The organism is Micromonospora sp. L31, from assembly GCF_052068075.1.
Lineage (GTDB): Bacteria > Actinomycetota > Actinomycetes > Mycobacteriales > Micromonosporaceae > Micromonospora > Micromonospora purpureochromogenes.
In genome coordinates this window covers 1-110,460 of the sequence record NZ_JBQHDC010000012.1, presented here as the reverse complement: position 1 = coordinate 110,460, position 110,460 = coordinate 1, and the positions used below count along the sequence as shown (strand labels likewise).

Genomic DNA, 110,460 nt, shown 5'->3' with positions numbered 1-110,460 from the left:
GCGGCGCCGTCCAGCGTCGGCACGGCGAAGCGCTCCGCCAGCACCTGGCCCGCCAGCCGGACGCGGGCCGGCAACGAACCGTCCAGCCCGTCGGCGTGCCGCAGCTCCCGGGCGATGGCGGTCACCCCGGGCCGGTCCCGCAGCCGGTCGTGCGAGCGCTTCTGCACCGGGATGTTCGCCCGGGCGAGGGCGTCGACGATCGGGGCGGCCTGCGCGTCGGTGCGGTAGAGCACCGCGATGTCCGAGAAGGAGAGCGTGGTCGACCGGCCGTCGATCCGACCCGAGTCCAGCGACCGGTGGGACAGGCCGCCGACCAGCTCGTCGATGGTGCGTACCAGGAAATCGGCCTCGTCGGCGACGGAGGCCGCCGGGTAGCGGCCGACCAGCGGGGCCTCCGGGTCGAGTCGCGCCGGGTCGAGCCGGCGGCCCCGCACCAGCGACGACGGCGCGATGGCCTGCACGGCGGCGGCCAGGATCGGTGCAGACGAGCGGTAGTTGCGGTTCAGCCGGACCAGCCGGGCGTCGGTGAAGTCCTGCGAGAAGCGCAGGAAGTAGCCCACGTCCGCGCCCCGGAACGAGTAGATCGCCTGGTCCGGGTCGCCGATCGCGCAGAGGTTGCCGTCGGCGGGGCTGAGCAGGCGCAGCAGCTCGTACTGGACCGCGTCGACGTCCTGGTACTCGTCGACGAAGATCCACCGCCAGCGTTCGCGGTAGTCGCGCACCAGCTTCTTGTCGGCCTTCAGCAGCGCGACCGGCAGGGTCAGCAGCTCGTCCAGGTCGACCAGGTCCTGCTTGCGCAGCAGCGCGGTGTAGCGGTCCGGGTCGTCGCCGGCCTCGGCGCGGGCGGCCGCCCGGTCGGCGTCGTCGGCGATCCGGAAGTCCGCCGGCAGCCCGGCGGCGGCCGCGTTCTCCCGCAGGATGGCCAGCCCGAGCGAGTGGAACGTGCCGACGGTGACGTCCTCGGCAACCGGGCCGAGCAGCCCGTCGAGGCGGTGCCGCAGCTCCTCGGCGGCCCGCCGGGTGAAGGTGATCGCCAGGCACTGCTCGGGGAAGACGTTCAGCTCCGCGCAGAGGTACGCGATCCGGTGGGTGAGCGTCCGGGTCTTGCCGGTACCGGGGCCGGCCACGATCAGCAGCGGGCCACCCGGCGCGGACGCGGCCACCCGCTGCATCGCGTCCAACCGGTCGAGCAGGCCGGTGCCGACCTCCTCCATGCCGGCGAGCATCGGCTCGAACGGCTCGTGCGGCGAGGGCGCCGGCGCGATCGGCGGGGGAGGCGGCGGCGCGGCCTTCCGCTTCGGCTCGGCCTTCGGCGCCGCCGGGCGGCGGGCCTTCGCCCCCGCCGCCGGCTCCGCGGGCCGTCGCTGCGCCGGCACGGGTACGTCGAAGAGCGTCTCCGCCTGCGCTCCCGTCGCCTTCGCGCCCAGCTCGGCGGGGTCGAAGAGGGTGATCACGCCGTACTCGCCGTCGTAGCCGGGCACCCGGCGGACGTCGCCGCGGCGCAGCCGGCCGATCCCCTCGGCCAGCAACTCGCCGCCGACCCGCCCGATCTCGTCCAGCGGGGTACGGGTGAGGATCTCCAGCTCCGGGCCGAGCGCGGCGACCAGCTCGTGGAGTTTCCCCTCGACCTTCTTGCTCCGCGCACCCACCTTGTTGATCTCGCCGAGGATCTCGGCCAGCGGCACCAGGTGGGTGACCTCGCGGGCGTGCGCGGGGCGGTGCCCCGCCGGCCGGTCGGCCAGCTCCTCGACCCGGCTCAGCACGCCGACGGTCAACGGCTTGCCGCACTCCGGGCAGCGCCCGCCGGCCTGCCGGGTCCGCCCGGGCGACCAGTTGACGCCGCAGAGCCGGTGCCCGTCCGCGTGGTACTTCCCCTCCTCTGGGAAGAACTCGATCGTCCCGGCCAGCCCGTCGCCGGTGCGCAGCGCCTCGCGGATAGCGAAGTAGTCGCGGTCGGCGGAGAAGACCGTCGCCTCCCGGGCCAGCGCCGGCGGGGAGTGCGCGTCGGAGTTCGAGACGAGCTGGTAGCCGTCCAGGCTGCCGACCCGCCAGTTCATCTCCGGGTCGGACGAGAGGCCGGTCTCCACCGCGAAGACGTGCTCGGCCAGGTCGGCGTAGCAGTCGGCGATCGCGTCGAAGCCGGACTTCGAGCCGAGCGCGGAGAACCAGGGCGTCCAGATGTGCGCCGGGACCAGGTAGCCGTCGCCGCTGGCCTCCAGGGTGATCTCCAGCAGGTCCCGGGAATCCAGGCCGAGGATCGGCCGGCCGTCTGAGCCGAGGTTGCCGATCCGGCCCAGGGCCGTGTTGAACCGCGCCACCGCGTCCAGGTCGGGCAGATAGATCAGGTGGTGGACCTTGCGGGTCCGGTCGTCCCGCTTGTAGATCGTGGAGATCTCCACGCTGAGCATGAACCGGACCGGGTCGGTCTCCGCCTCGCTGGCCAGCCGGGGCGGCAGCCGGCGGGCGATGTCCCGCTCCGCCTCCGGGGCGAGCCGGTAGAGCCCGGGCTCGGCCGGGTGCAGCGTCTCGCGCAGGTGGTCGTACCAGGCGGGGTGGGTGAAGTCCCCGGTGCCGAGCACGCCGATGCCCTTGCGCCGGGCCCACCAGCCGAGGTTGGGCAGGGTGAGATCGCGGCTGCACGCGCGCGAGTACTTCGAGTGGATGTGCAGGTCCGCGACGAACGGCGGGACGCCACCGGGGGGTGCGGCGCTGAACGGAGGCACGCCGCATCCTGTCACGGCCGGTCCATCACCCGCCCGCCGCCACGCGTACGGGTGACCTGAGCAATCCGGTGCTGGACTCCGCCGCCCGGTCGCGCTATGGGGCGCGCAGCTCCACCAGGGTGATCTGCGGCGGGGCGCCGACCCGCACCGGCGGGCCCCAGAAACCGGCGCCGTTGGTGACGTACACCTTCGTGCCGTCCACCTCGCCGAGCCCGGAGACGACCGGCTGCTGGAGCTTGACGGCCAGGTTGAACGGCACGATCTGGCCGCCGTGGGTGTGTCCGGAGAGCTGGAGGTCGACGCCGAACTTCGCCGCCTCGTGCGCGGCGACCGGCTGGTGGGCCAGCAGCACGACCGGGCGGCTCGGGTCGCGGTCGCCGAGCGCGGCCGCGAAGTCGGCGGGCGCGGCCAGGCCGGTGCCGGCGGCGGTCACGTCGTTGACGCCGGCCACGTCCAGCACGCCACCCCGGGCGCGGATCTCCTGCCGCTGGTTCTGCAACACCCGCAGGCCGAGCCGGTCCACCTCCTGGACCCACTCCTCCACCCCGGAGTAGTACTCGTGGTTGCCGGTGACGAAGAAGTTGCCGTAGCGGGACCGCAGGCCGCGCAGCGGCGCCGCGGCCTCGCCCAGCTCGGCGACCGAGCCGTCGACCAGGTCGCCGACGACCGCGACGAGGTCGGCGTCGAGGCGGTTGATCGCGGCGACGATCCGTTCGGTGTGCTCCCGCCCGCGCAGCGGGCCGAGGTGGATGTCGGAGACGGTGGCGATCCGCAGCCCGTCCATGCTGCGCGGCAGCTTCGCCAGCGGGATCCGGACCCGGTCCAGCTCGGGCGGGCCCGTCGCCACCCGGACGCCGTAGCCGGTGACGCCGGCCGCGGTGAGCCCGGCGAAGATCGCCGCGCCCCGGGCCAGCAGCAGCCGGCGCGAGGCGTCGTGGTCGGGCTGGTCCACGGCGTCGACGGCCGGCGGGTCGGCGGTGCCGGCCGCGCCGACCAGCACCGGCTCGGGCGCGGCGGCGGTCGACTCGGCGACCGCCGACCGGCGGCGCAGCACCAGTCGGGCGACCGCCATCGGCACTTCCAGCACCAGCAGCAGGACCAGCAGGTAGAACATCACCGCCAGCCAGAGGTAGCCCGGCCAGGCCAGCCAGAACGCCCCGACCGCCCGGGTGCCGGCCATCGTCGCCGGTACGAGCAGCGCCAGCAGCAGCGCGGCCACCGCGCCGATCCGCCGCCCCCGTCCGGGACGGGTGGTGTCCTTGACCAGCCGCTTCCACAGGTAGAAGTGGATCAGGCCGATGATCAGGGCCAGGGTGGCCAGGAACGCCAGAGTCGCCAACATGCCAGCCCTTTCTCAGCCGCCCGCGAAGGGGGGCAGCACGTCGATCGTGACCCCGGCCGGCAACGGCGTCCCACGATCATGACAGCGCACCCCGTCGACCAGGAAACTCGCCACCTCCAGCACGGCGGCCAGCCCTGGCCCGTGCCGCTCGGCGAGTTCACCGACCAGTTCGTCCAGCGAACGGCCGGCGGATGCGCTCTCCTCGGTGCGGCCGGCGGCGGCCCGGGCCCCGGCGAAGTAGCGGACGGTGAGATCCACGGCTCAGCCTCCGATCGCGGACATCGGCCGGGCCGGTTGCAGGAAGGTGGGGTCGTCGATGCCGTGCCCGGCGCGCTTGCCCCGCATGGCCACCTGCCAGCGGCGGGCCAGCTCCGCGTCGTCCGCCCCGCCGCGCAGCGCGCCGCGCAGGTCGGACTCCTCGGTGGCGAAGAGGCAGGCCCGGATCTGGCCGTCGGCGGTGAGCCGGGTCCGGTCGCAGTCGCCGCAGAACGGCCGGGTGACGCTGGCGATCACGCCGACCCGGGCCGGTCCGCCGCCGACCAGCCAGGTCTCGGCGGGGGCCGCGCCCCGCTCGGCCGAGTCGGGCGTCAGGGCGAACGCGCCGGCCAGCGAGGCCAGGATCTCGTCGGCGGTGACCATGGTGGCCCGGTCCCAGCCGTGCTGGGCGTCCAGCGGCATCTGCTCGATGAACCGCAGCTCGTAGCCGTGGTCGAGGGCGAACCGCAGCAGCGCCGGGGCCTCGTCGTCGTTGACGCCCCGCATCAGCACCGAATTGACCTTGACCGGGGTGAGCCCGGCGGCGGCGGCGCCGGCCAGCCCGGCGAGCACGTCGGCCAGCCGGTCACGCCGGGTCAGCCGGCTGAACCGGTCGCGGTCCAGGGTGTCCAACGACACGTTCACCCGGTCCAGCCCGGCCGCGCGCAGGGTGGGGGCGAGCCGGTCCAGGCCGATGCCGTTGGTGGTGAGGGAGATCCGGGGGCGGGGGGTCAGCGCGGCCACCTCGGTGACGATGCCGGCCAGCCCCGGCCGGATCAGCGGCTCGCCGCCGGTGAAGCGGACCTCGGTCACCCCGAGCCGTTCCACGGCGACCCGGACCAATCGGACGATCTCGTCGTCGCCGAGCAGCTGCGGCCCGGCCAGCCAAGGCAGACCCTCCGCCGGCATGCAGTACGTGCAGCGCAGGTTGCACTTGTCGGTCAGCGAGACCCGCAGGTCCCGGGCGACACGGCCGTACCGGTCGGCGAGGACGCCCTCGGCGGGCGGGGCGACGGTCACCCGTCGACCGTAGCGCGGCCGGTCCCGCCCAGCGCTGCTCGGGCGGCCCCGATTACCGCATCCCGGTACGCCGCGCCGAAGACGGCGGTGTGCACCAGCAGCAGGTGGAGCTGGTGCAGCGGCAGTCGGTCCCGCCAGCCGTCGGCCAGCGGCCACTCCTCCCGGTAGGCGCCGACGATCCGGTCGAGGTGCGGCGCGCCGCCGAAGAGGGCCAGTTGGGCCAGGTCGGTCTCCCGGTGCCCGCCGTGCGCGGCCGGGTCGACCAGCCAGGCCCGGTCGTCCACGCCCCAGAGCACGTTCCCCGGCCACAGGTCGCCGTGCAGCCGGGCCGGCGGCTCGTCGCCGCCGACCTCGCCGATCCGGGCGACAACCTGCTCCACCAGCGCGGCGTCCGCCCCGGTGAGCGCGCCGCCGTCCACCGACAGCGCCAGGTACGGCAGCAGCCGACGCCGGGCGAACCAGTCCGGCCAGGGCCCCTCGTCGGGGGTGTTGTCCTGCGGCAGCGGGCCGATGAAGCCGGGCCAGTCGGCGCCGAAGGCGGACGCCCCGGCCCGGTGCATCCCGGCCAGTTCCCGGCCGAACCGTTCGGCCGCCTCCGGGGACGGCTCGCCCGGCTCCACCCAGTCCAGCGCCAGCAGCTCCGGCAGCGCCGCCACCACCTCCGGTACGGCCACCGTGCCCGCCGCGCGCAGCCAACGCAGCCCGGCCGCCTCGCTGGCGAAGAAGCCCTCGGGCACCGGTTGGTCGGCCCGCTCCGGCCAGCTCTTGGCGAAGACGGAGTGACCGTCGTCCAGGGTGAGCCGGGAGGCGGCGCAGACGTCCCCGCCGGAGACCGGCGTCTCCCGGATCCGCTGGTGGGTCAGGAACGTCGGCAGGTGCTCCGGGTGCGCCCGCAGGTACGCCAGGTCCATCAGCGCAAGGTAGCCGCTCCCTGCCGCAACCGGGGGATTCCGAAGCCTGGCAAATCAATGACCTGTGGGAACACTCTCCGTGTCTGTGGACAACCCGCGTGTCGTCCACAGGGCCTGTCGGACGCGTCCCCCGGGTCGCAGGCTGCCGGCATGACCGCGACCGACCGCCCCCGGCTCACCGTCCGCTCGCCCGCCGACCTGCTCGCCGCCGTGCCGTACCTGCTCGGTTTCCATCCCGCCGACAGCGTCGTCGTGGTGGCGATGCGCGCCCAGCGGGTCGTCTTCGCCGCCCGTGCCGACCTGCCCGACCGTGGCACCGACCCCCGGCTGCCCGCCGACCACCTCGGCGGCGTCCTCGGCCGGCAGGACGCCGACGCCGCCACCGTCATCGGGTACGGCCCGGCCGACCGGGTCACCCCGACCGTCGACGCGGTACGCGCCGCACTGACCACGGCCGGCCTGACCGTGCTCGACGCGATGCGGGTGACCGACGGCCGGTACTGGTCGTACCTGTGCGCGGAGGCGGCCTGCTGTCCGCCCGACGGCACCCCGTACGACCCGGGCAGCAGCGAGGTCAGCGCCGCCGCGGTCTACGCCGGTCAGGTGGCGCTGCCCGACCGGGCCGCTCTCACCGCCCAGGTGGCCGCCGCCGACGGGCAGGACCGGGCGGCGATGCGGCAGGCCGGCGTCCGGGCCGAGCGGCGGCTGCTCACCCTGCTGGAGGAGGCGCCCGCCGCCGACCTGCTCGGCGGTCGCTCCATCCGGGCGGCCGGCGTCGCCGCCGTGCGGGACGCCCGGCGGGCGCACCGCCAGGGCGAGCGGCTCACCGACGACGAGGTGGCCTGGCTCAGCCTGCTCCTGACCCACCTCCCGGTGCGCGACCACGCCTGGGAACGCACCGACGGGCGGGAGGAGGACATCGACCTCTGGGGCGACGTGCTGCGCCGCGCCGAGGAGGAGCTGATCGCGGCGCCGGCGAGCCTGCTGGCCTTCGCCGCCTGGCGAGCCGGCCAGGGCGCCCTGGCCGCGGTCGCGTTGGAGCGGGCGCTGGCAGTCCACCCCGACTACTCCCTGGCCCAGCTCCTCGACGACCTGCTCCGCCGCGGCGTACCCCCGGCCGAGCTGGACGGCTGGCCGGCCGTCGGAGAGCCGGGCGTGGTCCGGCGGCGTCCCCGCCGGCGACGACACGTGCGGCGGGGCCTCGGATGAGGGTCGTGCGGGAAATTCTGCCGGCGGGCGGCTCAGTCGACCAGCATCCGGTGCCCGCCGGCGTAGACGTTCATCGTCCGGCCGCGCAGGAAGCCGACCAGCGTCATCCCGGCCTCCTCCGCCAGGTCGGCGGCGAGCGAGCTGGGCGCGGAGACCGCCGCGAGCAGCGGTACGCCGGCCATCCACGCCTTCTGGGTCAGCTCGAAGCTGGCCCGACCGGAGACCAGCAGCAGGTGCCCGGCCAGCGGGAGACGACGTTCCCGCACCGCCCAGCCGACCACCTTGTCCACCGCGTTGTGCCGGCCGACGTCCTCCCGCAGCACCACCGGCTCGCCCTCGGCGGTGAACAGCCCCGCCGCGTGCAGGCCGCCGGTGCGGTCGAAGGCCCGCTGGGCCGCCCGCAACCGGTCGGGCAGCGCGGCGAGCACCTCGGCCCGGACGGTGAGCGGATCGTCCACCACCGGGTACGGCGACCGGGTCCGCACCGCCTCGATGCTGGCCTTGCCGCAGACCCCGCACGAGCTGGTGGTGTAGAAGTTCCGGGACGGGTCGGTGGTGGGCTCCGGCACGCCCGGGGCGAGCACCACGTCCACCACGTTGTACGTGTTCGGGGTCTCCGCCCCGGCGCAGAGCTGGGCGGTGAGCACGTCCTCGGTCGACCGGATCAGCCCCTCGGTGAGCAGGAAGCCGATCGCCAGGTCGATGTCGTCGCCGGGGGTACGCATGGTGACCGCCAGCGGCCGGCGTCGACCGGGACCGGCCGGGCCGACCCGGATCTCCAGCGGCTCCTCCACCGAGAGGGTGTCCGGCCGGCGTACCGGGGCGCGTCCGTCGGCCACCGCGTCGAGGTCGATGCGGAGCACACTCCGCCGGTCAGTCGCCCGTCCCATCCCGCCATCCTCCCCCGCCCGCCGAGCGACCCGCACCACGACGCCGGCCGGCCGGCGGGCCCGCCGATCCAGTTCGCTGGTGGGGTAGGGCGCACGGGCCGACGACCCGCACCAGGACGCCGGCCGGCGTGCGGGCCCGCCGATCCCGCGACGTCGGCGGCGGAGGGCGGACGACGACGCCGGCCGGGCGGACGGGTCGGCGCGAGGCTACGGTGGCCCGGTGACGGCGTACGCGGCGGTGGTGCTCGCAGGCGGGGCGGCGCGCCGGATGGGCGGTCGGGACAAGCCGGCGCTGCCGGTCGGCGGAACGCCGATGCGGGAGCGGGTGCTGGCGGCCGTCGCCGACGCGGCCCCGCGGATCCTGGTCGGGCCGGCCGACGCGGTCCCCGGCGACGTGCTGGTGACCCGAGAGCGACCGCCGGGCGGTGGCCCGGTGGCGGCGACCGCAGCCGGGCTCGCACTGCTGCCCCCCGACACGACCACCGTCGCCCTGCTCGCCGCCGACCTGCCGCTGCTCACCCGGGAGGCGGTCGGCGTGCTGCTGCGCACGCTGCACCCGGAGCCCGACGGGGCGCCGCCGCGCGGTCACGGGGACGACGGGCCGGACGGGGTCTGCCTCCTCGACGACCGGGGCCGGCGGCAGCCGCTGTGCGGTGTGTGGCGGGCGGCGGCGTTGCGGGACGCGCTGGCCCGCCTCGTCGGGCGTCGGGGCGGTACGCCCGACGGCGCCTCGATGCGGGAGTTGCTCGCCGAGCTGAGGGTGCGTGACCTGCCGTGGTCCGGCAGCGGCCCGCCGCCGTGGTTCGACTGCGACACTGACTCGGACGTACGCCGGGCTGAGGAGTGGACGCGATGACGGTGATGGACGACTGGCTGACGGCGGCCTGCGCCGAGCTGGGGCTCGACCCGGCCGAGGTCCCGGTGCCGACGGTGCTCGACCTGGCCAGGGACGTCGCCCACCAGGTGCTGCGGCCGGGCGCGCCGGTGAGCGCGTACCTGCTCGGGGTGGCGGTCGGGCGCGGCGCCGACCCGGCGGGCGCCGCCGCGCGGCTGAGCGCCCTGGCCGCGACCTGGCCGGTGGAGCTGGGCGGCGACCGCCCCGACTGAGTCGCACCCGCCGCGTTGTCCGATCCCGGTCGCGGTGGATTCGACACCGGGTGGGCCTGGGTAGGGTGACCTTGACGGACGGAGGCGATCATGACGGCAGACCACCCCTCGAAGCCGACCGGTGATCAGCCCGGCAGCTCGCCGGAGCAGCACGAGTCGGTCCTGCTGGACGAGCCGAGCACGGCCGACCTGCGGGCCAAGGTGACCGAGGCGTGGCGGGAGTTCGCCCGCGCCCTGGCCGAGCGGCTGCGCGCGCTGCCCACCGGGGCGCACGTCGAGCTGACCCTCGACCCGACCGCCTCCGGCACCGGCAACGCCATCTACTCGATCAGCGTGGACGTGGGCGACGGGGGGCGGGTCTCCGCACGGGCGGTCGGCAACGCCACCCTGCCGCAGGGCTACCGGCTGGACCGGGCCGCCGTCGCGGACATGATCGCGCTGGGCTGGTCGCCGCCGGGCGTGCTGGAGGGCTCCCGGGACCAGTTCGGCCTGGAGGGCTCGACCGCCGACGCCAGCAAGGTGGCCGCGCTGCTCTCCCGCACCCTGCGCGACGTCTACGGCGCCCCGCACCCGGCCTTCCTCGTCTACCTCGTGCACGACGCCGAGGGGGAGCCGCTGCCGGCCGAACCGCTCGGCACCGCGCGCAGCGAGTTCGGCCCGGACCGCGACGTCGAGGCGGACCTCGACGAGGCGCTGGCCGCCGCCGCGAGCGCGCAGAAGAGCGAAGAGGGCGAGGACGTGCTCGCGCTGGAGGAGCGGGTCCGCACCGTCGTGTCGACCATGCTCAAGTCGAAGTCCGACCAGCTCCAGGTGGACTCGGACGGCGACATCAACATCCGGGCCGGCTCGGCGATGGTGTTCGTCCGGGTACGCGACAACCCGCCGCTGGTCGACGTCTTCTCGCCGGTGCTCACCGAGGTGGAGCCGACCGAGCGCCTCTACGTGAAGCTCTCCGAGCTGACCAACCGGATGCCGATCGGCCGGCTCTACTGCGCCGACGACACCGTCTGGGCCTCCATCCCGGTCTTCGGCCGCAACTTCCAGGCCACCCACCTGATGCTCGCGGTGCAGGTGATGACCGGGCTGGCCGACGAGCTGGACGACCGGCTGCACGGCGAGTTCGGCGGCAAGCGGTTCTTCGGCGAGGGTGACAAGCCGAGCCGGCCGGCGGACTCCGAGCACCGGACGGGCATGTACCTCTGACTTCCGGCGGCGCCCGCTCGCCCCGTGCGCCGACTCGTCAGCCGACGTCGAGCAGGGTCTTGCCGACGGTGGCCCGCGACTGCATCGCGGCGTGCGCCTCGGCGGCCCGCTCCAACGGGAACCGCTGCCCGATCAGCGGGCGCAGCCGCCCGGCCGCGCCCTCGGCCAGCGCCCGCCCGGTGAGCGCGCGCAGCTCGTCCGGGCCGGCGGTCGGTCGCAGCAGCGTCACCCCGCGCGCCGTGGCGGTCTCCGCCGGCACGTCGGTCCAGCTGCCGGAGGCGAGCCCGAAGCTGAGCATCCGACCGCCGGGGTCGAGCAGGTCGAACGCCGCACTGCCAACGTCGCCGCCGACGCCGTCGAAGACGACGTCCACCCCACCGGTCGCGGCGCGTACCCGGTCGGCCCAGTCGGGCTCCCGGTAGTCGATCACGACGTCGGCGCCCGCCGCCCGGACCAGTTCCGTCTTGCGGGGGCCGCCGGCCAGGCCCACCACCCGTGCTCCCGCCCGCGCGGCGAGCTGGACCAGCAGGCCGCCCACCCCACCGGCGGCGGCCTCGACCAGTACCCGTTCCCCTGCCTTGGGGGCTGCCGAGTCGGCCAGCAGCAGCGCGGTGCGGCCGTCGGCGAGCAGCGCCACCGCGTCGTCCAGCGCCAGCGCGTCGGGCACCTCGACCGGCGCGGCCCGGTCCACGACGACCCGTTCGGCGTACCCGCCGGAGCCGCCGGTGCCGCTGACCACCCGTCGGCCGACCAGCCCGGGGTCCACGTCCGGGCCCACCGCGCCGATCACGCCGCCGACCCCGTTGCCGGGGATCACCGGCAACGGGCCGCGGAACGGCCCGAAACCGGTGGCCCGGAACATCGTCTCGACGAAGGTGAGGTTGACGTGGGCCACCTCGATCAGCACCTGCCCCGGCCCGGGCGTCGGGTCGGACGCCGTTCCCGGCACCAGCACCTCCGGCCCGCCGAACTCCCGCAGCCACACCGCCCGCACGATCCCCCCTCACGCCGCCCGTCCGGCCCAGTCGACGACATGAAGTGGGGTTGAGGTCAAGCGCGGGTCAGCCGGTGGACGGCCCGACGCCGGGGGACTCGACCAGGCGGGAGAGCACGATGGTGCTCCGGGTGGAGGTCACGAACGACTCCGCCCGCAGCCGCTCCAGCGCCTCCTCCAGGTGGGCGATGTCGGCGGCCCGCAGGTGCACCAGGGCGTCCGCCTCGCCCGAGACGGTGTACGCCCCGACCACCTCCGGGTGCCGCCGGGCGGCCACCCCGATCTGCGCGGGGGTGGTCCGGCCGGCGCAGAAGAGCTCGACGAAGGCCTCCGTGGTCCAGCCGACGGCGGCCGGGTCGACCACCGCCGTGAAGCCCCGGATCACCCCGGCGGAGCGGAGCCGGTCGACGCGTCTCTTCACCGCCGGAGCGGAGAGTGACACCCGGGTGCCGATGTCGGCGTACGACGCGCGAGCGTCCGCCACGAGCAACGCAATGATTCGCTGGTCGACCGCGTCTATCTGCAACGTTCCGCCTTCAGAAAGCAAGAGTTCTGGCTGTTACCAAAGTTCTACGCTACCTACTCTTGGTCACCGTGAACCAGCAGCGAGTGCCGCGAAAGCGGACATATCTCATGTGCTCGCCCGAGCATTTCGCCGTCGAGTACGCCATCAACCCGTGGATGGACGTCACCACCGCGGTCGACGCGGAGCTGGCGGTCAAGCAGTGGGACCGTCTGCGGGAAACGCTGGTCGGCCTCGGCCACGACGTGCACCTGCTCACCCCCGAGGCCGGGCTGCCGGACATGGTCTTCGCCGCCAACGGTGCCTTCGTGGTGGACGGGACGGTCTACGGCGCCCAGTTCAAGCACGAGCAGCGGACCGCCGAGGCCGCCGCGCACCGGGCGTTCTACGAGTCGCAGGGCTGGCGGTTCATCGCGCCGAGCGAGACCAACGAGGGCGAGGGTGACTTCGCGTACCTGCCGGAGGCGCACGGCGGGCTGGTCCTCGCCGGCCACGGCTTCCGCACCGAGCTGCCGGCGCACGCCGAGGCGCAGGAGGCGCTTGGCCGGCCGGTGGTGTCGCTGCGCCTGATCGACCCGCGCTTCTACCACCTCGACGTGGCGCTGGCCTCGATCGACGACGAGAACATCGTCTACTTCCCGGGCGCCTTCTCGGCGGCCAGCCAGAAGGTGCTCACCCAGCTCTTCCCCGACGCCGTGATCGCGGACGACGAGGATGCGATGACCTTCGGCCTGAACCTGGTCAGCGACGGGCTCAACGTCGTGCTCAACAGCGAGGCGACCCGGCTGGCCGGCAAGCTCAAGGCGGCCGGCTACCACCCGGTGCCGGTCGAGCTGGCCGAGCTGAAGAAGGGCGGCGGCAGCGTGAAGTGCTGCATCGCCGAGCTGCGTCACTGACGCCACCACGGCGTACGCCGAGGGCCGGCCTCCCCCCGGGGAGACCGGCCCTCAGTGCGTACGGGGCCCCGCGCTCAGCCGAGCGTGGCGATCTCGTTGAGCATGACGTTGGACAGCAGCCGGCCGTCGAACTGCACGGTGCGCAGGTACCACCGCTGCTGCGGCGTGCGGGGCTGGTTGAACTGCCACACCCCGCGCGGGCTGTCGATCTGGCCCACCTTGCCGAGGGCCAGGTTGACCTGCTGCGGGGTCGGGTTCGCCCCGGCGATCCGGATCGCCCCGTCGAGCACCTGGGCGGCGTCGTACGAGGCCATCGCGTAGGTGCTGGGCGAGACGTTGAACGTCTTGCGGTACGCGGAGGCGAAGATCCGGTTGGCGTTGTTGTTCAGGTCGGCCGAGTAGTTCGACACGGTCTGGATCGGGCCGGGCAGCAGCCGTTCCTCCTTGTCCAGCAGCACCCCGCGTACCTCGTTGAGCACGCTGCCCTCGGTGAGGAAGCCGGGCGCGTAGATCGGCCCGGTGTAGGCCGGGCGGTGCCGGCGCAGCTGCTTGATGAACTGGATGGCCGCGGTGCCGGAGAAGTGGCAGAAGATCGCGGTGGGCCTGCGGTTGAGCGCCTGCCGGATGTCGTAGGCGTACGTGCTCTCGCCCGGGTTGGCGGTGGGGTTCGTCCAGACCGGCTCGCCGGCGATCCGCGGATCGTCGACGCCGAAGCCCTGGCGGAAGCCCTGCACGACGTCGAGGCTGGCGCCGCCCTCCGGCGCGATGATCAACACCCGGCTGCCGGCCGGCAGCCGCTGCTTGAGGTACGCCCCGAGCGCCCGGCCCGGCTCGTCCAGCACGTACGAGGTGCGCCAGATGTAGACCACGCTCTGCAGGCTGACCGGCGAGGCGTTCGACCCGATCAGCGGCACCCGGGCCTTCTCCACGATGTCCCGGATGCCGGACATCACCGTCGGGTTGACCACCCCGGTGAGAGCGAGCACGCCCTGCTTGAGCAGGCCGTTGACGGCGTCCTGACCGGTTTCGGCCCTGTCGCCCTCGTCGGCCTTCACCAGGGTCACCGGGTGCCCGCCGAGGCGCTGGCCGTGGGTGGCCAGGTAGAGCTCGAAGCCGTTGACGAGGTCCTCGCCGATGGTCTTGCCCGAGCCACTTTCGGGGGCGACGAGACCGATCTTGATCGGCGAGCCGGTCGCGACCGGCTCAGCCTCGTCGTCCGTGCCGCAGCCGGCGACCAGCCCGGTGGTACCGAGCGCGGCCAGCAGCTGCAGGGCGCGCCTGCGGTTCATCTGCGACACCAAAATCCTTCCGGAGCGTTGCGGGGCGTCACCGCCCCCTCGGCGTTCTACCTGGTTGACGACGCTGCGTCAATGGCTAGTGATCTTTGTGCAGCGACTGCAACGCGGCTCTGACGCGCGGCCAGGCGGCCGACTCCGGGTCGATGAGCCCGAAGTGCTCGCATTCCGGCAGTTCAACGAGGCTCACATCGGCCCCCGCCGCCTTGGCCGCAGCCGCGTAACCCCGGCTGATCGTTACCGGCACCTGCAGGTCCTGGACCCCGTGGAGGATCACGGTACGTGTCCGAAGCGGCACCAACTCCCGTGGATCGGCCGCCGCGTACCGGTCCGGGTGCTCCGTCGGGCCGCCGCCGAGCAGCGCGGCCACCGCCCCGCCGTCCAGGTCCAGCCGGTACGCCTCGGCGAGGTCGGCGACCGGGGCCAGCGCCAGCACCCCCCGTACGGTGGCCGGGGCGTGCGCCGCCGCGTAGAGCGCGAGGTGCCCACCGGCCGAGTGCCCGAGCAGCAGCGGTGGCCCGGCGGCCACCCGGCCCGGCAGGGCGCGGGCGGCCAGCGCGGGCAGCGCCGCCACCCCGGCCAGCACGTCGGTGAGGGTGCCCGGCCAGCCCCCGCCCGGCTGCCCGGTCCGCCGGTACTCCAGCTGCGCCACCGGCCAGCCCAGCGCCGCCAGCGCGGTGGCCAGCGGGCCGGTGTGGGTCCGGTCGTACTCGGCGCGCCAGAAGCCACCGTGCAGCACCGCGACCAGCGGTCGGGCCCGGCCGTCCCCGGCGGGGCGGCGCAGGTCGACGATCTGCTCGGGGTGGTCGCCGTAGGCGAGGGTCTCATCGGGGGGCGGAGCGGGCCGGGTGAGCACGGCGCGCGGGTCGGCGGGCATGTCGGCGACGGTAGCGCGACCGCCACCGGCCGGGGGGCGTGACCGGTCCCACCGCGTGTGGCTCGCGGGCGTGGGTAAAGATGGGTGCCATGACCGACGCGCACTCCGCTGGACAGAACGACGAGCCGGGCACCGAGGACACCGGGCACTCGGGCACCGTGGTGGTGATCGGGCCGGACGGGCGCCCGGTCGGCACCGTGCAGACCGACGAGCAGGCGGGCGAGGACCCGACCCGCCTGGTCGAGCAGCCGGCCAAGGTGATGCGGATCGGCAGCATGATCAAGCAGCTGCTGGAGGAGGTCAAGTCGGCCCCGCTGGACGACGCCAGCCGGCACCGGATGCGGGAGATCCACGAGCGGTCGATCGTCGAGCTCAAGGAGGGCCTCGCCCCCGAGCTGCGCGAGGAGCTGGAGCGGATCTCGCTGCCCTTCACCGAGGAGAAGGCGCCCAGCGAGGGCGAGCTGCGCATCGCCCACGCCCAGCTCGTCGGCTGGCTGGAGGGGTTGTTCCACGGCATCCAGGCCGCGCTGGTCGCCCAGCAGATGGCCGCCCGGGTGCAGCTGGAGCAGATGCGTTCCGGCCGGCAGGCGCTGCCGAGCGGTCCCGGCGGGATGGTGCCGGGCATGCCGGGCATCGGCCAGCCGCAGGGTGGCGAGGGGCATCCCACCGGCCAGTACCTCTGACCGGCCGGTCCGCTCAGCCCACCCCGAAGACCTTCTCCAGGTACGCCGCCACGCCGTCGGCGGAGTTCGCTCCGGTCACCTCGTCGGCGATCTCCAGGACGGCGGGGTGTGCGTTGGCCACCGCCACCGCCCGACCGGCCCAGGTCAGCATCGGCAGGTCGTTGGGCATGTCGCCGAACGCGAGCACGTCGCGTTCGTGGATGCCGAGGCGGGCGGCGTACCAGGCCAGCCCGGCCGCCTTGGTCACCCCGGCGGCGGAGATCTCCACCAGCCCGCTGTACGACGAGTGCGTCGCCTCGGCCAGCCCCTGCAGCGCCCCGGCCACCACCCGGACGAAGACGTCCGGGTCCTGCTCCCCGGCCCGGGCCAGCAGCTTCACCGCCGGTACGGAGTGCAGCTCCTCGGGCGACTCGACGGCCCGGATGGCGTCGTGGTCGGCGTCCCAGCGCAGCGGGTAGTGCGCCTCGTGCCGCATCTGCCGGCTGTCGACGATCTCCACCGCGAAGCTCACCTCGGGCACCGCGGCGCGCAGCCGGCGGGCCACCTCGGCGAGGAGTTCCGGGGCGAGCGGGTCGGCCCGCAGCACCTCGTCGGCGACCGGGTCGTACACCACGGCGCCGTTGGCGCAGATCGCCGGCAGCGGGGCGGCGAGCTGGTCGTACACGAGCTGGAGCCAGCGGATCGGGCGGCCGGTGACCAGCACGACCGGCGTGCCCTGCGCGCAGATCCGCTCCAGCACCGTCGCGGTACGCGCGCTGAGCGTCCGGTCGTCGCCGAGCAGCGTGCCGTCGATGTCGGTCGCGACCAGTCGGGGTGTCTCTCCCATCACCGGGAGAGTAGCCGGTCCAGGTAGACCGCGACCCCGTCGTCGTCGTTGCGCAGGGTGATCTCGTCCGCGGCGGCGCGGACTGCGGGGTGCGCGTTGGAGACGGCCACCCGGCCCCAGCCGGCCCAGGAGAACATCGGCAGGTCGTTGGGCATGTCCCCGAAGACCAGCACCTCCGCCGGGTCGACGCCGAGCCGTTCGGCCACCACGCTGAGCCCGGTGGCCTTGTCCACCCCCGGCGGGCAGATTTCGACGAAGCCCAGCCCGGCCTGGGTGAGCGTGGCCACCTGCGGCGGGACGATCCGGCGGGCGGTGGCCAGCAGCTCGTCCACGTGGTGGTCGGCGGTCCGGACGAACGCCTTGATCACGTCACAGGAGAGGCACTCGGCGCGGCTGCGCGCCTCGAACCGGTCCTGGTACGGCCAGCTCGGGTGGTAGTCGCCCCAGAGCGGCGCGTCCTGCTCGGCGGACGCCTCGACCATCACGGTCAGCGGCCCGACCTCGGCCTCCAGGTCGGCCAGCAGTCCGGCCAGCACCTCACCGGGCAGCCGCTCGTCGCGCAGCACCACCGGGCCGGCCGGGTCGCTCTGGTCCACCACGCAGCCGCCGCCGGCCATCACCAGGAAGTCGGCGGCGCGGATGTCGTTGCGGGTGAGTTCCTTGAGCCGGGGGCCGCGACCGGTCGCGCCGACCACCGGGATGCCGGCGGCCCGCACCCGGTCGAGCACCTGGTGGGTGTACGCGGAGACGGTCTCGTCGCTACGGACGAGCGTCCCGTCCAGATCGGTGGCGATCAGCTTGGGCAGGCCCGGGCGGATCATGGTTCCTCCTTCGCCCGCCGCCGTCGCAGCCAGCCGTTTCGGTCATCGGTGCCTCGACCCGGAGTGACGGCGGGCAGCAACCGTACCTCGCGGTACCGGCCCCGACCACGGCGTTCCGGCGAATCCGGCGCCAACGCCCGGTGACGCCCGGGCCCCGTCCCGGTGGGCGCCGCCGCACCGGTGCGGCCCGGTCGGGACGGCCGGTCAGCCGGCCGACTCCCGACGGGCGAACGGCACGGTCGGCGTGACGGTGAGGTCGGCCGGGCCGTCGTCCTCCACGCGGCCGGGCCGGCGGTAGTCGACCGGCTCCGCCTCCGGGTCGGTGTCCTCCTCCGACCGCTCGGCCGGCTGCCGGCCGGCGAGCTGGAGCGCGGCCCCGGCCAGCGCGGTCGCCACGAAGGCCATCACCAGGCCCCGCCCGTAGTCCACCCGGAAGCCGTCCTCGGACGAGTAGAACAGGGCCCGCTGTCCGGAGTCGTCCAGCGAGAAGGCGGTCGCCGTCAGCAGCGCCAGCAGCGCGCCGGCCACGGCCAGACCGGCCAGCCGCGCCTCCCGCCGGACGGCCGGGCCGCCGCGCAGGGCCAGCGCCGTCACGGCGGCGAGCAGCAGCAGCCCCACCAGGTACGCGACCCCGAAGCCGTCGACCTCGGCCACCCCGCCGGGCACCCGGACGGTGACGTTGCCCTCCGGGCCCCCGTTGGGCAGCGTCATCACCAGCCACTCGCCGACCAGGGAGGCCATCGCCGCGACCGCGCCGAGGACGGCCAGCACCAGGGGCAGCCGGCGGTCCCGGCCGAGCCCGCCGAGGGCCCGGCCCCACCTTCCGGCCGGGGCGGGGGACGGCGAGCCCCACTCGACGACGGCCGTGCCGTCGGAGCGGTCCTCCTGGCGCGGGACGGGGAGATCCTGGGACATCGGCCACCTTCCGCCGTCGCGGGCCTGAACCGCATCATGACACGCCGGGCGGCGCCGGTCGGGGCACGACGTGGCGGCGGTGGGTACGCCGGGTCGGTCGCCCGACGGTGCGGTTTCGGTTAGCGTCGGGTGCATGCCTATCCGTACCGCTTCCGCACGTTGGCAGGGCAACCTCACCGAGGGTTCCGGGACCGTCCGCACCGGCAAGGGCGGACTCCAGGGGAACTACTCCTTCAAGTCGCGTTTCGAGGAGGGCGAGGGGACGAACCCCGAGGAGCTCATCGGCGCCGCGCACGCCGGCTGCTTCTCGATGGCGCTCTCCAAGCAGCTCGCCGACGCGGGCGCCACCGACTCGTCGGTGGACACCACTGCCAAGGTCCACTTCGACAAGACCGACGCGGGCATGTCCGTGACCCGGATCGACCTGGAGACCGTCGGCCAGGTGCCGGGCATGGACGAGGCGCAGTTCACCAAGCTGGCCGAGGCGGCCAAGGAGAACTGCCCGATCTCGCGGCTGCTCTCCCCGGGCGCGCAGATCAGCCTCTCCGCCCGCCTGGCCTCCTGACCCCGACCGGTCGTACGCGACGGAAAGGGTGCCGGACCGGCACCCTTTCCGTGGCTCCGCGCGGATCTTGACCGGGCGGGTCGCCCGGCGTCGGGGACAATGGACGGCGTGGCGGTCGAGATGAGCCGGGAACGCTTCGAGGAGCTGGTCGGGGAAGCCCTCGACGAGGTGCCCGAGGAGCTGCTCGGGCTGATGAGCAACGTGGTGATCCTGGTCGAGGACGACCCGCCGCCCGGCGAGGACCTGCTCGGCCTCTACGAGGGGCACGCGCTCACCAGCCGGGGATGGGACTACACCGGCGTGCTGCCGGACCGGATCCTCATCTACCGCCGCCCGATCCTGCGCATCTGCGACAGCGAGGACGACGTGGTCGACGAGGTGGCGGTGACCGTGGTCCACGAGATCGCCCACCACTTCGGCATCGACGACGACCGGTTGCACGCCCTGGGCTGGGGCTGACGGTCCTGCTCGGCGGCCCCGCTCGGCCGATGCGACCGGTTGCGCTGGTCACCTACCCTCCGGTGAGACACACCCCGAACCAGGAGGAAACCGATGCGCAGCGCGCTGTTCTCCGCGGAGAACCTCGAGAAGGAGTCCGCCCAGCCCGGCATGCGGCTGCAGAACTCCAAGATGCTGAAGATCGAGCTGAACGGCGAGGCCATGGCCCGGGTCGGCTCGATGGTCGCCTACCAGGGGCAGGTGCAGTTCCAGGCGCTCGGCTCCGGTGGCATCGGCAAGTTCATCAAGCAGCGGCTGACCGGTGAGGGTGTGCCGCTGATGAAGCTCAGCGGCCAGGGTGACGTCTTCCTCGCCGAGCTGGCCAAGGACGTGCACATCATCGACCTGGAGCCGGGCGACGCCCTCTCCATCAACGGCTCCAGCGTGCTGGCCTTCGACTCGACCCTGTCGTACGACATCAAGATGGTCGGCGGCGCCGGCATGGCCTCGTCGTCCGGCCTGTTCAACTGCGTCTTCAGCGGCCACGGCCGGATCGCCATCACCACCAAGGGCACCCCGGTGGTGCTCAACGTCGACGCCCCCACCTACGTCGACCCGCAGGCCGCCGTCTGCTGGTCGGCCAACCTGCAGACCGGCTACCACCGGGCCGAGCAGCTCGGCCTGGGCACGCTGCTCGGCCGCAGCACCGGCGAGGCGTTCACGATGAGCTTCGCCGGTCAGGGCTTCGTGGTGGTGCAGCCCTCCGAGGAGCCGCCGGTCATGGGCAGCGGCACCCAGCAGCAGCAGCAGGGTGGCCTGCTCGGCGGCCTGCTCAGCTGACGGGTCGGCGGGGTGCCCGGTCCGGGTGCCCCGCCGGGTCAGCTCAGCTCGCCGGCCCGCAGCCGGGCCAGCCAGGCCGCCGCGTCGGCGTAGTCGGCGTCGGAGAGCCCGGCGGGCGCCGGGACCGGCCGCTCGGCCGTCCCGTCGACCCAGCGGTGCCGGGGGTACGACCCGAGGAAGCGCACGTCGGCGCAGACCCGCCGCAGCCCCTGCAACGCCTCGCCCATCCGTACGTCGGCCACGTGCCCGGTGCAGTCGAGGAAGAAGACGTACCGGCCCAGCGCCTCGCCCGTCGGGCGGGACTCGATCCGGGTCAGGTTGACCCCGCGTACGGCCAGCTCCATCAGCACCGACAGCAGGGCACCCACCCGGTCGTGGGCGATGTAGACGGCGAGCGAGGTGACGTCGTCCCCGGTGGGGGGCGGCGGCGGGCCGGGGCGGGACACCAGCGCGAAGCGGGTCACCGCGTCGGGATGATCGGCGATCTTGTCGGCGAGCACGGCCAGCCGGTGCCGGGTGGCCCCGATCGGGGCGCAGATCGCCGCGTCGTAGTCACCGGCGGCCGCGCCGGCCGCCGCCGCGCCGTTGGAGAGCACGTCGACCACCGTCGCGTCGGGCAGGTGGTTCCGCAGCCAGTTCCGGCACTGGGTGGAGGCCTGCGGATGGGCCGCCACGCTGCGGACCGCGCCGAGTGTGGTGCCGGGGCGGGCGCCGAGCACGAACTCGACCGGCAGGATCACCTCCCGGGTGATTACCACCGGGTCCCCCTCGGCCAGCTCGTCCAGGGTCACCCCGACCGCGCCGCCGATCGAGTTCTCCAGCGGCACCAGGGCCGCGTCGGCGTCCCCCGCCCGGACGCTCTCCAGCGCCTCGCCGACGCTGCGCGCCGGCGTACGGCTGCCGTGCTCGGCGGCGGGCACGGTGCGCAGCGCCTGCTCGGCGAAGGTGCCCTCGGGTCCGAGGTAGACGTAACGGGTCGGTGGTGTACCGGGCATGTCGCCCAGCCTACGCACCGGGTACCGCCCCCGTGCCGGCGTCGCAGGCCAACGTCCGGATGCCGGGCGGCGCGACCGTCCGCACCTCGATCGAGCAGACGTCGGTCCCGGCGGTGACCAGGCGTAACGCGGCGGACTCGGTACGGGTGACCACCTGGAGTTCCTCGTGCCCGGTCACGGCCAGCACGGTGTACTGCCAGTCGGCCGCGCAGAGCGGCCCCTGGGTGGCGCGCACCGACACGCCCCGGGGGAGCACCCGGCCGCGCAGCAGCCCCACCACCCGGTCGGCGGAGGGCCGGCCGGCGCAGGCGACGGCGACCAGGCCGGGCGTGGGGCTGGGCGTCGGCGGGAGCGTCGGCGCGATGCCCAGCGGCGGGGTCACCGGCGGGGCGGCGGTCGGCGCCGCGGGGGTGACGAGCGCCGGCCGGGAGCTGGTGACCGGCGCGGGGGCGGGCTCCGGCGGGGCGCCGCAGGCGGCGAGCGGCACGACGGCGAGCAGTACGCCGGCGACGGCCAGCCGGCGGGGTGGGGTGCGGTGCGGTGCGTCAGGCGGCACGGACCGGTCCTCGGGGGGATCGAGCCTCGGGTGGGCATCGGGTCGGGACGGCCGGGGGTGGCCGAGCCCATCGTAGGAGGATCCGGCGGCGCGGTGAAGGTCAGCGCAGCACCCGGTGCCCGGCCCGTTCCAGCGCGCCGGTCGCCTCGCCGAGGCGTACCGCCGGGACCAGCACGTGGTCGGTGTCGTAGGTGGAGAACGCGACCACGCTGACCCGGGCCTCGGCGAGCGGGTCGACCAGGGCGGCGAGGGTGCCGGTGAGCGCGAGGCCGACCGGCCCGACCACGCGCAGGCACCGCCAGTCGGTCTCGACGTCCGCCTGCGCGGGCGCCCGGCCGGCGGGGCAGATGACCGAGATCCCGTCGGCCGTCCAGCTCACCGTGACCACGTCCGCGACGCCCGGCTCGGCCCACAGGGCGGGGGGCAGGGAGGTGCCGGCGGCCAGCCGGCACACGGCGTACTCCCCCGGGAGCAGGGCGACATCGAGCATGAGGGCACCTTACGGCGTCGGTGCCGGCCCGCCCCAGCATCGCGGCGTGCGGCGCCCGCCACACCTCGGACGCAGGTCAGATTTCGGAGAAGGGCGCAGGTCAGATCTCGGAGAAGAAGGTGAGTGAGCCGGCGACCGAGCCGTCGGTGAGCACCGGGGTGGAGATGGCGTCGACGGTGGCGTCGGGCACGTCCTCGCCGGCGGGCTGGACCCGGAGCAGGCCCCGGGCCAGCCGGCCGGAGTGCAGGGCGAGCAGCGGCGGGATCTTGTCGGTCTCCTGCTCGGTCAGCTCGCCCCGGGCGGCGGTGAAGTCGAGCAGCCGCAGGCCGCCCTCCAGCAGCGGCAGGCCCACCACGTCCTCCGGTGCGCCCAGGCACAGCAGGTCGCAGCCGGCGGACGAGATCGCCACGACCCGGGTGTCCGCGTCGATCAGCAGGCAGGGCTCCTCGGCGTGGGAGACCATGGCCGACCACTGCCCGACGTTGTCGCACCCCGGCTCTGTCGGTGTCCGCGACGCCGGCGCGAACACTTCGGAGAGCGAGAGTTCGACGTGGGCCACCGAGCCTCCTATGTACACCGACGGTCTGTCCACGCTAGCCGGTCGCCGCGACGGTCGCTGTACCGCGCTGCTGTCACCGGCCGCCGGTGACGATCGGATGCCCGGAACGACCGGGCGGCCGGCAACGGCGCGGACCTTGGGTGACCTCGGTGAACACCGGGTGCCGTGGCGTCGTCGGTGACGTTACCGGCGGGCGGCCGGCTTGTCAGCGGCCGTTCGGCCCTCGTCGTACCACCGGTAGTCGGCGGCGGGACGGTACGTGCCGTTGAGCCACGTCTGCGGCTGCTGCGCGACCCGGGACAGCTTCTCGGCGGTGGCCGGGCTGATCCGGTTGCCTCCGGCGACGAGGAGCCGGTCCAGCTCCCGGTGGGTCGCCATGAGGCAGTCCTTGGGCAGGCCGTAGACGCTGATGACGCCGGAGCCGACGAAGGTCAGCACCGGCGTCACCGGGATCGGCAGCCCGACCGCGTCGGAGAGGGCCTTGCTCGCCCGCTTGGCGTCGCGCCGCGCCTCGGCCACGTACGGCGGCCGCTTGCCGTTGATCTGGACGACGTCCCCGGCGACCAGCACCCGGGCGCGCCCGTGGTCGGCGATGCTCACCGCGAAGAGCCCGCTCGGGCCGATGGCGAGGAAACCGGCCCGGTCGTCCTGGCCGCGGTCGAGCAGCACGTCGGCGACGTCCGTACGCGGCCACTCGATGACGTGCCAGGCGGGGCCCAGGTGGTCGAGCTGACCGAGCGCGCGCGCCCCGGCGGCCTCCAGCCGGCGCGCGCCGCGCTCCGCCCGACGGCGGCGGGCCCACTCCAACGGGGTCGGGCGGGCCGGCTCCAGCGCCGACGGCGCCTCGGTCCGGGGGTGCGGCACCGCCACGGGCGGCAGTGCCCGGGTGGGTACGGCTCGACGAGCGGGAAAGACAGTCATCGCGACCTCCGGCAAAAGGTCCCTCGAAGTTATGTCCTCACTACCCTACGTTGCCATCCCCCGGGTACGGCAAGTTGGAGCGCCGGAATGAGTGCGGATGAATGCCATATTCATCCACACTTCTCTCCCGAACGCCCTTCGCACCTGCCCTACGCTGCGAGGGTGACCCACTACGTGGACAGCGAGGTCGGTCGGCTCGGCACGGTGCTGCTGCACCGCCCCGGGCCCGAGCTGGCCCGGCTCACCCCCCGCAACAACGACTCGTTGCTCTTCGACGCTATCCCATGGGTGGGACGGGCGCAGGAGGAGCACGACGCCTTCGCGGCGGCGTTGCGCGGGCGCGGCGTGGAGGTGCTCTACCTCGCCACCCTGCTGGCCGAGACCCTGGCCGTCCCCGACGCGCGCGCCGAGCTGACCGAGGTGGTGCTCCGCTCGCCCCGACTCGGCGAGACGCTGCGCCGCCGCGTCGCCGACCACCTCGCCTACCTCGATCCGGCGGCGCTGGCCGACGTGTTCATCGCCGGGCTCGCCCACGAGGAGGTGCGGATCAGCCCGGAACGCCCCGGCGGGCTGGTGTGGACGCTGATGGACCGGCACGACTTCGTCATCGACCCGCTGCCCAACCTGCTCTTCACGCGCGACTCGTCACTGTGGATCGGTGACCGGGTCGGGGTCACCAGCCTCGCCATGCCGGCCCGCCGGCGGGAGTCCACCCTGACCGACGCGATCTACCGCCACCACCCACGCTTCGTCGGCACCCAGGCCGTCTACCACCCCGAGCTGGAGCACCTGGAGGGCGGCGACGTGCTGCTGCTCGCCCCCGGCGTGCTCGCGGTCGGGGTGGGTGAGCGGACCACCCCGGCCGGCGCGGAGCGGCTGGCCCGGCAGGTCTTCGCCGCCGGGCTGGCGCACACCATCCTGGTGGTGCCGATCGCCCAGGAACGCGCCACCATGCACCTCGACACGGTCTGCACGATGGTCGACGCCGACGCGGTGCTGATGTACCCGAACATCGCCAGCAGCCTGTCGGCGTACACGGTGATCGCCGGGCCGGACGGGGAGCCGCGGGTGGACGGCCCCGCGCCGTTCCTGCGCGCCGCCGCCGACGCGATGGACCTCGACCAGCTCCGGGTGATCGACACCGGGCTGGATCCGGTCACCGCCGAACGCGAGCAGTGGGACGACGGCAACAACACCCTCGCCCTGGCGCCCCGGCTCTGCGTCGGCTACGAGCGCAACACCGAGACCAACGCCCAGCTCGAACGGGCCGGCATCGAGGTCATCCCGATCGCCGGTTCCGAGCTGGGCTCGGGTCGGGGCGGCCCGCGCTGCATGTCCTGCCCGCTGGTCCGCGAGCCACTACGACGGCCCTGACCCCGCTTCCGGGCCGGTCGCGGGCCCGGAAGCGGCCGGTCGGGCGTGGGTCAGCGCAGGGTGAGCTGGCGGCCGAGCAGCCCCTGGCGGGCCCGCCGCCCGGCGGCGTCCAGCGGCTCCTTCTCCTCCAGCATCTCGGCGTACCGCTCGGCGAAGGCGCTCGCCGGCGCCTCCCAGTCGGCGGCCGGGACGTCCTCGGGCAGGTCCCAGACCGGCACCAGCCGGCCGTGCGCGCGGAACATGCCGGCGAAGCGGGTGCCCTCGCCCAGGGTGAGGGTGCCGGCGGCGGAGAGCCGGGACAACGCGTCCAGCGCGGTGTCCTCGTCCTCCGGCAGCACCCAGCGCACGTGCGCCTTCTCCGGCACCTGGCACCAGTAGGCGGCCCGGCCGGCGGCGAGCCGTACGGTCGGGTAGATCGCGGCGTTCGCCCGCTCCAGCGACGCCTGCACCGACGGGTCGTCGGCCGCGCCCGGGTCCAGCCAGAAGTCGAAGCCGTCGTGCATGGTGATCTCCAGCGGGCCGTCCACCAGGACGTCCTGCAGGCGTGGGCCCGGACCCGGCAGCGGCGGCACGGTCACCTGGCCGCCCGGCTCGGTGCGCAGCGCGCAGAGCAGCGCCTCGGCCAGGTCGCGGGAGACGTCACCGGACTGCTGGTGGCGCTGCAACCCGATGAAGACCCGCCCGTCCGGCTTGGTCATCGCCGGGGCGGCCATCGGCAGCACGGTGGCGAGCGTGACCGGGCGCTCGCCGTACTCCTCGACCAGTTCCGGGGTGAGCCGCAGCGGCGCGGAGGCGGCCGGCACCAGCTCGCGCAGGGCGATCCACTCCGGCTCGTCCACCAGTCCCTCGAAGGGACGGGGGACGAAGATGTCGCGGACCTTCTCCCGGCGGGGGGTCGCTTCGACGGCGCGCTGGTTCTTTCGACGCTTGCTCACGGCGAGACAGCCTAGAGGCCCGGCCGGGACGGTGTGGGGAGGACCCGCCCCCGGGGCCGGCTCAACCGGCGACGACCAGGTCCGGTCGGGCCGAGCCGGTCGGGTCGAACTCGGCCCAGACGCTCTGGCCCAGGCCGTCCCGCTCGACTCCCCAGCGGCTGGCCAGGCCGGCGACGATGTGCAGGCCACGGCCGTCGACCGCGTCCGGGCTGGCCGCCCGCATCCGCGGGCCGGCCGGCGCGCCACCGTCGGTCACCCGGATCGACACGGTCGGGCCGCCCGGCGTGGGCCGCAGCCGCCAGGCCACCCGGACCACCCCGCCGGGCAGCGGGTCGGCGTGCCGGACGGCGTTGCCCACCAGCTCGGCCAGGACCGCCACCAGGTCGGCCAGCAGGACCGGGGCTACGACCTCGGCGAGTTCGTCGGCGAGCCGGTGCCGGGCCAGCCGCGCTCCGGTGGCGTGGTGGGGAACCACCACGCACCACGAACGTTCGACCGCGTGCGTCGACACCCTCGCTCCTTCTCGCCCCGTCCCCCGGTGCCCCGCGCAGGTCATCCCCGGGGCAGCCGCACCTCTGCGACGGTACCGCCACCGTTCCTCGGCCGGAGGGATACCCATCCATTCTGCTGTTCAACGATCCGGCGGACGAGATAGAGGCCGAGCCCGGCGCCGGGATAGCCCCGGCGGTCCCCGGACTCGCCCTGCCAGAACCGGTCGAAGGCGCGCTCCACGTGCTCGGGCCGGATGCCGATGCCCCGGTCGCTGACCCGGAACAGCACGGTCTGCCCGTCGGTGCCGGCGGTGACCTCGATCGGCGACTCCGGCGGCGAGTACTTGGCGGCGTTGGTGCCCAGCTCGGTCAGGACGGTGGCCATGCTGTGCCGGTCGCCGAGCGCCTTGGGCAGGCCGGCCGGCAGGTCGAGGACGAGCCGGTGACGCAGGTCGGCGGGGAGGTCCGGCACGGTGGCGCGCAGCGCCTCTCCGAGGTCGAACGGCACGGCCGGCTCACCGCCGGGCCGGCCGTCGATGGCCGAGGAGAGCAGGCGGTCGATCAGCCGGGCCAGTTCGTTGGCGCGCTGCCCGATGATCCGGGCCGCCTGCCGGCGGTCGGTGTCGGTCAGCGACTCCCAGTGGTCGGTGAGGGTGTCCGCGTACCCCTTGATCACGGTGACCGGGGTGCGCAGCTCGTGGCTGGTCACCGCGACGAAGAGGTCGCGCTCGGAGTCGCGGCGCTGCTGGTCGGTGATGTCGCGGAAGGTGACCACCCGCTGGGTGCCGGGCCCGGCCAGCTCCCCGGAGGTGATCCGCAGCCAGCGTCCGTCCGGCATCTGGTGGTCGAGCACCTGGCCGGACGGGGGGAGCGGGAAGGGCAGCGGCCGGTTCAGCGCCTCGGCGGAGGAGCGGCCGGTCACCTGGGCGGCGGCCGGGTTCCAGAGCCGCACGTGCCCCTCCCGGTCGACCACGGCCAGACCGTCGGCGAGCGCCGCGACCACCGGGCCGTCGCCGTGCACCGGCAGGCCGCTCTGGTCGCCGTACATGTGGGCGATGCAGGCGGCCACGTAGCCCAGCACGGCCTGCCCCTCCGGGTCGGCGGCGTCCTCGCCGTCGGCGTAGAGGGCGTGCAGGCTGCCGACGGTCAGCCCGCCGATCTCGGCGCGGGCCCCGATCATCCGGCGCAGCCCGCGGGCGGCCAGCTCCCCGGCGAGCTGCCCGGGGAGGTGGTCCACCCGGACCTGCCGGACCCGGGGGCCGGCGAGCAGGCAGACGGTCACCGGGTCGGACGCGGGCAGCGGGCGGCCGATCATCCACTTGGCGTTGCCGCTGGCCGCGATGACCCGGCCGCCGGTCGGGGCGAACTCGACGAAGGCCACGCTGGCCGCGCCCACCGCCGAGCGGGCCACCCGGAGCAGCTGGGTGAGGACGGGCAGGCCCGCGTCTCCGGAATTGATCATCTCGATCACCGCGCTGTGGCCGGTGATCAGGGCGGCGAGATCGGTACGCTCCGGCATGTCCCGAGTGTGCCCCCTCGGGCGGAGTTCGGGCAGCCCCGTCCGGTGGGCCTCACCGGCCCAGCCGGGCCAGCGTCCGCGCCGGTCGGTCGGTGATCACCCCGTCCACCCCGGCGGCCAGCACCAGCTCCAGGTCGTCCGGCTCGTTGACGGTCCAGACGTACACCTGATTGCCGGCGGCCCGCAGGGCGGGCACCAGCTGCGGGCGGGCCCGGACCAGGCCGATGCCGGGCCCGGCGATCCCGGCGCCGAACGGCAGCCGGCCGAGTCGCAGCCAGCGCGGCAGCACCTCCAGCAGCAGCACCGTGGGCAGCGCCGGGGCCAGCTCCCGGACCCGGCGTACGGCCAGCGGGGAGAAGGACATCACGGTGACCCGTACCGGGTCGTCCGGGCCGGGTTCGGCGAGCCCGTACCGGCGCAGCAGCGCGACCAGCCGGCGCTCGACGTCGCCGCCGTAGCGGGACGGGTGCTTCGTCTCCACCAGCAGCCGGACCGGCCGGCCGGCGGCCAGTACGGCCTCCAGCAGCCGTTCCAGCGTGAGCAGCCGGGTGTGCGACTCGTCCAGCACCTCGTCGCCGTCGGCCGGTACGCAGCCCGGATGCCAGGAGCCGAAGTCGAGCAGCTCCAGCTCGGCGAGGGTACGGGCGCTGACCAGCCCGCGTCCGTTGCTGGTCCGGTCCAGCCGGCGGTCGTGCACGCAGACCAGGTGCCCGTCGCGGGTGAGCCGGACGTCGCACTCCAGCCCGTCGGCGCCCTCGTCGAGGGCACGCAGGTACGCCGCGAGGGTGTGCTCGGGCAGGTCGGCCGACGCGCCGCGGTGCGCGAAGACCAGCGGATCGCCCATGGCGCCGGCTCTCAGATGACCCGGCCGGGCTGCCCGTCCCCGCCGACCACCGGCCGGCCGACGGCCTCCCACTGGCGCATCCCGCCGTCGGCGTTGCGCACCTGCTCCCATCCGTTGTTGAGCAGGTAGCCGACGACCTGGGCGGAGCGCCCGCCGGAACGGCAGATCACCGCGACGTCCCGGTCGGTGGGCACCTCGGCCAGCCGGGCCGGCAGTTCCATCATCGGCAGGTGGTGGGCGCCGGGGGCGTGGCCCGCCACCCACTCGTCGTCCTCGCGGACGTCCAGCAGGTAGGTCTCGTCGTCGATCTCGGTCACGGGAACGCTGGGTACCTGGGATCCGAACACGGGTAGCAGCCTAGATCCTCACCGGCGGCATCGGCACGGGCCCGGCCGGTACGCCGGCTCACAACCGGGTGACCCAGCGCGGGTTGGCCGCCGCCCAGCCCGGCACCCGCTCGCCGCGTACGGCGTCGAAGAGGCCGTTGCCGCCGTTGTCGAGCACCACGTAGGAGATCCCGTCGATGGTCTCCGGGTACGACGGCACCTGCACCCCGCTCAGCGCGTCCGACGGCAGCGACCCCAGGGCCACCATCAGGTCCTCGACCCGGACGCCGTTGGTGTCCAGGGTCAGCGAGCCGCCCACCGCCCGCAGCACCCGGTCCAGCTTCAGCGGGTCGCCGCGCAGGTTCGTCTCCCCGGCCCGCTCCAGCACCGCCCGCAGCATCTGCTGCTGGTGCCGCTGCCGGTCGTAGTCGCCGCCGGGCAGGTCGTAGCGCTGCCGCACGTAGTCCAGCGCCCGGGCGCCGTCCATCTGCTCGCAGCCGGGGGTGAAGAGGGTGCCGGTGTGGATCGACCGGACCTCGGTGTCGACGCACATGCGGATCCCGCCGAGCAGGTCGATGACCCGCTTGAAGCCGGCGAAGTCGACCAGCGCCGCCCCGTCGAAGCGGATGCCGGTGAGCCGGGTGAGGGTGGAGGAGAGCAACTGGGCGCCGCCCGGGCCGCCGCCGCCGTGCTCGTACGCGGCGTTGATCTTGTCTTGCCCGCCGCCGTAGCCGTTGCCGCCGGGCGGGATGGCCACCAGCAGGTCGCGCGGGACGGAGACCAGGTAGCCCTGCCGCAGGCCGGGCGGGACGTGCACGATGAGGATGGTGTCGGAGCGCTGGTCCGGCCCGTCGGTCGCACCCCGTCGGTCGGTGCCGACGAGCAGGTAGTTCAGCCCTTCGGAGAGGTCGGTGCGGGGTTGCCGGGCGTCCCGGGCGAGCAGTTGCTCCCGGGTGATGGTGCGCTCGTACCGCGCGGTGAGTGCCTTGATGCCGACCACGGCGACGACGGCGACCAGCACCAGGGCGAGTCCGAGCCGGAGCAGGACCCTCGGCCAACGGGTGGCCCGGCGGCCGGGTGGCGGTCCGTCCAGCCCTCGGTCGGACCTCGCTGACCTGGCCGTGACGCCCTCCCCGTGGCCGTTACGTGAGACATGCTCACTTCAGGCTACGGGTCAGTCACTGCGCTCGGGGCTGGTTTCGCCGTGACTGCCGGCCGGTCATCGGGGTTAGCTGCGGGTGGAGAGGACCGCCGGGTTGGCGTACACGAATTCGCCCAGCTTGTCGTGCTTGACCGCCTGGAACATCTCCAGCGTCTGCGGGCTGAGCGCCTCACGGTTGTTGGCGTTGCCGTTGAACTTGCCGCCGTTGGTGCGCAGCATCGTCAACTCGTTGGCGCTGACCCCGCGCAGGGTGTAGATGAAGTTGGCGACCGATGCTTCACCGACGTCGAGGATGAAGGCCTTGCCCGCCGCCCGGATCAGCTGGTTGACCTTGACCGGGTTGGTCAGCATGCCCTTCTCGGTGGCCTTGCGGGCCATCGCCTTGATGAGCTGCTGCTGGTTCTGCTGCCGGTCGTAGTCGCCGCCGGGCAGGCCGTAGCGCTGCCGGGAGTAGTCCAGCGCCTCGAGGCCGGACATCTCGCGGCAGCCCTTCTTGTAGACCACCGGGGTCATCGGCCGGCCGGTCTTCTTGGCGTCCGCCTTCCACATGTGCTTGCCGTCGACCATCACCGTGTGGATCGACTGCACCTCGTGCTTGACGCAGATCCGGACGCTGCCCAGGGTGTCGATGACGCTCTTGAATCCGCCGAAGTTGATGATCGCGGCGCCGTCGAAGCTGATCCCGGTCATGTTCTTGATGGTCTGGGCCATCAGTTGGGCGCCGCCCTCCCAGCCGCCGCCGTTGCGGGCGCCGGCCTGGAACGCCGCGTTGATCTTGTCGGTGCCACCGGCGTAGCCGCTCTTCTTGAAGGCGGGAATCTGCGCCTCGGTGTCCCGGGGGATCGAGATCATGTACGCCTGGTCGTGGCTGGCCGGGATGTGCAGCACGATGATGCTGTCCGCCCGGACGTCGTCGGCGGCCCAGCGCTCGCGGGCGTCCACGCCCAGCAGCAGCATGTCGATCGGGCCATCCAGGTCGGCGCCGCCCTCGGCGTCGGTCTTGCCCGCCCCGCCCAGCAGGTTCTTCTGGGAGATGTTGCCGGTCGCCTGGCTGATCAGCGCCTTGCTGCCGACGATGGCGACGCCGCTGGTCATCATCAGCACGGCGCCGAAGATCACCGTCAGGCGGGCCCAGAGCGGGTCCTTGCGCTTGGTGCGCTTCCTGGCGCCGCCGGTGCGCTGACCGCCCCGACCGCCCTGGGACGGGATCGTCGACGGCCGTGCGTACGGGTCGGAATCCTGCGACGTCGGGCGGGGGCTGGTCTGAACCGGCATGCGTGCTCCAGCTCGATTGGTCGGGGGGCGGGACCACTCTACGTACCGCTTCCCGTCAAGGCGAGATCGTCAGGCGCTCAATTCCTGGATATCCCGGCACTTCCGGCGGCAATTCAACCGAACGGATGAGTCAATACGTCTGGTCGGTGGTTGGCGGCCGATGATGGAACCAGACGTGAGCGCACCTCTGATGACGTCCGTCGAAATGTGCCGGCAACACCGGCCGCCCGGGTCAGTTGCCCTTGGTGTCCGGGTCCTGGTTGGCCGCCACCCAGGCCGCCATCGTGTCCGCCGACATCGCCTTGTACATCGCCAGCGCCTTCGTCCGGTCGGAGACCACCACCGACTCGCCGTTGATCGTGTCGCTGCCCGTGTTCGGGCTGGTGATGAAGGTCAGGTTCTCGCCGCGCAGGCTGCGGAACTGCACACCCATGTCGACCAGCGAGAAGCCGTTGTCGACGGTCACCGCGTCGGTGACCGACTGGAGGAAGGCGTTCAGCTTCTTCGGATTGGCCAGCGTGCCCGTGCTCGCCGCCTTGTCCATCAGCGCGCGCAGGAACTCCTGCTGGTGGCGCATCCGGGCGAAGTCGCCCTCCGGGAACTGCTTGCGCTGCCGGATCCAGTCCAGTGCCGTGGCGCCGTCCATGTGCATGGTGCCCTTGGTGAACTTCCGGTACGGCTTGTGGATCGAGGTGATGCTCCGCTCCACCTTGAGGTCCACCCCGCCGAGCGCGTCGGTGACCTCCTTGAAGCCGCCGAAGTCGATCGCCATCACGTGGTCGATCCGGACGTCGCTGAAGCACTCCACCGTGCGGACCGCCAGCGGAAGGCCGCCGAACGCGAACGCCGCGTTGATCTTCGCGCGCCGCCCGGAGTCGCACTCCGCGCCGGCACTCTCCGGGATCGGCACGTACAGGTCACGCGGGATGGAGACCAGGTAGGCCGACTTGTGGTCGGCGGGGATGTGCATGACGATGATCGTGTCGGCCCGCCACTGGCTCTGCTTGTCCACCGGCGCGTCCGGGTCGCGCGAGTCCGAGCCCACCAGCAGGATGTTCAGCGCGCCGTTCACCGCCTTGGCAGGCCGCCCGCCGGTGATCTCCGAGAACGGGTCCGTGCGGGCCAGGTCCTTGTCGAGGTTGTCGGTGTAGACCCACGCCCCCAGGCCGCCGAGCAGCGCCAGCACCAGCACCGCCACGCCGGCCACCAGGCCGATCCGTCCCCAGCGCGGGCGGGGGCCACGCCGGCCGGGGCCACCCGGACCGCCCGGCCCCGGCGGCGTGCCGGGTCCGCCCGGGCCGCCGGGCCCGCCGGAGCGGGGGCGCTCCTCGTCGTACGACGGGTACCACTGCGTCTCGGACGGCCGGGCGCGCCCGGCGGCCCGGTCGGGACCGGGGACCGCGGCGCGTCCGGCGCTCCGGTGCGTGTACGGAAGCGGGACGCCGGCTGACGATGTGGCGGACATGCGATTCAGCGTACGTATGCCGGTCGAGCGTTGCCCGAAGGCGAACGCCGCGTCGCGTCCCGCGTGCCGGGCGGAGCGCTACCCTAGCCGCGCCCGGAAGTGGTCGATCGTGCGTCGCAGTCCGTCTTCGGGCGCCACGGTGGGTTCGTATCCCAGCAGCTCCCGGGCGAGGGTGAGATCAGGTCGCCGCATCTCCGGATCGTCCGCGCTGCGGGTGATGTACGTCACCTCGGAGCTGCTTCCGCAGAGTGACACGATCGTCTCGGCGAGTTGCCGCATGCTCATCTCGTGCTCGGTGCCGCAGTTGATCGGCCCGGTCTCGGTCGAGTCGAGCAGCAGCAGGATGCCGCGCACCAGATCGTCGACGTAGCAGATCGAGCGGGTCTGGTTGCCGGTGCCGTGCACGGTGATCGGCTCGCCGCGCAGCGCCTGGGAGATGAAGGTGGGGATGGCCCGGCCGTCGTCGGGGCGCATCCGCGGGCCGTACGTGTTGAAGATCCGGACGATCGCCGCGTCCAGCCCCTTGCTCCGGTGGTACGCCATGGTGGCCGCTTCGGAGAAGCGCTTCGCCTCGTCGTAGACGGCGCGCACCCCGATCGGGTTGACGTTGCCCCAGTACGTCTCGCGCTGCGGGTGCTCCTTCGGATCCCCGTACGCCTCGGAGGTGGAGGCCATCAGGAACCGGGCGCCGTCGGCGAGCGCGCGCTCCAGCAGGTGCAGGGTGCCCGCCGAGCCGACCCGGAGGATCTCCACCGGCAGCTTCTCGAAGTCGGTCGGGCTGGCCGGGGAGGCCATGTGCAGGACGGCGTCGAACCGCTCGGCCAGCGCCGGGTGGGGCGGCAGCCCGTCGGAGATGTCCGCCTCGACCAGGGCGAAGGACGGGTTGTCCAGCAGGTGCGCGACGTTGTCCTTCGAACCGGTGACGAAGTTGTCCAGCGCGACGACCTGGCAGCCGCGCCCGACGAGGGCGTCGACCAGGTGGGACGGCACGAAACCGGCGCCGCCGGTGACCAGGACGCGATGACCGCTGCCGAAACGCGGGGCTACCTTCATGCCGGCCAGCCTACTAAGGGTGCCCCCCGGATACGGCGCGGCATGCGGTAAGGGGCCCCGGCGTGGCACGCGCGCCGGGGCCCCTTCCGGTGGTGGACGTCAGTGCGCTCCCGCGCCGGTCAGCGCCCGCACCTCCAGCTCCGCGTACTTCTCCTCGTCGCGCTCCTTCGAGATCACCGTGCCGATCCAGCCACACAGGAAGCCGAACGGGATCGAGAGGATGCCCGGGTTGGACAGCGGGAACCACTGCCAGTCCTGGTCCGGGAACATCGAGGTCGGTGCCCCGGAGACCACCGGTGAGAAGAACACCAGGAACACGGCGGCCAGCAGTCCGCCGTAGATGGCCCAGACCGCCCCCGAGGTGTTGAACCGCTTCCAGAAGAGGCTGTAGAGGATCGCCGGCAGGTTGCCCGAAGCGGCCACCGCGAAGGCCAGCGCCACCAGGAAGGCCACGTTCAGGCTCTGCGCGAAGATCGAGAGCACGATCGAGACCGCGCCGATGACCAGGGCGGAGACGCGGGCGACGGTTACCTCCTGCCGTTCGGAGGCTTGGCCGTTCTTCAGCACGTTGGCGTAGAAGTCGTGCGCCAGGCTGGAGGAGGAGGCCAGGGTCAGACCGGCGACCACGGCCAGGATCGTGGCGAAGGCGACTGCCGCGATGATCGCCAGCAGGGTGGCCCCGCCGAGATCGCCACCGAGGAAGTCGATGCCGAGCGCCTCGGCGAGCTGTGGCGCCGCCGTGTTGCCCGCCTTGTCCTGGGCGGTGATCGCCTCGCTGCCGACCAGCGCCGCGGCGCCGAAGCCGAGCGCCAGGGTGAGCAGGTAGAAGGTGCCGATGATGCCGATCGCCCACAGCACGCTCTTGCGGGCCGCCTTGGCGGTCGGGACGGTGTAGAAGCGGATCAGGATGTGCGGCAGGCCGGCCGTGCCGAGCACCAGCGCGATGCCGAGCGAGAGCAGGTCGATCTTGTTGTAGAACGTCTGGGTCGAATTGCCGGCCACCTCGACGCCGTAGCGCAGCCCGGGTTCGAGGAAGGCGCTGCCCTTGCCGGAGGAGGCGGCGGCGTCACCGAGCAGCGACGACAGGTTGAACTTGTACTTCGCCAGCACCAGCAACGTCATCACCAGCGCGCCGCCCATCAGCAGGAACGCCTTGACGATCTGCACGTAGGTGGTGCCCTTCATGCCACCAACCGTGACGTAGATGATCATCAGGGCGCCGACCATGATGATGGTGGCGACCTTGGCGGTGTCCGCGTTCATGCCGAGGAAGGTCGTCCCCGGCTTGATGCCGAGCAGCAGCGCGACCAGCGCGCCCGCGCCCACCATCTGGGCCAGCAGGTAGAAGATCGACACGGTGATGGTGGAGACGGCCGCGGCGGTACGCACCGGACGCTGCCGCATCCGGAAGGCCAGCACGTCGGCCATCGTGTACCGGCCGGAGTTGCGCAGCAGTTCGGCCACCAGCAACAGGGCCACCAGCCAGGCGACCAGGAAGCCGATCGAGTAGAGGAAGCCGTCGTAGCCGTAGAGGGCGATGATGCCGGCGATGCCGAGGAACGACGCGGCCGACATGTAGTCGCCGCCGATCGCCATGCCGTTCTGGAAGCCGGAGAAGGATCGGCCGCCGGCGTAGAAGTCGGTGGCGGTCTTGGTCTGCCGGCTGGCCCAGATGGTGATGGCCAGGGTCACCGCCACGAAGACCAGGAAGAGCGTGATGGTGAGGTTGCGGGCGGTGGTGCTGCCCGCCTCAGCCGCGAGGACCGTGTTCATGGGTCACCTCCCCGATCTCGGCGCGGATCCGGTCGGCGACCGGGTCGATCTTCCGGTCGGCGTACCGGGAGTAGAGCCAGGCGATCAGGAAGGTGGAGAGGAACTGGAGCAGGCCGAAGACGAGGGCGACGTTGATGTTGCTGCCGAAGAGCTTCGTGCCCATGAAGCCCCGCGCGTAGGCGGAGAGGATGACGTAGAGCGCGTACCACAGGAAGAACGCGACGGTCATCGGGAAGACGAAGCCGCGCAACGCGCGACGCAACCCGGCGAACTCGTCCGACCGTTGTACGGCGAGATACCGCTCCGCCGCCGACTCGGCGGGCGCGGACGCGGGTGTGTCCGTGGACATCTGTGGATCACCACCTTCACAGGCCTGGGGAGTTTCGCGCACCGTAGAGAGCGCGCTCCCATCCAGGGAAGGCCGAGATCGGGGCCGGTCGGCGGCTGCGCCGAACGGTCTGCGGGTTGCGCCGAGTGACGCAGGTCACTCCGATGAGCGGTAGGTCGGGCGGGCGCTCGCCGGGCCACCACGAGCTGGTCGGTGGGCCGCCAGGTGCTGGCGCCGGGCCGTCAGGTCAGCTCGTGGTACCGGCCCCGGTAGTGCAGCAGCGGCATGGTCTCCTCGGTCAGGTCGACCGCCTCGATGGTGGCCTCGACCAGCAGACCCCAGCCGTACTCCCGGGCGTCGTCGAGCCGGCAGCCGGCCCACCCGCCGGCGTCGCTGGGGACCGGGCCGTAGGGGGTGTCGAGCCACGATCCGGTGGCGAAGAGCCCGCCCGGGGAGGGGAAGAGCCCGGCGAACCGGTCGGCGAGCTGCCGGTGCGGCGGCCCCAACGGCGCCACCGCGAACCGGCCGGCCCCCTCCACCGCCGCCCACAGGTCCGACTCCGCGTCGATCAGCCCGAGCAGCCGGTCCGGCTCACCCTCGGCGACCAGGGTGGACGAGACGGTCAGCCCCGCCGGGCCGGGCGCCGTCCAGAGGGTCACCGGCGCCGCCAGCCGACCCCGCAACCGGCGTACGGGCGAGCGCTGCCCGGCGGGCACCGCGAACGGATCGGTGTGGTGGATCTCGGCACCCGGCTCATGATTCACGTGAAACATTGTGCCGCCCCGGGCCCGCGCCCAGCCAAGGAAGCGCTCGTGCAGGTCGGTCGGTCGGGCCTGCGGGTGGAGTCGGGCGAGCTGATCGGCGGCCTCGGCCATCAGCCCGCCCAGGTACACCAGCAGCGCCGTCCGGTCGTGCCGGTACTCGACCAGCAGGACGAGTCGGGCCGGCTGACACGGCCAGTGCGCGCCGCAGGCCCGGCACCGCCAGAGCGGCCGCATCGGCAGATGCGGCACCCGCCTGCTCACCGCCGTTCCCCTCTGCCGGTCGGCACGGCGATAGCCGACGCGGCGATGATCCGCGCGCTGGCGGTCCGCGCGGCGACGGTCCGCGCACTGGCGCTACGCCGGGCGGGTTCCGGCGTGTCGGCGGCTGGAGGCGCTTGCCGCAACGAGCGTGATGACTCAGAGGCATATTTATGACTCAGAGGCATCACGCTCAGGGTCGTGTCCGCCTTCCCGGCGCGACACGCCCGGGCGGTGGTCACCACCGTCCGCCGTTCGCCCGCCAGGTCTGCGCCGGGGTCAGCCAGCCTGCGCGGCCCGGTCGCGGCAGGGCGACCGTCGGCGCGGTCGCCCACGCCGGCGGCTGGTTCGGCCGGCCCACCGACCCCTGCGGCGCGGTCGCGCCCGGCACGCCGGTCGCCGGTGCCACCTTCTTCCTCCGGTACGGCCACAGCGCGGCGTTCCTGCGGCGGATGAACCCGAACATCGCTGACTTCCTCCCGGTCTCGGGGGTCGCCCCGGTCGGGGGATTGACCGGGGCGACCCGACGCAGGACCGGCCGCCGGGTCGACGCCTCCACCGGCCGGGCCGCGTGTTCTCCACCCTGGACGGCGGGCCGGTCGCAGGGGAGGATGCCAGGGCTTACTACGCAGCGGGGTCACGTACTTACCGGAGAGGTAAGGATGAACGTCGAGATGTGGGTCAGGGCGTTGAAGGCCGCCCGAGCGGGTGCCGAGGTGTCCCAGGAGGGGCTGGCCGCCACGATCAAGTGGAGTCCGTCGACTGTGGCGGCGATCGAGACCGGCCGCCGCCGGCCGACCATGGAGTTCGCCGTCGCCGCCGACCAGGCCCTCGGCACCGGCGGCCTCCTCGCCGAACTACTCAAGGTGGCCGACCAGGAGCGGGGGCCGTCCTGGTTCGCGCCCTGGCGAGGCTACGAACAGCAGGCCACTCGACTGCGTGCTTTCGAAGCCTGCCTGGTGCCCGGCCTGCTCCAAACCGAGAAGTATGCGCACGCGGTCATCTCGGCCGGTGGGCTGCACGCGCCAGCGATGGTGGACGAGTTGGTGGCGGTGCGAATGGAGCGGCAGCAACTGCTGCACCGCGACGAGCCACCGCACTGCGTCTTTCTGCTCGATGAGTCGGCGCTGCACCGTCCGGTTGGTGGGCCTGCCGTGCTCGATGAGCAACTCGGTCGACTCCTGGGTGTGGCCGACCTGCCGTTCCTCCGGCTGCACGTTATTCCGCTGAGCGTCGGGGAGCACGTCGGGCTCGGCGGTGGGTTCGTGCTTGCTGAGCTGCCGGACGGCGACAGGGCCCTCTACCTGGAGAATGCCGCTCGGGGACACGTCATGGACGACCCTGAAATGATCGGCTTGATCGATCGCAAGTGGGATAGCCTGCTCGGCGAAGCACTGTCCACAGGCGCCTCGCTGGATTTGATCCGGAAGCTGAAGGTGACGCCATGACGATGATCAAGCCGCACTGGCGCACCTCCAGCCGATCGACGGACTCTGGCGGTAACTGCGTCGAGGTGGCGGACAACCTGCCTGGCGTGGTGCTGGTGAGGGACAGCAAGGACCGCTCCGGCCCGACCCTCACCTTCGCTCCCGACGCCTGGCGGTCATTCGTCGCGCAGACGCCTTCCGCTCCGCCGACCGATCGAGGTCCGGCCCTGCCCGCATGATCCGCCGGGCCCGACCTCTGCCGGGCCCGACCTCTGCCCGGCCCGGACGAGGCAGGGCGCTCTGCAGGCCCTTTCGAACTGATGTTGTGAACGAATCAAACCCGTCGGGCCCGGAGCCTGAGTCGTTGACGACATCAGCTCGAAAGGACCTCCGACCACCGTCCGCCGTCGGGCTCGCGCGAACCGCGCGGCCGACCCGGGACCGGTGATCACCGACACGGTGGCGCGGTCGCGCGGGGCCAGCGAGTCGCTGGCCGGCGCCGTGGTCGGTGCGTACTCGTCCGCAGGGCCGCGATCTTGTCGGAATCGGGGCCCTCGCCCGGACGGCCTATCGTGCCGGGCATGGCCTTCGTGACGCCGCCGCAGCTCGCCCAGTCCCGGTCCGTCGGTGCCGACTCGATCCTGCGCGGCGAGGTCGACCTCCGCGCCTACCCGTTCCGGCACCTGGCCGTCTCGGCCCGGCCCGGGTTCATGGGCAACAGCGTCACCCAGCTCATGGAGGCCGTCGAGCACCTGTCGAACTACGGCTGGGAACTGGTCAACGTCGCCTCGGTCACCGGCAGCCACTTCCTCTTCGCCTTCATGCGCCGGGTCTGACCCGCGCTCGATCCACCCGGTTTGCGGCGTGTCGGGCTGTCCGGCCCGTTGGACACCCCGACACGCCGCAAACGGGGGTGGTGCGCCCGAGGCGGGGGCGCTCAGGTCGTACCCCCGTCGGCCGGATCGTCGGTGGCGAGCGAGCGGCGGGCGGCGGCCAGTACCTCCGGGTCCGCGCAGCCGGCGGCGTAGCCGGCGATCCGGCGGCGGATGTCCCGGGTGAGCAGCCAGACGCCGACGCGGTCGGCGACCGGCCGCAGGAACGCCGGGCGGCACCGGAAGCTGTACCGCCAGGTAGCGACGGTGTGGCCGGGCTCCGCAGCGGGTGCGAACCGCCAGCCGCCGGCGAACATCTCGAAGAACCACGGGCCGCGCACCATCTTCATGCCGACGTTCGTCGGCGGCGCGAACGAGACGTACTCGCTGACCATGACCAGGCCGTGGCGGGAGCGGGTGAAGGTCCGCACCCCCTTGCCGGGGCGGGTCGCCCCGTCGGTGAAGTGCTGCTCCCGGACGAACGGGTCCCACCGGTAGCGCACCGGCGCGGTGGTCTGCGACACCGCGAAGGCCAGCTCGGGCGGGACCGGGACGGTCGCCACCGCCTCGACGACCGGCATCAGCGGCGCGGGGTGACGGTGGCCAGCAGCTCCGGCATCCGCCGGTCCAGCACGTCCCCGGCCAGGTACGAGCCGAGCAGTGCCGCCCCCAGCCCGTACGCCGCGCCGAGGGGCAGGGCCAGCCAGAGCCAGGCGTCCCCGAGCAGCGCCGCGGCCACCACCATCGGTACCGCGGCGGCCGCCGAGGCGACCATGGACAGCAGGGTGAGGAAACTCTTCGCCACCCCCGCCCCGGTGTTCATCGCGAACGGGTTGCTCGTCTCCGGCAGCGAGTACGCCCCGAGCACCGACACGAACCCGTTGATCGCCAACCCGGCCCCGTACGCGGCGAGCAGCGCCCCGCCGGCCACCCCGATCCAGCCGGGTTCGCCCAGCACCAGCGCGATCACCACCGACACCACGCCCAGCATCGGCGCCACGTACACCGAGAAGGCCGTCATCCGGGCGCGCAGCTCCAGCCGACCGGGCACCCCGGCCACCACGTTCGCCGCGTACGCGCTGCCGTCGAAGCCGAACTGGTTGGCCAGGGTGACCGAGGCGAGCACCCCGACGAAGAGCATCGACAGGCTGAGCAGGACCGGCGACGAGTTGCCGGCGGTGAGGTCCGGGCCGTCCTCGGCGGCGAACTGCGGGCCGCCGAGGTTCACCATCACCGGCACGAAGACCCCGACCACCGCGACGGTGATCAGGTTGGCCCGGCGCCGGGCGTCCCGCCACCAGTAGCGCGCCTCCCGGGCGACCAGCGCGCCGAACCGGTCCCGGCGCGTCCAGGCCAGCGCCCGGGGGAAGAGTTGCGCGACGGCCCCGCCCGCCGGCCCGCGCCGGCCCTTGGCGGGAGCGGCGCTGGCCGCGCCGACCATCGCCGACTCCAGCGACCGCGACCACCACAGCAGCAGCAGGCCGATGGTCACCGCCGTGATCAGCAACTTCACCGGTACGGCCCAGGCCCGCCCCTCGGCCACATCCACGCCGACCGTCCAGGGCGCGCCGAACGGGGTCCAGCCCACCACCTCGGCCACCCCGGCCAGCCGGTCCCAGTCGGCCTCCCGCACCGCCGCCAGCACCGCGATCTGCAACGGCCCGAGCAGGGCGGCGACCACCGCGAGCAGCACGGCGGCCAGGTCGCGTACCCGGCGGGACCGCAGCATGGTGGCGAACGCGCTGGTCAGCGCGCGGCTGGCGGCGACGCAGAGCAGCAGCCCCGCGACCACCCCGACGGCCGCGACCAGCCCGGCCGCCCAGCCGCCCAGCGCGGCGGCGGTGACCACCAGCCCGGAGACGGCGAGCAGCACCGCGAGCACCGGGACGCTGACCAGCGCCGCCGCGAACAGCCCGGCGACCAGGGTGCGGCGGGGCAGCGGCAGCAGCGCGAACCGGGCCGGGTCCAGGGTCTCGTCCACGCCGAAGAAGACCAGCGGCAGCAGCAGCCAGCCGAGCACCAGCAGCCCACCGCCGAACGCGGCGGTCATCAGCGCGTACCGCGGCTCGCCGGCGAAGCCCGGCGCGGCCAGCGCCAGGAAACCGCCGGCGGCGAACCAGAGGCCGACCAGGACGCCGATCACGAACATCGCGATCCGCCAGCCCTGGCCCCGGAAGTTGTTGCCCATCACCCGCAGCTTGAGCCGGACGAAGTGCCGGGCGGAGACCCGCCGGACCGGTTCGGCCGGGACGGTCACCGCGACAGCCACGACAGTTCCTCACCGGTCGCGGTGCGGCCACCGACCACCTCGACGAAGACCTCCTCCAGGGACCGGTCCCCGCGCACCTCGTCCAGGGTGCCGACCCGCTTGATGGTGCCCTCGGCGAGGATCGCCACGTGCGAGCAGAGCCGCTCGACGACCTCCATGACGTGGCTGGAGAAGACCACCGTGCCGCCGCCGGAGACGTACCGCTGGAGGATGTCGCGGATCAGCGCGGCGGAGACCGGGTCGACCGCCTCGAACGGCTCGTCCAGCACCAGGACCCGGGGGCCGTGCAGCAGCGCGCAGGCCAGGCCGATCTTCTTCTTCATGCCGGCCGAGTAGTCGACCACCAGGGTCCGGCCGGCGTCGGTGAGCGCCAGCACGTCCAGCAGCTCGGCGGCCCGCTGGTCGACCACCGCCGGGTCCATCCCGCGCAGCAGACCGTGGTACGCCAGCAGCTCCGCCCCGGTGAGCCGGTCGAAGAGCCGTACGCCGTCCGGCATGACGCCGAGCAGCCGCTTCCCGCCTACCGGGTCGGCCCACACGTCGTGCCCGAGCACCCAGGCCCGGCCGTGGTCGGGGCGCAGCAGACCGACCGCCATCGACAGCGTGGTGGTCTTGCCGGCGCCGTTCGGGCCGAGCAGACCGTAGAAGGAGCCGGCCGGGACGGCCAGGTCGACGCCCGCCACCGCGACCTTGCCGTCGAACTGCTTCGCCAGGCCGCGCAGCGCGAGCGCGGGGTGCCCACCAGTCATGCGTCCGACCGTATCCGGGCCGGACCAGCCGAAGCTCCGGCCGCAGGATGATCGCGCGTCCTCCCCGGGACGTACCCGTCCCTAGCCCATACCACCGCCACGGCCGGGGGTCACAGCCGTAGCGCCTCGGGGGCGTGCAGTCGGAGCATGGTGGCCCCGACGTCGGCCGGGGCCCGCCGGCGGGTCGCCATCGAGACGGCGACCATCACGGTGAAGGCGAGCGGCACCGTCCAGGCGGCCGGCTGCGCGATGAGCGTGGCCGGCCAGCCGGACAGCGGTGGCCCGAGCACGGTGACCAGGACCGCCGCCACGGCCGCCCCGCCACCGACCAGCACCCCGGCCGCCGCCCCCAGATCGGTCAGCCCGCGCCACCAGATGCCGAGCACCAGCAGCGGACAGAAGCTGGAGGCGGCGACCGCGAAGGCCAGCCCGACCACCTGGGAGACGTCCAGCCCGGAGACGTTGAGCGCGAGCACCGCCGGCACCCCGCCGGCGATCACCGTGGCCAGCCGGAAGCCGCGTACCGAGCCGCGCCCGAGCACGTCGGTGGAGATCACTCCGGCGACGCTGGTGAGCAGCCCCGACGAGGTGGAGAGAAAGGCCGCGAACGCGCCCGCCGCGACCAGCGCGGCGAGCAGCCGGCCGGTGGTCCCGTCGCCGAGCGCGGCCCCGGGCAGCAGCACCACCACCGCGTCGGTCTGCCCGGTGACCAGCAGTTGTGGCGTGTATATCCGGCCGAGCACGCCGTAGATGGTGGGCAGCAGGTAGAAGACGCCGACCAGGGCGAGCACGACCAGCGTGGTGCGCCGGGCGGCTGCGCCGTCGGGGTTGGTGTAGAAGCGGACCAGCACGTGCGGCAATCCCATGGTGCCCAGGAACGTGGCCAGGATCAGCGAGTACGTGGCGAAGAGGCCGCGGTCGTCGTCCCCGGCGGTGTCCGGCAGCAGCCAGTCGGCCGCGTCGGTGGCCACTCCGGACACCTCGGGCACCGGGTCGCCGGCGGCGAAGTCGAGGCGGTCGCCGGGGCGTACCTGGAGGGTCGTGCCGTCGGCGAAGGTGAGCGCCGCGCGGTGCTCGACCACGACGGTGGTCGCGGTCCGGAACGCCGGCCCGTCGGGCGGGGTCACCGCGGGCCGGGCGTCGGCCTGCCACTGCAACGCCAGGAAGATCGCCGGTACGGCCAGCGCGGTCAGCTTCAACCAGTACTGGAAGGCCTGGACGAAGGTGATCGCCCGCATCCCGCCGAACGCCACGTTCGTGGTCACCACGACGGCGACCAGCAGCGCACCCACCGGGTACGGCGAGCCGGCGACCGTGGCCAGGGTCAGCCCGGCGCCCTGCAACTGCGGCACCAGGTAGAGCCAGCCGATGAAGATCACGAACACGGTGGCCAGGGTGCGCAACCGGCGCGAGCCGAGCCGTAGTTCGCAGAAGTCGGGCAGCGTGAAGGCGCCGGAGCGACGCAGCGGCGCGGCGACGAAGAGCAGCAGGGCGAGGTAGCCGGCGGCGAAGCCGACCGGGTACCAGAGCACGTCGACGCCGTACTTGAGGATCAACCCGGCCACGCCGAGGAAGCTGGCGGCCGACAGGTATTCCCCGCCGATCGCGGCGGCGTTCCAGGTCGGACTCACCGCGCGGGAGGCGACCAGGAAGTCGGAGGTGGTGCGGGCCAGCCGCAGCCCGTAGAAGCCGATGCCGAGGGTGACCAGGGTGACCGCCACGATGGCCGGGACGACGTAGCCGTTGCCCATCTCAGCGCTCCGGCCGCTGGACCAGGTCGGTGAAGTCCTGCTCGTTGCGTTCCGCCAGCCGCACGTACGCCCAGCCCACCGCGATCAGGAACGGGAACGAGGCGAGCCCGAGCAGCAGCCAGGGCAGGTTGACGCCGAAGACGGTGACCCGGCCGACGGCCGGCGCGATCGCGAACAGCCAGGGCAGGCCGCCGAGCCCGATCAGCACGACCAGGCTCATCCGCAGCGCGAGCGCCAGCTGCGCCCGGACCAGGCCGCGGACCAGCGCCTCGCCGACCCGGGTCTGCTGGGCGAGTTCGACGCGGGTGCGTTCGGCCCGGCTGTCCCGGCGGGACACCTCTGCCAGCACGATGCGCGCCCGCCCGGGTGGCTGTGGCGCCCGGGGGGCCGGTACCGGATCGTCGGCAGCGGTCACCTGGGCAGTCTCGCCTGCTCAGCGCGGATGTCAAGGGTGTCCACCGGGGTTGTGGACAACCTGTGGAGAACGCTTCACCCCTGTGGACAACTCACGAGTTGAACATTAATACGGCATTAAGTTCCCGCGCGTTCACCCTTTGTGTTGTGGCGAGGTATGTCCTTGCCGGTAATGACCGCGCCCCCTACGCTGGGGCAGCAATTCCCTGTTTCCTCTTCATCCACGGGGTTTCTATGCGCAAATTCCGCACTCTGCTCGGCGCGACTCTCGCCGGGGCATGTGCACTGGCCGTGGTGCCGGGTACGGCATCCGCGGCTCCCGCCGCCGCGCCTCAGCAGGCGACGGCGGATCTCGCCGACACCACCGGGGCCTACTACGAGGTCTCCCCGGCCCGTCTGATGGACACCCGCGAGGGCCTCGGCGCGCCGAAGGCGAAGATCGGCCCGCTGGCCAAGGTCGACCTCCAGGTCGCCGGCCGGGGTGGCGTACCGGCCGCCGGCGTCGGCGCCGTCGTGCTGAACGTGACCATCACCGGCCCGACGATGGACAGCTTCGTCACCGCCTACCCGGCGGGCGAGACCCGGCCCGACGCCTCGTCGGTCAACTTCGCCAAGGGCTGGCTGGGCTCCAACAACGTCACGGTGAAGCTCGGCGCGGGCGGCAAGGTCTCCGTCTACAACCGCAACGGCTACACCGACGTGGTGGTCGACGTGGTCGGCTACTACGCCAAGGACAACTCGATGACCAACCGCAACGGTGGTCAGTACGAGTGGTACGAGCCCGAACGCGCCTTCGACACCCGCACCGACCCGGAGGGCAAGCCGCCGGCCGGCACCACCCTCGAGTACGCGCTGGACTTCGGGCCGGAGCGCAACCCGCACATGCGGACCCTGGTCACCAACCTCACCGCGGTGGCGCCGGCGAGTGCCGGCTTCCTCACCGCGTGGTCGGGTGCCACCGCCAAGCCGACCGCGTCCACGGTGAACTACGGTGCCGGCCGCAACGTGCCGAACACCGCGTTCATCCAGACCACCCCGTGCACCGGTGCCGAGCCGTTCCAGTGGTGCACCGTGGGCTCGCGGAAGTTCAAGATCTTCACCTCGGCCTCCGCGCACGTCCTGGTCGACGTGGTCGGCGCGGTCGACGACGGCTTCGCGCCGTATGGCATGCGTTTCGCGCCGAAGAGCCCGACCCGGATCGTGGACACCCGCACCAACCTGGGCATCGTCGGTGCCATCCCCGCCGGGGGGACCCGTCGCGCCGTGGTGCCGGGCTACACCCCGGAGACCGGCGTGGCGGTCATGAACGTGACCGCGGTGAAGCCGACCAACAACACGGTCATCACCGTGTGGCCGGCCGACATCCCGGAAATCCCGAAGCCGAGCACCAGCAACCTGAACCCGTACGCCAACCAGGTCGTCTCCAACGCGGTGCTGAGCATCGTCGAGCCGAACGGGGCGTACAAGGTGCACAACCTGAGCGGCAGCACCCACCTGGTGGCCGACATGGTGGGTACGTTCTACTACCCGGCCGCTCCGGCGGCCACGCTCTCCGGTGACGCCGGCAAGAGCAAGCCTCAGTTCGTGGGCGCCTCCCACCGCTGAGCACCCGCACCACCGAAGGGCGCCCCGGCCGACGGCCGGGGCGCCCTTCCCCGCTTCCGGCGGGTTCGGGCGCCGGCCCGTCCAGCCCGCGGTGGCGCCGACGAGGAACACCGTCATCACCGTCTGGCCGGCCGACACCGACCTGGCCAAGCCGGGCGTGAGCAACCTCAACCCGGCCGCCGGGCAGGTCGTCTCCAACGCGGTGCTGGGCGGGATCGGTCCGCAGGACGCCTTCAACGTCCACAACCTCACCGGCAGCGTCAACCTGGTCGCCGACGTGGTCGGACGGTTCTACCTCTACTCGGGCACCGCGGGCACGACCAGCGTGGCCGGCCGGCAGCCGCTCACCGTACGCGGCACCGGCGTACCGGGCTGACGTTCGTCGGGTGAAGGGCGTCCCGGCGGTGGCCGGGGCGCCCTTCCGCGTGTCCGCCGAACAGCCGGTTCCGGCCGGATGTGGCCCACCACCTTGCCATCCGCCGAGCACGACTTCTAACCTGGGCCGATCTTTCCCCCTCTCGTACATCTCGGGGTCTCCATGCGTATGTTCCGCGCCCTGCTCGGCGTCGTCGTCGCCGTGGCAGGTGTGGTGTCGGGGGTGCCGGAAGCGGCGAACGCCGCTCCGACGGCGCCCTTCACGGTCTTCACCGCCGATGTCGGCGACACGGGCGGCTTCCCCATCCGCGACTCCGGCGTCTGGGACGCCGGCAACTCGCAGATGTCCATGAACGCGTACGCGGGCGACGGGTTCTCGGTCTACGCCACCTGGGCCGGGGGGTTGGAGTACGTCGACGCGAGCATGCGTCCGCCGAGCGGCCAGTCCTGGAGGGCGGGACAGACTTACCCGACCCTTCCCTTGTCTGACGCCGAGAACGGCATGTTGAACATCTCGTCCAGCGGGCGAGGGTGCAGCGACAGTTACGGCTCGATCACCGTCAGGCAAGTGGGCCGCGACCCGGCCACCCAGGCAGTGATCTCCTTCGCGGCGTCCTACGAGTTCCACTGTGAACGCAAGCCCGAGGCGCTCCGGGGCGAGATCCGATGGAACTCGAATCTGGACTATCTGGCCGCCGTGCCGAACGTGAGCTTCCTCGAGTTCGGCACCACCGTCGAGGTCGGGGCCACTCCGGTCACCCGTACGGTCAGCTTCACCTCCAAGGGCAGCGCGTCCGAGGTCTTCGGCCAGGCGAGCCTGGGCGGCGCCGATCCGGCACAGTTCGCGATCACCGGCGACACCTGCTCCGGCCGGACCATCGCGCCGGGCGGCACCTGCACGATGACCGTGGCGACCCGCGCGAGCCGCAGCGGTGAGATCTATGGCAACCTCGTGCTGCCGGACAACAGCAGCTACGGCCAGCGCCTCCTGCCGCTGCGCTACTGGGCCTTCGAGGGCGTGACGGGCATGTACTACCCGTTGGCCCCGCAGCGGCTGATGGACACCCGGTCCGGGCTGGGCGCACCGAAGGCGAAGATCGGCGCCGGCCAGACCGTCGAACTGGATGTCGCCGGTCGAGGTGGGGTGCCCGCCGACGGAGTCGGCTCGGTGGTGCTCAACGTGACGGTGACCGGCCCGACGGCGAGCAGTTTCCTCGCCGTCTACCCCGCCGGGGAGAGCCGACCGAACGCCTCATCGATCAACTTCCCGGCCGGCTGGCTGGGCTCCAACAACGTCACCGTGAAGGTCGGCGCGGCCGGTCGGGTCGCCGTCTACAACCGCAGCGGCTCGACCGATGTGGTCGTCGACGTGATGGGCTTCTACGCCGGCGCCCAGTCGGTGCGAAACCAGGCCGGGGTGGGTGGCCAGTACGGCTCGGTCAACCCGACCCGGCTCTACGACTCGCGCACCGACGGCGGCGCCATCCCGGCCGGGAGTGCGACCGAGATCTGGGCCGACTTCGGCCCGGACCTGAACGGGCACGTCCGGGGCCTGGTCCTGAACGTCACCGCGGTCGCTCCGGCGAGGTCGGGATTCCTGAGCGTCTGGTCGGGTGACGGCCCGGTGCCGACCTCCTCGACGGTCAACTACGGTGCCGGCAAGATCGTGCCGAACCTGACCATCGTCAAGACGAGGCTCTGCACCGACTGTGGCACGCCGACCGCCGTGCCGTCCTTCGCGGTCTTCACGTCGCAGTCCTCGAACGTGGTGGTCGACCTGGTCGGTGTGATGGACGACGGCAAGGTGCCGGACGGGCTGCGCTTCCGGTCGCTGAGCCCGACCCGCATCCTGGACAGCCGTACCGGGCTCGGCACCGCCGGTGCGCTGGGCGCGAACGTGACCCGGAAGATCACCGCGCCGTCCAGGGTGGTCGCCGCGGACACCGAGGCGTTGGTGACCAACGTGACCGCCGTGTCCCCGACCAACAACACCGTGATCACCGTGTGGCCGGCCGACCTGGGCCTGCCCAAGCCGACGGCGAGCAACCTCAACCCGGCCGCCGGGCAGATCGTGTCCAACGCCGTGTTCACCGGGATCGGTCCGCAGGACGCGTTCAACGCGCACAACCTCTCGGGCAGCACGCACCTGGTCGCCGACCTGGTGGGCACCTTCTGGCTCTACCCGGGCACGGCGAGCGACCCGGCGGCGGCCAAGGTCGCCGTAACCCCGCGTTTCGCGCTCCTGGAATCGGGGAGCCGCGCCGGCACGACCGGCTGACTCCCGCCACCCTTCGACAGGGCGTCCCGGCTCGGCCGGGGCGCCCTGTCGGCGTGTCGGGAACCTCCGCCCCGCCCGGAGTGGGACAGGTGGAGCAGGGCCGGTCCCGGTTATGCCTGGCTCTACGGTCGGGACGACATGTCCGCGCTCGGCGCGGACCACGTGCTTCGCACCGCCGATGGCGCGACCTGGACCCGTTTCCCGCTCCCCATGTGACCGGGCCGGGAAAGGCCCCGCAGGGCGGCGCCGGCAGGCATTCCCTGCCGGCGCCGCGCAGTCACTCCAGGCCGACCCGTTCGGGCCGGGCGGTGGCGGAGCCGAGCCAGGTGTGCGGGTTGCCGTACCAGCACCAGCCCAGCTTCGGCGCGCCCTGGCTGATCCAGAGCGCCGGCACCCGCTTGTCCCCACAGCGCGACCCGACCAGCGAGAAGCACCGGTTGCTGGCCAGCGCGGCGGGGAAGTGGGTGATGAAGGCGATCCCCTCGTCGATGGTGAGCGGCAGCCGGTCCTGAGCGGTCATGCCCTCCATCGCGGCGGCCGGGGCCAGGTTGCGGAACTCCTCGCCCCGATCGACGTCGAAGAGCAGGTACGCCGGCCCGGCCGGTGCCTCCAACTCCTTGATCGGGTCGAACCTGGGCAGGTCGTCGAGGGGGAAGTTCCGGTCGAGGAAGCCGGGCTTGCGCTTACCGGCCAGCGTGGTGAGCGCCAGCCGGTCGGGCACCGGGACCAGGTCGCGGGTGGTCACCAGCAGGAACGGCACCCGAGCCTCGGTCGGGGCGGGCAGCCCGGCCGCGCCGCTGACCGCGGCATCCCGCAGCGGGGTGACCAGGTCGCGGAACGCGGTTTCGGTGAGCCCGGCGAGCTCCGGGTAGCCCAGGCGGATCAGCCCGTCGAGCTGGCGGTCGAACTCGGTGGCGGGGTCGAACATTGGCACGGTTGGCCTCCCGTTGTCGTAGGGCCTACCGTACAGTGTACGGCCTCCCGGGATTATTCCCGCTCAGCGATTCCAATCCTGCTTGGCCGCCCGCACCAGCTTGTCCTTCAGCTCCCGGGTGTGCCGCCGGCTCACCGGCAGCTCCGTCCCGTCGATCACCACCACGTAGCCCGAGTTGACCAGGCGCAGCTCGGCGATCAGCTTCAGCTGCACCAGGTGCGACCGGTGGATCCGGACGAACCCGGCGTCCGCCCAGCGCTCGGCGAGCGTCGCCAGCGACACCCGGACCAGGTGCGAGCCGTCGGCGGTGTGCAGCCGGGCGTAGTCGCCCTGCGCCTCCACCCAGCGCACCGCCGACCGGGGCAGCATCCGCGTCGTCCCGGCCAGCTCGATCGGAATGGTCGGGTCCTCCTCGGCCCGGGCCAGGGCCGCCGGGTGCGACGGCACCACCCGGGAGCCGATCACCCGGCGCAGCGACTCGGCCAGCCGGTCGGCGCGTACCGGCTTGCGGACGTAGTCGGTGGCCCCGAGGTCGAAGGCGTCCACCGCGCCGTCGTCGTACGCGGTGACGAAGACGATCGCCGGCGGCCGGGCGAACCGGCGCAGCACCCGGGCCAGTTCCATCCCGTCCAGGCCGGGCATCCGGATGTCCAGGAAGACCACGTCCACGTCGGCGTCGCGGAGCACCCGCAGCGCCTCGGTCGCGTCGCCCGCCGTGTGCAGCCGGGCCACCCGGGGATCGGCCCGCAGGTGGTACGCCAGCTCGTCCAGCGCCGGCGGCTCGTCGTCGACCGCCAGCACCCGCAGGAACCCCGCCGTCGGGTTCACGGTCACGATCCCGCCCGTACGCCGGGATGGAACTTCGGCACCCGCAGGCTCACCTTCGTACCCGAGCCGGGACCGGTCTCGACGACCAGACCGAACCGGTCCCCGAAGACCGACCGGAGCCGCTCGTCGACGTTGGAGAGGCCGACGTGCTGGCCGGTGTCGTCGGTCGGATCGCTGCCGGCGCGGGCCAGCTCCGCGATCCCCGCGGTCAGCGTGGCCGGATCCATGCCCACTCCGTCGTCCTCCACCGTGATGTGACACTCGGCGCCCGCGTCCCGGGCCTCGATGCTCACCATGCCGGTGCCGGGCTTGCGGGACAACCCGTGCCGCACGGCGTTCTCCACCAGCGGCTGGAGGCAGAGGAACGGCAGCGTCACCGGCAGCACCTCCGGGGCGATCTGCAACCGCACCTGCAACCGGTCGCCGAACCGGGCCCGCTCGATGGTCAGGTAGCGGTCGATCGAGCGCAGCTCCTCGGCCAGCGTGGTGAACTCGCCGTGCGCCCGGAACGAGTACCGGGTGAACTCGGCGAACTCCAGGATCAGCTCCCGGGCCCGCTCCGGGTCGGTGCGGACGAACGAGCCGATCGCGGTCAGCGCGTTGTAGATGAAGTGCGGGCTGATCTGGGCGCGCAGCGCCCGGATCTCCGCCCGGGCCAGCCGCTCCCGGGACGAGTCCAGCTCGGCCAGGGCGAGCTGGTTGCCGGCCCAGTGCGCGGTCTCCAGGGTGGCCTGCACCAGCCCGGGCGCGGGTGGGGCGTCGGCGACCGCCACCAGCGCCCCGACCACCCGGCCCTGCGCGCTCAGCGGCGCCAGCACCGCCCCGCGTACCGGGCAGTCGACCCGGTCGCAGTGCAGCTCCGACTCGCCGAGCACCGTCGACCGGCCCGCCTCCACCGTCCGCCGGGCCGCCGCGAGCAGCTGGTCGCCGTGGTGGCCGCCGCGCCCGTCGAGGGCGAGCAGCGCCTCGGAGTCGGTGAGCGCCAGCCCGACCGCCCCCACCAGGGTCCGCAGGTGACGTACGGCCTTCGCCGCGCCGGCCGGGGTCAGGCCGGTACGCAGCGGTTCGGCGGCCAGGCCGGCGGTGTGCAGCACCTCGTAGGTGGCCCGCTGGGTGGCGGTGGCGATGCCCCGCCGGCCGCGCAGCCGCAGCACCGCCCAGAGCGCGGCGGCCAGCGCCGTGACCAGCGAGACGACGCCGACGACGGCGGAGAGGTTGCCATCCACGCAGCGATCCTTGCCGCTGCCGGCCGCCACGCCAAGCCCTGGCCGGGCGTCTCCGGCGGCCGAGCGGCTAGTGCGGTGTCCACAAACGTTGGCCGGGTGGTGTGGGGTGCGAGAGTGTCGTAGGGGTGGTGTTGGCTTTGGTGTATGCCTCGTCGTCGTGATCCGTGCGGTCCTCGGGTGGTGTATCGCACTGCTCGAGTGGGGTTGCGGGTGACGGTGGGGCAGCGGCGGCGGTGTTTCGGGTTGCTGCGTTCGGCCGGTGACGTGTGGGCGTGCCTGTTGGAAATCAACGGGTGGCGGCGTCGCCGCGGGGACGCCCCGCTGGTGGGCTATCAGGAGTTGTGCCGGGAGTTGGCGGCGTCGGGTCCGGGCACGTTCGCCGAGTTGGACAGCACGGGTGCGAGGTCGGTGCTGCGCCGGTTCTCCGACGCGTGGTTCGCAGCGGCGAAACGCCGCAACAGCGGTGACGTGTCGGCGCGGTTCCCGCGGCGGCGGCGTGGGCTGGTGCCGGTGCGCTGGTATCACGGCACCTTCACGGTGGACGAGCGCGGGGTGCGTATCCCGGTGGCGAAGGGCAGCCCGTCGTTGTGGGTGCGGTTGGCCCGGGATCTGCCGTACCCGCCCGAGCAGGTCCGGTCGGTCACGCTGCTGTGTGAGGGTGGCCGGTTGTTCCTGGACGTTACCGCCGAGGTGCCGGTCGCCACCTACCCGCCGGGTGAGGGGCCGGACCCGGGTCGGGTGGCGGGGGTAGACCTCGGTGTGATTCACCCGTATGCGGTGGCCGGCCCGGACGGGGAGGGGCTGTTGGTGTCGGGGCGGGCGATTCGCGCCGAGCATCGCATGCACCTGGCCGACAGCAAAGCCCGCGGCCGCGCGGTCGCCCGCCGCGCCCCGAAGCCGGGTCAGCGGGGGTCGCGGCGGTGGCGCAAGTATCGCCGCCGGACCCGTCTGGTGCAGGGCCGGCACCGGCGTCGGGTCCGTCAGGCCCAGCACGAAGCCGCCGCCACGGTCGTGTCCTGGGCGGTCCGCCAGCGGGTGGGCGTGCTGCACGTCGGGGACCCCCGCGGCGTGCTCGAGGTACCGGCGGGGCGGCGGCACAACCTGCGGCTGCGGCAATGGCAGGTCGGCCGGCTCATGCAGGTCCTGACCGACAAGGCCACCCTGGCCGGTATCACCGTCCACCTCGTGGATGAACGTGGCACTTCCTCCACCTGCCCCGCCTGCCGGCGGCGGATACCCAAACCGCGTGGGCGGAGCCTGTCCTGCCCGCACTGCCAGCTCACCGGGCACCGCGACCTGGTCGCGGCCGCCATCATCGCCACCCGCATCCCGGGCGGCGGACCCACCACCCCCACAGCCGCAGTTGTGCTGCCCGGGGTGCTCACGCACCGTCGAGCCGGACGGCACTTGCCCGGTGCCGGCCGGTCCCGGCGTGACCCCCGCCGCCCAGCCCCGGTGGCGGGAGGATCAGTTGGCCCGCGGAGGCCCGCCCCACCATCCGGTGGGGAGTCGCTCGCCCGAAAGGCGAGGATCCACAACCCTCACCGGACACCGGGTGAACGTTCGTGGACACCGCACTAGTACGCGCCCTTGCGGGCCAGTACCACGCCCACTGTCCGCCACAGGATGCTCAGGTCGTACGCCAGCGACCAGTTGTCGACGTAGTAGAGGTCCAGTCGGACCGCCTCGTCCCAGGAGAGGTCGGAGCGGCCGGAGACCTGCCACAGCCCGGTCATGCCCGGCCGGACCAGCAGCCGGCGCCGCACGTCACCCAGGAAGTCGCCGTCGTCGGCGGGCAGCGGACGCGGCCCGACCAGCGACATCTCCCCCCACAGCACGTTGATCAACTGGGGCAGCTCGTCCAGCGAGGAGGCGCGCAGGAAGCGGCCCACCGCGAAGACCCGGGGGTCCTGCTTCATCTTGAACAGCATGCCGTCGGTCTCGTTCTGGTCGACCAGGCCGGCCAGCCGATCCTCGGCGTCGACGTACATGGTCCGGAACTTCCAGACCCGGAAGGTGCGGCCCTCGTGGCCGACCCGGGGCTGCCGGAAGAAGACCGGCCCGGGGTCGGAGATCCGGATCGCCAGGGCGATGGCCGCGAAGAGCGGGGCGAGCAGCAGCAGGCCCAGCCCGGCGGCGACCCGGTCCATCAGGCTCTTCATCAGCAGCGCCGGGCCCGACAGGGTCGGCTCCTCGACGTGCAGCAGCGGCAGGCCCTCGATCGGGCGGATGTGCACCCGGGGGCCGGCGATGTCGGTCAGCTGCGGGGCGACCACCAGGTCGACGCCGGAGCCCTCCAACTGCCAGGCCAGCCGGCGCAGCTCACCCGGCTCGGCGCTGGCCGAGCCGCAGACCGCGATCGTGTCGCCGCCGACCTCGCGGACCAGGGCGAGGACGTCCCGGCCGGCGTACACCGGAACCGGGGTCTCGATGCCCCGGGCGGCGGCGTACCCGTCGGTGATGTGGATGGCGACCGGCACCAGGCCGGCGCCCGGGTTGCGGGTGACCGCCGTGTAGACCTCCAGCGCCTCCGGGAGCGTGCCCACCAGCACCATCCGGTGCCCGGCGTGACCGGCCCGGCGACGGACCATGTGCAGCAGGAAGCGGGCGGTCAGCCGGCCCACCAGGACCAGCGTCAACGCCCCGAGCAGGGCGAAACCGACCGTGTAGCGGGAAAGGTCGGTCTTGGTGGCGAACGCGATGAAGGAGACCGTCGCGGCGACCGCCACCCCACCCCGGATGACCCGCTTGAACTCGTCGGGGCCCAGGCCGAGATAGCGCCGGTCGTAGGCGCGGTTGCCCCAGAGGATGACCACCCAGCCGAGCGGCAGCAGCAGGAACGCCACCGTGTAGAACCAGGTGGGGTCCTCCTGGGCGTTGTAGAAACCCGCCCGCGCCTGGCCGAACGCCTCCTGGGCCATCCAGTCGGCCAGCATCACGGCGGCGAAGTCGAGCAGCAGCAGGGCGATGGTGTACGGGCGGTGCCAGCGCGACACCCGGCGACGGGCCCTCGCCCACCCCGACCGGGGGACGCCGTTGTGCGACGGCGGTGTCGGCGGCTGGATCTCGAAGCTGTCGACGTGCCGCACGAGTTTGCTCCGGCCTGTGTTGGTTACCGGGCGCTGGAGGCTTGTCGTCACCTCACCCATGTCCTCCCGCATGACACGCGCCGCTCACTCGCGGTGAGGGGCGCGGGTCGCCCACCGTTCCAGTCTCCCACGCTGCCAGTGGGCCGGACGCTGACCCGAAGGACATTGCGCCTGGCGTTGCCAGCAGGGATCCGGCCGGCTCCACGTCAGTTTTCGAAGCCGGGGACCGAGCCACTATACCGATGGATGGCGGCCCCGGTAGAGGCGCGGACGGGCAGCTTCCACGCGCCCGGGACGATTCCTCTCCGTAATCGCCGAGTGTCATCACTCACCGTACGAGCCGGGACAACCGACGGTCAGCGAGGGGCTTTCCGCCGGTCTGACAGGTCGGGCAGTACTGGAGGCTCGAATCGGCGAAGGACACCTCCCGCACCGTGTCGCCACAGACCGGACAGGGCAGGCCGGTCCGGGCGTGCACCTTCAGACCGGAGCGCTTCTCGCCCTTCAGCTCCGCCGCCCGCTGACCCAGCGAGCGGCGGACCGCGTCGCCGAGCACCGCCCGGGTCGCCGCGTGCAGCGCGGCCAGCTGGTCGTCGGTGAGCCGGTCGGTGATCGCGAACGGCGAGAGCTTCGCCGCGTGCAGGATCTCGTCGGAGTACGCGTTGCCGACCCCGGAGAGCACCGCCTGGTCGGTCAGCACCCCCTTGACCTGGCCCCGCCGGCTGCGCAGCCGCTCGGCGAAGGTGGGCAGGTCGGCACCGAGCGCGTCCGGCCCCAGCTTCGCCACCCCGGGCACCTGCGCCGGATCGGTCACCAGGTACACGGCCAGCTTCTTCTGGGTGCCCGCCTCGGTCAGGTCGAAGCCGGAGCCGTCGTCGAGGCGGACCCGCAGGGCGACCGGGCCCTTGCCGGGGCGCAGCGGGGTGGTGGACGGGAACGCCTCCCGGTAGTGCAGCCAGCCCGCCCGGGCCAGGTGCACCACCAGGTGCAGGCCGCCGTCGACCACCACGTCGAGGAACTTGCCGTGCCGGCGGGCGTCCACCACCGCCCGGCCCGACAGCGCCGAGGGCGCCGGGTCGTACGTCTTCAGGGCGCTGATCGCGGCGACCTCGACCCGGTCGACCCGCCGCCCCACCGCGCGCTCACGCAGGTAACCCGCGAGCGCCTCCACCTCCGGTAGTTCGGGCACGTTCCAACGGTAGCCTTCTTTCCCGTGAGCGCGAGGAACGAGCTTGCGAGTCCGCCGCGAGTGCGAGGAGCGAGCGTTGCGCGCCCCGCAGTCGTGAGCAGAGAGCGGCACAGTCGCGAACGAAAGGCGAGGTCCGTGAGAATCGTGGTGGCGCACAACCGGTACCGGGAAGCCCAGCCCTCCGGCGAGAACACGATCGTCGACTCGGAGATCGCCCAGCTGACCGACGCCGGTGTCGAGGTGCTGCCGTTCATCCGCAGCTCGGACGAGATCCCGTCGATGTCGAAGGCGGCCAAGGCCCTGCTGCCGATCTCCCCGATCTGGGCCCCGCGCGCCCAGGAGGACCTGTCCCGGCTGCTCACCACGCACCGCCCCGACGTGCTGCACCTGCACAACCCGTACCCGCTGATCTCGCCCTGGGTGGTGCGGACCGCGCACCGGCACGGCGTGCCGGTGGTGCAGACGGTGCACAACTACCGGCAGGTCTGCTCCTCCGGCATCTACTTCCGGGACGGGATGATCTGCCAGGACTGCAAGGGCCGGGCGCTCGGCGTGCCGGCGGTCGTGCACCGCTGCTACCGCAACTCCCGCGCGCAGAGCGCCCTGATGGCGACCACCCTGGCCGTGCACCGCGGCACCTGGCGCTCGGTCGACCGGTTCATCGCGCTGACCTCGGCGATCGCCGACCACCTGCGGGACTACGGCATCCCGGACGAGCGGATCGTGGTCAAGCCCAACTCCGTGCCCGACCCGGGCCGGCCGGCCCCGCTCGGCGACGGGTTCCTCTACATGGCCCGGCTCACCCCGGAGAAGGGCCTCGACCTGCTGCTGGAGGCGTGGCGCCGGCACCCGGTGGGCACGCTGGGCACGCTGCGCGTCGCCGGCGACGGGGAGCTGCGACCGTTGGTCGAGGCGGCCGCCGCGGAGCGCGCCGACGTGGTCTACCTGGGCCAGCTCGACCGGGCCGGGGTACGCGCCGCGGTCGAGGCGAGCGCGGTGGTGATCGCCGCGTCGATGTGGCACGACGTCCTGCCGACCGTGATCATCGAGGCGCTGGCCAGCGGGCGGCCGGTGCTCGGCACCGCGCTCGGCGGCATCCCGTACCTGGTCGGGGCGGACGGTCCCCGGGAGCCGGCCGGCACCGGGTCGGCGGAGATCGCCTCCGCGGTCCCCGGCGGGGGCGTCGCGCCGCTGCCCGCCGGCGTGGTGACCGGCACCGCCGGCTGGGTGGTCCCGCCGGAGCCGACCGCGATGGCCGCCGCCCTCCCGCTCGCCCGGGCCGGCGCCGGCGCCCTGTCCCAGCCGGCCCGGCTCCGCTACGAGCAGACCTTCCACCCCGACGTCGTCACCAAGCGCCTCCTAGACATCTACGCCTCCATCACCCGCCCCTGACCCCACCCGCCCCTCGCCGGCTTTTCGCGTGCACTTTCGGAGAACGCGTGGCTATTCCGGCTCGGATAGCCACGTTTTCTCCGAAAGTGCGGCCAGGGAAGGCGGCGAGGAGGCGGGGGCGGGGCGGGTGGGGGTGAGGGGGTCAGCGGAGGGAGGCGCGGGCGGAGAAGGCGATGCTGGCCAGGAGGAAGCCGCCGTTGACGATCGTGAAGGCGATGATCACCCAGTAGGTGAGGGCCGGGGCGAGCATCAGGACCAGCGCGGCCACGAAGATCACCGCGCCGTAGTCGCGGACCAGCTTCATCAGGCGTACCGGCAGCGAGGTCGAGGTGACCATGCTGGCGGCGTTCGGGCCGGCCTGCATCACCGAGGTCACCAGGTTGACCATCCAGGTGCCGGCGAAGACCGCGACCAGCCAGGTCGGCGTCTCCGGCCGCTGCGCCACGGCGGTCGCCGCCAGGGCGGCCACCAGCGCGATCTGGGCGGCCACGTCGCAGAGCACGTCCACCCGGGCGCCCGCCGCGCTGCCCTGCCCGGTCACCCGGGCCAGCTGACCGTCGGCGCAGTCCAGCGAGTACGCGACCTGCCAGCCGACCAGCGCGACCAGCCCGACCACCCAGGCGGGTACGTCGCCGGCGGCGACTCGGTCGGCGAGTGCCACCACGGCCACGGAGGTGGCCAGCCCGAGCACCAGGTTGGCGATGGTCAGCGCCGTCGGCCGCAGCCCGAGGCGCTGGGCGACCAGCGCGAAGACCGCGCCGAGCCACTGGCTGAGCGACTCGCTGAACAGGCCGCCGCCCCGGTTGACCCGGTGGAAGTCGGCAACGGTGGGACGGGGCTCAGCCACAGTGGTCGCGGATTGCACCGGCGTAGTCTGCCAGCCGCTCCCGCGTCTCGGTAGGCGCCATCGCCAGGTGTTCGAGGATGGTGTACCGGTCCGGCCGGGTGGCCGGCGCGAACTGCACCGCCTCGACGAACTGGTCGTCGGTCAGCCCCACCTCGGCGGGGAGCCGGGGCAGTTGGTGCCGGGCCAGGCAGGCCGACATCTCGGTGAAGCGCCGCCGGTCGCCGCGCAGCCAGGTGCAGAACAGTGCCCCGAGGCCGGCCAGCTCACCGTGCGAGGCGGTGCCGGGGAAGAGCGCGTCGACGGCGTGCATGATCTCGTGGCAGCCACCGCTGGCCGGCCGGCTGGTGCCGCAGACCGCCATCGCCAGGCCGCTGGAGATCAGGGCCTCGGCGAGCACGGTGACGAAGGCGTCGTCGGCCATGTCGCCCGGGTGGTTGAGTACCGCCTCGGCGCCCATCCGGGCCAGCGAGGCGGCCAGGCCGTCGACCGGCTCGCCCCGGACCTGCCGGGCCAGCTCCCAGTCGGCCAGCGCGCTGATGTTGCTCACCGCATCGCCGATGCCCGCCCGGTTGTGCCGTTCCGGGCCGCTCTCCACGAAGTCCAGGTCGACGATGACCGCGATCGGGATGTGTACGCCGTAGGAGCCCTTGATCCCCTCGCTGACCAGGCTGGCGACCGGGGAGGCGATCCCGTCGTTGGCCAGGCTGGTGGCCACGGTGACCATGGGAAGTCCGCGCCGGGTGGCGGCGTACTTGGCGACGTCTATCGTCTTGCCGCCACCGATGCCGACCACCGCGTCGTACGAGCGGGCACGGAGCTTGCTGCCCAGGTCGTCGGCGGAGTCGAGCGTGCCACCGGCGACGGTGAACACGTCGGCCGACCGCAGTGACGGCCGGATCAGCTCGGCGATCTGCTCGCCCTGCCCCGGCCCCACCACCACGGCCACGTCGCCGCCGGCGGAGATCCGCCCGTCGGCGAGGATCGCGGCGAGGTCGGCCACCGCCCCGCGCCGCACGTCGATGTGCAGCGGGGTCAGCACCGTACGAGCTAGTAGCGGCACGCGATCTCCCGCGCCCGGGCCAGGTCGGCGTGGTTGTCGACCTCGACCCAGGAGACGTCGCCGATCGGCGCCGCGCGCACCTCGCCGCCCCGGTCGGCGAACTCCTGGTAGCCGTCCTCGTAGTAGAGGTCGGGGTCACGCCGCCAGGTCGCCTCCAGCGCGTCGGCGAGGGGGCCGGCCACCTGCGGCTCGATCAGCGTCGCGCCGATGTACTCCCCGTACGCCTCGCCCGGGTCCATGATCTTGGTGATCCGGGTGAGCTGGCCGGCGGCGTCGAAGGTGGTCTTCATCTCCTCCTCGGCCAGCGCCTTGATGTTGTCGATCGCCAGCAGGATGCCCGGCCCGCGCTCGGCGAGCAGGGTCTTCTCCACGCTCACCGGGTGCACGGTGTCGCCGTTGACCAGCAGCACGCCCCGGGCGAAGTGCTCGCGCGCCAGCCAGAGCGAGTACGCGTTGTTCCATTCCTCGGCCTTGTCGTTGTGCACGAGGGTGAGCCGGACGCCGTAGCGCTCCTCCAGCGCCGCCTGGCGCTGGACGACCGCGTCGGCGGCGTACCCGACCACGATCACGATCTCGGTGAGCCCGACCTCGGCGAGGTTGCGCAGCGCGATGTCCAGGATGGTGATCTCACCGTCCACCGGCACCAGCGCCTTGGGCAGGGTGTCGGTGTACGGGCGCAGTCGGCGCCCCGCACCGGCCGCGAGCACCATCCCGATCATGCGGGGTCCTCCCTCGTACGACTCCAGGTCACCGTGGAGGATAGCCCCGCGTGACGGTGGGGCTGCCGCCAACCGGGGCCAGAGGGGCTGTCAGCCGGGCAGGGCGGCCAGGTCGGCCAGCACCGCGAGCCGCTCCTCGGCGGTGAGCGCCGCGTACGGGCCGGCGGCGCGGCGGTCGGTCTCCAGCTCGATCGCCCGGCGTTCCGGCCCCGCCGGCAGCTCGCTGATGCTCGACGGGGTGTGCCCGGCGGCGGTCCACGCGGCGGCGTGCGCGTCGGCCCGGTGGTAACGCAGCGTGCCGAGCCGGTTCAGCAGGAGCACCCCGGGCGGCGTGCCGTCCGGCTCGTACGGCGGGGCCATGGTGGCGAACGCGGGGGTCGGCTCGGCGTCGGGCTCCCCGGCGAGCAGCAGCGCGTACGCCAGCAGCCGGCCGAACGCCTCGACCAGCCGCAGCACCCGGTCGTCGTGCCCGGCCCACAGCTCCTCGGTGACCTCGCCGTGCACCTGGTAGATCTCGGTGAGGAAGTCGGTGCCCCGCTCGGTGGCGGCGAAGCCGCCGTCCGGCCGGCGGACGATCATCCCGTGCGCCACCTGTTTGTCCAGGGCCCGCTGGCAGGTGGCCGGATCCCGGTAGCGGGTGACGGCGGCGAAGCCCGCCCCGTCGACCGTGCCGCCCGGCGCGGCGAGCCGGGTGCGGAACTCGACCAGGAAGCCGGTGGCGGCGGGACCGCCGTACCGCTGGCTCAGCTCGGCGCCGCCGCCGTCGCGGCCGGCGAGCATGCCGGCGACGAAGGTCCGGTCGATTACCGGGGCGACCAGCCCGGCGAACCGGTGCGGCGCCAGCTCGACGTCGGAGTTCACCGACCGATCGACCGCAGCGCGGCGACGGCGGTCTCGCCCGGTTCCAGATGGCCGCCGCCGATGTCCCAGGCATTGGGAAAAAGGCTCCGCTCGGGAGATCGGCGCTGAAGGAGGAGGCGGCCGTCGTCGTCCACGATCAGCGCGCCGGCGCAGCGGAGAGGCTCGGTGGGCACGTGCCGACAGTAGCGAGCGGGCGTCGGTCGCGCCGATGCCCGGTCTTGTCCCGGTCTGCCACCTGGGCCCACCATGTGGGTACCGGGTGCCGCCGTCCCAAAGGGGTGATGCGTGATGCAGGTTCGGGAAGCTATGTCCAACGAGGTGCTCATGGTGGGTCCGGAGCACACGCTCCGGCAGGCCGCCCAGATGATGTCGGCCCGCCGGGTCGGCTCGGCGGTGGTGATCGACCCCGACTCCGAAGGGGTCGGGATCATGACGGAACGGGACGTGCTCAACGCGATCGGGGCCGGGCTGGACTGCGACGTGGAACGCACCAGGGCGCACGTGAGCTGGGACGTCGTCTACGCCGGTCCGGATTGGACGGTGGAGGAGGCGGCCGCGGCGATGGCCCGGGGCGGCTTCCGCCACCTGGTGGTGTTCGACGGCCGGGAGGTGGCCGGGGTGATCTCCGTGCGCGACCTCATGCGGGTCTGGTCGCAGCAGCGGCTCACCGTGGGTTGAGTCCCGGCCGGGGGTCGTCCGCACCTGTCGCGGCGGCCCCTGACCGGCCCGAACTCCCCCGTCGACGAGAGTCCCGCTCACGTCCGTCGGTCGATCATCTGCCCGCATGTTGAACTTGGCGTGTATGCCGGTCGGACCGGCCGGGACAGGCCCTAGGCTCGTGCGCATGACCGCCGAGCAGCTGATCTCGTTCGCCCGTGGAGCTCCCTCGCTGGACATCGTCGATGTCGAGGGTCTCAAGGCAGCCGCCGTCCGTGCCTTCGACGCCGACCCCGCCGGAATCACGGCGTACGGCACCTCCGTCGGGTACCCACCCCTGCGGAAGTGGATCGCCGAGAAGCACGGCGTCGAGGCGGATCAGGTACTGATCACCAACGGCTCGCTCCAGGCGGACGCGTTCCTCTTCGACCACCTGGTCCGCCGCGGTGACGCGGTGGTCGTGGAGCGTCCCACGTACGACCGGACCCTGCTCAACCTCCAGCGGATGGGCGGCGAGATCCACGGCGTCTCGATCCAGCCGGACGGCCTCGACACCGCCGAGCTGCGCAAGCTGCTGGAGTCCGGGGTGCGGCCCCGGCTGGCGCACGTCATCCCGAACTACCAGAACCCGGCCGGCGTGACGCTCTCCCTGGAGAAGCGCCGCGAGCTGCTCGACCTGGCCGTCGAGTACGAGTTCACGATCTTCGAGGACGACCCGTACGCCGACATCCGGTTCCGGGGCGAGGCGCTGCCGTCGATGCTCTCGCTGGACACCCGCAACGTGGTGGTGCACGCCTCCAGCTTCACCAAGACGGTCTGCCCGGGCGTCCGGGTCGGCTACCTGGTCGGGTCGGCGGACCTGATCGCCGACATCGCCAAGAAGGCGACCAGCCTCTACATCTCGCCCGGGATGGTCTCCGAGGCGATCGTGCACCAGTTCTGCGTCTCGGGCGAGATCGAGCGGTCGATCGAGACCGTGTCGACCGCCCTCGGCGAGCGGGCCCGGGTGCTCGCCGAGTCGCTGCGCCGGCACCTCCCCGAGGCCAGCTTCGTCGAGCCGGACGGCGGCTACTTCCTCTGGGTGGAGTTCCCGGCGGACGTGGACGTGGCCCGGCTCGCCCCGGCCGCCGCCGAGCGCGGCGTCGCCGTGGTCAAGGGCAGCGACTTCATGGTCGACGGCGGGCAGCACGCGCTCCGGCTGGCCTTTTCCGCCGTCACCGCGGACCGGATCGACGAGGGCGTCCGCCGGCTGGCGGAGGCCGTGGCCGCCGTCCGGGGCTGAATATCTGTCGGGTTTCCGACAATCTGGCGATGCCGGCCGGCCCGGGGCACCCCTCGGGCCGGCCGGCGGCTCACAATGCTGCGAGCGTCGCTCACCTGCCCACGCGCGGCCGGGTCACCGGTCGCGCCGCCCGTACGCGCGACGCCGCCCAGCATCACCCCCCGCCCCCACCGGCGCCGGGTGGGCCGCGTCGCCCCCTCACCCCCCTGAACGCGGCGCGCCCACCCGGCGCCACCCCTTCGTGATCTTGCGCCGGTGGCGGCGGATTCCGTCCGATCGGGCGTATTGGCAGCACACCCGCGTGATCACGAAGTCGCCGGCGGGCCGGCCGGCGCGGGGCAGCGCGGCCGGCGGAGGCGTAGCCTGCAAGCCGCAGCAGCGTGGGGAGGGGGACGCCATGACGGACCGGGTCCAGCGGGAGCGGTCGACGAACCAGCACACCGGGCGGGTGCTCAGCCCCCGCGCCTGGACGGCGCCGGTCCGGGCGATGTCCCGCATCCTCAACGCCGACGGTTCCCCCCGCATCCCGGCCCCGGCCGGGCCCGGGCGCAGCGGCGTGGTCGACTGCGGCCTCTACGTCGACGGGGAACGCCAGCCCGGCCAGTGGCACTACGCCGACGCGCTGGAGGCGGCCCGCGGGGAGCGCAACGCCTTCGTCTGGCTCGGCCTGCACGAGCCGGAGCTGGCCGAGATGACCGCCATCGCGGAGACGTACGGCCTGCACGAGCTGGCGGTCGAGGACGCGGTCAAGGCCCAGCAGCGCCCCAAGCTGGAGCGCTTCGGCGAGGTCACCTTCCTGGTGTTGCGCACGGCCCGCTACTGCGAGCACGCGGAGCTGACCGAGAACTCCGAGGTGGTCGAGACCGGCCAGGTGATGCTCTTCATCGGGCCGAACTTCCTGATCAGCGTCCGGCACGGCGACGCCTGCCGGCTCGCCCCGGTCCGCGCCGACCTGGAGGCCAAGCGGGACCTGCTGCTGCACGGCCCGTGGGCCGTGGCGTACGCGGTCACCGACCGGGTGGTGGACCTCTACCTGGAGGTGGCCGACCAGCTGGAGGACGACCTGGACGTGCTGGAGGCCGACGTCTTCGACCGGCAGAGCAGCGGCCGGATCCAGCGGATCTACCAGATGAAGCGGGAGCTGGTGGAGTTCAAGCGGGCGGTGATCCCGTTGCAGCGGCCGTTGCTGACCCTCACCGCGCAGGTCAACCGGGAGGTGCCGCAGGAGGTGCGGCGCTACTTCCGGGACGTGCAGGACCACCTCAGCCGCACCGTCGAGCAGGTCAACTCCTACGACGACCTGCTCAACTCCATCCTCCAGGCGCGACTGGCGCAGGTCACCGTCGACCAGAACAACGACATGCGCAAGATCGCCGCCTGGGCCGCCATCGCCGCGGTCTGGACCGCGTTCGCCGGGGTCTACGGGATGAACTTCGAGAACATGCCCGAGCTGAAGTGGACGTACGGCTATCCGGGCGTGCTGGCCCTGATGCTCGCCATCTCGCTGGCGCTGTACCGCTGGTTCCGCCGTAACGGCTGGCTCTGACCCGCACGCCGACGGCGGCCGGTCCGGGCCGGCGGGCGCGCGACCGACCCCGGACACGCCGGCGGCGCGGGAGTCGCCTCCCGCGCCGCCAGCGATCCGCCTGGTCAGCGACGGCTGCTGGACTTCGCGCCGTTCTTGCCGATCGCCTTGCTGAGGTCGTCCGCCGGCCGGCCGGAGACGTCCGTGGCGCCCTCGGCGACCGAGGGGACCTTGTCGTTGGCGTGGATCACCGGCTGGGTGCCGGGGGTGGTGGTCGAGGCGCTGTCGGCACCGGCCACCGCCGAGCTGCCCGCGCCGGTGGGGCCACCGGCCGTGCCGGCGCCGCTGGACATCGTGGACGAGTCGGTCACCTTGCCTCCGTTCGCCGACGGGGTCTCGACGACCAGGGTGTCCACCTCGTCGCGGACGGTCTCCACGCCCTGCGTCGGGTCGTACTCCGCCCACTCCTGCTGCTCGCGGCGGCGGCGCATGGCCATCGCGCCGGCCACGCCGGCGACCGCGCCGGCGGCCAGCAGGCCGGTCATCATCGACCCGCTCTTCTTCTGCTTCTTCTTCGCGGCCTTCAGGTTCCTGGCCTTGGCCTTCCTGCTCATCGCCGGCTGCGTGGCGGCGGCCTTCCGGCCGGTGAGGGCCTTGCCCGCCGTCTGCGCCTGGGCGTTCCGGACCGCCAGGGCCAGCGGCGCGAGCGCCGCGACCGTCGACGCGAAACCGCTGGACGCCCGGTCGCGCGCGATGACGGCCCGCGGCCCGACCGTGGCGCCGGCACCCTTCGCCGCGTACGTGGCGGCCTGCCTCAGGTGACCGATGCCCTGGTTCAGCTCAGCCTTCGCGAGCTGCCCCTGGGTCTTGCGCCGCCCGATTCCAAACACGGTCCCACCTCCTGGGAGTTGTTCCTTCGTCATCCTCCACCTTCGGATGCCTCCGCACTGCCAGATCGGGCACATGGGAGGATCCGCATGGAACTGACCAACGAGTGAGGAGTACCCGTGGCCGAGGCTGTCTACGCCACCTTGCACACCAACGCTGGCTCGATCCGGCTGGAGCTCTTCCCCAACCACGCTCCGAAGACCGTCCGCAACTTCGTCGACCTGGCGGAGGGCAACAAGGAATACACCGACCCGCGCACGGGTCAGCCGGGCAGCGGGCCGTACTACGACGGCACCATCTCGCACCGGGTGATCAGCGGCTTCATGGTCCAGATGGGCGACCCGACCGGCACCGGCCGTGGTGGCCCGGGTTACAAGTTCGGCGACGAGTTCCACCCGGAGCTGCGCTTCGACCGGCCGTACCTGCTGGCGATGGCGAACGCCGGGCCGGGCACCAACGGCTCGCAGTTCTTCATCACGGTGTCGCCGACCCCGCACCTGAACAACCGGCACACCATCTTCGGCCAGGTCGCCGACGAGCAGTCGGCGAAGGTCGTGGACGCGATCGCGAACACCCCGACCGGCCCGAGCGACCGGCCGCTGCAGGACGTCGTGATCGAGCGGGTCGAGATCGAGCGCACCCCGGCCTGATCGCCCTGGCGAGGTACCTTTGCACGCATGACTGATCGCCCCGGGCCGGCCGGCGACGCCACCGGCGGGCCGGTGCCGACCACTCCGGTCTGCTACCGCCACTCCGACCGGGAGACGTACGTCCGCTGCACCCGCTGCGACCGGCCGATCTGTCCGGAGTGCATGCGGGAGGCCTCCGTCGGCCACCAGTGCCCGGAGTGCGTGAACGAGGGACGCCGCAGCGTGCGGCCGGCGCGTACCGCCTTCGGTGGCGGTGCCGCCGGCCGCCGCGGCCTCGTCACCCGCACCCTGATCGCGTTGAACGTGCTGGCCATGGTGCTGTCGATCCTCAGCGACCGGGGCGGCGACTCGATGGTCGGCGGCTCCGGCCTGGGCGGGCTGCTCGGCGGGGGCACGCCGTTGACCGAGTGGGGCGCGGTGCTGAGCTACGCCTCCTACGTCCCGTTCGGGGAGCCGCACGGCGTGGCGGCCGGCGAGTGGTACCGCCTGGTCACCGCGATGTTCCTGCACTACGGCCTGGTGCACCTGCTGCTGAACATGTGGGCGCTCTGGGTGCTCGGCCGGGACCTGGAGGCCCTGCTCGGGCCGCTGCGCTTCCTCGGGCTCTACCTGGTCGCCGGCCTCGGCGGCAACGTCGCGGCCTACCTGTTCAGCGAACCGAACGCGGCGTCGGCCGGCGCGTCCACCGCGATCTTCGGGCTCTTCGCCGCGGTCTTCGTGATCATGCGGCGGCTGGGCCGGGACACCTCGGCGATCGTGCCGGTCCTGGTGATCAACCTGATCTTCACCTTCACCGTGCCGAACATCTCCATCCCGGGCCACATCGGCGGCCTGGTCACCGGCGCGGCGATGGGTTGGGTGCTGGCGTACGCGCCGCGCATGCGCCGATCGGTCTTCCAGGCCGGCGGCACGGCGGTCGTCCTGGTGGCGCTGCTCGGCCTGGTGATCGTCCGCACCGCGATGCTGACCGGCTGAGCCGCTGCCCGATGCTCGTCGGCTGAGCCGCTGCTCAGTGGCGAGCGGCGGCCCGGACCGACCGGAGCGTCTCGGCCACCTCGTCGGGCGGGGCGCCGAGGTCGTACCGGCCGAAGATGTGCAGCGACTCCCCGGCGTCGATCTCCAGGGTCTCGGTGGACAGCCCGAGCCGGGACCGCCGGTCCACCGTGATCGCCTCGACGGCCGGCCAGGGCAGGTGCCGCCGGCCGGCGTACCCGTGGATGACGGTGACCCCGGCCGGGTCGGCGGCGAGGCGGACCGGGGCGAGCAGGTCGCGCAGCGCCCAGCCGACCAGGCCGGCGGCGACCGCGACGGTCAGCACGGCCTGGACCCGGTCACCGTCGGCGAGCAGCAGGCCGAGCGCGACCAGCAGCACCGCGCCGACCAGCTTCACCACCGGCAGGGCCGGCGGCACCCGCCACTGGTGGGACGGGGACGATGGAGGTTGCACGGGTCCAGCATGCCAGCCGGACGGGGCCACTGTCGGGGGCGGACGACACCGGCTCCCGGAGGACGTAGTATCGACGGCAGCCAGGTTACCGGGGAGTAGATATGAGTGACGCAGTCATTGTCGGCGCGGTACGCACCCCGGTGGGGCGGCGCAAGGGCAGCCTGTCCGCCGTGCATCCGGTCGACCTCTCGGCGCACGTGCTGCGCGCCCTCGCCGAGCGCACCGGCATCGAGCCCGGCCAGGTCGACGACGTGGTCTGGGGCTGCGTGTCCCAGGTCGGCGAGCAGTCCTGGAACATCGCCCGCAACGGCGTGCTCGCCGCCGGCTGGCCCGAGTCGGTCCCCGGCACCACCGTGGACCGGCAGTGCGGGTCCAGCCAGCAGGCGCTGCACTTCGCCGCCGCGGCGGTCGCCTCCGGCCAGGCCGACCTGGTGGTCGCCGGTGGCGTCGAGTCGATGACCCGGGTGCCGATGGGCTCCAGCGTCGCCGGCGGGATGCCCTTCAGCGACCAGCTCCGCGACCGCTACCGGGGTGTCGAGGGCTTCGCCGCCGACGAGCCGCTGCCGTTCAACCAGGGCGTGGGCGCCGAGCTGATCGCCGCGCGCTGGCGCTTCTCCCGTACCCAGCTCGACGAGTTCGCGCTGGCCAGCCACGAGAAGGCGGCCGCCGCGCAGGACGCCGGCGCGTTCGACCCCGAGCTGGCCCCGGTGGCGCTCGCCGACGGCGGCAAGTTCGCCGCCGACGAGGGCATCCGCCGGGACACCTCACTGGAGAAGCTCGGCGAGCTGAAGACCCCGTTCCGCGCCGACGGCGTGGTCACCGCCGGGTCCGCGTCGCAGATCTCCGACGGCGCGGCCGCGCTCGCCGTCACCACCAGCGAGTGGGCCAGCCGGCACGGCCTGCGACCGCTGGCCCGCATCCACACCGCCGTGGTCGCCGCCGACGACCCGGTCACCATGCTCACCGCGCCGATCCCGGCCACCGCGAAGGCGCTGCGCCGCGCGGGGCTGGGCATCGAGGAGATCGGGGTGTACGAGGTGAACGAGGCGTTCGCCCCGGTGCCGCTGGCCTGGCTGGCCGAGACCGAGGCGGACCCGGACCGGCTCAACCCGCGCGGTGGCGCGATCGCCCTCGGTCACCCGCTCGGTGCCAGCGGCGCCCGGATCATGACCACCATGCTCCAGCACATGCGCGACAACGGCATCCGGTACGGCCTGCAGACCATGTGCGAGGGCGGCGGCATGGCCAACGCCACCATCGTCGAGCTGCTCTGACGGCCACGACCACGACGGGTCCTCGCCGGGGCGGGCGGAATACGCGTGACTCCGCCACCGGCGACGGCCTAGATTTCGCGGCGTGACCGAGACCTCGACGCCGCGGACCGACTGGGCCGACCCGCACTGGCAGGCGACCGTCCTGGAGTGGGTGGCCGACCGGCTCGACCGGAGCGGTCGTCGGGTGACCGGGCCCGTCGAACCCCGGATGCGGCCCTGGTCGCTGGTCTGGCGGGTGCCCACCGACAGCGGGGACGTCTGGTTCAAGGCCAACAACCCGGGCACCCGGCACGAGGCGGGGCTCGTGGCCGAGCTGGCCCGGCTGACCCCGGACCGGGTGCTCCACCCGATCGCCGTGGACACCGGGCGCGGCTGGTCCCTGCTGCCCGACGGCGGCCCGAGCCTGCGGGACACGCTCGCCGCCGCGCCGGACCTGTCCCGCTGGGAGCGGCTGCTGCCCGGGTACGCGGCGCTCCAGCTCACCGTCGCGCCGCACGCGCAGCGGCTGCTCGCCCTCGGGGTGCCCGACCACCGGCCGGCGGGGCTGCCGGAACGGTTCGAGGTGCTGCTGGACGACGAGGAGGCGCTGCTGCTCGGCGCGGAGAACGGGATGGACCCGGAACTGCACCAGCGGCTGCGGGCGTACCGGGGGGAGTTCGGGGCGCTCTGCGGGCGGCTGGCGGACTTCGGGGTGCCGGCGAGCATCCAGCACGACGACCTGCACGACGGCAACGTCTTCGTCGCCGCCGACGGGTACCGCTTCTTCGACTGGGGGGACGCCTCCGTCGCCCACCCCTTCGGCACGCTGCTGGTGACGCTGCGCTCCGTGGCGTACGCCGGCGAACTGTCCGCCGACGACCCGGCGCTGCTGCGGCTGCGGGACGCGTACCTGGAGGCGTGGACCGACCGGTACGACCGGGCGGCGCTGCGCGAGGCCGCCGAGCTGGCGATGCGGGTGACCACGGTCAGCCGGGCGCTGTCCTGGCAGCGCGCCCTGGTCACCCCCGACCCGGCCCGCGCCGAGTACGCCGAGGCGGTGCCCGGTTGGCTCGGGGAGCTCTTCGCGCCGCTGCCGGTCTGACCGTCCGCTGCCCGGCGCGCGGGACTGATATCCCGGCAGGCTCCGGAATGGACGCCGACGGGGTGGACAGCACGCCGTGGGCCAGGCAGGATTCCCCCCGGTCGGTGTTGAGCGCGTGTCCACGCCCGCTCCGCCGTCCGACGACCTTCACCAGAACGGGGAATCCGTGACGATCACCTCCGCTCCGACGGGCCTACGCCGTGCCGCCCGCCGGATGCTCACCGCCGCCGTGGCCGGGATGCTTCTCGCGACCGCGGCGGTCGCCGCACCGAGCGAGCCGGCGCAGGCCGCCGGCTACACCGGACCGCACCCGGGCACCTTCACCGGGCTGGGCTTCGACGCCTGCACCGTGCCGTCGGACGCGCAGATGACCGCCTGGCTGCAGTCGCCGTACCGGGCGGTCGGCGTCTACATCGGCGGGGTCAACCGGGGCTGCACCCAGCCCAACCTGACCCGGGAGTGGGTGGCGAGCCAGCAGGCGAAGGGTTGGCGGCTCTTCCCGCTCTACGTCGGCCTCCAGGCGCCCTGCACGACCTACCTGCGGCGGATCGACCCGGCGCAGGCGGCGGCCCAGGGTCGGGCGGCGGCCGACGACGCGGCGACGAACGCCCGCAACCTCGGCATCGTCCTGCAGAGCACCATCATCCTGGACATCGAGTACTACAACGCGGGCGACGCCGCCTGCTCGGCCGCGGTGCTCTCGTTCAGCAGCGCGTGGAGCGCCCGCCTGCACGACCACGGCTACCTCTCCGGTCTCTACACCAGCAGCGGCGGGGGCGGTCTCCAGGACCACGTGGCCGCCTACGGGAAGCCGGGACACGTGTCTCCCGACCTGCTGGACTTCGCCAACTGGGACGGCGTGAAGACGGTGTCCCACCCCACCATCCCGGCGACGTACTGGGTGAAGCGGCGGATGAAGCAGTACCAGGGCGACCACGACGAGACGTGGGGCGGCGTCACGATCAACATCGACAGCAACTACCTCGACCTGGAGCTGCCGCCGACGCGGTACCGGTCCGGTGTGGTGAGGCCGACCCGCTGACCCGAGCCCTCCCAGCGTCCGACGACCCTCACCAGAACGGGGAACCCGTGACGATCACCTCCGCTCCGTCGGGTCTGCGGCGGGCCGCCCACCGGCTGCTGACCGCCGCCGTGGCCGGGATGCTCCTCGCCACCGCCGGGATCGCCGCCACCGACCGCCCGGCTCGGGCCGCCGGCTACACCGGGCCGCACCCGGGCACCTTCACCGGGCTGGGCTTCGACACCTGCGCCGCGCCCACCGGCGCCCAGATGACGGCCTGGCTGCAGTCGCCGTACCGGGCGATCGGGATCTACATCGGCGGGGTCAACCGGGGCTGCGCGCAGGCCAACCTCACCAGGGAGTGGGTGGCCAACCAGCAGGCCAAGGGCTGGCGGTTCTTCCCGCTCTACGTCGGCCTCCAGGCACCGTGCTCGACGTACCAGCGGAAGATCGACCCGGCGCAGGCAGCGGCGCAGGGGCGGGCGGCGGCCGACGACGCCGTGACCAGGGCCCGGGGCCTCGGCCTCCCGGTGCAGAGCACGATCATCCTGGACATGGAGCGCTACCCCTCGGGCGACGCCGCCTGCTCGACCGCGGTCCTGAAGTTCACCAGCGCGTGGACCGCCCGCCTGCACGACCACGGCTACCTGTCCGGCCTCTACACCAATACCCGGTCCGCCGGTCTCCAGGACCACGTCGGCGCCTACTCCCAGCCCGGTCACATCCGACCGGACGTGGTGGACTTCGCCAACTGGGACGGCGTGCAGACGACGTCGGACCCGGCCATCCCGGCGAACTACTGGGTGCCGAAGCGGCGGATGAAGCAGTACCAGGGCGACCACCACGAGACCTGGGGCGGCGTCCGGCTCAACATCGACAGCAACTACCTCGACCTCGAGGTGCCGATGACCCGCTACCGGTCGGCGACGGTGACGCCGACCCGGCCCAGTTCCCGCGCCGCCGGGTTCGGTCCGTTCCGTATGACCCGCTCGACCCGCTGACCCGAGCCGCTCTCGCGTCTGTCGCTCCGATGACGGACAGGCGGTGCGACAGGGGGTCGTGGAACTTCCAAAAGTCGGCAGTGACCCACATCACCCCAGGTCACGGCTCGTTGGGCAGGTCATGGACGTCTTCTCCCGAACGTTCCTCCCGGCCGCCGCCGAGACCGGCCTGGCGGTCCAGACCGTGAGCCGGCACATGCCGATCTTCCGGCAGTGCGTGGGCTCCGGCGACGCCACCATCCTGGTCGCCCGGTGCGGTCGCCCCGACCGGCCGGTGGCCGGCGAATACCTTCTCCTGCTCACCCACCGCCGGATGGTGGTCACCCAGCAGACCCGGGTGCTGCACCGGCTCCGCCTGCACCTCAACACCGAGCTGCGCGAGCTGAGCAACGTCACCTGGAGCCCGGACCCGCGCTCCCAGTCGGTCGACCTGGCCGCCACCGCGATCGACGGCGTCCGTGAGCGGTTCGTCATCCACACCCAGCACCCGAAGCAGGTGTGGCAGCTCGACACGCTGCTCAACCACGCGTTCCGTACCCGGCTGCGCACGCCGAAGGAGCGGGTCGTCGCCACCATCGGCGAGGCGCCCGCCACCGCCGGTGGTCCGGCGCTGCGGCCCGTACCGGCCCGCTGACCGCATCCTTACCTGACCCGAACACGGCCGTACGTCGCCGGTGACCGCCCGTCGGTCATCATGGGCCGGTGACCGTCGACGCCCCGCAGCGCGGACTCGTCCTCGTGGTGGAGGACGAGCCGGCCATCGCCGACCTGGTCCGGCTCTACCTGGTCCGGGACGGCTTCGGCGTGCACCTGGAGCGGGACGGCACGGCCGGCCTGGCCGCCGCCCGCCGGCTGCGCCCGGTGGCCTGCGTACTCGACATCACGCTGCCCGGCCTGGCCGGCACGGAGATCTGCCGCCGGCTGCGCGAGGCCGGCGACTGGACGCCGGTCATCTTCCTCACCGCCCGCGACGACGAGGTCGACCGGATCGTGGGGCTGGAACTCGGCGCGGACGACTACGTCACCAAGCCGTTCAGTCCCCGCGAACTCGTCGCCCGGGTCCGCGCGGTGTTGCGCCGCACGGCCGGCGTGCCCGAGGGGGTGGAGCGCGCCCGGACGGTCGGCGCGGTCACCCTCGACCCGGCCCGCCGCACGGTCACCGCCGGCGGCGCCCCGGTCCAGCTCACCTCCACCGAGTTCGACCTGCTCGCCCACCTGATGGCCCGACCGGGCCGGGTCTTCACCCGGGAGGAACTGCTGGCCGGGGTCTGGGGGTACGCGGCGCACGCCGGTACCCGCACCGTCGACGTGCACGTGGCGCAGGTTCGGGCCAAGCTCGGCGCGGCCAGTGTGATCCGCACCCACCGCGGCGTCGGGTACGCGGCCGATGGCTGACCCCGGCCGACCGCGCCCCGACCGGCCGCACGAGCCCACCGTGGCGCTGCCGGTGCTCGGGCCCCGGCCCGCCCCCGCGCCCCGGCGTCGCCGGATCACCGACACCCTCACCGCCCGCGCGGTCCTGGTCACCTGCGCGGTGGCGCTGGTCTCCGTGCTGGTCACCGCCCTGGTCGCGGTCCCCCTCGCGGTACGCGGCGCGGAGCGCCGCGACCAGGCGGCGCTCGCCGCGCAGGCCCGCCTCGCCGCCGACGTGCTGCGGGTACGCCCGGTGCGGCAGCGGGACGCCGCCGGCGACCGGCTGATCCGCCAGCTCCGCCAGCAGGAGATCGAGGTGTACGTCGTGCGCGCCGGCACGGTCGACCGCCCCGGGCTGCCCAGGCAGGTGGTGAACCGGATCTCCGCCGGCAAGGACGTCTCCGGTCGCCGGCTGGTCGACGGCCGGCGCGCCCTGGTGGAGGGGCGGGCCCTGCCCGACGGGGACGGCGTGGTGCTGACCCGGGCCACGACCAGCGGCCCCTGGCGGGAAGTGCTGCGCAGTCTCTGGCTGCCGCTGCTCGCCGGGCTCGCCGCCGGGGTCGCCGCCGGACTGCTCCTCGCCCGCCGGCTGGCCCGGCCGATCCGGCACGCCGCCGACGCCGCCGCCCGGCTGCGCGCCGGCGACCGGGCGGTACGCGTACCGGTGGAGCCGCCGGACGAGGTGGCCGACCTGGCGTACGCGCTGAACGGGCTGGCCGCCGCGCTGGCCACCAGCGAGGGACGGCAACGGGAGTTCCTGCTCTCCGTCTCGCACGAGCTGCGCACCCCGTTGACCGCGATCCGGGGCTGGGCCGAGGCGCTGGCCGACGGGGTGATCGGCGCGGACGAGGCGCCGGGCACCGGGCGGACCATGCTGGCCGAGGCGGAGCACCTGGACCGGCTGGTCAGCGATCTGCTGGCGCTGGCCCGGCTGGAGGCGGCGGACTTCCCGCTGGAACCGGTCCCGGTCGACCTCACCCGGCTGGCCGCCGACGCCGAGCGCACCTGGTCGGACCGGTGCGCGGCGGTCGGCGTGCCGTTCCGGCTGGAGGCGCCGGACACGCCGGTGCCCGCGTACACCGATCCGGGACGGATCCGGCAGGTGGTGGACGGGCTGCTGGAGAACGCGCTGCGGGTCGTACCCCCGGGGGCGCCGGTGGTGCTCGCGGTCCGGCCGGCGGGCGCGGACCCGGCGGCCGGCGGGGTGGTGGAGGTCCGCGACGGCGGGCCCGGCTTCACCGACGACGACCTGGCGGTGGCCTTCGAGCGCGGGGCGCTGCACCAGCGCTACCGGGGGGTGCGCAAGGTGGGCAGCGGACTCGGGCTGGCGCTCGCCGCCGGCCTGGTCCGCCGGCTGGGCGGCGAGATCGCCGCCGGGCACGCCGCCGAGGGCGGGGCGGCGTTCACCGTCCGGCTGCCCGCCCATCCTTACCTGACCCGAACATCGGCCTGACGCGGCGCCCATCGGGCCGCGCGACGCTGAGAGCACCACGGACGAGAGGGAGTGTCATGGCACGTCAGGGATTCGCCGTCGCCACCACGTCGCTGCTCGCGGCGGTCGCGCTGGGCCTCACCGGCTGCGGCCCGGCCCAGGTCGCCGACGGTACGGCGCAGCAGGCCGCGGTCGACGTCGCCGCGGCGATGGGCGTGGAGGGACAGGCGCTCGCCGCCATGGGCTTCGACCCGACCGAGCTGGAGCTGGTGGCCGCTCCCGCGCCGTCGGCCTCCGGATCGGCCGAGGCGGAGGCCGGCCCGAAGGGCAAGCGCGGTGAGCGGGCCGAGGAGTGGCGCAAGCGTCGCGAGGCCCGGGTGCTGCTGCGGAAGAACACCCTGCACGGCGAGGCCGTCGTGCAGACCAAGGACGGCGGCACCAAGACCGTCGTGGTGCAGCGCGGCGAGGTCACCGCGGTCGACGGTGACTCGGTGACCGTGAAGTCCACCGACGGCTTCACCCTGACCTGGACGTTCGGCGACAAGCTGCGGGTGATCGAGCGGCGTACGACGATCCAGTCGAGCGACGTCAAGGTCGGCACGAGGATCGGGGTGGCCGGCGCCAAGGACGGCGACGCCACCGTCGCCCGCCTGATCGTGGTGCCGTTCAAGCAGCAGTAGTTCGGGCGACCCGGGACGGAGCCGGCGCGGACCACCGCGCCGGCTCCGCGCGGTCAGTAGACCCGGGACCCGATGAAGTCGTCGTGCCCGTACCCGACCGGGTTGGCGAACGACCGGGACTCGAAGGACCACTGCTGCCGGCTGCTGGTGGAGCAGCCGGCCAGCCGCAGCCGCGGGGTGCCCAGCCATGGGTTGTCGAACGCCACGCAGAGGTTGGTCGCGCCGGCCGGCTTGAGCTGGTTGCCGGCGAAGACGAACTTCTGGTTGGCACCACCGTGACAGTCGTAAATGTTGATTGCCGTGCCGGCGGTCAGGGAGCCGCCCGCCACGTCGAGGCAGCGGTCGTGCGACAGCTCCGAGTGCAGCGACCGGCGGGCCGGGTCGTACCAGAAGCCCTGGTTACGGCCACCGTGGCAGCCGTACGACTGCTGGACGGTGCCGTTGCGTGAGTCGTATCCCCTGCCGTCCACGCAGGTGCCGGTGGCGGCGTTGCGCAACTGCTTGAACTCCAGCAGCCCTGGCTGGAGCAGGCCGGTGCCGGTGCTGGCCGGGTCGACGCAGGTGGCCCGCTGGAGGCCTGCGTTCCAGAACTGGGTGATGCACTGGGCGAACATGCCGTGCCCGCGGATGTTGGGGTGGAACGACTGCCGGGCGGCGTTCTCGTCCCAGATCCCCACCTCGATGTAGAGGCCGCGGACCGAGGTGTTGTCGGTGCAGACCTCGTGGCCGTGGAAGAGCCGGCTGGCGTCGAGGTAGCGGGTGCCGGTGTTGATGGCCGCCGCCCGCAGCGCCGACTCGAACAGCGGCACCGCCTTGTTCCGCGCGAACGCGGCGTCGGCCAGGTAGAGCAGGCAGCCGCCCGCGTACCAGCCGGGGAAGTTGGGGTTGTCCTCCACGTCCGGGCTGCCCGGGCTCGGGTACGACATCAGCACCAGCTCGTAGTCCGACCCCAGGTAGCCGGCGTCGGTCATGGTCCGCCGGATGTCGGTGAGCGCGTCCTCGACGGCCCGCCGGCTGCCGTCGGTGCGGATGGTCCACTGGTCGGTGTAGGTCGGGTAGCAGGGGCCCTGGAAGAAGACCCGGCGGATGGTGCAGTCGGTGGCCACCGGACCGAACTGGATGGTGCCGTCGCCGTTCGCGCCGACCACCACCCAGATCAACCTGACGTGCGTGTTGCGCGCCTTGATGGCCAGGTAGTCACCCTGGTTGAGCTCGTTGTGCTGGGTGGGCCCGCCCCGGATCAGGTTCCACGGGGTGGCGCCGGAGCAGGCGATGTTGTACTTCTCGTCGGCGGCTATGCCGGTGCGGAACACCGCCTGGTCGTACGAGCGGTCGCACCAGTTGCCGTTCTGGTGGGTGCCGGGCACGTAGTTGCCGACCCCCTCGCCGGAGATCTCGCTGTCGCCCATGGTGACCAGGGCGGTGCGGCGCTGCTCCAGCGGCCGGATCGCCGGTGCACCGTAGAGCGCGGTGGCCTCGGCGGCGCGGATCGCTTCGAGGTTCGTCGGGAGTGGCTGGACGGTCGGGCGGTCGGCGGCGGCTGCGGGGGAGGCCGGCCCGAGGAGCAGGGGCAGGACGAGGGCGGCGGCGGAGACGACGGCGAGTGCCCACCGTCGGATCCCCGGTGCGCGCCTGGTGGGGGTGCCAAGCATCGACGCACTCCTTTCGGCTCGATCGCGGGATGTCGATCGAGTTACCGGACGGTAACGTGGGCGATGCATGGATGTGAATATGTCTCGGAAAGGTTTCCGCCATCTGCGCGGCGCGTCCCCGACCGCCGGACCACTCGCCTCCGCCACGACTTGCGGCGTGTCGCGGTGTCCCGGCCGTCGGACACCGCAACACGCCGCAAAGCGCGCCGGCGGACGTGGTCGGGCGGCGCGGCGGTGGGCGGGGCGGTCGGGTGGGGTGGGGCGGTCAGCGGCCGGGCGGCCGGGCGTAGCCGACGTAGTCGCGGAACTCCAGCGTCCAGCCCGCCGGCACCAGCTTGGCGCACGCCGTACGGCTGCCGGTGCAGACGATCGCGTCCACCGAGGCCGGGTCGGCCGGCGGCCGCTCCGGCAGCACCGACTGCAACGCCACCAGCTCCGGCGAGCGGCCCTCCACGTCGCGGAGCAGCAGCCACCAGGGGTACTCCCAGTTGTCGTTCTGCTGCACCAGGCCGATCCGGCGGGCGTCGCTCGCCCGTACCGCCGCCGCGGCCCAGCGGAACTCCTCGGCCCACTGCGGCCGGCGCAGGAAGCGGGTGTCCCACTCGGAGGTGGTGAAGACCGAGCCGGCGCCGACCAACCGGCGCGGGAAGCCGTACGACAGGGCCAGCACGCCGGCCAGCGCGGAGGCGGCCAGCATGCTCACCACCAGCCCGGCCGCGACCGACCGCCGCCCGGAGTCGAGCCGGTGCCGCAGCAGCGCGTCCAGCCAGAGCCCGGCCAGCGGCACGGCGGCCACCAGCGCGTAGAGCAGCAGCCGGTTTCCCCAGGGCTGCCACTTGATCGTCGCGGTGTGCAGCCCGACGGCCACCACCACCGCGACCGCGTACGCCCGCAGGGCCGCCGGCCCGGTCGGGCTGATCCGGGCCGGCCGGGCCAGCGCGAACAGCGCCCCCAGCAGCGCCAGCGTGCCGGCCAGCGGGAACGCCACCCGGTCCTCGTCCGGGTACCAGGCCGGCACCGGGAACACCTCCCGGCCGAAGGTGATCGCGCGGTCCTGCGGGTCGACGCCGATCGCCCGCGAGCCGTCCGCGATCGCCCCGGCCGTGCCGGCGCGCAGCGGCGCGAGCGGGGTGTCGAACGCGGTGTGACCAATCCGCAGCGCGTTGACCAGGATCGACGCCGGGTCGTGCCGTTCCATCGGGATGGACTCGCGGAGCCGGGGCGGGCCGAGCGGGTGACCGAACTCGACGGTCACCCGGGCCAGGAACGGGCCCACCACCGCCGCGGCCACCAACAGCACCAGCAGCGATCCGGCGACCGTCCGCACCACCCCGGCGCCGCCACGCCCCTCCCCGGCAGACCCCGAACCGGCCGACGCCGAGCCCGTCGGCGTCGAGCCCGCCAAGCCCGAGCCCGCCGGCACCGGGCTGGTCGACGCCGAGCCCGCGCCGCCGGTCTCCGAGACTGGAACCACCTCCGTCGACGCCGGGCGGAACGCCAGCCGGAGCTGGGCGACTCCCCAGAGCACCAGCAGCGGTCCGACCGCGAGCAGGCCGCTGGTCTTGGTCAGCGCGGTCAGGCCGGTGGCCGCGCCGAGCGCCAGCAGGCTCCCGACGTCCGCGCGCCGACGCAGTCCGTCCAGCGCCAGCGTCCCGGCGCAGCCGGCCCAGGCGGCGGCCACCAGGTCGGTCTGGGTGCTGGTCGCCTGGAGCGCCACCATCGGCGTGGTGGCCAGCAGGAACGCGGTGAGCAGCTGGGCCCGCCGTCCGCCGCCGAGCTGCGCGACGACCCGGGTCGCCACCACCAGGCAGCCCAACGCGGCGGCCCACTGCACCAGGTTGTGCAGCGCGTCACCACCGGTCAGCAGGCGCAGGTGCAGCAGCAGGTACTCCGCGCCCGGCGGAATGGTCACCTGCCGGTGGATCGCGGTGGGCCAGAAGTCCAGGCTGCCCTGGGCGACCCAGTGCTCCACCTTGGGCAGGTGGTAGGTCTGCGAGTCGAAGTTGTTGGGCTCGGCCAGCAGTGCGACGAGCAGCTCCACCAGCACCAGCCCGCCGACCGTGCCGGCCAGCAGCCGCTCGCCCCGGCTCGCCGTACCCCGGAAGTGGGCCAGCCGGGCCCGGACGCCGGCCAGGGCCGACGCCAGGCCGCCCGGCCCGGACGCCGGGGGCGGGACAGCGTCGGGCGGGCCGGCGGGGGAGTCGGGCGTGGCGGCCGGGCCGGCGCCGGACGCCGGGGCGCCGGTCGCCGCCCCGACGAGCGTCCCGGCCCGGGTGGCGGGCGCCACCGCGGCGGACGCCACGGCCGCGCGACGCTGCCACGGGCGGGCCGCCGCCACGGTGGCGGCGAGGAAGAGCAGCCAGGCCACGGCGACGGCCGGCAGGGTCAGCGCGCGCAGCGCGCCCAGCAGTTCCACGGTGAGTACGGCGAAGACGCCGGTCAGCAGCGCGGCGCGGACCACGGCCAGGCGCAGCGGGGCGACCGCGTCCGGGCGGCGGCTCCACAGCACCGAGGTGAGCACCACGAACGCGGCGACGGGCGCCACTACGACCATCCAGCCGGCTGCCGACATGGGCGGAAGTTAACACCATGCTCCTGAAGGGTGGGGTGCCCCCTGGCCGTGGTGGCGGCCTCCCTGGCGCTGAGCAGCCAGGCTAGGCTAGGGCCGACTTATTGTCGCCACCGTGGAGATCCCCGTGAAGCTCTCGATCCTCATGCCGGTCTACAACGAGGAAGAACGCATCGCGGATGCCCTCAAGCAGGCATTGGCGGTCGATTACCCGTGCGAGATCGAGCTGGTCGTGGTCGACGACGGCAGCCGGGACGGCACCGGTGAGATCCTCGGCCGGGCCGACGACGCCCGGCTGCGGGTCATCACCCACCAGCGCAACGCGGGCAAGGGCGCGGCCATCAGGACGGCCGTGGACAGCGCCGAGGGTGAGTACATGGTCATCCTCGACGCCGACCTGGAGTACGACCCGCAGGACATCCCGCGCCTGCTCGACCCGGTGCTCGACGGCCGTGCCACGGTGGTCTACGGCAATCGCACCTTCGGCAGCCACAGCGCCTACAGCTTCTGGTACGTGATGGGCAACAAGGGCGTCACGATGGCCGCCAACGTGCTGTTCAACTCCTACATCGGCGACCTGGAGACCTGCTTCAAGCTGATGCCGGTCGAGCTCTACCGCTCCCTCGACGTCCGGTCCCGCGGCTTCGGGATGGAGGCGGAGGTGACCGGCAAGCTGCTGCGCCGCCGCATCCGCCCGTACGAGGTGCCGATCAGCTACCGGGCGCGCGGTCGCGAGGAGGGCAAGAAGATCACCTGGAAGGACGGCGTCGAGGCGCTCTGGATCCTCGGCCGAGAGCGCACCCGCCGCCGTCCCGCCGGCTCAGCCCCGCGCTGACGCCGTCCGCAGGAAACCGTCGACCGACCGGCGCAGACCGTCGGCGTCCAGCCCGTGCCAGCGGGTGTGGTCCTCCGCCGTGCCGTAGCGCCGCAGGTCCGACCGGGCCACGCCGAGGCTGAGCAGCCGGTGCGGGCGGTCGGCCAGTGCCTCCGACACCACCCGGGCCGAGGTGCCGGCCAGGTAGGGCTCGACCAGGATCACCTCCGCGCCGGCCAGCTCCCGCAGGCCGGCGGTGTCGAACGGCCGCGGCCGGTGGGTGTAGGCCACCGTCACCGGCAGGTCGGCCACCGCCGCGAGCGCCGCGTCCAGCACCGGCCCGACAGCCACCAGCAGCGCGGCGCCGGCCCCGGCGTCCCGCAGCACCCGCAGCGCACCGTCCCCGCCGTACGGGCGGCTGTTGCGCTGCGTCGACAGCCGCAGGTACGCCGAGTCCTGCCCGCACACCACGTCGCGCAGCAGCCCCGGCACCTCGTCCGGGTGGCCGGGCACGTGCACGGTCCAGCCGTTCAGCGTGTCGAGCAGGCTGACGTCCGCCGGGCTGAGGTGCGTCCGGCCCGCCGCCGCCCGGTCGTACGACGCCCCGACGCTGACCAGCACCGCGCCCACCCCCTGGTGGTCGAGGTCCAGTTTGATCTGCTCGTACGCCCGCTCGACGAGGAACGGGGCGTAGCTGTGCACGATCGGGCGTTGCCCGGTCAGCGCCAGTCCGCCGGCCACCCCCACCATCAACTGTTCCCGGATGCCGACGTTGAGCACCCGGTCGGGGTACCGGCGGGCGGCCGGGGCGAACGCGGCGGCCGAGATGTCCGCCAGCACGATGGTGGTACGCGGATCCGCCAGCAGTTCGGTCGCGCTGGCGACGAAGGTCTCCCGCATGCTCTCACTCCCCGTTCTCGACGACCGCGACGACGAGGTGCGGCCGGTGCTTCTCGTGCCCGGTGAGGGCGGCGTGCAGGGCGTCGTGGTCGCGTCCGTCGACGGTGGCGGCGGTCCAGCCGTTGACGGTGAACCGGCTGGCCACCCCGCCCGGCCAGCCGTGGCTGGCGGAGTGGTTGTCCAGCACGATCGCGGTCAGGTTGGCCAGCCCGGTCGCCCCGGCGTACGCGATCGCCTCGTGGTTGGAACCCTCGTCCAGCTCGGCGTCGCCGAGCAGGACGTACACCCGGGGATCGGTGCGACCCTGGGCGCGCAGCCCCAGCGCGGTGCCCACGCCCAGCCCGAGGCCGTGGCCGAGCGAGCCGGAACCGATCTCCACGCCGGGCACCAGCAGCCGGTCCGGGTGGTCGCCGAGGCGGCTGTCCGGGCCGCCCTGGTCGTCCAGCCAGTCGGCCGGGACGAAGCCCTTCGCGGCGAGCACCGCGTAGTAGCCGGCGACGGCGTGCCCCTTGGAGAGCAGGAAGCGGTCCCGATCCGGGTCGTCCACGGTCTGCGGGGTGATCCGCAGGATCCGGTCGTACAGCACCCAGAGCACGTCGACGGTCGAGTACACGTTGGGGCCGAACTCGCGGCCGGCGCGCAGCCGCTCCAGCGGTGCGGCGACCGGACCCGGTACGGGTGGGGCGGTGGCGGTCGTGGTGGTCATGCGGCTAGCCTGCAAGTTGAAGTCAACTTCAACTCAAGGCGACTGATGCACGAATCACTCACCATCGGGCAGCTCTCCACCCGCAGCGGCGTGGCCCCGTCCGCGCTGCGCTACTACGAACGGCTCGGCCTGATCCGCGCCGAACGCACCGGCGGCAACCAGCGCCGGTACCCGCGCACCGAGCTGCGCCGGGTGGCGTTCGTCCGGATCGCCCAGCAGGTCGGCATCTCGCTGGAGGAGATCCGCGAGGCGCTCGACTCGCTGCCCGCCTCCCGTAACCCCACCCCCGACGACTGGGCCGCCCTGTCCCGGGTCTGGCGGGAGCGGTTGGACGAGAAGATCCGGCTGCTCGGCAAGCTCCGCGACGACCTGGATGGCTGCATCGGCTGCGGCTGCCTGTCGTTGCAGCGCTGCAGCCTCTACAACCCGGGCGACTCGCTCGCGGGCGAGGGGCCGGGCGCCCGGCTGGTGCTGCCGCGACCGGGGAGTGGTGCCGTCACGGCGCCGTGAGCAGCACCTTGCCCACGTGGTCGCTCGACTCGACCAGCCGGTGCGCCTGCGCCGCCTCGGTCATCGGCAGCCGCCGGTCCACGATCGGCCGGATCCTGCCGGCCTCCACCAGCGGCCAGACCTGCTCGCGGACGCCCCGCACGATCTCCGCCTTGTCGTCCAGCGGGCGGGAGCGTAGCGCGGTCGCGGCCACCGAGGCCCGCTTGGCCAGCAGCGCACCCAGGTCCAGCTCGGCCTTGCGGCCGCCCTGCATGCCGATCACCACCAGCCGACCGCCGTCGGCCAGCGCCGCCACGTTCCGGCCCAGGTAGGAGGCGCCCATGATGTCGAGAATGACGTCCGCGCCGCGGCCGTCGGTGGCCCGGCGAAGCTCCGCCACGAAGTCCTGCTCCCGGTAGTCGATCGTGTGCGCGGCGCCCAGCTCCCGCAGCCGGTCGTGCTTGGCCGCGCGGGCGGTCACCGCCACGGTCGCGCCGAGCGCCACCCCGAGCTGGACGGCGAAGGTGCCGATCCCGCTGCCACCGCCGTGCACCAGCAGCGTCTCGCCCTTGCCGAGCCGGGCCAGCCGCACCACGTTCGACCAGACCGTGCAGGCCACCTCCGGCAGCGCCGCCGCGTCGACCAGGTCCACCCCGGCCGGCACCGGCAGCAGTTGCCCGGCCGGCACCGCCACCCGCTCCGCGTACCCGCCGCCGGCCAGCAGCGCGCAGACCTCCTGGCCGACCTCCCACCCGGTCACGCCCGGACCGACCGCGCCGACCACCCCCGAGCACTCCAAACCGGGGTACGCGGGCGCGCCCGGCGGCGGCGGGTAGTGGCCCTGCCGTTGCAGCAGGTCGGCCCGGTTCACCGCGCTGGCCCGCACGTCGACGACCACCTCACCCGGGCCGGGCTCCGGGTCGGGCACCTCCGCCCAGACGAGTGCCTCGGGTCCGCCGGGTTCCGGAATCGTGATCGCGTGCATGGCCCAGTCTTACCCGATCCGCCCCTCGCCGGACGCTCGGGCCCGGATCTCGTCCACCGTCCGCGCCGAGCGGGACGGTTGTCGGGCCAGCTCCAGCCACTGTGGACGCGGTCGGCCGCCGCGATCGCGCTGATCAGGACGATCGTCGGTGTCTCTCACATCGGGGCATTCTCGCAATAGGGGTGGGAGGCCCGTTCCCGCGTGCGGCGTCCGTGGCAGACTAGGAACCGGCCGTACACCCGAGGGTGACGGTCCGGGAGGGTTCGCCTAGTGGCCGATGGCGCTGGTCTTGAAAACCGGTAGGGCGGCAACGTCCTCGTGGGTTCGAATCCCACACCCTCCGCCCGCCGGAACAGCAGAAACCCCCCTGAACAGCGCAGACGCCGGTCAGGGGGCTGCGGGCGCGGCCGCTCGGCCCGATCGAGCATGATTGTCGCCGTGCGCTACCTGATCTCTCACCCCGACGCATTGGCCGAGCTTGGCGATCTGGACGTCGCGCTGTACGACGGCACTCAACCCGTGCCCGAGAAGCTGGACGACGTCGAGTTCTACGCGGTTCCGTACGGGGTTGTTGATCCGCGCTTCTGCGAGCCGATCGCCCGGATGCCCCGGCTCAAAGTGGTGCAGACCGTGACCGCCGGCTACGACCATGTCCTGCCGTACCTGCGGCCCGGCCTGACTCTGGCCAACGGCCGAGGCGTGCACGACGCGGCCACCGCCGAGCTGGCCGTGGCGCTCACCCTTGCCGCCCTACGCCGGCTGCCGGACTTCGTCCGGGCGGGGGGCGAGGGCCGCTGGGCCTCGGGTTGGTCGACCGGGCTGGCTGACGCCCGGGTGCTGATCGTCGGGTACGGCTCGATCGGCGCCGCGATCGAGCGCCGGCTCGCTGGGTTCGAGGTGGACATCAGCCGGGTGGCCCGGAACGCCCGCCCCGGCGTACGGCCGGTTTCCGAACTTCCGGAGCTGTTGCCACGAGCGGACGTCGTCATCCTGGCCACGCCGCTGACCCCGGAGACCGAGGGCCTGGTGAGCAAGGATTTCCTCGCCAGGATGGCCGACGGCGCCCTGCTGGTGAACGTGTCACGGGGGCGGGTGGTGGACACCGAGGCGCTGCTCGCCGAGCTTGGCGCGGGCCGGCTGCACGCTGCCCTGGACGTCACCGAACCCGAGCCGCTGCCCGCCGACCACCCGCTGTGGTCCGCACCGAACGTCCTGATCAGCCCGCACGTCGGCGGCCTGACCGCCGCGTTGGCGCCCCGGGCCCGCCGGCTGCTGGTCGACCAGGTCCGGCGGTACGCGGCGGGCGAGCCGCTCGCGAATGTGGTTGTCGGGCCGTAACTCCGTGTGCCGCACTTCGTGTCGCAGGGTGGGTGCGATCTGGACGTGGCGTGGCTTTCGGTTCGTTCGGACGCGGCGGCGGGGTAAGAAGGGCGGAGGACATCACGCGCACCGGAAGGACCCCCGATGACCCTGGAACGACCGATCGCCCCGGACCCGTACGAGCTGCTGCCGACCGTCTCGTCGTTCAACCTGACCAGTGACGACGTGCACAACGGCGAGCCGATGGACGCGCGGTACGCGCACGGCAGCGCCGGCGGCGAGAACGTCTCCCCGCACCTGGCCTGGTCGGACTTCCCGGCCGAGACGAAGAGCTTCGTGGTGACCTGCTTCGACCCGGACGCCCCGACCGGCAGCGGCTTCTGGCACTGGGTGCTGGTGAACCTGCCGGCGTCGGTGACCGAGCTGCCCACCGGGGCGAAGGAGGCCGACCTCGGCGGCGCGTTCAGCGTCCGCAACGACTACGGCGACACCGGCTACGGCGGCGCCGCCCCGCCGCCCGGGGACCGGCCGCACCGGTACGTCTTCGCGGTGCACGCGCTGGACGTCGAGCGCCTCGACGTCGGCCCCACCGCCAGCCCCGCCTACGTCGGCTTCAACCTGGCCTTCCACACCCTGGCCCGGGCGGTCATCCGCCCGACGTACCAGATCAAGGAGTGACCCGCGCGGGCCGTGCGCGCGCCTGAAACCGGACCTGGTGGCCTCCCCCTGACCGTGGGAGGCCACCACCGTCCGCGGTCCCGGCCGGCGAGCCGACCCCCACGAGGCCGGACGGCGTCCGGCGGGACGGGTCAGTCAGGGACGCGGGCGACGGCGAACACGGACTGGCCGAACGGGGGCCGGATCCGCTGCTCGGCGGCCTTGGTCGCCGGCAGTACCAGGGTGTCGTAGACCTTGACCATCGGGCCCTCCTTCGGCATCAGCCGGAAGACCTTGGTGGCCATGAAGTACCCGATCAGGCCGAGCGCGTTGGCGTAGTGGATGGTCTCGACCGTCAGCCCCGCCTCGGTCATGGCCGCCGCCAGGGTCTTCTTCGTGTAGCGGCGCACGTGCCCGGTGGCGATGTCGGCGGGGCTCATCGCGAACTGGAAGGCCGGCACAATGATGATCACCGCGCCGCCGGGCCGGACCAGGTCGCGCATGCTGCGCAGCGCGCCGACGTGGTCCTCGATGTGCTCCAGCACGTTGTACGAGACGGCCGCGCTGTAGTCGCCGCGCTCGGGGTGCGGCAGCAGCATCTGCCGTACCTCGATGGTGGGCTCGTCGACCAGCCGCTCCTTGAGCTGGACCAGCCGGTCCGGGTCGGCCTCGGTGGCGGTGAAGCGGGGGACGTGCTGCGACCACTCGAGCGCGTAGTCGCCGAGGCCGCTGCCGATCTCGATGGGGTTGTCGCCGAGGTGGGGCACGGCCAGCTCGACGAACCAGCTCCGGTGGTTGACCGCCGTCGCGAGGCCCTCCAGGACCTCGGACTGGACGCGCTGATCCCCAGTGATTTCTGCCATGCGTCGATTCCTCACGATATGACTCGACCCGCGCCTGGACCGACAGAGTGAATCATCCGCGTCAGCGGCGGAGGAAACGGGGCACCGTGGTGGCCGAAATGCGGTCGGGTTTGGGCACGTGATCGGGGGTCGGCGAACCCGGCACATAGTACGCAGTCCTCCGAAACATGTCACGTCAGCGCGATAAGCCAACTACGCTCCGAATTGTCATGACTACTCCCGATTCGGACCCCGAGGTCGAGCGACCGGGCGTCGGGGACGCCGAGGTCGGCGACGACCACGGCGTACGGTGGCGGGAGGGCTGGCGGCGGGACGTCGCCGCGGTGCTCAGCTTCGTGCTGCTGGCACTCTGGGTAACCCTGCGACTCTGGACACGCCCCGGCGGTGGGCTGCGGGACAACCGGTCCGACCAGTCGCAGTTCGAGTGGATGATGGCCCACGGTGCCCGGGTCGTGACCGAATTCGCCTACCCGTTCGCTTCCGACCAGATGAACGTGCCCGACGGTGTGAACCTGATGGCCAATACCTCCGTATTGTCCATTTCAATACCAATGACGCCGGTCACGGTTCTCTTCGGACCGCAGTGGTCTTTTCTGCTCTTTCTCACCCTGGGAATGGCCGCCACCGGGACCGCCTGGTACTTCTTCCTCTCCCGGGTGGTGACCCGGTCCCGGGGCCCGGCGTGGCTGGGCGCCGCGTTCTGCGCGTTCGCCCCGGCGATGGTGTCGCACGCCAACGCCCACCCGAACATCGTGTCGCAGTTCGTCGTCCCACTGATCGCCTGGCGGACCCTGCGGCTCGCCGAGGCCGGCCGGTGGCTGCGCAACGGCCTCCTGCTCGGCCTGCTGATCGTCTGGCAGGCCTTCCTCAACCTCGAGATCCTGTTGATGACCGCGATCGCGCTGGGCGTGGTGGTGGCCGCGCTCGCCATCGGCCGGCCCGAGCTGCGCCGCGGCACGCGCACCTTCCTGGCCGGGCTCGGGGTCGCCGCCGTCCTGTCCGTCGTGCTGCTGGCGTACCCGCTCTACGTGCAGCTCTTCGGCCCCGGCTCGTACCACGGGCTGTCCCGGCTGATCCGGGGCTACCGCACCGACCTGGCCGCCTTCGTGGCGTACTCGCGCGAGTCGCTGGCCGGTGACGTCCGCTCCGCCAGGCCGCTCGCCAAGAACGCGACCGAGGAGAACGCCTTCTTCGGCTGGCCGCTGGTGGTCCTCACCGTCGCCCTGGTCTGGTGGTTGCGGCGCAGCGCACTGGTGCTGGGCCTGGCGGTCCTCGCCGTGCTCTTCGCGGTGCTCTCGCTCGGCCGGGAGATCCAGCTCAATGGCCGGGACACCGGCGTGCCCGCCCCGTGGGCGCTGCTGGAGGACCTGCCGCTGCTGCACTCCGTGGTGCCCACCCGCTGGTCGCTGGCGGTCACGCCGGTCATCGGGGTGCTGCTCGCGCTCGGCGCGGAACACGCCCGCCAGCTGGCCCGCCGGTACCCGGGCACGCGGACCCAGATCCGGTTCGCCACCGTCACCGTCCTGGCCATGGCCCTGCTGCCGAACGTGCCCACCCCGCTGCCCGTCACCCGGCTCGACCCGACCCCGGCGTTCGTCACCTCCGGCGCGTGGCGCCCGTACGTCGCCGGCGAACGCAGCATCGTCACCCTGCCGCTGCCCGACAACACCTACGCGGACCCGCTGCGCTGGTCGTCCCGGACCCGGCTGGAGATGCCGATCGCCCGTGGCTACTTCCTCGCGCCGGACACCCGGCCGTCGGCGCCCGAGCCGGACGTCGCCCTCTTCACCGCGCCGTTCCGCCGGACCAGCAACTTCTTCGGTCACGTCGCCCGGACCGGGGTGATCCCGCCGATCACCCGGCAGGACCGGGCCGCGGCGGTGGACGACCTGCGCTACTGGCGGGCCGGGGCGGTGGTCCTCGGCCTGCACCGCAACGCCGACGCGCTGCGCTGGGCGATGACCGAGCTGACCGGGATCACCCCCACCTTCACCGGTGGGGTGTGGCTTTGGGACGTGCGGCCGCTGACGGGGTAGGCGCGGTCAGGACGGGCGGACGCAGCAGCCCTGGCAGATCTTGGGCTTCGGCAGGGTGAAGGCCAGGCAGCAGGTCCGGCGCTGCACCGTCGGCTCGCCGGTCGGACCGGGCACCAGCTCCACCAGGTCGGCCAGGTCGAGCGCGTCGAGCAGGGTGGAGATGCTGCGGACCGAGGAGCCGGGGAGGGTGTCGGCCGCGCGCAGGATGCCGTGGGCGATGCCGGAGGCGACCGAGCCGAGCAGCGTACGGGTGCCGACCCGGACCTCCGTCTGGATCGCGGCGATCATCGGGGCGAGGTGGGCGTCGAGCAGCGAGGCGCGGAGCACGCGGAGCAGCTCCGCCTCGTCGGCGACCACCCGCACCTCGGGGTGGCCGGCGAGCGCCAGTGGGTCGTTCGGCAGCACGGCGACCGCGGTCGAGCCGCGCAGGCCCATGGTGAGCAACTGGTGGTGGTCCTCGAAGTGGATCAGCACGTCGGCCGGGTCGAGCAGCGGCACCCGGCGCGCCGAGGCCCAGCCGAGCACCACCGGCAGGGCCGTCCAGTAGCTGTAGGACTTCCAGGCCAGCGCGGCGCAGGCGTGCGGGGTGCCACCCCAGCGGCGGGACGCCGCGGCGAGGAACTCGGGGAGGCGGGTGCCGTCGATCAGGCCGGTCGCCGGGCTCCAGCCGGCCTCGTCGACGACCAGCAGGCCCGGCGCGAGGCCGGGCAGGTCGTCGGTGCCGAACATGGCTCGGAGGGTGGTGGTCACCGGGGCGAGCGGCGGGGCGAGCTCGCACCCTGGCATCACCGCTGTCACCTGGTCCGTCCCCTTGTCCGAAGTGCCGTCCGTCCAGCTAAGGCTAGCCTAACCACAGCCTTCCGGATAAGGGAAGCCTCACCAAAGGTGGACCGAGAGGCCCGGGTCACTCCGTCGACGGCGCTGGCGACGAACCGCCCGGGCTCCGCGTACTACCCGGTGCGTGAAGGTGGAAACGCGCGTGGTGTCAAGCCAAATGTCGGCAAAGTGCCAGTTCAGGTGCGGCCGGGGTGGTCGAACGTGAAGACTTGTCGTCCCGGCCGTGAGGAAGCTGATGACGACCTCCCCCCTGGAGCGGGCCGCCGAGTCCTTCGCCGCGGAACTCGCCCGGCACCGGACGGGGCGAGGACTCTCCAAGAAGCAACTCGCCACGCTCATGGGCTTCGACCCGTCCTACGTCAGCCACGTCGAGGGGCGCCGGCACCGGCCCACCGAGGACTTCGCCCGCCGCGCCGAGGCCGTCCTCGACGCCAGCGGCGCGATCTGGCAACGCTTCCGGGAGTACGACCAGCTCCGCCAGGCCCGCCCCGTACCGGCGCACCGCGAGCTGCCACCGCCCGGGCAGTGGCTGCCCCCCGGCACCGGCCTGGTCGTCGAGCGCGAGACCGCCACCCTCACCCACACCGACGAGGGCTACCACTGCGTGGTGCGCCGCCAGCTGCACAACGTCGGCACCGAGCCGGTGACCCGCCACCTCGTCCGGGTCGCCGTCGACCGCTACCCCGACGACCCCGGCCGCTCCAACCGGCACCACCGGGAGCACCCGCTCACCTTCGCCGAGCTGCGGCTGCGGGCGTACCGGGACGACGGTGGCAGCCGCGAGCCGATGCACTGGCGGGCCAAGCACGACCGGGACGCGTACAAGGAGATCTGGCTGCTCTTCGAGAACGGTGACGGGTCGTTCCCGCTGCACCCGGGTGAACGGGTCGAGATCGAGTACGCGTACCACGTCGGCCGGGAGAAGTGGGGCCCCTGGTTCCAGCGCGCCGTCCGCCTGCCCACCCGGCACCTGGCCGTCCGGCTGGACCTGCCGGTGGCGCTCGACCCCCGGGTCTGGGGGGTGGAGACCTCCCTCTCCGCCGACGAGGGCCCGCTGCGTACCCCGATCCGCCGGCACGACCGCGGTGACCGCGCGATCTTCGACTGGGCGACCGACGACCCGCCGCTCAACTCCCGCTACCGCCTCCAGTGGCGGTTCCGGAGCGAACCGGCCGACGCGGAACGGGCCACGGCGGCCGGTCGGGCCGGCGACCGGCTGCGCGCCCTCGGTGTGCTGCCCCACGACGCCGACCTGCTGCGCCGGCCCGCCCGACCGTTCGACCTGCCCGGCGACGAGACCGCCGCCCGGGAGGTGGTCGACCGGCTCACCGCGCTGCTGACCCGGGTCGACGAGCTGCACCCGTTCAGCGCCGGCCTGGGGCTGGCCGCCCCGCAGGTCGGGATGGACGCGGCGGCGGCCGTGGTCCGCCCCGCCGACCGGTCCGCCGAGCCGGTGGTGCTGCTCAACCCCCGGGTGGTCGACGCCAGCCCCGACACCGACGAGCAGTACGAGGGCTGCCTCTCCTTCGCCGACCACCGCGGTCTGGTGCCCCGGCCGCTGCGCATCGACGTGGAGCACGCCCGCTGGGACGGCAGCCGGATCATCACCTCGTTCGCGTACGGGATGGCCCGGCTGGTGGCGCACGAGGTCGACCACCTCCAGGGGCGGCTCTACACCGACCGGATGGCGCCGGGCGTGCCGCTGGTGCCGGTCGAGGAATACCGGGAGACCGGCCCCTGACAAGCGCCCGGGGGCACGTGCGGGACGCCGTCAGGGGCCGGACGGGGACCGGGTCGCGTGCCCCAGGGGGCGGGGGCACGCGACCCGGTTTTTTCGGGGGGAGGAAAGTCGTTACAGGTTGCCGAAGGTGTCGTACCGGATATTCGGCGGCGGCACCTCGTCCTCCGCGAGCGCCCGCAGGGTGGCCCGGACCATCGGGGCCGAGCCGGAGACGTAGCAGTCGTGCGTCGTCCACGGGCCGTACCGGGTGACCACGTCGGAGATCTCCCCGTGCTCGCCGTCGAAGTCCGGGTCGTCACTGCACGCCGGCGTCACCGACAGCCACGGGTGCGCGGCCACCAGCTCCTCCAGGCCCGCCAGGCCGTACAGGTCGTCGGCGTGCCGGGCGCCGTAGAACACGTGCACCCAGCGGGTCCGGTTCCAGCTGGTCAGCTCCTCCACCAGCGCCTTCACCGGGGCCAGGCCGACCCCGCCGGCCACGCAGAGGATGTCCCGGGTCGACTCGCGGTCCAGCGTCATCGAGCCCATCGGCGCGGCCAGCCGGAGCAGCTCGCCCGGTCTGGTCCGGCGGACCAGCGCGCCGGAGAGCCAGCCCGCCCCGGCCGGCGTACGGATGTGGAACTCCAGCACGTTGTCGTCGTTCGGGGCGTTCGCCACCGAGTACGTCCGCCACACCCGCGGGAGGTGCCGGGGCGCCTCGATGCTGACGTACTGCCCGGCCTTCCAGCGCAGCGGATGCTGGAGGGCGCGGACGGTCAGCACCGCCGTGTCCGGCCCGTGCCGCTCGTGGGTCAGCACCTCGCCGTGCCAGAACGGGGGATCGTCGTCCGCCGCCGCGCCAGCCTGCATCTTCTCGCTGATCGCCGCGTACGCGTCCCGCCAGGCCTGGTCGTACTCCAGGTTCCAGCCGTCGCCGGCGGTGCTGCGCAGCGCGTCCAGCAGCGCGACGCCCATCGTCTCGTAGTGCGCGGCGGTCGCGTGGTACTTGCGGTGGTCGCGGCCGAGCGAGCGCAGGTACTCGTCGAAGCTCTCCGGGTCGTCCACCACCTGGGTGGCGGTGACGATGGCTTCCACCAGCCGGTCGCGCTGGGCGGCCATCTGCACCGGGAAGAGCTTGCGCAGGTCCGGGTCGAGGAGGAACAGCCGGGCGTAGAAGTGACCTATCAGCCGGTCCCGGTCCTCCTCGACCAGGATCCAGCTCTCCTTCAGTAGCCGTGCGAAGTTGTCCACGGGACGCGCTCCTCCTCCTGACGGCGGATCGGGCCCGCATAGAATGTCCACGCAGTGTGCGCACCGGTCGCACAGGCTGTGCGACCGGTGCCGCCGGCCCCGGCGGTACGGCAGAGTGGTGCGGTGACCGTCGACGAGCTCATCCGCCCGGTGACCCGCCGGGTTCTGGGCACCGAGACCCTGCTGGTGCTCGGTCTCTCCCTCGGCCAGTCGGCCGTGTACGCGCTGGTATTGATCATCGAGAAGCTGGCCGCCGACGGACCGCTGTCGAAGCAGACCGCCGCGCTCAACACCTCGCAGTCGGCCCGGCCGTGGCTGGACCTGACGTACCAGCTCCTCGGCATCGCCTTCGCGCTGCTGCCGGTGCTGCTCGCCGTACACCTACTGGCACGGGACCCCGGCGACCCGGCGCGGACGCTCGGGGTGGACCTGCGCCGACCCGGATCCGACCTGGCCCGGGGCGCCGGCCTGGCGGCGCTGATCGGCCTGCCCGGCCTGGCGCTGTTCTGGGCGGCCGCGCAGCTCGGGATCAACGCCACCCTGGTCCCCGCCGGCCTGCCCGACCTGTGGTGGGCGGTGCCGGTGCTGATCCTCGCCGCCGTCCAGAACGCCGTGCTGGAGGAGGTGATCGTGGTCGGCTACCTGGTGACCAGGCTGCGCCAGCTCCAGTGGCGGCTCGCCGCCATCATCGCGGCGAGCGCGCTGCTGCGCGGCTCCTACCACCTCTACCAGGGCTTCGGCGCGTTCGTCGGCAACGCGATCATGGGCGTCGTGTTCAGCCTCTTCTACCTGCGCACCCGGCGGGTGATGCCGCTGATCGTGGCGCACACCCTGCTCGACGTGATCGCCTTCGTCGGCTACGCGTCGCTGCCCAGGGAGTGGTTCAGCTGGCTCTGACCGGCCGGTAGGCGGCCACCGCGCGGGCCGCCAGCCGCTCGGCCGCGGCCGCGTCACCCGCCGCCGCAGCGAGCACCGCCGCCCCCGGCAGCAGCCGGGACGCCAGCCGCAGCACCGCCCAACCGCCCGCCTGCGCGGCCAACGGCGCCGCCAACCGCCAGGCGGCCTCCGCCGCGCGCGGCCACCGCCGGTCCCCCGGCCCGTCCACCGCCCGCGCCGCCGCCAGCGCGGTACGCGCGCTCGCCGCGTCCGGGTGCACCTGGGTCAGCACCAGCAGCTCCACCGCCCGCTCCGCGTCCAGCGGGTCCCGGCCGTACGCCGCCGCCACGTGCAGCACCAGGCCGGCCTGACTCCAGAGCACCGCCGCCAGCTCCGCCACCGGCGCGAACAGCCCGGCCACCGCCGCCGCCGCGCCACCGGCCCCGGCCACCCGCACGAACCGCCGGCTGGCCAGCCGGGCCAGCCCGTCCGGTCCGGCATCCGGGTACGTCGCCCGCAGCCGCTGCGCCCAGTCGTGGGCGCGCGGCCCGATCCCCGCCACGGCGGCCAGGGCGAGCAGTTCCGGTGCGAAGCCGGGATGCTCCAGCAGCCGGCTCCGGATCTCCGCCAGGTCCAGTTCCCGGGTACGCACCGGAGCCGCCGGCTGCTGCTCGGTCCTGATCCCGAGGTCAGGTGCCGGCCGGGCCGTGCCGGGTCCGGGCGCGCCGGTGTCGGCGGTCGGTGCGGGGGCGTCCGGCGTGGTTTCGATCTGCTCGACCGTCGTCGGGGCTGGCCCGGGCGTCGCCTTCTTCGGTGTGGCCTTCTTCGGTGGGGTCGCCTTCTTGGGCGTGGCCGTCTTTCTCGGCGCGGCGGCGCGGCTCTCGCCCGAGGCGGTCGTCCGGCTCCGGGGTCGCGTGGCGGCTCGGCTCTGTTCGGGGACGGTCGCCTGGCTGTGGTTCTCCGCCGCCATCGAGCTCTCGCCCGGGGTGCTGGTGTCGCTCTCGCCGGGCGCGCTCGGCGGGCTCTCGTCCGGCATGGTCGGGTGGCTCTCGCCTGAGGTGCTGGTGGCGCTCTCGCCTCCGGTGCCCGTGCGGCCCTCGCCCGGTGTGCCCGTGCGGGAGGTGGTTTCCCTGCGCGGGGTGGCCTTCCTCGGGGTCTTTCGCCTCGTGGGCGAGGCAGGGCTCTTCGGCTGTGCGTCGTCGGGCTCTGCCGCCGAGATTGGGGGCAACGTGCCGGAACTCACCGGACCGGTCGGCTCGGCCGCGCCCGGGGTGACCGGGGCAACAGTCGTCTGTCGCCCCGGGGGTGCCTGTCGGGCTGTCGAGGTGCTCCGCTTCCGGGCGCGGTCCGCCGCTGGTGTGTCGGCGGTCACCTGCCGGGCGATCTCCTGCTCACCTGCCCCGTCGGCCGCCGTGCCGCCGCTGGGGCTCGCACCGGCTCCCTCTCGACCGGTAGGTACGTCGGCCGGGTCGGTCCCGCCGGGCTCGGTCGGGGTGCCGGCGCTACCCGATGCCTTCCTTGCGGGCCGTGGCTGGCGGGGCAGCGGCTGATCGGGAGTGGGTGGCCGGAACAGGACCGCGGGCGCGGCCTTCGCTGGACGGCGCTTCCCCGGCGCGGCGTCCGTACCCTCGTCCTGGCCCGGTCCGGCCGCCTTCGGTGGGGCCGGGGGTGGGGTGAAGGTGGCCTTCGGAGAGCGCCGGCGGGCCCCCTCGGCGGGCTCGCGGCGGGGCGGATCGCTCGGCGTCTGCTCCTGCATGTCGATGGAGCGTAGTCGCGAATGTGACGACGCACACGGTGAAAACACCTCGCTGCGGTAGTCGCTTTGCCCCCGGTGGGGGCGGACCTGTATCCTCGGGCGCGGTGGTCTGCAGGGGCCACCAGGGAGACTTCGCCTAGTCTGGTCTATGGCGCCGCACTGCTAATGCGGTTGGGGTTTTAAAGCCCCTCCCGGGTTCGAATCCCGGAGTCTCCGCGCGGAAGCCGGGTGTGTAGACTGGCCAAGCACCGAGCGCCCGTAGCTCAACGGATAGAGCATCTGACTACGGATCAGAAGGTTAGGGGTTCGAGTCCCTTCGGGCGCACAGCAGGTCAAGGGCCGGTTTCCCATCACGGGACACCGGCCCTTGATCTTTCTGACCCCCACGGCTGACCCCTACGCCTACGCGTCGAAGAGGAAGCCGAGCCGGTCCACAGCGTCCTGCTGTACACGCCGCGTGGCCTCCACGTAGATCGACTTGGTGACGGTCGGGGAGCTGTGCCCGAGCACGTCCTGAATCCGTTCGAGCGGCACGCCCTGGTCGTAAAGCAGCGTCGCGCACGAATGGCGCAGGTCATGCGCACGAAATGCGCCGGACTCCCGCCTGCTCGCACAACTGGTCGAAGTGCCGATTGATGTTGCGAGGCTCGATCGGAGTGCCGATCTTCGTGGTGAACAGCAATCCATGCTCCTGCCAGCGGTCCCCGGCCGCCTCCCGCTCCGTCCGTTGCAGCGCCCGATGACCGCGCAGCACGTCGACCAGACTGAGCGGCAGAACCACGGCCCGCTCCGAGCCGTCCGTCTTCACCGGCCCGAACCGGAGCTCACCGCCGGTGCGTTGCAGCGACTGCCGAACGCGGAGCACGTTGTCGACCAGGTCCACGTCGACCCATCGCAGCGCCAGCGCCTCACCGCGGCGAAGCCCAAGGGCCAAGGCGACCGAGTAGAGCGCGTACCACCGGTCATCCCGCGCCGCCTTCAAGAACCGCTTGGCCTCGTCAGCCGTCCATGGCGTGAACTTCGGCCGGTACCGGTGCGAGATCCGCAGGGCCTTCGCTCCCTCAGACAAGCTTTTCGTGAAGGAATCGCGCTCAGCGCTTCGTCTCGTACCTGGTCAGGATCACGCCGCCGGGAAACGTCCGCGTCTCCACCAGGTTCAGGTTCACCCAGCCGTCCAGCGCACTGAAGAACGGTGTGCCGCCGCCCACGAGGGCCGGATGGGTGACGATCTCGTACTCGTCGATCAGCCCGGCCCGCATGACCGCCCCGGCGAGCGTTGCGCCACCGACCCTCATCGGCCCGCCGTCCTCGGCCTTGAGCCGGGTGATCTCGGCGATCGCGTCGCCGGTGACCAGGCGAGTGTTCCAGTCGACCTTGTCGATCGTTGAGGAGAACACCACCTTCGGCGTGTCCCGCCAGTTCCGCGCGAACTCGATCTGCGCCGGGGTGACGCCCGGCTGCTGGTCGCCGGTCGGCCAGTAGGCGCTCATGGTCTCCCACAGTTGGCGCCCATACAGAAACAGGCTGATCACCCGCTCCTGATCGAGCCACCACTGGAACAGCTCATCGCTCGGCCCGCTCCAGCCGAGGTCGTCGCCGGGCGCGGAAATGTAGCCGTCCAGGGTCAGGTTCATGCCGTAGATCAGTTTCCGCATAGCGCCATGCCTTCCGTCAGTCGGTCTCGGAAGACTAGACCAGTCGAGCGGAGGAAACTGATCGGTGCGCAATCTGTTCATACGGACCGGCTCCTGACCCTCGCTCAAGACTTCCAAGCCGCTCGTCCCGTACACCTTGGTTCGTGCCATTAGCGTGCCATTAGGGCGGGTAAACCACGGTCACCCGCGGGCATTGGTCGAGGCATTTACACGCGGCGAAGATGCCTTCATGATGGCTTCGCTCGATTTCCCAAGCTGCCAGTTTCTGACCCCAGCCTGACCCCAGCACGACGCCCACAGCCGCCACCGGATGAACGCCGGCCACGAGCCAGCGGGCAGGCGAGGCGGGTAGCAGCGGATGCGGAACGCTCCTACGGATCAGAAGGTTAGGGGTTCGAGTCCCTTCGGGCGCACCGAGCAGGAAGAAGCCCTCGACCAGCCGAACGGCAGGGTTGACGGCTTCTTCGTGTCCGCCAGGCTTCGAGTGGGCGTGGGAGCCAGGCTGGGAGCCACCGGGTGCCTCACTGCCCGAACAGCGCACGGGACATGGCCGCCGCAGCAGGTTCTGGCAGACACTCGGGTATCTGCCCATGCCCGACGTGCTGTGTACCAAGCCCATGGGCGATACGTCGAGACAGCCGCTCGGGTAGCCACACGTCTCTCCGGACCAGGGACAGCGGAAGTGGTCCGGCCGTCCGGCCGGACCCCTCTCCATCGACAGCCCAGAAGACGGTCTAGGAACGGATTCCCTGAGTGGTGACGAAGTAGGGGTCGACGCTCACCTGGATCTGCAGATCGACCTGGAACCGCCGTTCCCAGGCGACGGCAGCGCGTCCCGTAGGGGTCACCGCGACTGTCGGATCGACACCGATCCCCACGATCACCTCCGTGGTGCCGAAGGTGCCCGACCGGGTCACGCGACGTGCCTCCACGCTGCCGACCGAGTTGTTGAGGCCCTTCCCCTGCCAGACCACGATGCCGTCACCGTCGTCGTCGACGCGCACCGAGTGCAGACGGCCCCAGGTCGACAGCAGCACCGGCTGCCCCACCGTTTGCGCCGGACTGATGGCCACGGAGTACAGGTGCCCGGTGGAGAACAGGTCCCAGGTCAGCAGCATGTCGCCGTCGAGGTCGCCGGCGACCGAGTGGTTCACCACGTCCGTGTGCAGTGCGGGGGTGAGCCGACGGACGTTGCCGACGGTCCCGTCGCGGGCCACCCAGCGACCCCAGACCGACGTGCTCTGACCCTGGTCGCTCCAGTGGCGCCAGGTCACGAGTGCGTCGCCGTCCCGGTCCACCGTCACCTTGGCCGTGAAGTGACGGTCGATCGGCGAGAGGGGCGCGGACACGGTCTTGAGCTCACTGATGGTCCCGTCAGCGCTGAGCGTGCGGGCCTGCACGACGTTGTCGTTGGCCCAGGCGAGGACGGCGTCGCCTTCGCGGTCGTACGCCACCGCCGGCGCTTCCGCATCTGCCGGAGTCGACGCCAGCACGACGGCGGGCGACAGCGACCCGCTGCTGCTGTACCGACGCATCATCGGAAGGACCCTGCCGTCGTCGTGCCACTCGGCCCAGGTCACCACGGCGTCGCCGTCGGAGTCGATGGCCACGTTGGTGCCGTGGGCCTGCACCCCGCCCGCCGAGACCGTGATGAGCGGTCCGAGGGTGCCACTCTTGGCGATTCTCCGCGCATAGATGCTGTTGTCGACGCCGTTGTACGCGCGCCACGCCACGATCGCGTCGCCGTCGTCATCGAGCGCGACCTGTGGGCTGTGCGGGGCCTGGCCGGCCGGGGAGAGGGTGGTCGTGGTGCCCCATCGGCCGTTGTAGCTGCGGGATTTGAACTCGACGTACCGCGGGTGCGGATAGGTGTGGGATTCACGCACCCAGACGAAGAGCGCGTCGCCCTGCCGGTCGTAGGTCTGTTGCTGATCGTAGGAGTCGTACCCCGCCGGTGATATGGAAAGGGGTTGGCTGAATGCGGCCGAGGCGGGGGCCGGTACCGAGACGACGCCGGCGAGTGAGAGCGCGAGCGCGATGATCGCGACGGACTGTCGCGTCCTTGGGCGGGCCATCGTTGAGGGCCTCCGAACGGTCCGAGGTTACGCGGTGACTTCCGGTTGTCTGATTGGTCGACGCCGACCATGAATCGCGCGGGTCAATTCCCCGCCGCCGCCGGCGCGACCCGTCGGAGCATAGTGGATGCCGCGGAGAAGTGTTGTCCCTACGTTATTGCGGAGCGGATACCGGGCACCTCGAGCGCCAACAACCACCAATTCCTGCCGTCACCTCTGCCGCCGAAAGCCCAGTGTCGATGACATTCGGCAAACCGGCATCACCCACCCGGAGCCGGCCCGGGTCAGGCCACGCTGGTCCGTACGCCGGGGACCTGTTGGCGCCCCTGCTTGGCCGTGTACATCGCGGCGTCCGCCCGCTGGATCAACTGCTCACCGTTCTCGGCGCGGTCGTTGCAGACCATGCCGATGCTCGCTCCGATCACGACCGGTTCACCGTCGACCGCGAACGGCTCGCGGAAGGCCGTCTCGATGCGCAGGCACAGCTCCGTCGCGTCGTAGCGCTCCATGTCGACACAGATGACGACGAACTCGTCGCCGCCGAATCGGCTCACCGTGTCGCCCGGGCGCAGGCAACGGCCCAGCCGCTCGGCCACCTGGATCAGTAGTTGATCGCCGCCGGTGTGGCCGTACCGGTCGTTCACGGCCTTGAACCCGTCCAGATCACAGAAGAGCACGACCACCGGGCGACCGACCGCGAGCGCGGCGTCCAACCGGTTGGCGAACTCGTGACGGTTCGGCAGGTTGGTGACGGGGTCGAAGCTCGCCTGGTACCGGAGGACCCGCATCCGCTCCGACCACACGCCCCAGATCCGGAGCATGACCAGCGGGGTCACCGCGGCCGTACTGACGGCCAGCAGGGCCGTGTCGACGTCCCGGCCGGACAGCTCACTGGCAGCGCCCACGGCGGGCATGGCGCACAGCGCGAGCCCGAGGAAGACCAGCCGCCCCTTGCTCAGGTCGTCCTTCGGCGCCGGACCGGGCTGGAGCAGGCGTACCACCGACCGGGCGAGCCCGCACAACCCCACCGCCGTGTAGCCGGCCAGGTAGATCATGTCGGTGTACGCGGGTCGCGAACCGGATCCCGGTACGACCACCAGCGCGACGGTGATCACCCCGGCCAGCGAGAAGCCCATCGCCGCGACCAGGAACCACAGCGCAGAAATGAACTCCCTGGCCGTGAGCAGCAGCCGGGTCAGGCAACCGAAGATGCCGGTCAGCATGAAGACCGTCACGCACGTCGCGATCTGCGACACCTGCGCGGCGGCGACCTCCCGCAGCTGCGGCAGGAGCAGGAAACTCCAGATCACACCGCCGACCGCCATCGCCACGATGGTGCTGTCGATCAACCCGCCGACGTCGTCACGACCGCGCCGCGCGACGATCGTGATCGCACCGGAGAACATGAAGACCTGGGCCAGCGCCGCGAAGATTCCCGCGATCGTGCCGTCGCCGCTCGGCAGCCCCATCGCGAAGACGTACCAGTACCAGGCCACGTTGCCGGCGTTGAAGCTGACCAGCGCGGCGAGTAGGAACCAGATGGGCTTGCGGCTGTCGGCGGGTGTCCGGTTCAGCCCGACCACGACGGCGGGGACCGTCGCGAACGACAGGACGAGGTAGTCGACCATCCGCTGTGCGTCGGACAGGTACGGATAGACCGCGATGCCGGTCAGGCAGAGCGTCAGGTAGGCGAGGCTCAGGCCGAGACCGCCCGGCACCGAGTGCAGGCCGCGATACCGGCCCATCGGGCGCGCTTCCCAGTCGACTCCGTCGAACACGCTCACGGCCAACACGGTAAGGCGGTGATCGACAGCCGCCAACCACCGGTTTCGCTACATCGACGCGAGCCCACCCCTCGCCACATGAACCGTCCACCTCCACCGTCCCGGCCAGCGGGATTGACGGATGGCGGCCCCGCATCCGGCGGGATACGGTGCGCGGGACGGACGGTGCGAGCGGATCGCCGTCGATGCGCCGGCCGCTCCCGGCCCGTACGGTGAGGACGAGGTGACGGGTTCCACCGATGACAGCCGCCCCGGGTGGGACGCGCTGCCCGACCGGGACGACGCCCTGAACCCCGCGGGCCTGTGTCCGCGCTGTGACCGGTCGACGACCGACTACGTCTGCCTGCACTGCGCCGCCGAGCACGACTTCCGGGGTGCCTCGCTGGTCCGCCGGTTCGTCGACGTTGCCGACCGGTACTCCGAGGAACCGGCGCCGTCCCCCGCTCCCGAGCCGTACGACGAGCCGACGCCGGTCGTGCACCCGCCCGCTTCGGCGCTGACCTGGCCGCGGGCGACGGAGGCCGGGCCGACCCCGGCCCAGGCAGGCGGTGCGCGGCGAGGGGCACCGGCTGTCCGTACCTGTCACCCGCTCGATCCCACCGGACGGGGACCACGGGGCATGCTCGCGGCCGTGGCGATCGCCGTCGGGGCGATCCTGCTCGCCACGGTGGTCGGGATCGTGGGCGCCGTGGTGACCGGCCCGGGCCAAGGGGCAAGCCCGGGCGTGAAGGCGACTCCGAGCCGTTAGGCCCGGCCCGGGGTCGACCCACGGGAAATCGACCTGCGACGGTGCGCCCGGCCGGGGCAGAATCGCGGCGCATGAGAGACAGACCGGCCGGGACGCCGGCGGGCCGTACGGCGAATCCGCCCGCAAGCTGCTGTCCGCCCACGCCGGGCACGTCGAAGGGTTGCTCGCCGAGTTCGACCGGCGCGTCGAGCGGGTACGCGCCACCGAGGCGGACTGGGTGCTCACGCACGGCGAACTCCATCCCGGCAACGTCATGCGGACACCCGACGGACTGCGGCTCATCGACTGGGACACCGTGCGGATCGCCCCGGCCGAACGGGATCTGTGGATGCTCACCGGCGCCCTCGCCCGGATGGTGGGCGAGGACCCGGTCGGCGACGACGAGGAGATCCTCGCGCGCTACCCGCGGGCAACCGGCCGGAACCTCACGCCGGCTGTTCTCGACCTCTACCCACTGTGGTGGAAGCTCGCCGACATCGCCGTCTACGTCGGCGAGTTGCGCCGACCGCACGGCACCGGCGAGGACATCACCGCGTCCCTGACGTACCTGACCGGGCATCTCGAATCGAGGCCGGACTGACCCGCGGTCCGGCGACGGCCGCGCGCCCGCGTGCCAGGCTCGGGTGGGCAGGTAGCGCTGATGCCCACGGCGGGCAAGCCGCCGAGCCGTCGGTGGCAGGATGGGGCGCCATGCAGCGCTTTCGATCCTCAGACGGCACGGAACTGGCCTACCGGCGCGTCGGTTCCGGTCCACCGCTGGTCTGCGTCCCCGGCGGGCCGGGCCAGGTGGTCGAATACCTGGCCGAGCTGGGGGGCTTGAGCGCGACCAGGACGTTGATCCTGCTCGACAACCGGGGGACGGGCGCGTCGGAGGTTCCGGCCGATCCGGCGAGCTACCGCGTCGACCGGCTGGTGGACGACGTCGAGGCGCTGCGCCGCCACCTGGCACTCGACCTGATGGACCTGCTCGGGCACTCCGCCAGCGGCGGCATCTGCCTGCTCTACGCGGACCGGCACCCGCAGCGGCTGGACCACCTCGTCCTGGTGGCGCCGTCACTGCGGGTGGTGGACATCCAGTCGGACCTCGCCGTGGCCGACGTCCTCGCGAAGCGGGCGCACGAACCCTGGTACGCCGAGGCGGTGGCCGCGCTGCACGCCGACGCCAGCACCGAAGAGGAGCAGCAGCGCTACCGCTGGCTCGCCGCCCCCTTGCTGTACGGCCGGTGGGACGCGGCGGCCCGGGCGCAGGCGTCCGCCGAGCCGGCCCAGTTCTCTGCGCCCGCCACCGACGGCTTCTACGCCGGCTTCACCCCGGACCCGGCGCTGCCCGCCCGGCTGGCCACCCTGCCGGCGCCGACCCTGCTGGTGGCCGGCGAGTACGACATCTGGCCGACGGTCACGGCAGTGCGGGAGCTGGCCCGCCTGTTCGCCCGCGCCGAGGTGCTGGTGCAGCCGAGGGCGGGGCACTTTCCCTGGGTCGACGACCCGACCGCCTTCGCCTCGTCGGTGGAGGGTTTCCTGTCGGCCGACCGATGAGCGGGTGAACCGCCGGCCGGTCCGCGTGCCACGGACCGGCCGGCGCGCCGCAGGGGATCAGCTCACCGGCGCGATTTCCCGGCTGATCTGCATCGTCATGTCGATGACCTGCCACAGCACCTCCGGCGCCGGCGCGCCGTCCTCGGTGGACACCGTCTTCGTGACTCCGTTGCGGTAGGTCACGGTGACGGTGTAGTGGAACCGGTCGGCGCCCGGACCCGCCGGGTACGCCGGCGAGAGGCGGCGGAATTCGCGGGTGCTGGCCGTGGCCAGCAGATCAGCGGTGTAGATGTGCACCGTGCCGGCGGAAACCGGGTACTGCTCGTTGACCCCGGCGAATCCGCCGGTGCGGGCGACGGTCACCTGGTAGGCGTCGTTCCAGGCGGCCCGGGCCGGCGCGGCGGCCGCGAGCGTGCCGGCTCCGGCCCCGGTGAGCAGCGCGAACGCCGTGATGATCCGGCCGATGGCGCGCAGCATGGCAGACATGGCTGAACCCCTTTCCTCGTGGGAATGGTGGAACGCGGCGGATCCGGGAATCAGCGGTCGCGATGCCCGGACCGGGCCGCCGGTTGTTGTCGGCCGGCTCGTTCGCCCGTTCCTTGTCGCGACATTTCTAGCACCGGCGCGACAACCGATCCATGGGCCGTAAGTCCCAAGCGGACAGTGCGACCGGTGCAATTTGTTGCGATTGTGTCAGCCCATTTAAAGAATTCATTTCCCGGCTTTTTCCGCCGGTTAGGCTGCCCGCCCGGTCACCGCCCCGACGGGTGGGCCGAGAGCCAGTCCGGGTGCCGCTCCCGCAGCTCGTCCCGGCCCTCCCGGGTGGGCAGCAGCACGTCCGCCCCGCCGTCGTACGGCGCGTAGAGCCAGCTCAGGTCCGGCGGCGCGATGATCACGTGGTCGACCTCGTCGTCGGCGACCCGGCGCAGCAGGTCGTCGAGGCGTCCCGGCCGCCAGTCGACCCGGCTGGCGTACGCGTGGCCGAAGCAGAGTTCGGGCTCCAGATCCGGCCAGGAGAAGACCGACCAGCACTCCGCCTCGGGCAGCAGCTCGGCCAGGACCGGCTGCCGGCGGCCGGGTGTCGGGGTGCCCAGCACCTCTACGGTGATCACCACCAGGTCGGTGGCGCCCAGCTCGGCCAGCACCGTGTCGTGCCGGTGCAGGATGGTCGCGTACTCCTCGTCGGTGTCGGCGTACCGCTTCGAGCCGGGCAGCGAGTGGAAGCGGACCGAGCGGTCCGGCTCCACCGGCAGGGAACGGAAGATCGGCGGGAGCTGGGGCCAGCGCGCCTCCCAGGCGGCCCGCAGCTCCCCGCCGCCGCCCTGCGGCCAGCAGCGGACCTCGCCCTTCGGCACGTCCTGCCGCCCGGACGCCGCCACCTCGCGCAGCGTCCGCACGTACGGGTCGTCGGTCGGCTCGTCCGGGTCGGCGTCGAAGACCGCCACCAGGTCCTCGCCGTCGTCACCCCACGACCAGCCGTACACCTCGCGCCAGACCGCCAGGTTGGGGTGCGGCACGTCGGTGCACGCCTCGGCCGGCGCCAGCAGGGCGATCGCCGTGCCGAGCTGCTCCTGGGTCACCCGGACCGAGCCCGTGCCGCCGTGCCAGCCGACGACGGTGGCCAGCACGGCGGCGGGCAGCACGTTCCCGGCGCCGTTGACCCGCAGGAAGCAGATGTCCTCCGGGGAGCGCGGATACGCCAGGTCCACCGACGGGAAGCCGATGCCGTGCAGCACCGGCCGTCGCCAGCGCAGCTCACCTTCGAACCGGTCCCGCGCCGCGCCGATCTCCGCCAGCGTCGCCCATCGCTGCGTCACGGCCGGATCATGGCAGACCCGGCCGTGACCACGCGCCCGCCGTGCTGCGTCACATCCGTTCGACGGTCCGGATGCCGAGCAGGTGCAGCCCCTGCCGCAGTGTCCGGGCGGTGAGGTCGGCGAGCACCAGCCGGCTCTCCCGCAGCTCGCCGGAGGCGCGCAGCACCGGGCAGCGCTCGTAGAAGGCGCTGAACGTGCTGGCCAGCCGGTGCAGGTAGCCGGCCAGGTGGTGGAACTCCAGACTCCGCTCCACCTCGGCGACCACCCCGGCGAAGCCGAGCAGCTCGAACGCCAGCGCCCGCTCCGCCGGTTCGGTGAGCAGGACCGCCGCGTCCGGCCGCGCGTCCGTCCCGGCCCGCCGGAAGACCGACCGGATCCGCGAGTACGCGTACTGGAGGTAGGGCGCGGTGTTGCCGTCCAGGGAGAGCATCCGCTCCCAGTCCAGCACGTAGTCCCGGGCCCGGTCGGTGGCCAGGTCGGCGTACTTGATCGCGCCGACGCCGACGGCCCGGCCGATCTCGGCGGCGGCCTCGGCGTCCAGCTCGGGGTTCTTGGCCCGGGCCAGCTCGGTGGCCCGGACGACCGCCTCCTCCAGCAGCCCGACCAGCTTCACCGAGCCGCCGGCCCGGCTGCGCAGCATCCGCCCGTCGGAGCCGAGGATCGAGCCGAAGCCGAGGTGCACGGCCCGGGTCGGCGGGCGCAGCCACCCGGCGGCCTCGGCGACGGCGAAGAGCATCGCGAAGTGCTGCCGTTGCGGCAGGCCGACGACGTAGAGCAGCCGGGTCGCGCCGAGGTCGTCGGTCCGGTGCCGCAGCGCCGCCAGGTCGGTGGCCGGGTAGCCGTAACCGCCGTCGCCCTTGCGCACGATCAGCGGCAACGGCTCGCCGTCCCGGCCGGTGAACCCGGGCGGGAAGACGCAGTCCGCGCCGTCGCTGGGGCGCAGCAGCCCGAGCCGGTCCAGCTCGTCGACGACCCCGCCCAGCCGGTCGTTGTACGCGCTCTCGCCCCGGAAGTCGTCCCGGGTCAGCGTCACGTCGAGCAGCTCGTACACGGTCAGGAAGTACCGCTCGGACTGCTCCACCAGCAGCCGCCACAGCCGCAGCGTCCGCTCGTCGCCGCCCTGCAACGCGACCACCCGCTGCCGCGACCGCTCCCGGAACGCCTCGTCGGCGTCGAACTTCACCCGGGCCGCCTTGTAGAACGAGTCGAGGTCGCCCATCGACAGCTCCTGCGTCGCCTCGGCCTCGCCCAGGTCGACCAGGTGCTCGATCAGCATCCCGAACGGGGTGCCCCAGTCCCCCAGGTGGTTGACCCGCACCACCCGGTGCCCGAGCCAGTCGAGCAGCCGGACCGCGGCGTCGCCGATGACCGTGGAGCGCAGGTGCCCCACGTGCATCTCCTTGGCCACGTTCGGCGCCGAGTAGTCGACCACCACGGTCTCCGGCGCGGGCGCCACCGGCACGCCGAGCCGGTCGTCGCCGGCCAGCCCGGAGACCAGCGCGGCCAGCGTCCGGTCGGCCACCGTCAGGTTGAGGAAGCCCGGCCCGGAGACCTCGGCGGTCGCGCAGACGTCGTCCAGCTCCGCCTGGTCCAGCACCGCGGCGGCGATGTCGCGCGGTGGGCGTCCGAGCCGCCGGGCCAGCGCCAGCGCGGCGTCGGACTGGAAGTCCGCGCGCGGGGAGCGCCGCACCAGGGGGTCGACCGGGCCGCCGGCCACGGTCGCGAACGCCGGCGCCAGCCGGTCGGTGAGCAGCCTTTCAAGATCCATGGGTACGCCGATCTCGCTCGGATCCGCGCGGTCACGCGGATCTGGACACGGGAGAATGTGGGCGGACCGAGGACGAACGGCGATGACCGGCGGCTCGATCCGCCGGTCGCAGGGAAAAGGTCAGCGCGGGCGGGCGACGGATCGCCGGCGTCGCTCCGCACCGACCTGGACGTCACAGGACGGTCCGGTGGTGTGGGCAGGCGCGCTGGTCATGCCGGAGAGCCTAGCGGGCCGGCCGGCGACGCGTACACCGCGTTCCCCGGCCGGCCCGGTGGCCGTACCGTCGCCGTCAGGCAGTGGCGGCGGCCTTGCGGGCGCGCTCGGCCCGGCGCCGCACCTGCTGGTACGCCCCGGTCAGCCCCATCGCCCGGCGGACCTCGACCACGGTCCGGCGGACCTGCTCACGGGTCCGCTCGGTGCCGTCGACGATCAGCTGGTCGACCAGGCCGGCATCAGCCTCGATCCGGGCGCGACGCTCCCGGATCGGGTCGAGGAACCGGTTCAGCGCCGCCGCCAGGGCCTCCTTGACCTCGACGTCGCCGACCCGACCGGCCCGGTAGCGGTCCTTGAGCTCCCCCACCGCCGCGCGGTCCGGGTTGAACACGTCGTGGTACGCGAAGACCGGGTTGCCCTCGACGGTGCCCGGCACGTCGGCGCGGACCCGGTTCGGGTCGGTGTACATGGCCATCACCTTGCGGCGCACGGTCGCCGCGTCGTCGGCGATCGCGATGGCGTTTCCCCTGCTCTTGCTCATCTTTCCCTGACCGTCGGTGCCGACCAGGGTGGGCGTGTCGGAGGCGATCATCTCCGGTACCGGGAAGACCTCGCCGTACAGGTGGTTGAAGCGGCGGGCGATCTCGCGGGTCACCTCGACGTGCGCCGCGTTGTCCTTGCCGACCGGCACCACCTGCGCCTTCATGCAGAGGATGTCGGCGGCCTGGAGGACGGGATAACCCAGCAGCCCGTACGGGATTTCCGCCCGGCCGGCGTCCCGGGCCATCTCCCGCACCGACGGCACCCGTTCCAGGCGCGGCACGGTCACCAGGTTCTGGAACAGCGTGTTCAGGTCCCCGACCTCGGGGATGGCGGACTGGAGGTAGAACGTGGCCCGGGTCGGGTCGACCCCGCACGCCAGGACGTCGGTGACCATCTCCCGGGCGTTACGGGACACCTGGGCGATGTCCTCGCGGCGGTGGCGGGTGGTCAGCATGTGCAGGTCGGCGATGATGAAGTAGCTCTCGTACCGCCGGTGCAGCGCCACCCGGTTGGCGATGCTGCCGACGTAGTGACCGAGGTGCAGCCGCCCGGTGGGGCGGTCCCCGGTGAGCATCCGTGCAACGGACATGGTGATGGGCCTTTCGTGCCGAGGATTGACGGGACGCGCACGCGCGCGATCGACCCGGGGCGTGGTCGCCTGAGGGTCGGTGGGGTCGGCTCGTCAGAGCACGAACCGCCATCGCGCGCCGGCGCGGAACCGCAACCCACCGGCACGAAGCACGTCGAGGATCCGCTCCCGGCCGTCGCCGGGGCCGCTCGGAAAGGACGGCAGGAGGTCACGCGGGAGGCCGTCGACGGCCTCCGGCGCGAGGATGACCGGCCGGACCATGCGTCCACGGTAACCGCACCGACGCGGATCGTGGGGCCCGGCCGATCGGGTCAGCCCCTGCGGTAGCTCTCCTCGTAGTAGCTGCCCACCCGGCGGCGGTAGTCCGGCTCGCCGAACGCGTCCGGGTCGAAGGCCGGCGACTCCTTGACCTGCTCCCGGGTGCGGTCGACGTGCACCACCCGCTCCAGGTGGTCGACCCGGGCGATCGTGCCCACCGGCAGCAGCACCTTGCGGCCGAAGATCCACGGCCCGGTGTCCACCACCAGGTAGCGGGCGTCGGCGTCGTCGCTGGCCTCGTCGATCGCGCCGATCCGGCCGTCGGTGGCCTCCACCCGGTAGCCCACCAGATCCACCGGGGTCCCCGGGCCGGGAGCGTCGGGCCCGTCGTGCTCGCTCCGCCGCCGGGGCTCCTCGCCCGGGTCCGCCCGGTCGTACCCGCCGGCGAGCGCCGCCGGATCGCGCCAGGTCCACGGGTTGAACGGCTGCATCTGCGGACACCTCCGATTCGTCGTCGTCCACCTCCGAAGTGCCCCGCCCGCGCGCGCGGGAAACGGTACGGCAATTCTTCGTCACGCGAATGCGCGCGGTGCGAAGTACGTCATATTCGGTGAACGTCTATTTCCTCCGACGTCGGACCCCAGGTCAGCGGCGCTGTGATCGTTTCCACGCACACCCGCCGGGGTGGGGCAGTGTCCACTTGACACATTCGTCTCGCGGGTGCCGCCGACGATTCTGGTCCTGCATCCGGCAGCACCGAGAAAGGGGACGCAGATGTTTCGCACCATTCGGCGTATCGGAATCGTGACGGCCCTGGCGGTGGGTCTCGTCGGCGCCGGAGGGGCGTCGGCGCAGGCGGCGGTCAACCCGTACACCGCGCAGTCGCTCTGCGGTCTCGGCTACAGCCAGATCGACCAGGACCCCATCCGCAACCAGACGACCGGGACCCGGCTCGGCACCGTGCACCTGCTCTACCACCCGGTGACCGGGTACGGCTGCACGGTGACGGTGAAGGCGGCGTACGTCGGCATGCTGACCCGTACCCAGGTCTACCTCGCCGCCCAGTACCTGCCCACCCAGACCGACGACGGAAACCGGCTGTACGCGGCCGGTCCCACCCGGGCGTACGTCCGCGGTGGTTGCATCATCTGGGGCGCGCTGCTGGCCGACCCGGACGGCACCGTGCACTACCACGACCGGGCGAACCCGGCGATCGGCGGCATCGGCACCTGCTTCTGACCGCTCCCGGTCCCCGGGGTCCAGTGCTCGTCGCGGGCTCCGGGGCTGAGCGGCCGCTCCTTCGCACCGGTGGGCGGCCTACTGACCTGCCGGTACCGGTCGGCCGGGCGTCGTCCGCTGGCATACTGGCCAGCCATGGTGCTCTCCCGTGGCTGGTCCGTCTTCCTCGTCGCGGTCGGGGTGTGGAGCTGGGTGATCTGGCCCCGGTTCGCGGTCGCCATCTGGAACGACCCGCGCGCCTGGTCGACCGGCACGGTCGGCGACGGCACACCGACCAGCTTCCTCTGGGTGCACGCCCTGCTGATCGCCACGTCGCTGGCGATCGGCACCACCGTCGGCGTGCTCGGCGTACGCGGCTGGCTCGCCGCCCGCCGGCGGTCCGCCTGACCCGCCCGGACGCCGCGCTGGAACATGCCGCGCTGGAGCCGCCGTCGCGCCGGTCCCTCGATCACCCGCGGTGTCAAGCCTTCAGCGGCGCCCCGGAATCTTCCGTCCACCCCGTGTGTTGCTACCCCTGTCGGCGGGACCTCGACCTCCGGCGGGCCGGCGCGAAACGCCTGACCTGCGGGGATAGTTGAGGGAAGATGATGTGACGGGGGACGCTACCCCCGGATTTGACGATCAAACCCGCAGACGCGTAACTTTCTCTCTGCCAGCGCGGAACGGACGAAACAGGGCGAAAGACCTGGAGGCCGGAGCGCGGGAATGAGCTCCCGGCAACGAGGGTCGTACTCCTCGGAACCTGGGACCGGGCGGTGCCCCGAAGACGCTGCGAGGCGGATTTGGCGAGGCGGAACCGACCGGGTAAGGTTGTCGACCGGCAGGGCACCGGGCGAGCGTGCGGGAGACCGCAGCGGCCGGCCTGCCAAATCCGATGATCAAGCGCTGCGGGTGACCGCTGCGCGTGGTCGTGGGCGCCAACCCGTACGAAGCGTGATAGACCGGGACACACCGGTTGACACGGGGAAGACGGTGAGGTAGCGTAGTAAAAGTGCCCGGCGCGGAAAGCGCTGGTCGCGACAGAGTGAATATGCCCCGGGTCGGGGGTCCTCTTCGGGGGGTTTCCGGGCGGTGTGTGGTTGTTCTTTGAGAACTCAACAGGGTGCTTGAAAAGCCAGTGCCAATTATGATTTATACCCCGGACTGG

Annotated in this window: 109 protein-coding genes, 3 tRNA genes and 1 pseudogene (1 of these 113 only partly in view); 46 read left to right on the top strand and 67 right to left on the bottom strand. The window is 73.0% G+C overall.

The features are described from left to right. The 5 genes from ACTMS9_RS26430 to ACTMS9_RS26410 all read right to left on the bottom strand — a co-directional run. On the bottom strand, positions 1–2,723 hold the 5' portion of the coding sequence (locus ACTMS9_RS26430; RefSeq protein WP_441166265.1) for a UvrD-helicase domain-containing protein. 475 nt of this gene lie to the left of the window's left edge; only the first 2,723 of its 3,198 coding nucleotides appear in the window; the start codon lies at positions 2,721–2,723; its stop codon lies beyond the left edge, outside the window. Between the two features lie 94 nt (positions 2,724–2,817). Beyond that, the gene (locus ACTMS9_RS26425; RefSeq protein ID WP_441166264.1) at positions 2,818–4,065 is read right to left on the bottom strand and encodes a metallophosphoesterase; all 1,248 of its coding nucleotides are present in this window, start codon (positions 4,063–4,065) and stop codon (positions 2,818–2,820) included. Positions 4,066–4,077: 12 nt separating this feature from the next. Beyond that, positions 4,078–4,323, bottom strand: coding sequence for a MoaD/ThiS family protein (locus ACTMS9_RS26420; RefSeq protein WP_441143768.1), 246 nt, complete (start codon positions 4,321–4,323; stop codon positions 4,078–4,080). Between the two features lie 3 nt (positions 4,324–4,326). Then, complete coding sequence (gene moaA / locus ACTMS9_RS26415; RefSeq protein ID WP_441143770.1) at positions 4,327–5,340, bottom strand: GTP 3',8-cyclase MoaA; 1,014 nt, start codon at positions 5,338–5,340, stop codon at positions 4,327–4,329. Further along, the gene (locus tag ACTMS9_RS26410; RefSeq protein WP_441143772.1) at positions 5,337–6,251 is read right to left on the bottom strand and encodes a fructosamine kinase family protein; all 915 of its coding nucleotides are present in this window, start codon (positions 6,249–6,251) and stop codon (positions 5,337–5,339) included. Before ACTMS9_RS26410 ends, moaA begins: the two co-directional genes overlap by 4 nt. 150 nt (positions 6,252–6,401) lie before the next feature. Between ACTMS9_RS26410 and ACTMS9_RS26405 the strand changes: the two genes are divergently transcribed. Next, positions 6,402–7,460: a DUF4192 domain-containing protein gene (locus tag ACTMS9_RS26405; protein ID WP_441166263.1), complete on the top strand. Its 1,059-nt coding sequence runs from the start codon at positions 6,402–6,404 to the stop codon at positions 7,458–7,460. A 32-nt stretch (positions 7,461–7,492) separates the two neighbouring features. On the opposite strand, the gene fdhD is transcribed toward ACTMS9_RS26405, so the two are convergent. Beyond that, positions 7,493–8,350, bottom strand: coding sequence for a formate dehydrogenase accessory sulfurtransferase FdhD (gene fdhD, locus ACTMS9_RS26400; protein WP_441143775.1), 858 nt, complete (start codon positions 8,348–8,350; stop codon positions 7,493–7,495). 220 nt (positions 8,351–8,570) lie between these two features. Here fdhD and mobA point away from each other — a divergent pair, with 220 nt between their 5' ends. From mobA to ACTMS9_RS26385, 3 genes are all read left to right on the top strand, one after another. Beyond that, complete coding sequence (mobA, locus tag ACTMS9_RS26395) at positions 8,571–9,206, top strand: molybdenum cofactor guanylyltransferase (RefSeq protein ID WP_441166262.1); 636 nt, start codon at positions 8,571–8,573, stop codon at positions 9,204–9,206. Next, on the top strand, positions 9,203–9,457 hold the full coding sequence (locus tag ACTMS9_RS26390) for a DUF6457 domain-containing protein (RefSeq protein ID WP_154941128.1): 255 nt from the start codon (positions 9,203–9,205) through the stop codon (positions 9,455–9,457). Before mobA ends, ACTMS9_RS26390 begins: the two co-directional genes overlap by 4 nt. A gap of 90 nt (positions 9,458–9,547) precedes the next feature. Beyond that, a complete protein-coding gene (locus ACTMS9_RS26385; protein WP_441143779.1) occupies positions 9,548–10,660 on the top strand; it encodes a T3SS (YopN, CesT) and YbjN peptide-binding chaperone 1 in 1,113 nt (370 codons plus the stop codon). A gap of 37 nt (positions 10,661–10,697) precedes the next feature. Here ACTMS9_RS26385 and ACTMS9_RS26380 read toward each other — a convergent pair whose 3' ends face one another. Then, positions 10,698–11,654 (bottom strand): zinc-binding dehydrogenase, encoded by a 957-nt coding sequence (locus ACTMS9_RS26380; protein WP_441143781.1) that lies wholly within the window; start codon positions 11,652–11,654, stop codon positions 10,698–10,700. 67 nt (positions 11,655–11,721) lie between these two features. Continuing rightward, positions 11,722–12,180, bottom strand: coding sequence for an Lrp/AsnC family transcriptional regulator (locus tag ACTMS9_RS26375; RefSeq protein WP_441143783.1), 459 nt, complete (start codon positions 12,178–12,180; stop codon positions 11,722–11,724). A gap of 59 nt (positions 12,181–12,239) precedes the next feature. On the opposite strand from ACTMS9_RS26375, the gene ddaH reads away from it, so the two are divergent. After that, positions 12,240–13,073, top strand: coding sequence for a dimethylargininase (gene ddaH, locus ACTMS9_RS26370; protein WP_441143785.1), 834 nt, complete (start codon positions 12,240–12,242; stop codon positions 13,071–13,073). A 74-nt stretch (positions 13,074–13,147) separates the two neighbouring features. Here ddaH and ACTMS9_RS26365 read toward each other — a convergent pair whose 3' ends face one another. Both ACTMS9_RS26365 and ACTMS9_RS26360 read right to left on the bottom strand, forming a co-directional pair. Next, on the bottom strand, positions 13,148–14,371 hold the full coding sequence (locus tag ACTMS9_RS26365; RefSeq protein WP_441143787.1) for an ABC transporter substrate-binding protein: 1,224 nt from the start codon (positions 14,369–14,371) through the stop codon (positions 13,148–13,150). A gap of 76 nt (positions 14,372–14,447) precedes the next feature. After that, a complete protein-coding gene (locus tag ACTMS9_RS26360) occupies positions 14,448–15,245 on the bottom strand; it encodes an alpha/beta hydrolase family protein (RefSeq protein ID WP_441166261.1) in 798 nt (265 codons plus the stop codon). 80 nt (positions 15,246–15,325) lie between these two features. Here ACTMS9_RS26360 and ACTMS9_RS26355 point away from each other — a divergent pair, with 80 nt between their 5' ends. After that, entirely contained in the window at positions 15,326–15,928 is a 603-nt protein-coding gene (locus ACTMS9_RS26355; RefSeq protein WP_334569920.1) for a bacterial proteasome activator family protein, read from the top strand. A 13-nt stretch (positions 15,929–15,941) separates the two neighbouring features. On the opposite strand, the gene ACTMS9_RS26350 is transcribed toward ACTMS9_RS26355, so the two are convergent. The 3 genes from ACTMS9_RS26350 to ACTMS9_RS26340 all read right to left on the bottom strand — a co-directional run bounded on the left by ACTMS9_RS26350 (position 15,942) and on the right by ACTMS9_RS26340 (position 18,490). Continuing rightward, entirely contained in the window at positions 15,942–16,754 is an 813-nt protein-coding gene (locus ACTMS9_RS26350; protein ID WP_088959731.1) for an HAD family hydrolase, read from the bottom strand. Beyond that, positions 16,754–17,575, bottom strand: coding sequence for an HAD family hydrolase (locus tag ACTMS9_RS26345; RefSeq protein WP_441143792.1), 822 nt, complete (start codon positions 17,573–17,575; stop codon positions 16,754–16,756). The genes ACTMS9_RS26350 and ACTMS9_RS26345 overlap by 1 nt, the downstream gene beginning before the upstream one ends. Positions 17,576–17,779: 204 nt before the next feature. Further along, a complete protein-coding gene (locus ACTMS9_RS26340; protein ID WP_441166260.1) occupies positions 17,780–18,490 on the bottom strand; it encodes a hypothetical protein in 711 nt (236 codons plus the stop codon). A 133-nt stretch (positions 18,491–18,623) separates the two neighbouring features. Between ACTMS9_RS26340 and ACTMS9_RS26335 the strand changes: the two genes are divergently transcribed. The 3 genes from ACTMS9_RS26335 to ACTMS9_RS26325 all read left to right on the top strand — a co-directional run bounded on the left by ACTMS9_RS26335 (position 18,624) and on the right by ACTMS9_RS26325 (position 20,333). After that, complete coding sequence (locus ACTMS9_RS26335; RefSeq protein ID WP_088959734.1) at positions 18,624–19,055, top strand: OsmC family protein; 432 nt, start codon at positions 18,624–18,626, stop codon at positions 19,053–19,055. A 99-nt stretch (positions 19,056–19,154) separates the two neighbouring features. Further along, on the top strand, positions 19,155–19,514 hold the full coding sequence (locus tag ACTMS9_RS26330) for a metallopeptidase family protein (protein ID WP_280839077.1): 360 nt from the start codon (positions 19,155–19,157) through the stop codon (positions 19,512–19,514). Between the two features lie 93 nt (positions 19,515–19,607). Next, entirely contained in the window at positions 19,608–20,333 is a 726-nt protein-coding gene (locus ACTMS9_RS26325; RefSeq protein ID WP_210773886.1) for an AIM24 family protein, read from the top strand. 38 nt (positions 20,334–20,371) lie between these two features. Here the strand turns inward: ACTMS9_RS26325 and pheA are convergent, their stop codons facing one another. From pheA to ACTMS9_RS26300, 5 genes are all read right to left on the bottom strand, one after another. After that, entirely contained in the window at positions 20,372–21,328 is a 957-nt protein-coding gene (gene pheA / locus ACTMS9_RS26320; RefSeq protein ID WP_441143799.1) for a prephenate dehydratase, read from the bottom strand. 10 nt (positions 21,329–21,338) lie between these two features. Then, the gene (locus ACTMS9_RS26315) at positions 21,339–21,845 is read right to left on the bottom strand and encodes a hypothetical protein (RefSeq protein ID WP_441144029.1); all 507 of its coding nucleotides are present in this window, start codon (positions 21,843–21,845) and stop codon (positions 21,339–21,341) included. A 139-nt stretch (positions 21,846–21,984) separates the two neighbouring features. Continuing rightward, a complete protein-coding gene (locus ACTMS9_RS26310; protein WP_154941152.1) occupies positions 21,985–22,374 on the bottom strand; it encodes an ACT domain-containing protein in 390 nt (129 codons plus the stop codon). A 100-nt stretch (positions 22,375–22,474) separates the two neighbouring features. Then, complete coding sequence (locus tag ACTMS9_RS26305) at positions 22,475–22,933, bottom strand: hypothetical protein (protein WP_441143802.1); 459 nt, start codon at positions 22,931–22,933, stop codon at positions 22,475–22,477. A 183-nt stretch (positions 22,934–23,116) separates the two neighbouring features. Continuing rightward, positions 23,117–23,854 carry a hypothetical protein gene (locus ACTMS9_RS26300; protein WP_441143804.1) on the bottom strand — a complete coding sequence of 246 codons (738 nt, stop codon included), beginning with the start codon at positions 23,852–23,854 and terminating at the stop codon, positions 23,117–23,119. Between the two features lie 162 nt (positions 23,855–24,016). Between ACTMS9_RS26300 and ACTMS9_RS26295 the strand changes: the two genes are divergently transcribed. Further along, positions 24,017–25,228 (top strand): arginine deiminase, encoded by a 1,212-nt coding sequence (locus ACTMS9_RS26295; RefSeq protein ID WP_441143806.1) that lies wholly within the window; start codon positions 24,017–24,019, stop codon positions 25,226–25,228. Positions 25,229–25,278: 50 nt separating this feature from the next. On the opposite strand, the gene ACTMS9_RS26290 is transcribed toward ACTMS9_RS26295, so the two are convergent. The 13 genes from ACTMS9_RS26290 to ACTMS9_RS26230 form a co-directional block, all read right to left on the bottom strand. Continuing rightward, entirely contained in the window at positions 25,279–26,163 is an 885-nt protein-coding gene (locus ACTMS9_RS26290; RefSeq protein WP_441143808.1) for a DUF5926 family protein, read from the bottom strand. 61 nt (positions 26,164–26,224) lie between these two features. Beyond that, positions 26,225–26,641 carry an ATP-binding protein gene (locus tag ACTMS9_RS26285; RefSeq protein WP_308495276.1) on the bottom strand — a complete coding sequence of 139 codons (417 nt, stop codon included), beginning with the start codon at positions 26,639–26,641 and terminating at the stop codon, positions 26,225–26,227. A 74-nt stretch (positions 26,642–26,715) separates the two neighbouring features. Further along, positions 26,716–28,173, bottom strand: coding sequence for a PAS domain-containing sensor histidine kinase (locus ACTMS9_RS26280; RefSeq protein ID WP_441143810.1), 1,458 nt, complete (start codon positions 28,171–28,173; stop codon positions 26,716–26,718). Positions 28,174–28,225: 52 nt separating this feature from the next. Beyond that, positions 28,226–29,017: a glycerophosphodiester phosphodiesterase gene (locus tag ACTMS9_RS26275; RefSeq protein WP_441143812.1), complete on the bottom strand. Its 792-nt coding sequence runs from the start codon at positions 29,015–29,017 to the stop codon at positions 28,226–28,228. A gap of 11 nt (positions 29,018–29,028) precedes the next feature. After that, positions 29,029–29,364 (bottom strand): rhodanese-like domain-containing protein, encoded by a 336-nt coding sequence (locus ACTMS9_RS26270; RefSeq protein ID WP_088959745.1) that lies wholly within the window; start codon positions 29,362–29,364, stop codon positions 29,029–29,031. Between the two features lie 58 nt (positions 29,365–29,422). After that, complete coding sequence (locus ACTMS9_RS26265) at positions 29,423–30,364, bottom strand: LCP family protein (RefSeq protein WP_441166259.1); 942 nt, start codon at positions 30,362–30,364, stop codon at positions 29,423–29,425. A gap of 207 nt (positions 30,365–30,571) precedes the next feature. Further along, entirely contained in the window at positions 30,572–31,780 is a 1,209-nt protein-coding gene (locus ACTMS9_RS26260; RefSeq protein ID WP_441143817.1) for an LCP family protein, read from the bottom strand. Positions 31,781–32,012: 232 nt separating this feature from the next. Then, positions 32,013–33,245, bottom strand: coding sequence for an LCP family protein (locus ACTMS9_RS26255; RefSeq protein WP_441166258.1), 1,233 nt, complete (start codon positions 33,243–33,245; stop codon positions 32,013–32,015). Between the two features lie 78 nt (positions 33,246–33,323). Then, entirely contained in the window at positions 33,324–34,298 is a 975-nt protein-coding gene (locus ACTMS9_RS26250) for an NAD-dependent epimerase/dehydratase family protein (protein WP_441143821.1), read from the bottom strand. 99 nt (positions 34,299–34,397) lie between these two features. After that, a complete protein-coding gene (locus ACTMS9_RS26245) occupies positions 34,398–36,071 on the bottom strand; it encodes a solute symporter family protein (RefSeq protein ID WP_441166257.1) in 1,674 nt (557 codons plus the stop codon). After that, positions 36,049–36,420 (bottom strand): DUF485 domain-containing protein, encoded by a 372-nt coding sequence (locus ACTMS9_RS26240; RefSeq protein ID WP_441143823.1) that lies wholly within the window; start codon positions 36,418–36,420, stop codon positions 36,049–36,051. The genes ACTMS9_RS26245 and ACTMS9_RS26240 overlap by 23 nt, the downstream gene beginning before the upstream one ends. A 221-nt stretch (positions 36,421–36,641) precedes the next feature. Beyond that, positions 36,642–37,397, bottom strand: a complete 756-nt coding sequence (locus ACTMS9_RS26235) for a flavin reductase family protein (protein ID WP_441144033.1) — start codon at positions 37,395–37,397, stop codon at positions 36,642–36,644. A gap of 262 nt (positions 37,398–37,659) precedes the next feature. Next, complete coding sequence (locus tag ACTMS9_RS26230) at positions 37,660–37,887, bottom strand: hypothetical protein (RefSeq protein ID WP_441166256.1); 228 nt, start codon at positions 37,885–37,887, stop codon at positions 37,660–37,662. Positions 37,888–38,083: 196 nt separating this feature from the next. Between ACTMS9_RS26230 and ACTMS9_RS26225 the strand changes: the two genes are divergently transcribed. From ACTMS9_RS26225 to ACTMS9_RS26215, 3 genes are all read left to right on the top strand, one after another. Then, the gene (locus tag ACTMS9_RS26225) at positions 38,084–38,869 is read left to right on the top strand and encodes a helix-turn-helix domain-containing protein (RefSeq protein ID WP_441143827.1); all 786 of its coding nucleotides are present in this window, start codon (positions 38,084–38,086) and stop codon (positions 38,867–38,869) included. Next, positions 38,866–39,087 carry a DUF397 domain-containing protein gene (locus tag ACTMS9_RS26220; RefSeq protein ID WP_441143829.1) on the top strand — a complete coding sequence of 74 codons (222 nt, stop codon included), beginning with the start codon at positions 38,866–38,868 and terminating at the stop codon, positions 39,085–39,087. Before ACTMS9_RS26225 ends, ACTMS9_RS26220 begins: the two co-directional genes overlap by 4 nt. Before the next feature lie 342 nt (positions 39,088–39,429). Next, positions 39,430–39,684: a hypothetical protein gene (locus ACTMS9_RS26215; protein WP_441143831.1), complete on the top strand. Its 255-nt coding sequence runs from the start codon at positions 39,430–39,432 to the stop codon at positions 39,682–39,684. A gap of 101 nt (positions 39,685–39,785) precedes the next feature. Here the strand turns inward: ACTMS9_RS26215 and ACTMS9_RS26210 are convergent, their stop codons facing one another. The 5 genes from ACTMS9_RS26210 to ACTMS9_RS26190 form a co-directional block, all read right to left on the bottom strand. Then, complete coding sequence (locus ACTMS9_RS26210) at positions 39,786–40,301, bottom strand: SRPBCC family protein (protein ID WP_441166255.1); 516 nt, start codon at positions 40,299–40,301, stop codon at positions 39,786–39,788. Beyond that, on the bottom strand, positions 40,301–41,989 hold the full coding sequence (locus ACTMS9_RS26205; RefSeq protein ID WP_441143835.1) for an ABC transporter permease: 1,689 nt from the start codon (positions 41,987–41,989) through the stop codon (positions 40,301–40,303). The genes ACTMS9_RS26210 and ACTMS9_RS26205 overlap by 1 nt, the downstream gene beginning before the upstream one ends. Further along, complete coding sequence (locus tag ACTMS9_RS26200; protein WP_441143837.1) at positions 41,974–42,738, bottom strand: ABC transporter ATP-binding protein; 765 nt, start codon at positions 42,736–42,738, stop codon at positions 41,974–41,976. The genes ACTMS9_RS26205 and ACTMS9_RS26200 overlap by 16 nt, the downstream gene beginning before the upstream one ends. Positions 42,739–42,848: 110 nt before the next feature. Next, the gene (locus ACTMS9_RS26195; RefSeq protein WP_441143839.1) at positions 42,849–44,489 is read right to left on the bottom strand and encodes a sodium/solute symporter; all 1,641 of its coding nucleotides are present in this window, start codon (positions 44,487–44,489) and stop codon (positions 42,849–42,851) included. Position 44,490: 1 nt separating this feature from the next. Further along, complete coding sequence (locus ACTMS9_RS26190; RefSeq protein WP_088959760.1) at positions 44,491–44,904, bottom strand: hypothetical protein; 414 nt, start codon at positions 44,902–44,904, stop codon at positions 44,491–44,493. A 233-nt stretch (positions 44,905–45,137) separates the two neighbouring features. On the opposite strand from ACTMS9_RS26190, the gene ACTMS9_RS26185 reads away from it, so the two are divergent. The 3 genes from ACTMS9_RS26185 (at position 45,138) to ACTMS9_RS26175 (ending at position 49,161) form a co-directional block, all read left to right on the top strand. Next, positions 45,138–46,508: a hypothetical protein gene (locus ACTMS9_RS26185; protein ID WP_441166254.1), complete on the top strand. Its 1,371-nt coding sequence runs from the start codon at positions 45,138–45,140 to the stop codon at positions 46,506–46,508. Positions 46,509–46,599: 91 nt separating this feature from the next. Next, positions 46,600–46,884, top strand: coding sequence for a hypothetical protein (locus ACTMS9_RS26180; protein WP_441143843.1), 285 nt, complete (start codon positions 46,600–46,602; stop codon positions 46,882–46,884). Between the two features lie 162 nt (positions 46,885–47,046). Beyond that, positions 47,047–49,161 carry a choice-of-anchor D domain-containing protein gene (locus tag ACTMS9_RS26175; RefSeq protein ID WP_441166253.1) on the top strand — a complete coding sequence of 705 codons (2,115 nt, stop codon included), beginning with the start codon at positions 47,047–47,049 and terminating at the stop codon, positions 49,159–49,161. Between the two features lie 277 nt (positions 49,162–49,438). On the opposite strand, the gene ACTMS9_RS26170 is transcribed toward ACTMS9_RS26175, so the two are convergent. The 3 genes from ACTMS9_RS26170 to ACTMS9_RS26160 all read right to left on the bottom strand — a co-directional run bounded on the left by ACTMS9_RS26170 (position 49,439) and on the right by ACTMS9_RS26160 (position 52,149). Then, complete coding sequence (locus ACTMS9_RS26170) at positions 49,439–50,089, bottom strand: DUF5701 family protein (protein ID WP_441144035.1); 651 nt, start codon at positions 50,087–50,089, stop codon at positions 49,439–49,441. Between the two features lie 69 nt (positions 50,090–50,158). Then, positions 50,159–50,929 carry a LytR/AlgR family response regulator transcription factor gene (locus tag ACTMS9_RS26165; RefSeq protein ID WP_441143847.1) on the bottom strand — a complete coding sequence of 257 codons (771 nt, stop codon included), beginning with the start codon at positions 50,927–50,929 and terminating at the stop codon, positions 50,159–50,161. Beyond that, positions 50,926–52,149 (bottom strand): sensor histidine kinase, encoded by a 1,224-nt coding sequence (locus ACTMS9_RS26160; RefSeq protein WP_441166252.1) that lies wholly within the window; start codon positions 52,147–52,149, stop codon positions 50,926–50,928. Before ACTMS9_RS26160 ends, ACTMS9_RS26165 begins: the two co-directional genes overlap by 4 nt. 144 nt (positions 52,150–52,293) lie before the next feature. Here ACTMS9_RS26160 and ACTMS9_RS26155 point away from each other — a divergent pair, with 144 nt between their 5' ends. Next, on the top strand, positions 52,294–53,730 hold the full coding sequence (locus ACTMS9_RS26155) for an RNA-guided endonuclease InsQ/TnpB family protein (protein WP_441166251.1): 1,437 nt from the start codon (positions 52,294–52,296) through the stop codon (positions 53,728–53,730). Here the strand turns inward: ACTMS9_RS26155 and ACTMS9_RS26150 are convergent. Continuing rightward, positions 53,727–55,298 carry a sugar transferase gene (locus tag ACTMS9_RS26150; RefSeq protein WP_441144037.1) on the bottom strand — a complete coding sequence of 524 codons (1,572 nt, stop codon included), beginning with the start codon at positions 55,296–55,298 and terminating at the stop codon, positions 53,727–53,729. The two genes, ACTMS9_RS26155 and ACTMS9_RS26150, sit on opposite strands and share 4 nt — an antisense overlap. Positions 55,299–55,566: 268 nt before the next feature. Next, positions 55,567–56,427 carry an Fpg/Nei family DNA glycosylase gene (locus ACTMS9_RS26145; protein WP_441143853.1) on the bottom strand — a complete coding sequence of 287 codons (861 nt, stop codon included), beginning with the start codon at positions 56,425–56,427 and terminating at the stop codon, positions 55,567–55,569. A 135-nt stretch (positions 56,428–56,562) separates the two neighbouring features. Here ACTMS9_RS26145 and ACTMS9_RS26140 point away from each other — a divergent pair, with 135 nt between their 5' ends. Further along, the gene (locus ACTMS9_RS26140; protein WP_441166250.1) at positions 56,563–57,819 is read left to right on the top strand and encodes a glycosyltransferase family 4 protein; all 1,257 of its coding nucleotides are present in this window, start codon (positions 56,563–56,565) and stop codon (positions 57,817–57,819) included. Between the two features lie 142 nt (positions 57,820–57,961). Here the strand turns inward: ACTMS9_RS26140 and ACTMS9_RS26135 are convergent, their stop codons facing one another. The 5 genes from ACTMS9_RS26135 to ACTMS9_RS26115 all read right to left on the bottom strand — a co-directional run bounded on the left by ACTMS9_RS26135 (position 57,962) and on the right by ACTMS9_RS26115 (position 61,479). Beyond that, the gene (locus ACTMS9_RS26135; RefSeq protein WP_441166249.1) at positions 57,962–58,684 is read right to left on the bottom strand and encodes a CDP-alcohol phosphatidyltransferase family protein; all 723 of its coding nucleotides are present in this window, start codon (positions 58,682–58,684) and stop codon (positions 57,962–57,964) included. Then, positions 58,659–59,726 (bottom strand): iron-containing alcohol dehydrogenase family protein, encoded by a 1,068-nt coding sequence (locus ACTMS9_RS26130; protein WP_441166248.1) that lies wholly within the window; start codon positions 59,724–59,726, stop codon positions 58,659–58,661. The genes ACTMS9_RS26135 and ACTMS9_RS26130 overlap by 26 nt, the downstream gene beginning before the upstream one ends. Beyond that, positions 59,714–60,445 carry a sugar phosphate nucleotidyltransferase gene (locus ACTMS9_RS26125; RefSeq protein WP_441166247.1) on the bottom strand — a complete coding sequence of 244 codons (732 nt, stop codon included), beginning with the start codon at positions 60,443–60,445 and terminating at the stop codon, positions 59,714–59,716. Before ACTMS9_RS26125 ends, ACTMS9_RS26130 begins: the two co-directional genes overlap by 13 nt. Before the next feature lie 90 nt (positions 60,446–60,535). After that, positions 60,536–61,306, bottom strand: coding sequence for a hypothetical protein (locus ACTMS9_RS26120; RefSeq protein ID WP_441166246.1), 771 nt, complete (start codon positions 61,304–61,306; stop codon positions 60,536–60,538). Then, on the bottom strand, positions 61,303–61,479 hold the full coding sequence (locus ACTMS9_RS26115) for an NUDIX domain-containing protein (protein ID WP_441166245.1): 177 nt from the start codon (positions 61,477–61,479) through the stop codon (positions 61,303–61,305). The genes ACTMS9_RS26120 and ACTMS9_RS26115 overlap by 4 nt, the downstream gene beginning before the upstream one ends. A 115-nt stretch (positions 61,480–61,594) precedes the next feature. On the opposite strand from ACTMS9_RS26115, the gene ACTMS9_RS26110 reads away from it, so the two are divergent. The 3 genes from ACTMS9_RS26110 (at position 61,595) to corA (ending at position 64,791) form a co-directional block, all read left to right on the top strand. Continuing rightward, positions 61,595–61,984, top strand: coding sequence for a CBS domain-containing protein (locus ACTMS9_RS26110; protein ID WP_441166244.1), 390 nt, complete (start codon positions 61,595–61,597; stop codon positions 61,982–61,984). Between the two features lie 166 nt (positions 61,985–62,150). Beyond that, positions 62,151–63,245 carry an aminotransferase-like domain-containing protein gene (locus ACTMS9_RS26105; protein WP_357615023.1) on the top strand — a complete coding sequence of 365 codons (1,095 nt, stop codon included), beginning with the start codon at positions 62,151–62,153 and terminating at the stop codon, positions 63,243–63,245. A 397-nt stretch (positions 63,246–63,642) separates the two neighbouring features. Continuing rightward, positions 63,643–64,791 (top strand): magnesium/cobalt transporter CorA, encoded by a 1,149-nt coding sequence (gene corA, locus ACTMS9_RS26100; protein WP_280839040.1) that lies wholly within the window; start codon positions 63,643–63,645, stop codon positions 64,789–64,791. A gap of 104 nt (positions 64,792–64,895) precedes the next feature. Here the strand turns inward: corA and ACTMS9_RS26095 are convergent, their stop codons facing one another. Continuing rightward, entirely contained in the window at positions 64,896–65,693 is a 798-nt protein-coding gene (locus ACTMS9_RS26095) for a hypothetical protein (RefSeq protein ID WP_441166243.1), read from the bottom strand. An 84-nt stretch (positions 65,694–65,777) separates the two neighbouring features. Here ACTMS9_RS26095 and ACTMS9_RS26090 point away from each other — a divergent pair, with 84 nt between their 5' ends. Both ACTMS9_RS26090 and ACTMS9_RS26085 read left to right on the top strand, forming a co-directional pair. Then, positions 65,778–66,308: a peptidylprolyl isomerase gene (locus ACTMS9_RS26090; protein WP_280839038.1), complete on the top strand. Its 531-nt coding sequence runs from the start codon at positions 65,778–65,780 to the stop codon at positions 66,306–66,308. 27 nt (positions 66,309–66,335) lie between these two features. Next, positions 66,336–67,283, top strand: a complete 948-nt coding sequence (locus ACTMS9_RS26085; protein ID WP_441166242.1) for a rhomboid family intramembrane serine protease — start codon at positions 66,336–66,338, stop codon at positions 67,281–67,283. Positions 67,284–67,317: 34 nt separating this feature from the next. Here ACTMS9_RS26085 and ACTMS9_RS26080 read toward each other — a convergent pair whose 3' ends face one another. Further along, positions 67,318–67,755 carry a PH domain-containing protein gene (locus ACTMS9_RS26080; protein WP_441143872.1) on the bottom strand — a complete coding sequence of 146 codons (438 nt, stop codon included), beginning with the start codon at positions 67,753–67,755 and terminating at the stop codon, positions 67,318–67,320. A gap of 101 nt (positions 67,756–67,856) precedes the next feature. On the opposite strand from ACTMS9_RS26080, the gene ACTMS9_RS26075 reads away from it, so the two are divergent. The 8 genes from ACTMS9_RS26075 to ACTMS9_RS26040 all read left to right on the top strand — a co-directional run bounded on the left by ACTMS9_RS26075 (position 67,857) and on the right by ACTMS9_RS26040 (position 75,657). Then, positions 67,857–69,029: a thiolase family protein gene (locus ACTMS9_RS26075; protein ID WP_280839035.1), complete on the top strand. Its 1,173-nt coding sequence runs from the start codon at positions 67,857–67,859 to the stop codon at positions 69,027–69,029. An 82-nt stretch (positions 69,030–69,111) separates the two neighbouring features. Continuing rightward, positions 69,112–70,110 carry a phosphotransferase family protein gene (locus tag ACTMS9_RS26070; RefSeq protein WP_441143874.1) on the top strand — a complete coding sequence of 333 codons (999 nt, stop codon included), beginning with the start codon at positions 69,112–69,114 and terminating at the stop codon, positions 70,108–70,110. A gap of 166 nt (positions 70,111–70,276) precedes the next feature. Then, complete coding sequence (locus ACTMS9_RS26065; protein ID WP_441166241.1) at positions 70,277–71,152, top strand: DUF1906 domain-containing protein; 876 nt, start codon at positions 70,277–70,279, stop codon at positions 71,150–71,152. 47 nt (positions 71,153–71,199) lie between these two features. After that, a complete protein-coding gene (locus ACTMS9_RS26060; RefSeq protein WP_441143878.1) occupies positions 71,200–72,132 on the top strand; it encodes a DUF1906 domain-containing protein in 933 nt (310 codons plus the stop codon). A 121-nt stretch (positions 72,133–72,253) separates the two neighbouring features. Then, positions 72,254–72,766, top strand: a complete 513-nt coding sequence (locus ACTMS9_RS26055) for a hypothetical protein (protein WP_154941210.1) — start codon at positions 72,254–72,256, stop codon at positions 72,764–72,766. Positions 72,767–72,834: 68 nt separating this feature from the next. Next, the gene (locus tag ACTMS9_RS26050) at positions 72,835–73,527 is read left to right on the top strand and encodes a response regulator (RefSeq protein ID WP_441143880.1); all 693 of its coding nucleotides are present in this window, start codon (positions 72,835–72,837) and stop codon (positions 73,525–73,527) included. After that, the gene (locus tag ACTMS9_RS26045) at positions 73,520–74,998 is read left to right on the top strand and encodes a sensor histidine kinase (RefSeq protein ID WP_441166240.1); all 1,479 of its coding nucleotides are present in this window, start codon (positions 73,520–73,522) and stop codon (positions 74,996–74,998) included. Before ACTMS9_RS26050 ends, ACTMS9_RS26045 begins: the two co-directional genes overlap by 8 nt. Positions 74,999–75,054: 56 nt before the next feature. Then, positions 75,055–75,657, top strand: a complete 603-nt coding sequence (locus ACTMS9_RS26040; protein ID WP_441166239.1) for a hypothetical protein — start codon at positions 75,055–75,057, stop codon at positions 75,655–75,657. Positions 75,658–75,710: 53 nt separating this feature from the next. Here ACTMS9_RS26040 and ACTMS9_RS26035 read toward each other — a convergent pair whose 3' ends face one another. Both ACTMS9_RS26035 and ACTMS9_RS26030 read right to left on the bottom strand, forming a co-directional pair. Beyond that, positions 75,711–77,309, bottom strand: coding sequence for a ricin-type beta-trefoil lectin domain protein (locus tag ACTMS9_RS26035; protein ID WP_441166238.1), 1,599 nt, complete (start codon positions 77,307–77,309; stop codon positions 75,711–75,713). Between the two features lie 265 nt (positions 77,310–77,574). Further along, positions 77,575–79,881: a hypothetical protein gene (locus ACTMS9_RS26030; RefSeq protein ID WP_441166237.1), complete on the bottom strand. Its 2,307-nt coding sequence runs from the start codon at positions 79,879–79,881 to the stop codon at positions 77,575–77,577. Positions 79,882–80,005: 124 nt separating this feature from the next. Here ACTMS9_RS26030 and ACTMS9_RS26025 point away from each other — a divergent pair, with 124 nt between their 5' ends. After that, a complete protein-coding gene (locus tag ACTMS9_RS26025; protein ID WP_441144039.1) occupies positions 80,006–80,713 on the top strand; it encodes a glycosyltransferase family 2 protein in 708 nt (235 codons plus the stop codon). On the opposite strand, the gene ACTMS9_RS26020 is transcribed toward ACTMS9_RS26025, so the two are convergent. Beyond that, entirely contained in the window at positions 80,699–81,592 is an 894-nt protein-coding gene (locus tag ACTMS9_RS26020; protein ID WP_441166236.1) for a transketolase family protein, read from the bottom strand. The two genes, ACTMS9_RS26025 and ACTMS9_RS26020, sit on opposite strands and share 15 nt — an antisense overlap. 4 nt (positions 81,593–81,596) lie before the next feature. After that, the gene (locus tag ACTMS9_RS26015) at positions 81,597–82,298 is read right to left on the bottom strand and encodes a transketolase (protein ID WP_441166235.1); all 702 of its coding nucleotides are present in this window, start codon (positions 82,296–82,298) and stop codon (positions 81,597–81,599) included. Between the two features lie 45 nt (positions 82,299–82,343). Here ACTMS9_RS26015 and soxR point away from each other — a divergent pair, with 45 nt between their 5' ends. Further along, a complete protein-coding gene (gene soxR / locus ACTMS9_RS26010; RefSeq protein WP_441143891.1) occupies positions 82,344–82,808 on the top strand; it encodes a redox-sensitive transcriptional activator SoxR in 465 nt (154 codons plus the stop codon). Here soxR and ACTMS9_RS26005 read toward each other — a convergent pair. Beyond that, a complete protein-coding gene (locus ACTMS9_RS26005) occupies positions 82,795–83,772 on the bottom strand; it encodes an NAD(P)H-quinone oxidoreductase (RefSeq protein WP_441143893.1) in 978 nt (325 codons plus the stop codon). The genes soxR and ACTMS9_RS26005 overlap by 14 nt on opposite strands. Before the next feature lie 256 nt (positions 83,773–84,028). Here ACTMS9_RS26005 and ACTMS9_RS26000 point away from each other — a divergent pair. From ACTMS9_RS26000 to ACTMS9_RS25990, 3 genes are all read left to right on the top strand, one after another. Continuing rightward, positions 84,029–84,115, top strand: a tRNA-Ser gene (locus ACTMS9_RS26000). A 95-nt stretch (positions 84,116–84,210) separates the two neighbouring features. Further along, positions 84,211–85,110: a 2-hydroxyacid dehydrogenase gene (locus ACTMS9_RS25995; protein WP_441166234.1), complete on the top strand. Its 900-nt coding sequence runs from the start codon at positions 84,211–84,213 to the stop codon at positions 85,108–85,110. 126 nt (positions 85,111–85,236) lie between these two features. Further along, positions 85,237–85,770 carry a YbhB/YbcL family Raf kinase inhibitor-like protein gene (locus tag ACTMS9_RS25990; RefSeq protein WP_280839020.1) on the top strand — a complete coding sequence of 178 codons (534 nt, stop codon included), beginning with the start codon at positions 85,237–85,239 and terminating at the stop codon, positions 85,768–85,770. A 131-nt stretch (positions 85,771–85,901) separates the two neighbouring features. On the opposite strand, the gene ACTMS9_RS25985 is transcribed toward ACTMS9_RS25990, so the two are convergent. Beyond that, the gene (locus tag ACTMS9_RS25985) at positions 85,902–86,612 is read right to left on the bottom strand and encodes a class I SAM-dependent methyltransferase (RefSeq protein WP_441166233.1); all 711 of its coding nucleotides are present in this window, start codon (positions 86,610–86,612) and stop codon (positions 85,902–85,904) included. A 209-nt stretch (positions 86,613–86,821) separates the two neighbouring features. On the opposite strand from ACTMS9_RS25985, the gene ACTMS9_RS25980 reads away from it, so the two are divergent. Beyond that, positions 86,822–88,648, top strand: a complete 1,827-nt coding sequence (locus tag ACTMS9_RS25980) for a hypothetical protein (protein WP_441166232.1) — start codon at positions 86,822–86,824, stop codon at positions 88,646–88,648. Positions 88,649–88,654: 6 nt separating this feature from the next. On the opposite strand, the gene ACTMS9_RS25975 is transcribed toward ACTMS9_RS25980, so the two are convergent. Further along, positions 88,655–89,434: an IucA/IucC family C-terminal-domain containing protein gene (locus tag ACTMS9_RS25975; protein ID WP_441143903.1), complete on the bottom strand. Its 780-nt coding sequence runs from the start codon at positions 89,432–89,434 to the stop codon at positions 88,655–88,657. A 286-nt stretch (positions 89,435–89,720) separates the two neighbouring features. On the opposite strand from ACTMS9_RS25975, the gene ACTMS9_RS25970 reads away from it, so the two are divergent. Further along, entirely contained in the window at positions 89,721–91,226 is a 1,506-nt protein-coding gene (locus ACTMS9_RS25970; RefSeq protein ID WP_441166231.1) for a peptide deformylase, read from the top strand. A 111-nt stretch (positions 91,227–91,337) separates the two neighbouring features. Here the strand turns inward: ACTMS9_RS25970 and ACTMS9_RS25965 are convergent, their stop codons facing one another. Next, positions 91,338–92,456: a globin domain-containing protein gene (locus ACTMS9_RS25965; protein WP_334576267.1), complete on the bottom strand. Its 1,119-nt coding sequence runs from the start codon at positions 92,454–92,456 to the stop codon at positions 91,338–91,340. Between the two features lie 123 nt (positions 92,457–92,579). Here ACTMS9_RS25965 and ACTMS9_RS25960 point away from each other — a divergent pair, with 123 nt between their 5' ends. Then, the gene (locus tag ACTMS9_RS25960; RefSeq protein ID WP_441166230.1) at positions 92,580–93,353 is read left to right on the top strand and encodes a CPBP family intramembrane glutamic endopeptidase; all 774 of its coding nucleotides are present in this window, start codon (positions 92,580–92,582) and stop codon (positions 93,351–93,353) included. Here the strand turns inward: ACTMS9_RS25960 and ACTMS9_RS25955 are convergent. Further along, a complete protein-coding gene (locus tag ACTMS9_RS25955; protein ID WP_441166229.1) occupies positions 93,340–94,368 on the bottom strand; it encodes a hypothetical protein in 1,029 nt (342 codons plus the stop codon). The two genes, ACTMS9_RS25960 and ACTMS9_RS25955, sit on opposite strands and share 14 nt — an antisense overlap. 845 nt (positions 94,369–95,213) lie before the next feature. On the opposite strand from ACTMS9_RS25955, the gene ACTMS9_RS25950 reads away from it, so the two are divergent. Further along, positions 95,214–95,304, top strand: a tRNA-Ser gene (locus tag ACTMS9_RS25950). Between the two features lie 36 nt (positions 95,305–95,340). Beyond that, a tRNA-Arg gene (locus tag ACTMS9_RS25945) sits at positions 95,341–95,413 on the top strand. Between the two features lie 77 nt (positions 95,414–95,490). On the opposite strand, the pseudogene ACTMS9_RS25940 reads toward ACTMS9_RS25945, so the two are convergent. The 4 genes and pseudogenes from ACTMS9_RS25940 to ACTMS9_RS25925 all read right to left on the bottom strand — a co-directional run bounded on the left by ACTMS9_RS25940 (position 95,491) and on the right by ACTMS9_RS25925 (position 100,602). Further along, positions 95,491–96,070 (bottom strand): annotated as a pseudogene (locus ACTMS9_RS25940) (site-specific integrase). A gap of 109 nt (positions 96,071–96,179) precedes the next feature. After that, on the bottom strand, positions 96,180–96,743 hold the full coding sequence (locus tag ACTMS9_RS25935; protein WP_441166279.1) for a dihydrofolate reductase family protein: 564 nt from the start codon (positions 96,741–96,743) through the stop codon (positions 96,180–96,182). 734 nt (positions 96,744–97,477) lie between these two features. Continuing rightward, positions 97,478–98,818, bottom strand: coding sequence for a hypothetical protein (locus tag ACTMS9_RS25930; protein ID WP_441166228.1), 1,341 nt, complete (start codon positions 98,816–98,818; stop codon positions 97,478–97,480). Positions 98,819–99,102: 284 nt separating this feature from the next. After that, entirely contained in the window at positions 99,103–100,602 is a 1,500-nt protein-coding gene (locus tag ACTMS9_RS25925) for a diguanylate cyclase domain-containing protein (RefSeq protein WP_441166227.1), read from the bottom strand. 223 nt (positions 100,603–100,825) lie between these two features. Between ACTMS9_RS25925 and ACTMS9_RS25920 the strand changes: the two genes are divergently transcribed. The 3 genes from ACTMS9_RS25920 to ACTMS9_RS25910 all read left to right on the top strand — a co-directional run bounded on the left by ACTMS9_RS25920 (position 100,826) and on the right by ACTMS9_RS25910 (position 102,886). After that, positions 100,826–101,350: a hypothetical protein gene (locus ACTMS9_RS25920; RefSeq protein ID WP_441143953.1), complete on the top strand. Its 525-nt coding sequence runs from the start codon at positions 100,826–100,828 to the stop codon at positions 101,348–101,350. Between the two features lie 61 nt (positions 101,351–101,411). Continuing rightward, complete coding sequence (locus ACTMS9_RS25915; protein WP_441166278.1) at positions 101,412–101,930, top strand: phosphotransferase family protein; 519 nt, start codon at positions 101,412–101,414, stop codon at positions 101,928–101,930. A gap of 110 nt (positions 101,931–102,040) precedes the next feature. Continuing rightward, a complete protein-coding gene (locus tag ACTMS9_RS25910; protein ID WP_441166226.1) occupies positions 102,041–102,886 on the top strand; it encodes an alpha/beta fold hydrolase in 846 nt (281 codons plus the stop codon). A 57-nt stretch (positions 102,887–102,943) separates the two neighbouring features. On the opposite strand, the gene ACTMS9_RS25905 is transcribed toward ACTMS9_RS25910, so the two are convergent. The 6 genes from ACTMS9_RS25905 to ACTMS9_RS25880 all read right to left on the bottom strand — a co-directional run bounded on the left by ACTMS9_RS25905 (position 102,944) and on the right by ACTMS9_RS25880 (position 108,565). Continuing rightward, entirely contained in the window at positions 102,944–103,372 is a 429-nt protein-coding gene (locus ACTMS9_RS25905) for a protealysin inhibitor emfourin (RefSeq protein WP_441143955.1), read from the bottom strand. A gap of 266 nt (positions 103,373–103,638) precedes the next feature. Continuing rightward, complete coding sequence (locus ACTMS9_RS25900; protein ID WP_441166225.1) at positions 103,639–104,703, bottom strand: DUF3885 domain-containing protein; 1,065 nt, start codon at positions 104,701–104,703, stop codon at positions 103,639–103,641. 49 nt (positions 104,704–104,752) lie between these two features. Continuing rightward, on the bottom strand, positions 104,753–106,471 hold the full coding sequence (gene argS, locus ACTMS9_RS25895) for an arginine--tRNA ligase (RefSeq protein ID WP_441166224.1): 1,719 nt from the start codon (positions 106,469–106,471) through the stop codon (positions 104,753–104,755). Positions 106,472–106,760: 289 nt separating this feature from the next. Then, a complete protein-coding gene (gene trpS / locus ACTMS9_RS25890) occupies positions 106,761–107,816 on the bottom strand; it encodes a tryptophan--tRNA ligase (protein ID WP_441143959.1) in 1,056 nt (351 codons plus the stop codon). Positions 107,817–107,909: 93 nt separating this feature from the next. Beyond that, a complete protein-coding gene (locus tag ACTMS9_RS25885; RefSeq protein WP_170285391.1) occupies positions 107,910–108,077 on the bottom strand; it encodes a hypothetical protein in 168 nt (55 codons plus the stop codon). 50 nt (positions 108,078–108,127) lie between these two features. Beyond that, the gene (locus ACTMS9_RS25880; protein WP_441143963.1) at positions 108,128–108,565 is read right to left on the bottom strand and encodes a PRC-barrel domain-containing protein; all 438 of its coding nucleotides are present in this window, start codon (positions 108,563–108,565) and stop codon (positions 108,128–108,130) included. A gap of 283 nt (positions 108,566–108,848) precedes the next feature. On the opposite strand from ACTMS9_RS25880, the gene ACTMS9_RS25875 reads away from it, so the two are divergent. After that, the gene (locus ACTMS9_RS25875; RefSeq protein ID WP_441166223.1) at positions 108,849–109,313 is read left to right on the top strand and encodes a hypothetical protein; all 465 of its coding nucleotides are present in this window, start codon (positions 108,849–108,851) and stop codon (positions 109,311–109,313) included. Between the two features lie 135 nt (positions 109,314–109,448). Further along, on the top strand, positions 109,449–109,700 hold the full coding sequence (locus tag ACTMS9_RS25870) for an SCO4848 family membrane protein (RefSeq protein ID WP_441166222.1): 252 nt from the start codon (positions 109,449–109,451) through the stop codon (positions 109,698–109,700). Positions 109,701–110,460: the final 760 nt, after the last annotated feature.

Excerpts from the sequence above, each read along its gene's own strand:
- ACTMS9_RS26235 (WP_441144033.1), bottom strand. The coding sequence starts at position 37,397 with ATGCGGCCGCTCTGGCGGTGCCGGGCCTGCGGCGCGCACTGGCCGTGT.
- ACTMS9_RS26230 (WP_441166256.1), bottom strand. The coding sequence starts at position 37,887 with ATGTTCGGGTTCATCCGCCGCAGGAACGCCGCGCTGTGGCCGTACCGG.
- ACTMS9_RS26005 (WP_441143893.1), bottom strand. The coding sequence starts at position 83,772 with ATGCACGCGATCACGATTCCGGAACCCGGCGGACCCGAGGCACTCGTC.
- ACTMS9_RS26200 (WP_441143837.1), bottom strand. The coding sequence starts at position 42,738 with ATGACTGGTGGGCACCCCGCGCTCGCGCTGCGCGGCCTGGCGAAGCAG.
- ACTMS9_RS26255 (WP_441166258.1), bottom strand. The coding sequence starts at position 33,245 with ATGTCCGCCACATCGTCAGCCGGCGTCCCGCTTCCGTACACGCACCGG.
- ACTMS9_RS26220 (WP_441143829.1), top strand. The coding sequence starts at position 38,866 with ATGACGATGATCAAGCCGCACTGGCGCACCTCCAGCCGATCGACGGAC.
- ACTMS9_RS26105 (WP_357615023.1), top strand. The coding sequence starts at position 62,151 with ATGACCGCCGAGCAGCTGATCTCGTTCGCCCGTGGAGCTCCCTCGCTG.
- ACTMS9_RS26055 (WP_154941210.1), top strand. The coding sequence starts at position 72,254 with ATGGACGTCTTCTCCCGAACGTTCCTCCCGGCCGCCGCCGAGACCGGC.
- ACTMS9_RS26260 (WP_441143817.1), bottom strand. The coding sequence starts at position 31,780 with ATGCCGGTTCAGACCAGCCCCCGCCCGACGTCGCAGGATTCCGACCCG.
- ACTMS9_RS26385 (WP_441143779.1), top strand. The coding sequence starts at position 9,548 with ATGACGGCAGACCACCCCTCGAAGCCGACCGGTGATCAGCCCGGCAGC.
- ACTMS9_RS26390 (WP_154941128.1), top strand. The coding sequence starts at position 9,203 with ATGACGGTGATGGACGACTGGCTGACGGCGGCCTGCGCCGAGCTGGGG.
- ACTMS9_RS26350 (WP_088959731.1), bottom strand. The coding sequence starts at position 16,754 with ATGGGAGAGACACCCCGACTGGTCGCGACCGACATCGACGGCACGCTG.
- ACTMS9_RS26225 (WP_441143827.1), top strand. The coding sequence starts at position 38,084 with ATGAACGTCGAGATGTGGGTCAGGGCGTTGAAGGCCGCCCGAGCGGGT.
- pheA (WP_441143799.1), bottom strand. The coding sequence starts at position 21,328 with ATGCCCGGTACACCACCGACCCGTTACGTCTACCTCGGACCCGAGGGC.
- ACTMS9_RS26020 (WP_441166236.1), bottom strand. The coding sequence starts at position 81,592 with ATGCGGGAGACCTTCGTCGCCAGCGCGACCGAACTGCTGGCGGATCCG.
- ACTMS9_RS26275 (WP_441143812.1), bottom strand. The coding sequence starts at position 29,017 with ATGGGCGATCCGCTGGTCTTCGCGCACCGCGGCGCGTCGGCCGACCTG.
- ACTMS9_RS25970 (WP_441166231.1), top strand. The coding sequence starts at position 89,721 with ATGACGACCTCCCCCCTGGAGCGGGCCGCCGAGTCCTTCGCCGCGGAA.
- ACTMS9_RS25975 (WP_441143903.1), bottom strand. The coding sequence starts at position 89,434 with ATGCCAGGGTGCGAGCTCGCCCCGCCGCTCGCCCCGGTGACCACCACC.
- ACTMS9_RS26325 (WP_210773886.1), top strand. The coding sequence starts at position 19,608 with ATGCGCAGCGCGCTGTTCTCCGCGGAGAACCTCGAGAAGGAGTCCGCC.
- ACTMS9_RS25985 (WP_441166233.1), bottom strand. The coding sequence starts at position 86,612 with ATGGCAGAAATCACTGGGGATCAGCGCGTCCAGTCCGAGGTCCTGGAG.
- ACTMS9_RS25880 (WP_441143963.1), bottom strand. The coding sequence starts at position 108,565 with ATGCAGCCGTTCAACCCGTGGACCTGGCGCGATCCGGCGGCGCTCGCC.
- ACTMS9_RS26335 (WP_088959734.1), top strand. The coding sequence starts at position 18,624 with ATGCCTATCCGTACCGCTTCCGCACGTTGGCAGGGCAACCTCACCGAG.
- ACTMS9_RS26245 (WP_441166257.1), bottom strand. The coding sequence starts at position 36,071 with ATGAACACGGTCCTCGCGGCTGAGGCGGGCAGCACCACCGCCCGCAAC.
- argS (WP_441166224.1), bottom strand. The coding sequence starts at position 106,471 with ATGGATCTTGAAAGGCTGCTCACCGACCGGCTGGCGCCGGCGTTCGCG.
- ACTMS9_RS26360 (WP_441166261.1), bottom strand. The coding sequence starts at position 15,245 with ATGCCCGCCGACCCGCGCGCCGTGCTCACCCGGCCCGCTCCGCCCCCC.
- ACTMS9_RS26410 (WP_441143772.1), bottom strand. The coding sequence starts at position 6,251 with ATGGACCTGGCGTACCTGCGGGCGCACCCGGAGCACCTGCCGACGTTC.
- ACTMS9_RS26280 (WP_441143810.1), bottom strand. The coding sequence starts at position 28,173 with ATGCCGGAGCGTACCGATCTCGCCGCCCTGATCACCGGCCACAGCGCG.
- ACTMS9_RS26155 (WP_441166251.1), top strand. The coding sequence starts at position 52,294 with ATGCCTCGTCGTCGTGATCCGTGCGGTCCTCGGGTGGTGTATCGCACT.
- ACTMS9_RS26170 (WP_441144035.1), bottom strand. The coding sequence starts at position 50,089 with ATGTTCGACCCCGCCACCGAGTTCGACCGCCAGCTCGACGGGCTGATC.
- ACTMS9_RS25990 (WP_280839020.1), top strand. The coding sequence starts at position 85,237 with ATGACCCTGGAACGACCGATCGCCCCGGACCCGTACGAGCTGCTGCCG.
- ACTMS9_RS26210 (WP_441166255.1), bottom strand. The coding sequence starts at position 40,301 with ATGCCGGTCGTCGAGGCGGTGGCGACCGTCCCGGTCCCGCCCGAGCTG.
- ACTMS9_RS25885 (WP_170285391.1), bottom strand. The coding sequence starts at position 108,077 with ATGGTCCGGCCGGTCATCCTCGCGCCGGAGGCCGTCGACGGCCTCCCG.
- ACTMS9_RS26095 (WP_441166243.1), bottom strand. The coding sequence starts at position 65,693 with ATGACGAAGGAACAACTCCCAGGAGGTGGGACCGTGTTTGGAATCGGG.
- ACTMS9_RS25935 (WP_441166279.1), bottom strand. The coding sequence starts at position 96,743 with ATGCGGAAACTGATCTACGGCATGAACCTGACCCTGGACGGCTACATT.
- ACTMS9_RS25910 (WP_441166226.1), top strand. The coding sequence starts at position 102,041 with ATGCAGCGCTTTCGATCCTCAGACGGCACGGAACTGGCCTACCGGCGC.
- ACTMS9_RS25905 (WP_441143955.1), bottom strand. The coding sequence starts at position 103,372 with ATGTCTGCCATGCTGCGCGCCATCGGCCGGATCATCACGGCGTTCGCG.
- corA (WP_280839040.1), top strand. The coding sequence starts at position 63,643 with ATGACGGACCGGGTCCAGCGGGAGCGGTCGACGAACCAGCACACCGGG.
- ACTMS9_RS26040 (WP_441166239.1), top strand. The coding sequence starts at position 75,055 with ATGGCACGTCAGGGATTCGCCGTCGCCACCACGTCGCTGCTCGCGGCG.
- ACTMS9_RS25875 (WP_441166223.1), top strand. The coding sequence starts at position 108,849 with ATGTTTCGCACCATTCGGCGTATCGGAATCGTGACGGCCCTGGCGGTG.
- ACTMS9_RS26075 (WP_280839035.1), top strand. The coding sequence starts at position 67,857 with ATGAGTGACGCAGTCATTGTCGGCGCGGTACGCACCCCGGTGGGGCGG.
- ACTMS9_RS26240 (WP_441143823.1), bottom strand. The coding sequence starts at position 36,420 with ATGTCCACGGACACACCCGCGTCCGCGCCCGCCGAGTCGGCGGCGGAG.
- ACTMS9_RS26355 (WP_334569920.1), top strand. The coding sequence starts at position 15,326 with ATGGGTGCCATGACCGACGCGCACTCCGCTGGACAGAACGACGAGCCG.
- ACTMS9_RS26185 (WP_441166254.1), top strand. The coding sequence starts at position 45,138 with ATGCGCAAATTCCGCACTCTGCTCGGCGCGACTCTCGCCGGGGCATGT.
- ACTMS9_RS26085 (WP_441166242.1), top strand. The coding sequence starts at position 66,336 with ATGACTGATCGCCCCGGGCCGGCCGGCGACGCCACCGGCGGGCCGGTG.
- ACTMS9_RS26405 (WP_441166263.1), top strand. The coding sequence starts at position 6,402 with ATGACCGCGACCGACCGCCCCCGGCTCACCGTCCGCTCGCCCGCCGAC.
- ACTMS9_RS26175 (WP_441166253.1), top strand. The coding sequence starts at position 47,047 with ATGCGTATGTTCCGCGCCCTGCTCGGCGTCGTCGTCGCCGTGGCAGGT.
- ACTMS9_RS26195 (WP_441143839.1), bottom strand. The coding sequence starts at position 44,489 with ATGGGCAACGGCTACGTCGTCCCGGCCATCGTGGCGGTCACCCTGGTC.
- fdhD (WP_441143775.1), bottom strand. The coding sequence starts at position 8,350 with ATGGGACGGGCGACTGACCGGCGGAGTGTGCTCCGCATCGACCTCGAC.
- ACTMS9_RS25930 (WP_441166228.1), bottom strand. The coding sequence starts at position 98,818 with ATGGCCCGCCCAAGGACGCGACAGTCCGTCGCGATCATCGCGCTCGCG.
- ACTMS9_RS26310 (WP_154941152.1), bottom strand. The coding sequence starts at position 22,374 with ATGCTCGATGTCGCCCTGCTCCCGGGGGAGTACGCCGTGTGCCGGCTG.
- ACTMS9_RS26125 (WP_441166247.1), bottom strand. The coding sequence starts at position 60,445 with ATGATCGGGATGGTGCTCGCGGCCGGTGCGGGGCGCCGACTGCGCCCG.
- ACTMS9_RS26330 (WP_280839077.1), top strand. The coding sequence starts at position 19,155 with ATGGACGGCGTGGCGGTCGAGATGAGCCGGGAACGCTTCGAGGAGCTG.
- ACTMS9_RS26045 (WP_441166240.1), top strand. The coding sequence starts at position 73,520 with ATGGCTGACCCCGGCCGACCGCGCCCCGACCGGCCGCACGAGCCCACC.
- ACTMS9_RS26110 (WP_441166244.1), top strand. The coding sequence starts at position 61,595 with ATGCAGGTTCGGGAAGCTATGTCCAACGAGGTGCTCATGGTGGGTCCG.
- ACTMS9_RS25870 (WP_441166222.1), top strand. The coding sequence starts at position 109,449 with ATGGTGCTCTCCCGTGGCTGGTCCGTCTTCCTCGTCGCGGTCGGGGTG.
- ACTMS9_RS26250 (WP_441143821.1), bottom strand. The coding sequence starts at position 34,298 with ATGAAGGTAGCCCCGCGTTTCGGCAGCGGTCATCGCGTCCTGGTCACC.
- ACTMS9_RS26215 (WP_441143831.1), top strand. The coding sequence starts at position 39,430 with ATGGCCTTCGTGACGCCGCCGCAGCTCGCCCAGTCCCGGTCCGTCGGT.
- trpS (WP_441143959.1), bottom strand. The coding sequence starts at position 107,816 with ATGTCCGTTGCACGGATGCTCACCGGGGACCGCCCCACCGGGCGGCTG.
- ACTMS9_RS26035 (WP_441166238.1), bottom strand. The coding sequence starts at position 77,309 with ATGCTTGGCACCCCCACCAGGCGCGCACCGGGGATCCGACGGTGGGCA.
- ACTMS9_RS26150 (WP_441144037.1), bottom strand. The coding sequence starts at position 55,298 with ATGGGTGAGGTGACGACAAGCCTCCAGCGCCCGGTAACCAACACAGGC.
- ACTMS9_RS26345 (WP_441143792.1), bottom strand. The coding sequence starts at position 17,575 with ATGATCCGCCCGGGCCTGCCCAAGCTGATCGCCACCGATCTGGACGGG.
- soxR (WP_441143891.1), top strand. The coding sequence starts at position 82,344 with ATGCACGAATCACTCACCATCGGGCAGCTCTCCACCCGCAGCGGCGTG.
- ACTMS9_RS26340 (WP_441166260.1), bottom strand. The coding sequence starts at position 18,490 with ATGTCCCAGGATCTCCCCGTCCCGCGCCAGGAGGACCGCTCCGACGGC.
- ACTMS9_RS26300 (WP_441143804.1), bottom strand. The coding sequence starts at position 23,854 with ATGACTGTCTTTCCCGCTCGTCGAGCCGTACCCACCCGGGCACTGCCG.
- ACTMS9_RS25955 (WP_441166229.1), bottom strand. The coding sequence starts at position 94,368 with ATGCCGGACGAGAGCCCGCCGAGCGCGCCCGGCGAGAGCGACACCAGC.
- ACTMS9_RS26425 (WP_441166264.1), bottom strand. The coding sequence starts at position 4,065 with ATGTTGGCGACTCTGGCGTTCCTGGCCACCCTGGCCCTGATCATCGGC.
- ACTMS9_RS26030 (WP_441166237.1), bottom strand. The coding sequence starts at position 79,881 with ATGTCGGCAGCCGGCTGGATGGTCGTAGTGGCGCCCGTCGCCGCGTTC.
- ACTMS9_RS26015 (WP_441166235.1), bottom strand. The coding sequence starts at position 82,298 with ATGACCACCACGACCGCCACCGCCCCACCCGTACCGGGTCCGGTCGCC.
- ACTMS9_RS25980 (WP_441166232.1), top strand. The coding sequence starts at position 86,822 with ATGACTACTCCCGATTCGGACCCCGAGGTCGAGCGACCGGGCGTCGGG.